Consider the following 114779-nt stretch of genomic DNA (forward strand, 5'->3'; position numbering starts at 1 on the left):
CAGAAAAAGCAGGTAGGAAAATATGTATGTCGGCGTCAAGAACCTAAAAAAAGATATCGAAGACGGAGTACATTTGGTGTTGGCGCAAGCGGGAGAAAAGTGGGTTAATTATCTCGAACAATATTCTGATGAAGTGGAACAGTTAATGAAGTTAACTCGAAATAAACGTCGCTTTTATCAACAAGGTATGCGGGCTGCAACCCTGATTCGGTCTATCTCCTAGGCCTCTTTGTCACCCCCCCAGGTGCATTTAATTTGTATATTCCGGTTGGGCTAGAAGCCCACCCCACAACAGAGTTTGTAGGGTTCGTCAACACAGAAATTTTAAATTTTCAGCTAAAATAATGCAAGCTGATGCACTTTACGAATACAAACTAATTTAATTAGGGGTTTTCGCCCTCGCTACCACAATGCCGATCGCACTTTCGACTCTCCTAATATATCTCTGCAAGTCGTAAGCAACCGTAACCTGTCCAGCCGGCGAAGCGTGAATTAAACCCATATTGCCGTCAGCATTGCGGTAGACTAAACCCGTGTGGGTGACATCCAATCCTTTAACCTCCGTCGCTACTGCTATAATATCCCCCGGTTTTAACTGAGAATAAACACTTTTTATCTGATTTGTGGGGATGTAATTAACAGTAGTTTTGGCTAAGTCTGCTTCTTGGCTGACTATGCACTGATAAGTTGCTTCGTCTTTAACCATTTGCGGATAACTGTTGCGGTGCTGACTCATGAAATTTAGTGTTTTATTCATGGGCACTCCGCCTAATTCAGCGGTGATATTTTCCACTGTTTGCCGTTTTTGATTGTCATTAATCCATTCGGAAAAATAATGCAATCTGCTGCAATAACCGTTAATTTTACCGTTTAAATATCGCTGTTGTTCTAGGCGATCGACAAAATTTTGATAGTCGTAATCTTGTACTGCTACGCCCCTGGCGATCGCCAAAACGGTTTCTACAAATAAAACGCAATCAAATTTATTCAAAGTTATGATCAACTTTTCTTCGCCGGATTTGTCCAACAACCCGGCGGCGTAGGGCTTTCCTAGAAAGTTATTGGCGATCGCCTGGACAATTTCTCCGATCGAGCGATCGTGCAAATTTTGTTGTTTTGCATACTGTACAACCTTTTCAAAACGTGCTATGTCTTCAGGTTGTGCAACGGTTTCTCTCTCGGTATTATTGGAGTCCGATCGTCTCGCAAGCACTTTCAGCAATTCGGAATAGGAAATTTCCGCTAAATTGTTGAAGTCCCACAACATACTCGGAAAACTGGAAACACTTTGCTTGTTTTTTATTTCCAGATTTTCGCTTTCTCCCGTCAAGGAAAACGCTAGATCCGCCCCCTGTCCTGCTGTTTGTCCATCGACAACATATCCCGTAGCAGATTGAGACTGAAATGCCCAAACATCAGGGATCAAAGAATTATTCACGCCGACGATCGCAAATCCCAAAACAGCCAGACTCCAAAAATTTCTCATGTTTTTCAAAGGATTTTGCTTCAACTCAGTGCTATCCTGAAAATTTTACAATTACTAGAAGTCTCAATCAGCCTAGTAGACAGATAAAATTGGCAACAGCGGACTAGATCGATACACTTGTCATTTAGACGCCGCCCTATTATAAACTGATCGTGCGAGTTTGATAGCACAAAACTGTAATGCAAGTAGAACGCCGACGCCGCCCACGCCCAATTCCCGCCCGACGCCCCATCGAGCCCCTAGGCCCACTCCGGCCACGACGCCAAAGCAGCCAGCCTCCTGTCCAATCCCGTCGTCGAGTCAGGACGAAATTTTCTCGCTTAAAATACCGTAATATCCTGTGCTTAATTGCCGGGGCGATCGCGATCGGGTGGATTGTCACAATACCGTTCAGAATTCGCCGTCCCCCAGAACCGCCAGTCATCTTGGCTAAACAGGCCGTCTCGCCTCAAGAAACACTCTCGCCTCCGACAATTGAACCATCGGACAATTTAGCCGATCGTCAAAGCGAGCCTACCTTTAGCTATAACATAAAAACACCTCCCAATCCAGTTTACTCTCAAGAATTGCAAGGGATTGTTGATGAAGCGGTGAAGATTGCAACCACCAAAGGGATGCCCGCAGAACGGCTATCAATTACCTTATTTGATGTCAGCAATTCCAAAAGTCACACCTTTGCCGGATATCAAAATCAAACTCTCCGATTTCCCGCTAGTGTTGCCAAGTTATTTTGGATGGCAGCGTTTTACTCAGCCATAGAAAAAGGCATCATTACGCAAAGAGAATCTGCCTTTAAAAACGACCTAGAGCAAATGATTCGCATCTCCAACAACGATGCTGCCAGCAGAATTTTAGACAAAATCACAGATACAAAATCCGGCGGCAGGCTCGCAGGAGAAGAGTTGCAAACATGGCTGAAAAAGCGCACTCAAATTAACACATTTTTCCAGTCCGCAGGCTACAATGATCTTCGTATAAGCACCAAAAATTATCCCATATACTATTTAAGACAAGAAGGACCAATCGGTCGCGACTTGCAATTGCGGGGCGATGCTTCTCAGCCGATTCGCAATCAAGTAACTACCGACCAAGCGGCCAGATTAATATATGAAATCTATACTAGGCAAGCCGTTTCCAGCGTCGCTAGTCGCAAAATGGCTTACTTGCTGACTAGAGACTTAGACCCCAAGGCATGGAAAAATGACCCTAGCAATTCAATAAAAGGATTTCTTGGCGAATCTTTACCAACTAATATTTATTTTGGTTCCAAAGTAGGCTATACTTCCAAATCCCGCAGCGAAGCGGCTTTTGTCAGAACTTTAGACGATCGCGCGATTTATATCTTAGTTGTTTTTGCAGACGATCCGGCTTATGCCAAGGACGAAACAACATTTCCGGCAATTTCTCGATACGTTTTCGATCGGCTAAACGCTCGTGGTCCCAGCACTTTGGAGTGATATGGAGTAGGGCCGGTTGACTGTTGACTGTTGACTGTTGACTGTTAGTCGAAAAACTGAAGGATGGTTGATATCAAATCCGGTAACATCGGAATTATTCATCTCTATGTTCTCTTCCTCTGTTTTCTCTGCGTCAACAGTGGTTTAATCATTCCAATGCAACCGGATTTGATATGAGTGTTGAATGTTGACTCGATTTTACAATTCCGGCGCGGTCAAAAGTGAGATTATGCACAAACAACTGTTTCTGCGAAAAATGGGTACTGACGGCCAAAAAAAACAATTTTTTGACCACAACTCTATGCTTTTAGGTTAGGTAAAACCCGCATAAATAAACCCGGTTTCTGATATCCTATGATACTATGTCCGGCCCATTACCCTTAACCCTCTTCTGTCACTTTCGGCAAGAAATAATCTGCAATCCTTAGAGCATAAGACTTTTATCAAAAAATCTTAATTTCCGCCATTCTGTTAGAAAATAAACGCTCAAATCCCCGCTCTATCTACAGTTAAAAATTTGGCTCTCACTTTTATTTTCCCAGAGTGACAGAAGAGGGTTAATAGGGTAAGGGCGGGTTCACGAAAAATATCTGCCAATAATTGACAATCTCAAAAACCCGCCCTTTTAATCACGGTCACTCGATCAGACATGATATGAGCAAGTGCTAATTAAGTTTGTCGTAATGAAGTCGTTTTTCTCTCGTCTGCCAAGCGCTAACTCTAAACGGTGAGTTTAACAATTGATTTACTGGATACAATTTAACTGGGGCGAAAGGATTCGAACCTCTGAATGGCTGGACCAAAACCAGCTGCCTTACCACTTGGCGACGCCCCAACGTCTCAACATTTAATATAGTAACACCCAGACACGGGAATCTGTCAAGCATTTTGACAATAAAATTTAAAAAATGTTTTTGGAACCCATCGCCCGCAGGTTTATGCTTTGACCGCAGGGGGGCGAGCTACCGGGATTTCAATCCTGAAATCCGCTCCCTGTCCAGGTTCCGAGATACAATTCAAACTTCCTCCGTGTTTTTCCACCACTATCTGGTAGCTGATAGACAAGCCGAGCCCCGTACCCTTGCCTACAGGTTTCGTCGTAAAGAAAGGGTCAAACAAATGGCATTTAGCTTTTTCGGGCAATCCGGGCCCGCTGTCTTGAATCCGAATCACCACAACTTGACCCCTCGACTTTCCTGACTCATCAGCCTCCGAGTCTTGGTTCACTACCGCCGTCGAGATTTTGATCGTCTTAGGTGGAGGCTGATTTTCCAAAGAGTCGATCGCATTCGCCAAAATATTCATAAATACTTGGTTGAGCTGTCCGGGATAACACTCTACCTTCGGCAAGTCGCCGTAGTCTTTAATTACCTCAATTCCTGGCACTAGCCCGTTTGACTTCAAGCGACTCTGCAAAATCAGCAGCGTGCTGTCAATCCCTTCGTGAATGTCTACCGGCTTCATCTCGGCTTCGTCGTGCCGCGCGAAGTTCCGCAGAGACAGGACAATTTGGCGGATGCGTTCAGTTCCCATTTCTATTGAAGAGAGAATTTTCAGCAAATCCGGCACTAGGAAATCAACATCGATTTCTTCGTTTTTGTCGAGAATTTCGGGGCAAGGCTCCGGGTAATGCTTTTGATACAAGTGCAGCAAATCCAGCAGATTTTTCATGTACTGCTTGCAATAAGTCAAGTTGCCGTAAATAAAATTAACCGGATTGTTAATTTCGTGGGCGACGCCGGCGACCATTTGACCAAGAGAGGACATTTTTTCGTTTTGGATGAGCTGAGCTTCTTTCTGCTGCAACTGCTGCAAAGTTTCCGTCAGTTGGCGGGCTTGAGTTTGAGCGGCTAAGGCTGCCGCCCGGGTTTGGGCGTAGAGTTCGGCTTGGTCGATCGCGATCGCCAGTTGATCCACCACCGCTTGCAGCAATTCCACTTCGCTCGTCGCCCAGGAACGGTGGCTGCTGTAATGGTTACAAACTACAGCACCCATTTGACCGGAGCGAGTCTTGACTGGCAGCAGCAGGTTAGAAACAATCCCGATACTGCTCAAAAAAGCTCGCGTGGGCGGTTCGATGCACAGTGCTGTTGCAGCGTCGCCGATCCGGAGCGTTTGGCGGTGGCAAATTTTCTCGGCCAGCAGGGTTACTTGTTCGATCGGGTATTCTGTGAGCCGCTCTTTCAGTTCGGGATTTGCCGCCTCGTGGGTGATGGCAAAGCTTGGCTGCCCGTCTCGCGAGATCGAGTACCACAAAAAGTAGCACTGGTCAACCTGCAACAAGCTGCGAATTTCGTTGACAGCCGTATCTAAAATTTTGTCGAGGTCGAGGGAATTCCGCATCTGGCTGGCGAGACCGAAGAGCAAGCCTTCCCGGCGGCTCAACAATTCTTCTCGGGCTGCGTGGCGATCGATCGCCACGGCGATGGCGTTAGCCATGCAACCCAGAACTTCTAGCGCTCCCTCGCTTGCCAAAGCGCTACTGCACAGAGTCATCACTCCCACCAGTCGCTCCTCCACAATCAGCGGATAGGCAATGGTGCACAGAGACGGGTTCGACAGTAGGCACACAGGAGCAGTTTGGAGTTTTCCCGCTTCTGTTCGTACCCAATCTTCTATTTCTTTTGCCCACTCTTGGCTGCTAAGTCCTGAATTGGCCTGCAATTCTAACCGCTCTGTCTGCAGGTTAAAAGTCCAGATGCTCACCCCTGTGGCGTCGAGATACTCTACCATTGCCTCGGTGCACCGGTTGAGGATGACCGATATTTTCCCGCCTTGTCCAAGGGCTGCACCGACTTTAGCTTGCAGGGAACCCAAGCGAGCTCGCTCTTGTAGGGACGTTGCCGTTAGTTGGCGATCGGATGTGTCGCCGGAGCCGGCAACGATTTCTCGGGTTTGTTGAGTATCGTCCGCGCGCCCGATGCCCGCTGAAGCTTCCCACACATATTGAGATTTGCCTGTTTCTCCCAGCGTCGGGAGCTTTTTTGTTCCATATATTGTTGTCATGCTGCTCTGTGGCGTATGTACCGCAGACAAGCTCGATCGGTTCGAGCCAGGAACTAACTCCGAGATTTTCTGGCTGTCCGAGGTGATATCTTCTACCTCTGGCAACTGTTTCTGGGCTTTGACTAATTGCCAGCGCAGCTCCACCAAACTCGCAACTTGCCGACTCAAAGCTTGCAGACCTTCTATCGTTTCTTTTGTCAAGTCTCGCGACACCGAGTCCATGACGGATAGCACTCCCAGCATCTGCCCCTCTGAGGTCATGACTGGGATGCCGGCGTAAAATTTCACGAAGGGGTAGAAAACGATCAGCGGATGCTCGCCAAATCTCATATCTGTGGAAGCGTCTCGAACAATGGCGGCAGGCAGTTCTTTAAAGGAATTTATAGGGAGTTCCCTCGCAAATTCGGGAGCAACTGGCGGTTGTTGTAAAGAAATTGCCCGGTCAAATTCCGAGTTTGAGTTTGAACTCTGGGCGAACTCTTCGGGAGTTGGGTCCAGGGCCCGAGCGCAAAAATTCAGGTAACGGTGAGCCAAAGTTCGATCGATACCTAACTGCGACTTCAACCAGTGGCGATTACCGTCAATCAAGCTCAAGAAAGCAATAGGAGTTCGGCTTATATGAGCTGCCAAACCGACCAAACTGTCCAAGCAAGCCTCTGGATCAGAGCCAAGAAGCTGATACAAATCAATATTATGGAGCTTGAACACTTTTTTACCAAGAGGCAAGGGTGATTTCATCATGTGTAACTGCCCGTCTAGTTGCTGGCAACCGCCCTTCTCAATACTTCCCTTGAAAAACAAGCTATGAATTCTGTGCTGGGAGACTCTGGGCGCAACTTCAGCGCAGGTTGCTTGCGCCGAATTCAGACTAACCTCTTGACCGATATGGAAAATTTTGAGTTATGGGAGTTAGAGCACCCCAGATCTAAGACTATATAAATTATACTTCCAGTTGACTATGCTTTTGAATACCTCCGGCTCTCTAAATCTCAGAGCCTCTGTTGGGAGGAAGCAGCTTTCCAAAATATATGACTATTGCTTATCTATAATTTTTTTATCAGTTTAATTGTATTTTAACAGACTTGTCTAATCGTGGGTAGCTGGCTTGCTGGTAGATTTAAATCAGGGGTTTGTGCCACAATACCACTGTCCTTTACCGAGCTGTGCCTTAACCAGGAGTTCAACTACAGTTAGGAGATGAATTACAAAAGATTGGTAAGATGTTAAACTTTGTAACAATAGTTGTTCAAACTCGACTTTTTAGGGATTTTGGGCCCGGATGCACATTTTGCAACTGTTGTAATTGCCGATCGACAACTCTCCCAATCCCTTTTTTCGAGTTTGAGGTAAAAAAACAGGGGTAAAGTTTCAACTAACGCTCCAAGGGAGTTGACAATTATTGGGTAGAGGCAACGCTCAAAAAATAACTGAACGAAGTATGTTTTGTATTTTCAAGAACTATAAATAAACAGGGAGAAGAATATGTCTGCAAGTAGCAGTCAAGTACCAACTATTTTGGCAGTTGATGATAGCGTCGTGATGCAAGGACTTGTTAAACAGGCCTTAAGCAAAGAGTTTCGAGTTCTCGTAACCGACAATGCAGTGGATGCTTTGTCAACGATTTATCACGAACAAATTTCTGTTTTGTTGCTGGATGTTTCGATGCCGGGTATTGACGGATTGGAACTATGCCGCACAGTGCGGAGCTTGCCTCAGTTTCAGAATTTGCCGATCGTAATGCTGACAGCGCGAGATGGAGCATTTGATAAGGTACAGGGGCGTTTGGCGGGAGCAACAGAGTATTTAACTAAGCCGTTTGATGCCGATAAGTTGCGCGAGGTAATTGGTAAGTTTATTAAAATCAAATAATCGGACTTAGGGAAAAAAGTCAGTTTTGAGTAATTAATCAAGTAATTTGAGTAATTAATGAACTAAAAAGTTGCGATCGCGCTCTGTGATCCTCGACTTCTTTAACAAGTCGAGGGGCGGGGCATTCTGCACTATTTGCGAGGTAAGTCCTAAATTTTTAATTTAGCCAGGAGTAGGGGAGCGATCGCACTGACAGGTAAAACATATTGGGCGGCACCAAGGGCGATCGCCTCCTTGGGCATTCCGAAGACAATGCAGCTAGCCTCGTCTTGGGCGATTGTCAACCCCCCTTCTCTGGCGATAGCCAACATTCCGTCAGCACCATCTCTACCCATTCCTGTCAGTAAAACCCCTGCTGCTGCCCGACTATAAAAATTAGCTACCGACTTAAATGTCACCGTTACAGAAGGGCAGTGTCCCGCAGCATGAGCAGCTTCTGAATAAATAAATCGCCCTTGAGAATCCAATTCTAAATGACGTTTTTCTGGCGGAAAATAAACAGTTCCTGCTTGTGGCAATTCTCCAAAAGAAGCTATCTTAACAGGCAGTTTCGATTCATTACCCAGCCAATCAACTAATCCTTGCAAAAAACCTTCACTGATGTGCTGAACGCAAATTATAGGCACTGGAAAACTAGCCGGAAGTTTAGAAATAATCGCGTACAGCGCTTGTGGTCCCCCCGTAGAAGCCCCTATGGCCAATACTTTAATAGTTGAAGATTTAACATTTTCGTTGGAAAATTTGTAATTAGGAACTGGTGCTTGGTTAATTTTTAAAATTTGATTATTATCTTCTAGTGGCGTCTTTTTTTGATGCCGTGTAAATACTTTAACTCCTGAGAGGATTTTTACCTTAGCTATTAATTGATTTGCTAGGCGATCGTAGTCAGATATCAACCCGCCAATCGGTTTCGGAAAAACATCCAATGCACCAGCCTTTAACACTTGAAATACATTCTGAGTATCATTCGCTTGCACTGAAGCACTAATTACTAAAATTGGCAGTGGATATTTCTTCATTACTTCTTCCGTAAATTCTAACCCGTTCATTGGTGCCATGTTCAAATCCGTACAGATTACTTGGGGCTGAACTTTGGGAATTAATTCTAGTCCTTCTAATCCGTTGCAAGCAGTTCCTACAACTTGGATGTCTGGCGAGGACTCAAAAATGCGTTTGAGGACGATCGTAACGACTGGAGAATCTTCAACTAACAATAGTTTAATGGGCGATAACATCAGTTTGCTGGGGAATGGGGAATGGGAAATGGGGCTGTTTCGGGGCAACCACGGGGGGATTGCCCCTACGGAAAATCAGGCTTTTGTAGGGGCGGTGCTAAGAATGCCAGCCCCCACCCACAGATGATTTCATGGGCATTTTAGGCATCGGGGCTCTTCACGAGGGTTTGCCCCTACAAGAAAATGAAACCCCCCTGGGGAATAGGGCACTTGTGCTACCCTTCGACTTACTTCCCTTCGGCGAAGCTTAGCGGGCAAGGCGCGCAGGGCGAGTGGCTAAGCTCAGCACGAGTCGCTCAGTAACCGCGTAGTCAAAGTATTGGGCATTGGGCATCGATGCACTGGTAATGGTGCACGGGACACTGGATATTAAACCTTGCTAATTGGTAGTAAATAACAAATGCCTCCTAACCAAGGAGTAATGACTAATGACTAAACTAACCTTTTTAGTGTCTCTACCAGCACATCTTGATTGAAAGTACCTTTAGGAATATAAGCATTTGCCCCCGCATCAGCCCCTCTTTTTTTATCTTCATCCGATGCCAAAGATGTCACTAAAATTATCGGCAACTCACTGTATTCTTTTTGCTCCCGAATCTTAATAGTCAGGGCCAAACCGTCTAAATTTGGCATTTGTATGTCAGAAATCACAGCATCAAAATCGCGAGTTTTTAATTTATGGAAAGCATCCAATCCGTCTACCGCAGTCACAACTTCGTAACCCGCACCTTCCAGGATGCGTTTTTCTTGAGTGCGCGTGGCGATCGAGTCTTCTGCTAATAGTATAACTTGTTTTCTGCTGGCTGTCTCAAGTTGCGATCGCGCACCAGAAACCCCACGGGACGAAACTTGCTGGCGTACAGATTTTATCAAATCGTGGGGATTGAGTACCATACAAACTTCCCCAGTACCGAGAATTGTGGCACCCGAAACATTTCGCACCCGTTTCAGCAATAGACTTTGAGGTTTCATAACCACATCCTGTTCGTCTATCAAAGCATTTACAAATAATCCCAATCTTTCCTCCCCAACTTTCAAAACAATACAAGGCATTTTTGCAGAGCTTGAATTTCGGAAGTAGTTTTGATTTTTTATCGAAATTTCACTCCCTGTTTCCTGTCTCAGATACCGACTTTTTTGCCACCCTTTTCTATTGTTTAATGCTAGTAAATCTGTCAGATGAGCAACTGACAGAGGCTGACCCTTTGAAAGTATAGTTTCCTTACCTTCTATAGCAAATATCTCAGACTGAGACACCAGTTGTGCCGTGTCTACAAACTCGACTGGCAGACCATAAGGAATGTCTTCAACTGTGACAATTAATACATTTGCTGTAGCTAAAGACGTGCTGATTTGCAGCCTCAAAGTGCATCCTTTTCCCGGTAAAGACTCTACTTGAATACTACCTTTTAGGGCTTCAACATTAGTGCGAACTACATCTAAACCCACCCCGCGCCCCGATACTTCGGTAACAAATTTTTTGGTCGAAAAACCCGGAGTAAAAATCAAAGATTGTACTTGATTTTCGGTCATTTCGACCAGTTGTTCAAGCGTACAAATATTGCGTTTTACAGCAGTTTGTTTAATGCTCTCTAGATTTAGTCCCCGACCATCATCAGCAACTTCAATAATAATATTGCTAGCAATATTATAGCCTTTAATTCGGAGAGTTGCCACGGGAGGTTTACCTAGTTTTTTCCGCTCCTCAACAGTTTCAATGCCGTGGTCGATCGCATTTCTAAGCATGTGCATTAAAGGGTCTTTCATTTCTTCTAAAATGCGTTTGTCTGCTGTGGTTTCGCCTCCTTCAATCACTAATGCAACTTCTTTACCTTCCCGTTTTGCTAAATCTCGAACAGTTCGAGGAAATAAATTAAAAATAGTAGACAAAGGCAGAAGTCTCAGAGTGCGAATTCCTGATTCTAATGCCTCAGTGATTAATTCGAGTCTAGCAGTATCTTCATAAACTCGATTTCTCAAGCGGTTGACTAAAGTTCCGAGACGTTCTAAACGTTCTTCTGTACGTTGATAGTAATCCTGCAATTGGCTAAATTTACCGCTGGCTTTAATACCGTTTTCATCTATCTGCATCCGATCAACGGTCAAGCTCGTTACAAAATATTCTCGGCTCCACTCTTCCCACAAAGTTGTAATTTGTTCGATATCTGCAACTCGGTGTCCTAGCCGAGTTTTTGTGACAGTAAGTTCCCCTGCTTGAGTCATTAAATCGTCTAAATTTTGAGTAGCAACGCGAATGGTTTCAATGCGGTAAGATGAGGTTGAGGATGCAGTAACTGCCGACTGCGAAGCCGACTCAGTGGCGGGTCCAGAAGGTGCAGGCAAGTTTTGAGCTTCCAGTAGAAATTCTGGGTTGGATTGTAGGGGTAAAAAAGAGAAATTTTTCTCTAAGTTAAGGACTTCAGAAGTTTCAACATTTGTTTCTAGTTCTTTGGTATAAGGCTCAGTAAATTGCGCTTCTACCAAGGGTTGTTCTGGTACTTGTGAAGATGAGGGATCTACTATTGAGGCAGCAGCCTGTGGCTGTGGCTGACTAGAAGCACCCATCATGCTAGCGAGGATGTAAAAAGTATTAACGCCGGAATCTTCGCCGGTAACGGCTTCGTTAACGAGTTTCCGCATGGCGTCTAAACCTTGCAAAAGTCGATCGCTAATATCCGAATTCAGTTGAGTTTCTCCCCGTTTGACAGCTCCCAAAATATGCTCCATTTGATGAGCTAAAGATGCTACATTTTTTACTCCCAGCATCCCAGCATCACCTTTAAGAGAATGGGTTTCCCGCAACAATTGTTCTAACTTAGCTAAATCGCTCGGATATTGTTCTAAGTACAGCAATCCGTCGTCTAGTTTCTGTAAGTGTTCTTGACTAGCGACTTTAAATACATCTCGAAGTTCTTGATCTTCAATCATCATATATGTTATTGAGTAATAGGTAATTGAGCATGGCTCATGGGTAATTGCTAATGATAATAATGTTGAATACTCAGTCGATTGCTAATGACTAATGACTAATGACTAATGACTAATGACTAATGACTACACTACTTCTTTAAGATTAAATGCAGCTTCTGTGAGTTGTTGAGTACCAATTTTAACTTGAGTAATGCCGCTGACTGTTTGAGACGCGGATTCCTTCATAGAACTCATGGCATCACCTACTTGCTGAATTGCTATCGCCTGCTGTTTAACATTAAATGAAATTTGCTGGTTGCTAGCAAACACCAGATTGCAAGCTTCCCTCACACCCGTAAAAGCTTCTGCCGTATCTTGTGCTGTTTTCACCCCTTCTGCAACCGTTTTGCGACTATCTTCAGTTGCTTTCACCGTGGAGTCGATCGCGCCCTTAATTTCTGGAACAATACCATTAATCTTTTGTGCTGCTTGTTGGCTTTCATCTGCTAACTTACGAATTTCGCTTGCTACCACCGCAAAACCTTTACCGTACTCGCCGGCTCTGACTGCTTCAACAGCGGCGTTGAGAGCCAGCATATTAGTTTGGCTGGCTAAATCGCTAACCAAACTTGCGAGAGTCGATATATTGCCAATCTGACTCGTGCTGTCGTCGAGTCGATGATTTTGCTTAGAAATTGCCACCACAGCTTCTCTAAGATTCAGCATTTGATTGAGAGTTTGATCTACCTTTTTAGTACCTTCTTCGGCTAGATTTAAAGCTTGGCGAGCGGCAATGGCAACAGACTCAGCTTGCTCGGCTGTTTGCTGGGAAGATCTGCCCAAATTTTCTAGAGTTATAGTTGTTTGATTGACCGAAACAAATTGCCTATCTGCTATTTGTTCTTGCCTATTCATATTAGATTCTATTTGCATTGAAAATGAGGATATTTGGTAAATCAGCCCCCGAATGAGAGCAACAATCTGTTTGAGAAAAAACCAGCCAAATCCCAGCACCACAGCCAGGGAAACAATAGCAATCAACGCTGCTATTTTTTGAAGCGAATCGATGGAATAAAATAGCAGTTTTTTGGGTGAACTATCCACTATCACTAAAAACTTATTGGTATTTTGTTTGCTGGGAAAAACTGTATTATAGCTAATCACTAGCTCCCTATTATCAATATTTCCCTGGCCACCTGAGAGTATTTTAGCAACAAGGTCTCCTGAATAATCATTTTTGACATTTTCCTTGGTTTTGAGTTCAAATCCCCATGCTTTTTTAGGATTGGGATGAGCCAGATAATAACCATCTTGATTTAAGATAAAAGATTGGTCTGATAGTTCAGGATTGAAATTTTTAACCATATCGAGTAGAGTGCTACCCAGAGCATTAGTAATGACAAAGCCTTGTCTTTCTCCTTTGGGATTAAAAATTGGAGTGGCATAGCGAATTGTTGGCTTGTAAGGAATTTCTATTTTCCCCCTTTCCTTATTCAGATTTAAGGAAGACACATAGACTTCTCCTGATTTTAGCTTCATAGTTGCCGAGAAGTAATCTGTGTCTGCTTTATTTTGTAGTTGAGAATCTGGAATAACTTTGATATTGGTACCGTCAGAATCTACGCGCACGATCTCCTTACCGCTGTTATCTATGTAACGCAATTGCATATAATATGGCTTGGCTTCCATCATAGATAAAAATGTGAGTTGCATTCGATAAACCCAATCTTTATAAGTTGAATTAGTTTGTTTGTCTAATCCATTTCCTTCTCTAGCTCTAATCATTCCCTGAACTGGGGGAGTTTTGCGGAGAAACAAAATATCGGCTCTCAGATTTTCCAATTTGTTAGTCATTTGATTGGCGGTGGAATTAACACTGTCACTAAGGGTTATTAATGCTAAATTTTGCAGTGCTTCTGTTGAAGAAGAAATTCCATACCAACCAACAATAGATACTGGAATCAAGGTACTTAAAATTAGGAGCAGCAACAGTCGATGCTGCATTTTTTGGAAAAAATTGTTAATCATTAGTTACTGGGAATCGGTTACTGGTAACTTGTACGCTCGCATAGTCTAAGTATAGAGAACTAGAAAATTGTATGATCGGGTAGCCGAAGTATTGGGATTTGGGAAGTGGTAGTCAAGAAAAAATAACAACCCCCTAATAATAACTCACAACTCACTACACGACTGATTTGATATTAGGTTTTTATTGGCATTTGCCCATAAACAAGTTATTACTCCCGTTAATATCGCTGGAATTGTAGCGAGGCCTATCGCCAAAGCAATTGTTTTAATTCTTAAGGATATATTTAGCCTTTTTGGGGAACTACTCATAATTCATTGCTTTCCTACAAAACTGCTTTCAAATCTAAGGCTGCTTCATTCAATTTTTGAGTACCGACTTTAGTTTGACTGATACCGCAAGCGGTTTGGGCTGCGGCTTGATTGAGAGAGTTCATAGCTTGCACTACCTGTTCGATCGCGATCGATTGCTGTTTGGCATTCAGCGAAATTTGCTGAGAACTCAAAACCACATTGTTAATGGCATTGGCAACTCCTGCAAATGCCGCTGCGGTTTCTGAGGCAATATTCACGCCCGATTCCACTGTTTTAGTTCCTTCGTCTGTCACCATTACCGTTGAGTTAATCGCCTTTTGAATATCAGCAACTAATAGATTAATTTGCGCTCCTGACTTTTTACTGCGATCGGCAAGTTTGCGAATTTCTGACGCCACTACGCCAAACCCTTTGCCGTGTTCTCCTGCCCGCACTGCTTCAACAGCAGCATTGAGTGCTAACATATTAGTTTGATTAGCCAAATCGCTAACTACACTTGAGATATTACCAATGTGATCTGTTTGTTCGCTCAACTCTATAATTTGTCCTTGGATATCCTGAACTTTAGTTTTCAGAGTTGCCATTGCTTCTAAAGTTTGTTCTACAGCTTTTGTGCCACCTCCAGCTAAATTCAAAGCTTGCATTGCTTGAACCACGGCTGTTTCTATCTGCTGTGATGTCGCCCTGGAAGAGGCTCCCAATTCGTCCATTGTAGTAGTAGTTTGATTTACGGAAGCTGCTTGCTGACTTGCCATGCGTTCCTGTTCTTCCACGGTGGCTGCAATCTCAGTGGAAGAAGTGGCGATCGAGCTAATTGCGCGATCTATAGTTTGGGCAATTCCTGATGAAATCAGCCAAGCTATAACCGCACCTAACACCAATAAAAACACGGAACCAAATACCAATGCCGATATCAAAAAAACTAAAGATTGCTTCGTTTTTTCTGTAGCTTGCTTAATCGCTTTTACTTCTATGTCGCGAAATTGCTTATTTATTTCCACAAATTCATCCACAAATTGTGTCTGTTTTCCGGTGTTAAAGAGAGCCAAGGCAGCAGTTCTATTATTTTTTTGTAATAAAGCAACTATTTCGCTAGAACCGTCATAATATTCGTTGCATAGTTCTAGCATCTTCTCTAAACGCATTCTCTGTTCAGGATTTTCCATCTTCAACTCCGCACTATTTCCCGACTCACGAGCTAATTCTCCACCTGTCTTAAAATCATTTAAAAACTGCGGATTTTTATTAATTAAATACCCGCGCATTCCCCGTACCATTTGTTCAGCACCTGCGGACATATCATTTGTGTCTCTGATCACATTTTCTATCCTTTCTACTTCTGCAAAATTATTCAACACATGATTAGTAGTTGTATAAACTAGCACGGGAAAACCCAAGTATATAGTTGCGGGCGCTACATAGGCCAGCAGCATTCTATTTCTAATATTTAATTTTATTAACTTAGAAAACATATTTTTCTCCTTAATTTAAGCACGTGAATACACAAATTAGATTGCTTAGTTAAATCTCGCTTGAAAAGCGGATTTGGTATAACTCAATACGCTTGGGTTAAAACTATTTATTCCTCAGAGATCCCCGTCGCATCCCCCCATCGTTGCGAGGATTTTGAGTAAGTTCTTGTTTGTCCCCCCATTTAGAAGGGGGGCTAGGGAGATCGAGCTTAACTGAACCGTATTGTGATATAATTAACTTCTTTAGTCCTGGACGCATTTCAAGATAATTCTCTCATGCTAAGTCCCGCTCGTTACCAGTTTTGATCTCTGCGTTGGATCGGGATTGCGAAGGAAATCAAGTATCCAGCTAGATGCTTCACTGCACTCATTACAGATATACTTTGCGTAAGTCCTGTTCTGGATTCAAACCTCTTCATCAACAACTACTCCTCCTTTTGTCAGCAGTTTTTGCAAGTTGAGAATAGCCATCATTTTTTCCCCATAAATAGCTGTCCCCCGTAGATATTCGCGGTTGGCAGAATGCAGTGCTGCCGGAACAGCCGCAATTTCCGACACATTTAAGTATATAATATCTAATATTTCGTCAACAACTATACCAGCGACCAAATCCGCCACTTCAACAACGATCGCCTTAGAGAGATAATTGGCAGTCTCCGACATATTTAAAGACATATTTAAAACACTGCGAATATCAATTAGCGTCACAATTTCTCCCCGTAAGTTTATATTTCCCACTATGCGATCGGGAGTGCAAGGAACCGGAGTTACTTGGTTGATATCAGTAAATTCGCGGACTAGATCTAAATGAATACCAAAGTATTCGCTATTCAAAACAAAAACCGCCAGGGACATATTAATTGCAGCATCATTTTCCCCCTCGCCTCGCAGCCTCAAATGATTAGCGCGCGATTGAAAAATTGCTTTTTCTTCTGGGGTAGCCTGCGGGCAAAAAACGTGACGCTTGCTCAAAATTTTAGGAGTTTTACCTAACACTTTTGCATTTATTTGCCCGTGTAAATTTTCCGTCTCTGCCTCACCTGCTGCTGCTTCACTACCTGCATTGCTTGGAGAAACAGGCTGGATTTCCTCTGACTTTTCGGGAGAATATCGAATTAAGTGATCGAGATTCAGCAGCATGATAATATTGGCTTCGCTGCGGGCAAGTCCAGCTACAAAATAATGAGAAGCTTCTGAATTCTCTCGTCCGTAAGATAGCTGCGGAGTGATGGCCTCTTCTGAGAGTTCCTTAACTTCGCGAACTTGATTGACAATTATACCAACTTTCGATTCTTGCCACTCTATGACGATCGTACTATCTGTCACAGAATACTCCTGCCAAGCGTATCCAAAACGCAGATTCAGATCCATCACGGGCAGAATTTCGCCGCGAAGGTCGATCGCCCCAACAATATCTTGAGGTGCTTCTGCAATTGCTGTCAACTCCGGCAGAAAGAAAATTTCCCGAACGTAGCAGGCTTCTATACCGCAGAGAAAACCGTTCTGTTCAAAGATAAGATACGGTTTAGTTTCCATATTTTAGTGTACAGTTTCTTTACTGTATAATTTTAACAATTTTTTTTTAACATTCATCAGCACTTGACTAGCTGTCATTTTTCCCTGTGAATCTATGGGAGTGTTTGGCGGCAGCGCTTTCAGGATTTCACAAGATGAATGGTACATTTTAAGAGCTCTTTTTACTTGGCCTTCTTTATTGTATATATTCCCTAGCTCTATATAAGCTGAAACAAAAGATGGACACATATAAATAGTCCTCTTTAATAAATTTTTTGCTGTTTCTAATTGACCCTGTTCTTCAGCAATTTGAGCTTGTAAATAATCAGTATATACTGATCCCGGCTCTACTTTTCTAGCTCGATTACAGTATTCTATTGCCTGAGAATAATTGCCGGCATTCGCCTGAACTTGAGCGATTAAAAAATAAGCATCAAAATTATGTCCCTGCAAGTCTATTGCCTCTTGTGCCTTGTTGATAGCCTCAGCATAATCTTGATTTTTAAATAATTTTTTAGCCTCTAAAATTAGCAGTTGAGGCGTTTGATTTTGAGTATTTTCTGCTATTATTTTTTCTGTAACTGACACGGCATTGTTCGGTAAGCCGTCCTCCAGATAGGGAGATGGCAGCATATTCCCCAGCAGATTACTTATTTTTAATACGGGCGGCATCTCTATCTCTGGAAAATTGCTGTTAGTAGTAAAACTAGGTGGCATAGTTTCTCCTGTTAGCAACTCACCACTATCATCGCCCATAGTATCTGCTTTCGGGAATTCCCGAAATGCCGAGTTTGCTTCCCCTAAAGTCGCAACCCTAGACTCTATTTGACAGCGTTCATCCGGTACTGCATCCCGACGCTGATACACCACTGACTCCGGGAAAATCTTGGATTCAAACTCGTTCATAATTTGACCGTAAACTTCAGCGTGACCGGTCATTAAATATCCTCCAGGTCTCAGTGTCTTGGAAAATTTTTGCAGTACCAGTGAAATATACTTATGTTCAAAATACACAAAAACGTTTCTACACAAAATTAAGTCTATGTTATAAAGATTTTGGTAAATATTAGGAAACTCATCTTTGATTAAATTTACACAGCTAAAGTTGACACTTTCGCGCAATTCTAGATTAATTTCCCAATCATTTTGCCTCTGATGAAAATACTGCTTTTGTATCTGCGGTTCAACCAAGCGAAACGACCAATGACTGTAAACTCCCTGGGGCGCTTTTTTGATTACTTTTTCATTGATGTCTGTACCTAAAATTAATATTTTCCATTGCTCCCAATCGGGAATCAATTGTTTTAAAACAATAGCTAAAGAATAAGGTTCTTCACCGGTGGAGCAGCCCGCACTCCAGATTCGCAGTGTCGGCTGCATTCCCAATGTTTTGTGCAAGTTTCTTTTCTGGTCTATCAATTCAGGAAAAATTACTCTGTTTAACAGAGCAAACTGTCCTTTATCTCGCATAAAATAACTTTCAGTTGTTGTTAATAGCAATACTAATTTTGCCCATTCATTTTTACTTTCAAAAGTTTTGGCGGTTAAAAGTTTATAATATTGTTCTGGTTCTGCAATTTTTTTTTCTCTCATCCGACTCATGATTTTATGAGACAGATCCGCTCGATCTTGGGTTCTAATTCGCACACCCATCTCAGTAGTAATTAAGTTTATAAATAGCTGAATTATGGAATCATTCATGTCCACTGAGGTAGATTAATTTAATAATTTGGGAAGTGGCAACTTTTACTGAGTTGGTGCTGAGCATAGCTGCTAGCCTGCGGCTCGTCGGTTCGCAAAGCCGCAGGGAGCCGAAGGGAAGTGCGTAGCTGAACTATTGGGAATTGGGGAACTTGTAAGCTCGTGTAGTAGAAGTATTGGGAATTGGGAATTGGGGAACTTGGAAGTAGAAATTGGGAATTTAGCCGATCGCCTTAACAATAACAGTGTTACACCACATCATATCAGAAACTTGCCAGCTACTTAAAGGAAAAAGGCAAAAGGCAGAAGGTAGAAGCCAGGAAAAGAATATCCCTTCTGCCTTCTACCTTCTGCCTTCAAAGGCACTAATCTCCAACTTTAAGCTGGATATATCCGCAGGCGGCGATTGGGTTCTTCCCCAAAACTGTGGGACTTCAGGTGATAGTGTTCCACAAGTTCGTGCTGCATTTTGCGGACGTTGGGAGAACGAGGCAGGAGTTCCACCGGCTGTCCCTTGGGAATGACAATTTGCTCCACTGCTAAGCGGGTTTCTTCGAGAGCTTCGAGCTCGTCAGAAGAACCGCTGCGGGCGAATAAGGCGAGGTCTGCCACTTCCGGCGTGCCGGGGTCATCCATGTCCAACAGACGCCGCAAAGCTCTCGCTACGTGGGGAATAGTCCCTGCCTTAATTGTGTGCAGGGGAACTTGGCGAGTTTTGGCCAAGTGCCTCAATTTCGACTGGTTCCGAACGTTCGATCGCAAAGCCAAAACCACGTCAGCGCTCTCAATATCCTTGGTCAGCAGTATCGGCAGGTTCAGCGTCGAAATCACCTGTTCGAGCTGGTGGCGAGGTATGCCGTAAGGATAAACGTGGAGGGGCAAATCTTCGCCGTTAGGGCCGACATTCTGGGAAAAACGTCCAGGCTTAGGTACAGGCTCAACGGACAGGGATTCTTCGAGCAGTTGCTCGAAATACCGAGTCTCAGCAACCGGCGCGCTCTTAGCAGCTAAGTTCTCGCTGGGAGCGGGCATCGGCACCATTTTGCCAGCACTCCGCCACCCTGAGATCGGTGTGACGGGCCGGATTGCCGAGACAGCAGCCGGGCTGCTGGAAGCTGCCATCCCCGGAAACCGCGCGGGGGGAGTTGCCGACTCCTGCTCGATAATTACTTCTCCTGTCTCGCTGATGCTTCTGATTTGCTGGCTCGGTTCGCGTCCCCGCAGCAGAGTGTCGATCGAATCTGCAACTCGCTCGTGGATTACCCAGCGCTGCCGTTCCAGCATTTCGATGGCAATTTCAAAAGTTGGTGGTGCTTTGCGTTCCAAAACCGTCTTTTGAGAACCGCGCCGTCTTGCTTCGTCATCTCCCAGCGTCACCGCTTGGATGCCCCCAATTAAATCTGCCAGAGTCGGGTTTTTCATCAAGTTTTCGATCCGGTTCCCGTGGGCGGTACCTACCAACTGCACGCCCCTTTCGGCGATCGTCCGAGCCGCCAAAGCTTCGAGTTCCGTGCCGATTTCGTCAATCACGATCACTTGCGGCATATGGTTTTCCACTGCTTCGATCATGACTTGGTGCTGGAGTTCGGGACGGGAAACTTGCATTCTGCGAGCTCTACCGATCGCTGGGTGGGGAATATCTCCATCTCCGGCAATTTCGTTGGAGGTGTCGATGATTACCACCCGTTTTTCCAAGTCATCGGCGAGGACGCGGGCAATTTCGCGCAGGGCCGTGGTTTTGCCAACCCCAGGGCGGCCGAGCATCAAAATTGACTGACCGGTTTCCACTAAATCGCGGATAATGCCGATCGTCCCGAACACAGCGCGGCCCACCCTCAAAGTCAAGCCGATAATCTCGCCGCTGCGGTTGCGAAGGGCGCTAATTCGGTGCAGGGTTTGCTCAATACCGGCTCGATTGTCGCCGCCGAAGTGGCCGACTCGCTCGATGCAATAGTTGAGGTGTGCCTTGGAAACCGGTGTTTGAGAAAGAGGTTCGGCCAAGGATGGAAAACGAGCTTCAGGTTGGCGGCCCAAATCCATGACAATCTCAATGAGATTGTTGCGCTGCGGGTGCTGCTCTAAGGGCTGCCGGATCTCATCTGGCACGATGTCTAATAATCTGTTGAGGTCGTCTGTAATCTGCATTCGCCTCGATGTGTTCGGTGACGTTTTCAACTTTTTAGTCTGTTGTCAGTTAACAGTTGTCAGTTGCCAGTTGTTATGTGTCAGTTGCCAGTTGTTGTTGGAATTAACTACTAACCACTAACTAATGACTAATGACTACTGACTAATGACTACTGACTAAAATTCTTTGAGCGGGGAAACTAGAGAACGAGCTAAACTTACGGCCTGTGAGAGAAGTTCTGGGACGGCTTCGAGCTGAGGTAGCCGAGATGTTTGAACTCCGGCTCCTGGCCGCGCGACTGCCACCGGAACGGCATAGGCTCGATCGGTCTGCATTGTTTCTAACTGTTCTAAAATTGGCGATAGCAAAACCCTGGCATAGCTGCCGTAAGCTACACCTGCAATATATGGAACAGGGGGATCTGACGAATTTTTCCCGGCATCCTTCATCAGTCCCTCGGCTCTCAATTTGCTGACAGTGTGAGCATTAGTGCCGCCTGCAAGTTGCACGTATCCCGGCAACTGGGCAGCCAAAACTTTTTGACCGAGTTTGACCGCGGCTCTAGTAGTTCCTGTTCCGATATCTCCGCTCATTGGCCTACCGTCCGTTTGCCAAATTAGCGGACAAGGAAGGGGGGAAATTATTTGATAGAGTGTCCGCAAATAATCAATCAAACCGTCTCCATCGGGGCAACTAATTGCTATTACCTTGAGTTGAGCGACCCAGGGAGCTATGCTCGACCAAAGTCGCGCAAAATCTGCCTCTCTGCCTACTTGCGTGTGGATTTCTAGGGCGTCCGCACCGGATTGCAAGATTAAAGGTGCGATCGCGGCGGGAGCAGACACGTAAGAACGAGTATAAATTAGTTGGCTCGGACAAATCGGCAGACAGCGACCGCAGCCATAGCATTGCTGGTCTATCACCCCGGAAAAACCACTGCCAGCACTCTGAAAAACTATTGCTTCGGCTGGACATATTTTTTCGCACGGCCGCCAGCAGTCCACCGGACAATCGGCTGGGTTGAATTCGGCTTTGCGAAAATGCGGGTCTTCCCCATCATTTAAACTCACCATCAGCAACGGCAACCCTTTGCCGCCAAACCTGCGGTTTTGAGTTCTTGCCTGTAAGTCGCTGGCCACTTGTAGGCCTTCTTTCGCTGCGGCGACGGCGGCGGGATCGGCCGCGACATCGATACAGTCAGCGCCTGCTAAGGTGTAAGCCAAGGTGAGATTCCGTACAGCAGGCAGGTGTTGAAAGCTCGCCCCACAGATCAGCTTGAACCAATGGCCATCTTTTAATGAGTTTAGGGGATGATAATGTTCTGTCACCCTTATATGCTAATCCTTTGAGCTGAAAATTACTATGTGAAAATTTCTACTTAATTTTAAAAGTGAGCCTGGTACAAGCTGCAAACGCTACTGATAGCAGTAGCTCTGGTGCTGTTTGCCCTATATGTAGAGTTCGGAGGTAACTATTTTTGATAAATCTAATTTTTTTGAGAGTGCCTAACGATGACGCGATTTTTAAGTTTGGCGAGCGGCTTGACTTACAGACAGACTTTCTATCGTATCATATTTGGGAGGATTTGGCAAGGCAAAGGTAGACTAGAGATTTTTTTGAAGTTGCCGTGCAGTGGCAATGGTCATAAAGTTCGATCGAGCATTGAAACCCAGCGACGAACCGCAGATGAACATTCTACTCCCTAACTTGAAGCTACATTCATCTGCGTTAATCTGCGATTCAACGAGCTCTACTACTTGCTCAGCCGCTTGTAAACCGTAGCCAAAGCATGGCTATCCCCCACATTTCCCGGAAACAAAACCACGGGTAAATTGGGAAACAGAGGATGATCTGCATCGGTTTTCACCACCGAACAACCTGCGATTATTTGACCGATTTGCCTGACACTTTTTAGCGACAAACCTGTACTCAAAACATCATTAGAAGTAATGCCGCCCTTGCTAATCAAAAACCCGATATCGGTAGGCAGTCCCCGCACGATATCCATCAGTAAAGCAGAAACCGCTTCTCCAAATTTTAACCTAATTTCTGCATTGTCAAATTCGAGTTCCTTGCGGCTGGTATAAATTACAGGCGTTTTACCATCGGCATGAGAAGTGCGGACTTTTTCGAGAGTTTCATCGAGCATTTGGGTGCGATACTCTGATGAATCTTCTAACAAGTGAGATACATCTATTTCAATGCTAACTATATTGGGTTCTTTTAACAAGCGTTCCAATTGTTCAGTAGTTTTCTTAACGTGGGAACCAACTATTACTGCACCCGGTTTCCCGTCCCTCACGTATTTTGCCATTTCGTCGGCTGCTACTGGCTGCGGGCCGAGGTCAGCTAAGGATGTTAAAATACTCGCCCCGCTGCGGAATAAAAACTTTTTGCCTTGACTGGCAGCAGCGAGAATGTGTTTCGCAAATGTGTCTAAATCGCCTTGGCTTTCGCCGTCAACAACTGCACATTGGTTGTCTTTCATCTCCATCAGTCGATCTAAACTTCCGTAGCGGATGTCTGCAAGTAAAATGCGATCGACTGCATCAGCTTTGATGCGACCTTTGGTTTTTTCTTCTACGTAGTCTGGCAGGTAACTGTGACTGTAGCCGAAGACTGAATCTTTGGCAAATTCGGTTTGGTGTACAGGCGTTGCGACGCTGTTAACCATTAGGTAATGCACGCTGTGGCGGGTAATTCTGCCTCCTTCAAAAAAGGCGGGAATTAGAAAATGGGCGTCGAAGGGGCCAAGTTCTTCGGCGATCGCATCGGTTTCGATGGGATAGTGACCGCGCAGGGTAGAATCGGAACGGCTAACTATTAGGAAGTCTTCGATTTTTTCGCTGGCGATCGCCCTTTTTAGATTTTGGCACACTTCGCGGGTGACGGAGGCTGCTTTTTCGGGAGTTAGCGATCGAGTATTTGTCAGTATGAAGAAAATCGGGCACTTGTCCCGCAGCCCCAAACGCAGGGTGTCTTCGTCCCAACGTGTCAGCAGCAAGCAACTGTGCACGGTTTGAGAACCAGTCGGATCGTCATCGAGAACTATAATCTTGGGTTTGGCAGAAGACATACTGACCTGGTTGTTAACGTCACCTTTCCAAGATATCCTTACCTGTTACGTAACAGGAAAAAATTTACAATAATTATGATATTTTTTTAACAATTCTCCTAATTCATAATTTTAAAAATGTCTTTGAGTTCGAGTGGAACAGGCATCCTGCCTGTTGCGGTTCAGTAAGCTGCATATTGCTACTGGGTAAGAGGCGCACGCAGCCGTGGACGCTACTAACTTTTGCCATTTTTAAAATTAGCAGCGTTTCGATCTTGCAACTTTTTCATTTCTGCTTGAACTCCCACGGCTACTTGCAAAGCTTCGTTGAGCAATCGCCCCTGTTCGCTGGCTCGATCGCTAATTTGGAGGGCATTCAAATTTTTTAAGTTATTGGCAAATAATTCTGAGTTAGTAGCGACAAATTTTTTGTTTTCCCTAAGAATTCTTTCAGTTTTCAAAGCTCGAACTAAATCGTCTCTGATTAGTTGCAAAGCTTGAATAACTTTGGCTCGATCGCCGATTTTTACTGCCACATTGCCGGCATCTTCTATCCTATCGTTAATTTCGATCGCTTTGATTATACCATTATAGCGATCGACATCATCAAAAAGATTGATTAAATGTGGGTTTTGGCGGCTGCACTGAATTTTCCACGCATCCTCACAGATTAAACCGACGATCGCAGCGAAGTGAAGGGCGAACCACCACAAATAAGCTCTAGGAAATATCGCAACCAGCAGCCAACAACTGATGAGAACCAAAACAATTAAACCGACAGTTTTCAAAGCTTCGCGGGCAAACTTAGTCGCTGTCGGCGGCCGGTATACGCGCTCGGGCCCGGCGCCGGTGAGGTGCTTGAGCTCACCGAGAGTAATTTCTAATCCCTGAATGTCAGCTCGCATAAATCTTTACAAATATATGTTAATTATAAAGTTTTGTAGTAGAACAAGGGGCTCGTCTACAATAAACCTAACACTTTTTCAAACCAAAACTGCACTATGTCCGTACGTCCTATATACCTCGACAACCACGCCACAACCCCGGTAGATCCACGGGTAGTTGATGCGATGCTGCCGTATTTCACCGAACAATTCGGCAACGCAGCCAGCATCAACCACGTCTACGGCTGGGAAGCAGAAGCAGCAGTAAAACAGTCACGACAAATCATAGCAGAAGCGATAAATGCTTCCCCCGAAGAAATTGTTTTTACCAGCGGTGCAAGCGAAGCAAATAACTTAGCGATCAAAGGCATCGCCGAAGCTTATTTCAGTAAAGGAAAGCACATTATCACAGTAAAAACCGAACACAATGCAATTCTCGACCCCTGTACCTATTTGCAAAAATTGGGGTTTGACATTACTGTTTTACCGGTGAAAAGCGACGGGCTGATTGATATAGGCGATTTGATCAAAGCGATTCGGGCCGAGACAATTTTAGTTTCAGTGATGACAGCTAACAACGAAATTGGCGTCATCCAGCCGATCGCAGAAATTGCTGCAATTTGTCGCGGAAATGACATTCTTTTTCACACAGATGCGGCACAGGCGATCGGCAAAATTCCCCTCGACGTAGAGGAGATGAATATCGATCTAATGTCCTTGACAGCCCACAAAATCTACGGGCCAAAAGGGATCGGTGCTCTCTACGTGCGCCGCAACAAACCGAGAGTGCAGCTAGCGCCGCAAATGCACGGAGGAGGCCACGAAAGGGGAATGCGATCGGGAACTCTCTACCCACCGCAAATAGTTGGGTTTGCCAAAGCAGTAGAATTGGCAATTGCAGAAATGCCGTCGGAAACAGAACGAGTGGTTAATTTGCGCCAGCGTTTGTGGGAAAAATTGAGTGAATTGGGCGATGTTTTTCTCAACGGTCACGCTACGAAGAGATTGCCGGGGAATCTCAATATTAGTGTAGCCGGGGTTGACGGTCAAGCGTTGATGTTGGGTTTGCAACCGGCGGCGGCAGTTTCTTCTGGATCTGCTTGCACTTCGGCGAAAATATCTCCATCTCATGTTTTAGCAGCGATCGGGCGATCGGACAAATTAGCTTATGCTTCAATTCGGTTTGGTATTGGCCGCTTCAATACCGAAGCCGAAATAGATGCAGTCGCCGAACACGCGATCGCAACTATTACATCTCTCCGACAAGCTCAAAAAGTCAATCAATTTTAGATTTGAAATTTGAGATTTTAGATGAGAGAATTGAAGATTAGGAAATAGTTTTGAGTTTTGAGTTTTAAATTATTTAACTTACAACTCAAAACTTTCCCTCTTTTTATGGCAGAGTATAATTGGTATCGAACCCTTACTTAGAACCAAACACCTCGCGCACCCGATAAATCGGTTTTCCCTGCGACTCGTGATAAGTCCGCATCATCACTTCCGCCAGCAAACCAAAACAAAATAACTGCACGCCAGTCAACAGCAAAACTACAGCCAAAATCAGCAAAGGACGATTTCCAATAATTTGACCAAAACCCAATTTTAAGACTGTCAAATAAATTCCTAAAACCGTTCCCAAGGTCATAGAACTCAGTCCCAAAAGTCCAAAAACGTGCATCGGTCGAGTCAGGAACTTTTTCATAAAAGAAATAGTTAACAAATCCATCAACACCCGAAAAGTCCGCCAAATTCCGTACTTACTTTGACCGAAACGGCGGGCGTGGTGTCGCACAGGCATTTCTGCAATTCTCGCCCCTTCAATAAACGCCAACGCTGGCAAAAAGCGGTGCAATTCCCCGTACAGATTCAAGTCTGCTACCAACTCTGATTTATAAGCTTTCAAAGAACAGCCGTAGTCGTGCAAAGTTACGCCTGTAACGCGACCAATTAACCAGTTTGCAATTTTAGAAGGAATCAACCTGCTAATAGTATTATCCTGCCTATTTTTGCGCCAGCCGCTAACTAAATCGTAGCCTTCATTTAACTTTGCCAACAACAGCGGAATATCAGCCGGGTCATTTTGCAAATCGCCGTCAAGGGTAACAATAGCACGGCCGCGAGCGCGATCGAAACCTGCCGACATGGCAGCAGTTTGCCCGTAATTGCGGCGCAAAATTACAGCACAAAGGTCATCGCGAGTGCTGGCTAATTGCTGCAGAAGTTCAGCAGAACCGTCCTTAGAACCGTCATCTACACAAATAATTTGATAGCTGAGTCCCGATGGTTGGATAGAAGAGGCGATCGCCTCAATCAAATGAGGCAAACTTTCCACCTCATTATACACCGGCACCACCACCGAAACATCGAGAACAACCTCAGCCTCAGCTTGCTGTCTCGCCAATTTTTCCAAAAATAATGCAGCGTCCATTTTTTTATTCGATAATATCAACAGTCAACCGTCAACAGTCAACCGTCAACAACTAACTAGGTTGATAACTTTCCACAACTTTACCATATCCCCGCAATTGCTGGTAATAAGCTTGACTGACTAGATCGCCATCCTCCGACAAAACATCGATACCGATACCGTTGCGACCTTGTGCTTTTCCAGAACTGTGAATGTAGCGATTATCTCCGAGATATAATCCTACATGAGTTGCTTTTTCAGGCGTACCAAAAAATACTAAATCTCCCGGTTTTAAAGCACTGATACTAATAGGTTTAGTAAAAGCTTCCTGCTGATAAGCATCCCTCGGCAACCAGATTCCCGCAGCCACAAAAGCAGCTTGCATCAAGCCCGAACAATCATAATTCGGCCCAACTGTACCGCCCCAAAGATAATAATTGGATTGGTTCATAGCCTCGCGAGCAAAAGTAATTACAAGTGGTAATTTTTCCTTTATTTGGGTCTCAGAAACCACGAGAGGATTGTACAATGTTTCTGTCGGAGCGAGCAACTCAACATCTCGAATATCCAGCCATCCCGGATAATCATCTTCGCACAGCCGCACCATCACAGCCGTTGTATCCAAGTTTACATCGCTCTGTCTTAGGGGGGGGTCAAAGACGCGCAAATGTCGCCCCAGCGCTGCTTGAGTTGCCAATCGATCGCACTTTGGGGAATCGTAAATATTTATGTGCGATCGGGCCCGGTACTCCACAACATCAGATAATTGATAATTGGCCATTGCTAATTGCTCATTGTGTGCTGTTAATTGTTCGCATTTATTGTTCGCATTTAACGATAGATTGCCATTAGCTGCTAGCCGTTAACCGTTAACCGTCAGCCATTAACCATGACATTTTTTCACAAAGACGAACAATTAGAAAACCTCGGCAGTAGCATTATAGACTCCGCATTGTCAGAATTTACAGGATTAAGTGGCGATCGTATAGCCATTACCTGGATAGTCTACGATCCCCCAGTGCGAGTCAATACAGGCGGCGCCCTGAGTGCAGAAGAATTTTGGAAATATCAACCGCGAGGTTTTAGCGCTAGAGCTTCCGAACGAATTTATCCAGCCAGCATCGTCAAATTATTCTACCTCGTTGCCATCTGGGAATGGGCGCAAAAAGGCATGATTCAAACATCGCCAGAATTAGAACGCGCCGTCCGAGATATGATAGTTGATTCCAGCAACGACGCCACCAGTTTAGTAGTAGACGCCCTCACCGGCACCACCAGTGGCCCAGAATTATCACCAGGCCCCTTTGAAAGTTGGAAACAGCAGCGAAACATCGTCAACCGTTATTTTCAATCATTGGATTGGCCGGAACTACAAAATATTAACGTCAATCAGAAAACATGGTGTGACGGCCCCTATGGTCGCGAGCGAGCTTGTCTGGGAGAATTAATGGAAAATAGAAATATGCTGACCACAAATGCAGCGGCGCGTTTGGTGCACAGTATAATCGGCGGCGTAGCTGTTTCTGCCCAAGCATCGCAAGAAATGATGGGTTTAATGAAACGCAGTTTAGACCCCGCAGAATTAGAGGCAGATCCCGAAAATCAAGTTACAGGTTTTTTAGGCGGGGGATTGCCAGAATCAGCAAAATTGTGGTCAAAAGCGGGACTGACAAGTCAAGTGCGTCACGATGCTGCTTATATTGAAATATCCGGTTTGCGGCCGTATTTGTTGGTTGTATTTACCGAGGGGAAAGAGAATAGCAAGAATGAAGAGATTTTGCCATTTATATCGCGGCAATTTGTCGAAGCGATGAAGACATTGAATTAGATTTAGTAGTTGATTATTGCGGCTAGACTAGACTTGAACTGCAAAAATAATTGGGACGGGCTAGAAGCCCATCCCACAAAATTTTCTTTTGGGATGGGCTTCTATCCCGTCCAAAAATTTGATTAAAAGGAATTTTTTCCTAGAAGCTCTAAAACGGAGAGGGAGGGATTTGAACCCTCGAAGGATGTTAACACCCTTAACAGATTAGCAATCTGCCGCTTTCGACCACTCAGCCACCTCTCCAAGATGACAGTAACTAACTATAGCACACACATCTTATTCTTGCCAACCCCTAATTTAAAAATTCCTCAATCCCTTACTCTGTATACTTTTCGCGACATCAACCTCCAGCCTCTTCCCCAAAGCCCCTGGCCTTCAAGTGCTTTTCCCAACTAAAATTGGAACTCAAAAAGAACCTCTTAGTATACAAATACCCCAAGCGGTACAGGTGAGCCTTGCGATCGCCATCGAGATTAAAGTCCGTCGTCGTCACCCCAGCTTCAGTCACATCAATATTAATCACCCTGCCCTTATCCATTTCTCGCTGGTGATAGCGGTCTCTTGCTTTCATCATCGTTCTGAACATCGCCGCCAGCATCGACAGGGGAGTATCAATCTTAGCTTTAGTCTCAATTCCGGTATCGACTAATCGAAACCCAAAGGTAAACCAGCGCGGTGCCACAAGAGTCGCACCGACGGATTGTTTGTCATAAATCCACAGGGGGAAATTGCTCAAAATTCCGCCATCTACAATTAAGTCATCGCCGAGTTTTCCTGGTTCAAAAAAGAGCGGAATACTCATCGACAACCGAACGGCTTCAGCAACGCTAAAATGTTCAGCGCTTTTGAGTCGCAACTGCTCGTACAAAGGATCGGAATCCGTCGATTCGCGTCGGTGTAAGTCGTCGGGCAGCACCAACATTTCACCGCGAGTAAGGTTCGATACTACTACTTTTAATTCCCGGTCTTTTACGATTTGTTTGACATCGGCAAAAGTGTGCAAGTTACCTCGACCGAGCATTGCTTCCAGCCACTGCCGGAATGGCTGCGCCGAATATTCTCCCATCTGACGGCTAACTGTTAAGAAAAGCAGCGTCCAAGCAGGAGATTGCAAGTCGTCGGCGGGGTCGCCGTTTAAAATTAGAGGACTGTTTTTTTGAGTTAAAAATAGGCTGTAATCGAGCTGTCCTAAAATTTCCTCTAAATCATCAATTGACAAGTCGGTTGCCAATACTGCCGCAGTAATTGCACCGGCAGAAGTGCCGGCCAATTTTCGCCAGTTGATGCCCAAATCGCTGCAGCACCTGAGTGCTCCTAAAAACGCAACTCCGCGCACGCCACCGCCTTCAAAAACCCCGTCGGCATAGATTTGACCGTTGTCGTCGGGAGGCGGAAATTTGCTAAGAATTGTTTGTTTCTCGGTGGCAGTGATTCTGACACCGGGTTCTTGCAAAATTTGCTGGGGATACCACTTGCTCATGGGAAATACCTCGGATCAATTTTGGGTTTGAGATTTTAGAGAGATATCTATGGTTCTTGATTTTGGTCGGCATCCATTGCCTCTTTGACGTATTGTTGAACTTGCGATCGCACTTGTTCGTAGGCCACCGACGCGCACCAAGGTCGGAGAGATAAAATAGTTGTATCGGGAGTAATCTCGGCTACCAAACAAGTCGGGGGCGGATTCTCCAGCACCAGCGGGTGAGAGTGGGCAATTTCTAATAACTCAGCTACAGTTGGACGAATTGGCCGATCGCCAATATCAATCTTCAAGTCTACTCGCCTCGTTCCCATTGCCGTTGTATTTTTCAGTGTACCGTTAAACAACTGATTGTTCGGGACAATAATTTTTATGCGATCGTCTGTCACCACAGTTGTTGAAAAAATCCCGATGCTGTCCACCACTCCCTTAACATCGCCAGCTTCGATCCCATCTCCGACTTCAAAGGGTCGCAAACTAATCAACATTACCCCAGCAGCAAAGTGCGACAAAGTATTTTGCCACGCCAAACCAATGGCCAAACCCGCTGCACCCACCACCGCAACCACACTGGTAGTTTGAATTCCCAACTGACTCAAAGCGGCGACTACTCCCACTACCAAAATCGTAATTTCAGCAGCTTGAACTAAGAATTTCCGCAGCGTGGCTTCGGTGCGACTCAGTGCACGGCGAGTCACGCGCCCCGCAAAGTTGATCGCAAATCGCGTAATTAACAAAATGCCGATCGCCCACAGCAGTTGAGGTACAATTTTAAACCCCAATTCTACGAATTTTTTCGAGAATTCTTGGGCTAGTTCCAAGGCTTGTGTTCTTTCTGCATTTAGCTGAGAATAGAAGGTTTGGGCTATTGGTAAAAACTTCTGAATAACTGTCATATCAATTGGGAATTGGGAATTGGAAATTGAGAATTGGGAATTGGGCATTGGGCATTGGGCATTGGTAAACGCAGTCTCAGTCTTCTGCATAAGTCGGAGAGTCCGACAGGGGTTTTTAACCCCTGTCTCATAGCTAAAGTCTTCTCAAAGAGGACTAAAATCAATAATTTACTCGCTCAAAATCTTGAGTCGGTTTCAACCGACTTTAGCTATGAGGCAGGGGTTTAAACCCCTGCCGGACTATTGTTAATAGTGTACTGCTACGCGGGGCAATCGGTGTTTAAAACCGCAGAGAATTTCCCACGAAATAGTTCCTAAAGTCGCGGCCCAATCGTCAGCAGTAATTTGATATTCCCCATCTTTGCCCAACAGCGTCACCACTTCACCGACTTCTAAATCTGGAATGTCAGTTACATCCAGCATTAACTGATCCATCGTCACCGCGCCCACTTGCCGCACGAATTGACCCCTGACTAAAACCTGCATTTTATTAGAAAGATTGCGCGGAATACCATCTGCATAGCCGATACCAATTACGGCAATCTGTGTCTGCCGCTGAGCTATAAATTGATAGCCGTAACTGACGCCGGTTCCTGCTTCAATTGTTTTCACCTGCGTTACCCTAGCTTTTACCTGCATTGCGGGCTTCAAATTGGATCTCGACTGTAAGTGAGGTGCTGGATAAAGACCGTAGGTAGCTAAACCGACTCGCACTAAATCGTAGTGCAAATCCGGGTCAGCGAGGGCGGCAGCAGAGTTTGCCAAGTGGAGGCGAGGAGGGTTAATTCCTACTATTTTAATTTGCTCGATCGCCTGTTGAAACCGCTGGTGCTGCTCTCTCATAACTGCGGGATCTGGACTGTCGGCTGTCGCCAAGTGAGAGTAAATACTGGCTAATTTTAAATTGGGCAACCGCTTGACTAATTGCACAAATTCTGTAGCTTCCTGCCAGGGTGTACCCAAGCGAGACATTCCCGTATCCAACTTAGCGTGAACTGGCAAAGATTGGTTGATATCGGCGAGAACTTCCGAAAAAATTAGGGCTTGTTTGGCAGTACAAATAGTGGGCTGCAAGTGCCAATGGGCGATCGCCTTTACCTGTGGGGCTGTATGGGTTGCCCCCAACAGCAAAATCGGCGCTTCTATCCCAGCTTCTCGCAATTCTATTCCTTCGGGAATTGTCGCCACTCCCAGCCAACTAGCACCTGCTTGCAATGCTGTTTGACTGACTGCAACAGCACCATGCCCGTAAGCATCCGCTTTCACAACTGCCATCAGTTCTGTATCGGGAGATAAGAGTTTTTTAAGCTGTTTTACATTGTGAGTTAAAGCTGCTAAATCGATTTCTACCCAAGCCCGCTGGCAAAGTCCCCCGTTATCGTCCCACAGCAAAGTCTGGCGGGATTCTTTTGTCGTTGATTCTGCGGTTGTTTGTTCCCCACTCCACATTGTCGATCGCTCCTACTTGCTTACACCATTAAAAACTGCTTGGAGATTTTACCCTAAGTTTGATTATAATAAGATTCTCTCTTTCATCAAAGTTAACTGGTGTATCATAGCACCAAAAATACCCGGTAAAAACTATGGACGGACTGGCCTACCTACATTTAGCTGAAACTTGGGAAACGGCTGCGGGTCAAACTCGATCGACCCACTCAAAAAGGCACCTGAATTTAGCCTCTTCTGCTTTACTTTTCTTTACGATCGCTCTCACAATTTTCAACTTAGTCAATCCCGCACTCGCCATCAAAAAAGGTGATTCAGGCCCGGAAGTAGCCGAACTCCAGAAAACTCTACAAAACGCAGGCTATTTTCGCGGTAAGGCTACAGGATTTTACGGTTCTCTCACCCAGGCTGCTGTGAAAAAGTTTCAAGCAGAGAACAACCTGAAAGTTGACGGAATTGTTGGCCCTAAAACCTTGTCAGCACTGAAAGGTAAGCCGGAAGACGCCAGCATGGAAGCTGCGAAAAAAATCTCGCCCAATGTCGATAAATCTTCGCCATCTCCTACCACCACAGAAAACACAAACGAACTAGAAGATCCAACTAAAAATCAGCCCCAAAAACCTCTATTTCAAGAACCATCTTTGCCACCATTTAAAACTGAAAATTCCGAGGACAAAGAAAGTGAATTACCATCCACAAAGCTAGTAAATCCTCCAGACAACCCTCAAGGAAAAATGACATTGAAAAAAACAATTTATGGCAATATATCGCCAAAATCAATAGTTTATTCGGGAGACGGCTTGTTTTTTGCTCAAAACATGATGTACCGCCACACAATCACAGTTTACGACAGGAACTTTAAATTAGTCAAGACTATTCCTGATACAGTAAACTTGTCGAAGTTCGGCTTTTCTAAATTCAAAGGCAATTATAAAGGCTCTCCCGTAGAAGCTGCTTTTTCAACCGATGGAAAATATGCCTACGTCTCCAACTACAAAATGTACGGATCGGGGTTTAGCAATCCGGGAACCGACAGGTGTTCTCCAGCGGCAAAACACGACCAAAGTTTTCTGTACCGCATCAATACCCAAACTTTGAAAATAGAAAAGGTAATTCCTGTCGGTGCAGTTCCCAAATTCAATGCTGTTTCGCCTGACAATCGCTTCGCCCTCGCTAGCAATTGGTGCAGTTGGGATTTGAGCGTAGTTGATATCAATAAAAATATCGAAATCGAGCGAGTGAAACTGGGTGCATATCCTCGGGGTATTGTTGTCACTCCCGACTCAAAAAATGCCTATGTTGCCATCATGGGTTCTTCCAATATTGCGAAAGTCAATCTGATAGACTTTTCGGTAGAATGGCTGAGAAATATTGGCAATGCGCCGCGTCATTTGACGATCGATCCCAACGAAAAGTATTTGTATGCCACTTTAAATGGTGAAGGAAACGTGGCAAAAATTGACCTAAAAACGGGTAAAGTGGTGGACAAAGTTTCGACTGGAAAAGCACCTCGCAGCATGACTATTTCCGATCAGGGAAAACTGCTTTATGTGGTCAACTATTTCTCGAATACTGTTAGCAAAGTTAGGACGAGTGATATGAAAGTGCTGCAAACAGTGAAGGTGAATTCAAGTCCGATCGGGATTACTTACGATCCGGAAACTAATCAGGTTTGGGTAGCTTGCTATTCGGGCAGCATTATGGTGTTTCAAGATTAATTTAGGTGCTTCGTAGTGAGGGCTTCAGTCCTGACTACAAACAAGAGCGATTAAATGTTATTGGGGGCGTTGCTCTGAGCATCGCCCCTAAAATATTACTTGGACAACTTTACAGGCTTCACAACATACTCAGAAGACTTAGCAGGTACTTGACCTTTTTTGGCCATAGCTTGGTAAATCATGGCGGCTACTTCAGCGCGAGTTGCTGTTCTATTCGGCTGCAAAAGTGCGCGCTTCGGGTGGTTGACAACAATGCCAGCTTCTGTGGCTGCTGCTACTTTGTTAACTGCCCATTTCGGCACTTTTGCCCTGTCTGTATAAACTTGTAAACTTTTGGTTGTTTTTGTTGATGGTTTCAGGCTCAAACCGCTCGCTAAAGCTGCGATGACTTCGACACGGGGAATATTTTTGTCGGGACGGAACTCATTGTTTGGGTATCCTTTAAGATATCCAGTTGTGACGGTGTGGTCGATCGCCGGAGCGACAGGACTTTGGTCTTTTACGTCTTTAAAATCAATCGGTTTTCGGATCGGCTTTTTGTCGTCGGACATTCGCTGAATCAAGCGTGCTAGTTCGGCTCGCGTCATCGGTTCGTCGGGCCGAAATTTGCTGTCGGTGAAATCAGTAAAGATTTTGCGATCGACTAAAGCGACAATGAACGGACGCGCCCAATATTTGTCTGGAACATCGGAGAATCTAACGGGCCCAACTTTGGGTTTATCGGCTTTGGGTTTATCGGCTTTGGGTTGGGTAATTGCTGGATTGGGAGTCGATGGCGCAATTGGCTTGGGAGGAACAACGATTACACCCACGGGAGGATTTTCCGGTAAAATCGGCCCTAAAGGTGCAACAGGTGCGACATCCTGTTTTAACGGAACGGGGGTTGCAGCAGGCGATCGCAAATCCGAACTTGGCGATTCTGGCGTTAATATTCCCGGAGTCGCGGGCGTAACAGCAGGCTGAGAAAAAACGGCTGGAAATTGCCAATTTCTGGCATTCAATCGATCGGGATTTTTACCTGTTACCCAAAATAAAATTGCTCCCATCGTGCCGAAGGCAACCAAGATAGCAATCAATTCATCCAATCCTAGAGGATTTCTTTCCCCTGACGGGGGTTGTGAAGAAGACATATTGTCACCTACATACTAATGTAGAAATTAAATCACATATTTTTTTGGTCTGGGGGAAACAGAGAAGGCTAAATCAATTATTCCAAAGTTTTCACTCTCCCTACCTGCGGCGGCGTGGCATCGGGAGAATATATAAAATCAACTTTTACCGATGTCATTTGCTGATTTTTGCCATCTTCAACTCAGCGCCTTCTACTCCCGAAAGAGCGATTCCGACTCGGTTGACGAGAATTCCTGCCACTACCAAAACTTGGCTGCCGCTTGTTTTGATTTTGACGTGGCTGCGGCGATCGCCTCAAAGTGCTGCCACCGTAACCCGAACCGGTCGATCGATTGCCATTTGGACGTACTGAGGGTCTTACTGGCTGGTTGTATGTGGGCGATCGCAGGCGGCCGGTTGTCCTTAAAACTTGACGGTTTCTCACCTCTGGAGGCGGAGTTCGGTAGCGAGTTTGATATTGGTTAACAGCTTGACCGTAAGTATTGCCATAGCCGCCATATCCTGTCATAATTCCCGGCTGATAGACTGGCGGCATATAATATTGCGGTCTAAATAACAAACTGCCGATCGCCTGACCGGCAACAGCTCCAGCAAACGGCGCCCAGAAGCCAGATTGCTGCCGTACTACTACGGTTTGTGGCTGACCGGTTTGAGGATTAGGAACAGTTTCGGTAACGTTGTGGACGTACTCAATTTTAAAATCTTCTGTCAAATGCAAAACCGCTTGATTGTTATCCAAGTTTAGATAACTTTTCTTGCCTGCTGATATTTCTTCATCTGTTAAGCGAGCCATTTGCAAATCCCTAGTCCGGTAAACTGGGGGACTGCCGGCGGGAGTATTCAGCAACATCAAACTGTATTCGCCATCCGCATCGTCGTAGGTAGCTTGCTGTACAGGATATTGACCTTGAGCCAAGTTATTGTTTGGTGCAGGACGCACTGTGTTAATATTTGGATTGCCAGCAGGATTTGTAGAAGTTTGTCTACTAGGAGAACCGCAGGCGGTTGCCGTCCATAAAAAAGTTAAAGCCATTAAATAAATTGTCAGTCTTCGCAGCATCATAAATAGTAATTGGTAATTGGGCATTGGGCATCGCGCATGGGGCAGCGCGCATTGGTAGCAAATAACTAATAACTAATAACTAATAACTAATTACTCCTTCCTTAAAGGGGAATAAGTTCTGGGAAATTGACCAACACTTGGTCGTTGGTAAGTTCGTCTCCCAACTGTGCGGGAGAAAAGTGAACTTGCACAGCTCGGAGCCTTTCTTGGTAATGTAAATTAATCAGTGCTTTTAAACCGACTTTAAGCGCGCTGATGTCAGCGAGGTCAGTTTCTAGGGCAGGAACTTCGCCTTCATAAGCAACTGTCAGCATCACCACCACATTTCTAGTTACCGGCAAAGACAAGGGGGATTTTTTATCGTAAACAGATGTACTGTATTGAGGCTCGCTGAGATAGCGATCGGCTGAATCAGTGAAAAGTTCATCCACATAATCGCCGGCTTCGCCTTCATTCCAAAAAACATCGCCTTCATTGGCGGCTGCTTGCCAGTAGTTGTCGTACTGCAACAGGTGATTGCAAATTTCTACAAGACCTTCTCCTAAAACTGCTATGTCGCCATCGGCATCAATTGCTTCTCTGGCGGTGCGATTGAGAAGTCCTAACAGCGGTGCAACTTCTTCGCCTGTTAGGTGAACGAACACCCGGCAAACTGCCAATCTAGTTTTACCTGTAAATTGATTGAATCGATCGCGCCAAGCATTCATAATAACCTCTAGTTGTAATCTGTAGGGCTATATTTCCAACGATAGCAGGCGATTTGCACTCTTGCCGTCTAACCTCAGATTGATATCGAGGGCATTTTGAGCGATCGCCTCGGCAGCGTACTGTCTCGCTTTGACTCATCTAATTTTATAACAGTTTTCAATCGGATCAAATACAGTTCAAATACAGTAGGGAAACGGCACAGCATTGTCCTGACGGAGAGCGGCGACTTTTAATAATTGCTATGAGATTGATGATTGTAGCCAGAGTTTTTTTTATTTAGCTTAATTCGGCGTTCCTTTGCTTTGCCGAAATATGAGATTGTGTGCTATCGATTCATCTGTCTATTGTTGGCAGTGCTTCGCGATGCCCGGACAAGAAATTGTAGGCTAGATAATTTCCACTCAAAAAACCTCCAATCTTAGAAGATTGGAGGTGCGCTAAGCGAATACTTTGGTTTGAGATAACTATTTGACGATCGCGCTTTGGACTTGTTCGATCGCAATTTCAGAACTCAACTCAGCACCTGGCGAAACTGGCAAATCCAGCTCGCCGCCTGGAGCTTCTGGGTGTTCGCGAACGACTGCAACCGCATCTGCTGACTCAGCTACAGCACCCGCCGCCGTCAAATCGAGCAAGGCAGGAACTTCCATGTGTCCAGAAACACCTGCATCTGCGATCGGAGCCGACTCTTCAAAAACTTCAAAATTATCGGTCATCGCAGCGCAAGCAGCAGAGGCGCGCTTGCCGGCACGGTAGCTCATGTAGGCCGCTCCGCCACCCAAAACTCCAGCCAAACCTAGGAAACCGAGAGCTGCTGTTTTGTATGATTTCCACGGATTCATGCGCTCCGAGCCGCCAGAACCTAGGATCGTTGTCGCAGAACCAGATTTAGCTGCCCCTGATTTGCTGTAGGAACAGGGGAAAGCAGATGCGGCGTCACCTATGGCGATGCTGCTTGCGATCGCGACGACGGAAGCAATGCCAGCTAACACTTGAAACTTCTTCATGGTGCTGTGCAGATTGTAAAGGATAATTAAAAAATTAATGGTAACAGCTCTTTACAAATGTATCAACTCTGCGCGCCGCCCATATCGAGGATCGATCGCAAAAGTCAGCTATAGCCTCACACAATTCAAATTTAAAATTGCCAGATTACACATCTGAAATGCTTATTCTGTAAGCATTTGGACTAACAGCTCGGTAGAAGTTCAAGTTTTGTGAACCAATACTTCGATCGCGCCCAAATTACAAAATCTGAGGTGAGACAGTAGAAATTTTAATTACAGAGTGGCAAACAGTTGGTGACAAACTACTTTTAAGGCTACTTTTGTAAAGGCTTAGTTATTGGAATAACTCTTATTTTTATGACAGACAACGCGACTCAAGGCATTGAGCGAGCTCCTCGCCGATTGTTGGTGACGGGCGGGGCTGGATTTATCGGCTCGAATTTTGTGCATCACTGGTGCAGCAGCTATCCGGGCGATCGAGTAGTCGTACTCGACGCTTTAACCTACGCCGGAAACAGACAAACCCTGACAACTTTGGAAGGAGGCGAAAATTTTCGGTTTGTGCAGGGGGATATTTGCGATCGAACCTTAGTCGATACCTTGCTCAAAGAAGAAAACATCACCACAGTCGCCCACTTTGCTGCAGAATCCCACGTTGACAGGTCAATTATCGGGCCTGCCGCCTTTGTTCAAACCAACGTTGTCGGAACCTTCACACTGTTAGAAGCCTTCCGCAAGCATTTTGAAGCAATTGATGAGGCATCTCTCAAAGCACAAATGCGCTTCCTCCACGTTTCTACCGACGAAGTTTACGGCAGTCTCAGCCCCGATGACCCAGCCTTCACAGAAACAACCGCCTACTCGCCCAACAGTCCCTACTCAGCCTCCAAAGCTGGCAGCGACCACCTCGCCCGCGCCTATTTCCACACCTACGGCGTCCCGACAATTATCACCAACTGTTCCAACAATTACGGCCCCTATCACTTCCCAGAAAAGCTCATTCCATTAATGTGCATCAATATGTTATTGGGCAAACCGCTGCCAGTATACGGCGACGGTCAAAACGTGCGAGATTGGCTCTACGTTCTCGACCACTGCCGCGCTTTAGATGCCGTTATTCACCGTGGTCAGCCTGGGGAAACCTACAATGTTGGTGGCAACAACGAGGTCAAAAATCTCGATTTAGTCAGAATGCTGTGTCAGCTAATGGACGAATTAGCTTCTGATTTACCCGCCCGTCCTTGCGAACAATTGATCACATTTGTCAAAGACAGAGCCGGGCATGATCGGCGTTATGCTATCGATGCCACCAAAATTAAAACCGAGTTAGGTTGGACTCCCTCAGTAACAGTTGAAGAAGGTTTGCGACAGACTGTAGAATGGTACTTAGCCCATCGGGAGTGGTGGGAACCCCTGCTTTCGGAGGAATATCAAACTTACTACCGGAAAGTCTACTCTAACTAATCTACTCATGGACGCACGGGCTACCACGAACCAGAACCACTAAAAAACTGGTTTTTCAGCTCAAGAGTGCGTCCAGAAAGGTTTCTGTCTTGCCTTCAAGCTTTACATTTTAACTTTTGGCGCAGAAACCGGGTTTGACGGAGGAAAATCTTTCGTTAAGTGCGATCGATCCGAGTTAAAAAATCAGTTTTCTTTTGTCTTTGCTCCTAACTTCAGATTGAATTAGGTGAAGGTAGATATCACACATATTTGCTCTTGTCAATCTTTGTGAAGATTTAGTGAAAAATCATCCCAAACGCATAAATTTAAGTGTTTGTAGCTGATAATTTTAATAGAGTTACAAGCTTAAGCCTTTTAGAAGCTTTTAGGAAAAACAAAAAGCAGCAATGACCGAAATAAACTCGCTCAAGCACATCCAAGAACCTAAATACTGGCTGTTAGGCATCGCCTCCGGTTTGATTGCCATACACCTAACTCTGACTTCCAGAACAAACGACACTGACCTGTTCGGTACAATGTTACTTTTTTGGGGAGTCGTAGCATTTTTAATTTGGGAAAGGCACGAATCCTTAACTTTTGAAAGCGGAATTTTCGCCAGCGTCTTTGGGTCATCGTTAATTGCTTTAATTTTGCTAAAAAGCTCGTCGATATCTGGATACGACTTTTTCATCCGAGCAACGCCTTTTTTGTCAGGAATCAGTCTTGCATTGCTCGCTTCCGGCACAAAAGGACTGAAACAATATTGGCAGGAACTTCTAATTCTTGGCTATACAGCTATTCCTCCCGGATTAATCGGAGTCTTCGTTGATGTCGCCCTATTAACAGCAAAATTTTCAGCTTTCCTCCTGCACTATATAGGATTTGAAGTGGTGCGGAAAGGGGTTTTTCTCATCCTGGAAAAGGGCAGCGTGGAAGTGTATCACGGCTGTTCCGGCGTAAATGCGATGCTACAATTGTTAGGACTAGCTCTGGTTTTCTTACTGATGTTTCCTACCACTACGGGTCAGAAAATTGTATTGCCATTCGTAGCCATAATTACTGCATTTCTAGTTAATGCCGCGCGAGTTGGTCTCCTGGCAGTGCTGGTATCGCTATCTAAACCAGAAGCATTTAAATACTGGCACGAAGGAAATGGTTCGGTAATATTTTCGATGATTGCTGTATTTATTTTCGGGTTATTCTGCTGGTTCGCAATTTTGAAAGACCAACCCCCAAATCAGGAAGGACAGAATTGCTAATGGCTATTACCTCTTGGAAACCACTTAGGCTTTCCCTGTTGGCTGTTACTTTGGGAGGCGTTTTGTTGGTTGCCGGAAAATTGGTTTTCTATCCATCGGATGGCAAGAATGTGGCAACCCCGTTTGAGTTTCCCGAGTCGGTGCCTCTAGCCGATTGGAAACTAAACAAGAGCGCGCTTCTGGAAATTAAGGAAAATTCAGAATTCAAAGCTGCCAGGAAATATGAATATCAAAAAAATAGCATGGATCTAGAAATAGAGATGCGCTATGCGGTAAACACCATTGGGGATGTGGAAGGTATGATGAAAGGACATACTATTCTCAAGTCGTATCCTGTTAAACTAGCATTGGCAAACACTCAAGGCGCGGGGTTTCACGGAATTTTGCAACAGCAAAATCGACTGTATTTGAGTTCGTGTATCAATCCTAATGGCAGTGCTACAGTAACTTCCCAACAGTTTAGATATAATCGAAATACTCGCGATTGGCAGCCAAACCGTATTCTGTTTTGGTTGTTAGGTAGGGGAAATATTCAAGACCGGCGCTGTTTGTGGACTCAGATGTCTGTGCCTTTGGATAAAACAACTCCAGAAGATGCCAAAAAAATTCTAGAGAATGCTTGGGTTTCTTGGTATGAGTGGTGGCAACCGCGATTCCCCGATCCTTGACTCGATTCAGTAGATTTTAGCTTTTAGCTTTTAGCTTTTAGCTTTACTCCACAGGTGAATCTGGAAGCTTGAACAAGAGTCTAAAATTTTTGACTCTCCACGACTGTTGTCGGGAGCTTGTATCCGTTCTTGAGCGGGGTCAAGAGAGATTTTTCTTAACAACAACTCTGATTATTTTATGAATGACTTACAAGGCGAACAAGGTTTTTCTATCTACAGACTGCGTTGGATTGGCTACGGTCTATTAATTTTGTCTGTATTAGATACAATTGCAGTTCTTATACCAGCAAATTTTGGTAATCGCCTCTGGGAATTGCAGACGATTGGGGCTGTAGTGGAACGAGTGCCAGTTCCTCTACTGGCAATGGCGCTGATATTTTTTGGCGAAGGATACGATCGCAGAGCCTTGGAAGACGTTTTTTTGAAGGTTTTGTCTTGGGTGTGTCTGCTGCTAGGTCTGCTTTTTCTGTTGATGCTGCCTTTGGGAATTTTTGGCACTATCTACGTCAACAACCAAAACAACCAGCAAATTACTACTCAAGCAAACCAACAATTAGCTCAGTTGCAGCAGGTGGAAGAACGGCTGAATAAGGGTAGTCCTGAAGATTTAAGGAATTTGGCCGGGGAACTTACCCGTTTGGGAGTACCAGCGGATACGCAAAACCCACAGCAATTGAAAGAGCAAATTCTTTCGAGAATTACCCCGGCTAAGGAAAGGTTACAGACGCAAAGTGCTGCGGTTCAGTCTAGTCAGCGCTTGGGGTTATTTAAAAATGCTATTAAGTGGCTACTGGGCGCGCTAATTTCTAGTGTTTTGTTTTTTACGCTGTGGCGCGGTACTGACTGGGCTCGGTAGTAGTTTTGAGTTTTGAGTTGCGATTTGTGAGCTAGTAAGGTGCGCTAGGTGCACCCGGAAAGTCTTGTTGAGGATTAAGGTGCGCCCTGTACACGCCGCCCGCGTCTTGGTGGTTAAGAAGACCCTCAAACCCTGGAAATTTCGTTGGGTGCAGCGCTGGCTCTTCTTCTTTTCAAAAGATATCGGTAATAAATCTTGTTTATTGCCGATAGCAAACACCGAGAATGATGCAAATCCGTCGTTAGCGCAGTCCTCGAAGAGGAGCGCACCAAGACGCGGTCTGGCATTGTGAAATCCACAATTTAAAATCTAAAATTCACAATCTAAAATCCACAATCTAAAATCCACAATCCACAATCTAAAATCTAAAATCTAAAATCCACAATCTAAAATCCACAATCTAAAATCTAAAATCCACAATCTAAAATCCACAATCTAAAATCTAAAATCTAAAATCCACAATCCACAATCTAAAATCTAAAATCTAAAATCCACAATCCACAATCCACAATCTAAAATCTAAAATCTAAAATCTAAAATCGATTGATGGTATTTTCTAGTTTGTCGGCAATGCCTTCAACCCAGTTTTCATCTTGTTTTGTATAGCTGCGGGGCGCGTTAGCACCTAAGATTAAAACGCCTTGGCTGCCGATAGGTTGACAGATGACTCCTTGGGTATTTTCTGGCAAATAGTCAAATTCAATTTTGCCGGGATAAATATTGAGATTTACTAAATAAACTGGTTTATTTTTGTCGAGAACTCGCTGCAAAATCGGTCCTGGTTTGACTTCGGGATTGATGCCTAAAATACCGCGTCGCAATAAAACTTTTCCCTGATACACAATGACGATCGACCTTGTGGCGGTATTTGTCAACAGCAAACGCGACGCCCAGGCTAATTCTATTTTCACGGCATCCGGCAAATCCGGCGCAAATTCAAAACCTTCTTCGCCGATAAGTTTTACGGAATCGGGCGATCGCGCTTGCACCTGCTGCCACAGCAAACCTGTTAAAATCAGCAAAGCGCTGATAATTACTCCCAAAGCGTCCGATCGAGCTTGAGAATCTGTAATTTGCTCTGTCAGCAACCGATTTACCATTAGCAGCGTACCTGCTAACCCTCCTGCAACTAAGGGCAATTGCCGCAAAACTTTATTGGGATCAGATTTAGTCATTAGTCATTAGTCATTAGTCATTAGTCATTAGTCATTAGTCATTGGTCATTGGTAATTGGTAGTTGGTAATTTAACTAATGCCAACTGCCAACTGCCAACTGCCAAGTGACTTTATCCTACTTCTCCAATTTCGACAATTCGCTGGAAGAGATAACCGGTGCCACGGGCGGTGAGAATTAATTCGGGATTGCTGGGGTCGTCTTCCAACTTTGCCCTCAGCCGCGAGATGTGAACGTCCACTACGCGGGTGTCTACGTGGCGTTCTGGCGTGTATCCCCACACTTCCTGCAAAATTTCTGATCGGGAAAAAGGCTCTCCAGAACGGCTGACAAGCAGTTCTAACAGGCTGAATTCCATGCCAGTGAGCCGAATTCGTTCGTCGCCTTTGTAAACTTGGCGCTTGTTGGTGTCAATCCTAATATTGGTGACGTGGATGACTCCGGAACTAGGAATTCCCGATGCGCCGTTTTTGTCAACCCTCCGCAGTACCGAACGGATGCGGGCTTCGAGTTCTTTGGGAGAGAAAGGTTTGACGACGTAATCGTCGGCACCCAATTCTAAACCGGTGATGCGATCGGCTACGTCTCCCAAAGCAGTTAGCATGATGATCGGTACGTCTGACTCTTTACGCAACTCCTGACAGACGCCATAACCGTCTAGCTTCGGCATCATCACGTCCAAAACCACTAAGTCGGGTTCGGTGTTGCGAAATGTTTCGAGAGCTTCTTCGCCGTCAGCTGCGGTGACGACATCGTAGCCAATCATGGAAAGGCGAGTCTCCAGAATGCGGCGGATACTGGCTTCGTCATCGACTACCAGAATTTTTTCTTTATGGTTTTCCAAGTTACCGAGCACTCCTTAAGTTACATTTCAGATAATGTTATTTTTTTGTACCCTATCATAGAAGACACAAATTGAATCATGGGCGGTGATCGGTCTGAAAGCTTGATAATTGCTTTAACTCAGACTTTTCTAAATTTTAAGGGTGACTATTTATCATAAAACAATGCCTAAGCCTCGAATACAATATATTTGTCGGGAATGCGGCTATGATTCACCACAATATTTTGGCAGATGTCCTAGCTGTCAGAAGTGGGATTCTTTTGACGAGCAGTTAGAGCAACCTACTGCTGGTGTGCCGCGGGCTGGTTTAACTGGGGTGACAACTAAGACAGTGGGCGGTTCGCCCCCTGATAAGTCGAAGGGTCAACCAAGGGTATCTTTCAGATTATCGCAGATTTCCGACCAAACTCAGTCTCGCTGGCCTTCTGGTTACGGGGAACTCGATCGAGTTTTGGGAGGGGGGATTGTTCCGGGCTCGCTGGTGTTGATTGGGGGGGAACCGGGAATCGGCAAATCGACGCTGCTGTTGCAGGTGGCGAATATGTTGGCCCGCAAGGATCGGATACTGTATGTGAGTGCGGAGGAGTCCGGCCAGCAGGTGAAGTTGCGATCGCAGCGTTTGGGCGTCGCTAATCCGGTTGATTTGTCAAGCAACGGCGGGCATAAATCTGGCAGTAACGGGGAAGCTAAAAGGGATTCCGAGGACAATTCAGCGGAGAATTTCTACTTGCTTCCAGAGACGGATTTAGAAGTTGTTTTGCGGGAGTTGGAAGCGCTGAAACCGAATGTGGCGGTGATTGACAGTATCCAAACTATTTATTTTGCTAGTTTAACATCCGCTCCGGGTTCGGTGGCTCAGGTGCGGGAATGTACGTCTGCTTTGATGCAGGTTGCGAAAAGGGAAAATATTACTTTATTTATTGTCGGTCACGTTACGAAAGATGGAGCTTTGGCGGGGCCGAGGGTTTTGGAACATTTGGTAGATACTGTACTGTATTTTGAGGGCGATCGCTTTGCTTCTCATCGACTTTTGCGATCGATGAAAAACCGTTTTGGCGCGACTCACGAAATCGGTGTTTTTGAAATGGTAGCCAACGGTTTGCGAGAAGTAGATAATCCGTCGGAGTTGTTTTTAGGGAACAGAGATGAATTTTCTCCCGGTACTTCGACGACTGTTACTTGTGAAGGAACTCGACCGATTTTAGTGGAAATTCAGGCGTTAGTTAGCCCTGCAAGTTTTGGTTCGCCTCGCCGCACTACTACTGGTGTGGATAATGCTAGATTGCAGCAAATTTTAGCTGTTTTGGAGAAAAGGGTGGGGATTCCTTTATCTAAATTAGATGTGATTTTGGCGACGGTGGGCGGGTTGAAGGTGGATGAACCGGCGGCGGATTTGGCGGTTGCTATCGCCGTTGTGGCCAGTTTTCGCGATCGGGTGGTTGATGCACGCACTGTTTTGCTTGGGGAAGTGGGTTTGGGGGGACAGGTGCGGCCGGTTTCGCAATTAGAGTTGCGGCTGAGGGAGGCGGCGAAATTGGGTTTCAAAAGAGCCATTATTCCTAAGAATCAACCGGTGCCAGAGTTAGGGATGGAGATTATCCCGGTGGCGAGGGTAATCGATGCAATTATTGCGGCGATTCCGGCTACTCCCGCTCAGTTGCAGCCTGGTGATTTAGAGTTTCAGCCTGTTGATTTGGAGGAAGAGGATTTATCGAATTGAGTTAAAATAGTGATGCTGTAGATTGACTGTAATCAGGCAAAAAATATGTATCAAGTAGACATTGTTGAGGCAAAAGAAAAGCTTCTGGAATTAATCGCAGCGGCGATGAGAGGCGAAGAAGTGGCGATTACTCAAGACAACCAGCCTGTTGTAAAATTGGTAGGAATACCGCCAGCTAATAAGAAGCGATGGCCGTCCAAAGCTGGGAGTGCTAAGGGAATGGTTTGGATGTCGGATGATTTTGACGAACCGCTAGAAGAGTTTAAGGAGTATATGGAATGAGGTTGTTGTTGGACACTCATACTTTCATTTGGTATGTGACAGACAACCCTAGACTTAGCGCCCATGTCAAACTGCTAATTGAGGATGAAAATAACGAGAAGCTAGTCAGTATAGCTAGCATCTGGGAAATGGCGATTAAGCACAGCATAGGCAGGCTAAACTTTAGTCTGCATTTTATGGAGTTTGTCAGACAGCAACTCAGTGTTAGCAATATTGGGCTACTAGAGATTAATCTCAACCATATTTAGGTTGTAGCTTCACTGCCTTTGCATCACCGCGATCCATTTGACAGGTTGATAATTGCACAATCTATGGCGGAACAGATACCTATTTTGAGCGTTGATGCTATTTTTAAGGCTTATGCGATCGCGCGGCTGTAGTGAATTAAGTTAGTTTAAAAATAAAGAGGCGAAGATGAAACAATTTAGAATCATCATTGAAAAACATTCCGATGGTTATGTAGCCTATCCCCTTGGTATCAAAGGTGCCGTAGTTGGTGAAGGTGACACCTATGAAGAAGCCTTAGCTGATGTCAAGTCAGCTATTCGCTGCTACATCGAAGTATTTGGCAAAGAAACAATGGAAAACGAATCACCCGCGATCGAGACTTTTTTAGTAGAAGCAGAGGTGGCTATTTAATGTCAAAGTTTCCTGTCGATGCTTCTAAAAGACGAGTCATCAGAACATTTCAGTTGTTGGGTTTTCGGATTATTAGAGAACGTGAACATATTGTCATGGTGCGATAGAATCAGGATGGCACGTAGACTCCGTTAGTAATGCCTAACCACGAGCAAATAAAATCAGGGACACTGAGAGCAATTTGTACTCAGACGGGAATTTCTAGAGAGGAATTTTTAATAGCTTATGCACAAAGTTGAGTGCAGATGCTATCTACGATAACACTTGAAATATGTCAAATTAGAGATTGCCTTTTTTGAGGTGCATTTTCTTTCAATCAAACATGAAGAAATCAAAAAGACGTAAAAATCAGTGGTCAAATGAACTAAACGACATCATCCGAGGTGCATCGGGTGGCTTTTTGTTCGGGATTCCCCTGCTTTATACGATGGAGGTTTGGTGGATCGGTTCGCATACTACACCAGCGGAAATGTCGATCGCGATCGCAACTACTTTTATCGTCGTTTTCTTGTTGACTCGCACGGAAGGTTTTCGCAAAACTCAAGACATCCGCTGGCTAGAGGCTGCAATCGATACCGTAGAAGCGATGGCTATCGGCATTTTCTGCGCGGCTTTTGTCCTGTTTTTGCTCAGGGAAATTACGCCGGAGACTCCGCTGCAAGAAACTTTGGGGAAAATCATCTTTGAAGGTCTGCCGTTTGCGTTGGGAGTAGCCCTGGCAAACGGTTTCTTGAGCGGCGATCGCTATCAAAGCTCAGACAGCGAAAAGGAACCTACCATTAATGCAACTGTAGCAGATATCGGCGCTACTTTAATCGGCGCGATGATAATTGCTTTCAACATCGCCCCAACTGACGAAATTCCCATGCTAGCAGCAGGTATTTCGCCACCTAGACAATTAGCAATTATCGCCGCTTCGCTGCTAATTTCCTACGGTATTGTATTTGTAGCAGGCTTTACTTATCAAGCAAAACGACAGCAGCAGCAAGGGATTTTTCAGCGTCCCCTCAGCGAAACTGTCATGGCCTATTTAGTGTCGCTGGCTGCTTCTGCATTTATGATGTTTTTCTTCCACAAACTCAGTTTTGACGACCCGTGGTCGATTTGGTTAAACTATACGTTAGTATTGGGACTGCCCGCGGCTGTTGGTGGCGCGGCGGGAAGGTTAGCGGTATGAGTGAAAGTAATAACGAACAGCAAGAAAAAAGAACTCCTGCTGAATGGGTGACATTTGCGATCGCCTGCTTGATCCTTTTTACCCTCACCGGACTGGTAATCTACAACTGGGTGACTAAAAAGCAGGAACCTCCGGTTATTTCTGTCACTCGGAACACACCAATTCGCGAAAATCAAGGGCAATTTTACGTACCGTTTACAGTGACAAACACGGGCGGCGAAACGGCTGAATCAGTGCAAATTATTGCCGAATTGCGCGTAAATGGCGAAGTTGTAGAATCCGGCGATCAACAAATTGATTTTTTGTCAACCGGCGAAACTCAAGAAGGAGCTTTTATTTTCAGCCGCAACCCCAGTCAAGGTGAGTTGATTGTGCGATCGAGCAGCTACAAACTGCCTTAACACAGATAAAACTCGGCGGTTAAAACCTTTTCACCTCTGTGCAATCTTCCTCTTCCTTCGCGCCCTTAGCGTCTTCGCGGTTCGTTCAATCTAAAAACCCCCTTGCGCGTTGGCATTTATTGCTATATTCCGCGCAGGCGCGATTTCAATCGCTTTGGAATAGCGATCGACCTACCGCTTCACCACATTATTTTCCCACTTCCAAACACAGCTAGAAATCAAATTCGTACAGATATGAGCCGTAATTGGCACTAACAAATTCCCAGTAGCTAAAACGCTGTAACCCAACAGCAATCCGACAGCAGTTGCCCAAACAGCATAAGGCCACTGATCCATGCCTCCCAAGTGCAGAATGCCGAAACAAAAACTCGATAAAACTATACCGGTAACATTCAATCCCAAAGCAGACAGCATCACGCCTCGAAATAGCAATTCTTCGCTAAGTCCGGGCAGGAGTCCCAGCCAAATCAAATCTGGCCAAAACAAAGGTTTGAGCACTACTTCCAAGTAAACGTCTGCACTCCGGCGATAACCCGGCCAGAGGTGATAAACGATCGCACTCCCACCTGTAATTGCCAGTCCGATCGCAAATCCTTTGAGCAAGTCCATTCCTATCAATTTGACTGGCAAAAGTGATACCGATCCAAATAGCAACCACAATTTAGCAACAGCCAGCAACATAATTGCTGTCACGCCCATTGCTATTAAAACTTGGGTGCGCGTCAAGGGTTCAATTTCAGGATTTCCGGGAAGTTTTTCTGCCACTTAATCACTTTTAGATTTGAGGTTTGAGATTTTAGATTTGTTTTGTTGAGTCAGACAAACAACGCAGGGAGGAGATTTCTGCACCCAAGGAAGCTGGACTGATGCCGGCCCGCAAAGCGACCAAAACTCCGATCGCCTCTAAATATGAGTTTACCTGCAAAGCTTTGATTCCGAGTTTTTCTGAAGTCGCCTGCATCTGGGTTTTGTTGTCGCCCACAGCGATGATTTGTACGGACGATCGCCCACTCAAACTCAGAATAGCACTGCCGCCGCAGGCTGTGGCGGGTATCACTACCGCATCGACTCGATCAGCGGTAATTGATAATTGATTGTGCTGCTGGCTTTCTGGCGCTACCAATTGGGGAGCTTTGCCCAGGCCGGCAAGCACGCAAGGTAGGAAAGTATAGCCGATTTCCTCAGCAGCAGATCGCGGGGACAGGTGCGGATCGAGGGGAAGTGGGGAAAGCGCGGGGGCGTGGGCGCAGGGGATTTTAAACGTCCTGACGATGAGGTGGCTGATGACAGCTTCGGCGCCGGCGAGGGGGTCAACTCCTTTGCCGCGGCGGTAGTTTTCGAGGGCGAGGCTGCCTTCATCGTCGGGAAATCTGGCCACAACTGCGATCGCCTCTACTCTTGCTTGTTTAATTAATTTTTCTGCAGCGCGCAATAAACTGTCTGGATTGCCGATCGTCCCCCAGGATGCCCCTGATTCAGAAATACGCAATTCTACTTGCAGAGGGCGATCGGTTAAAACACAATCAGTTATATTCAAGCCCAATGTAGCTCTAGCAGCATCAACGGCTTGCAAGTGGCGCAACTGCAAGTCTGGTTCAATCGCGGAATCTAGGATTAAGCCGATGCGATTTTGATGTACCGGTTGCAGCCCCCAGCATCCGGCAGCAAATTTGTCAAGGGCGTAACCTTCAACGTAGAGAGCGTTAGGTATCGGCCAATAAAGTTGAGCGCCGTTGAGGACGTTGGGGTGAGTGATCAGGGTATCAGAAATTTGGGCGATCGCCCTAGCCACCGGCAGCGCATCTCCTGCAAACCCACCAATCGATGCTCCAACGCCTGTGGGGACTATCAAAACCACTGTCAAAGGGCGGGGGTTCACGATGTTGCGGGGGATGCTTCCACGAGCACGTAGCCTTCTACCACAGCCTTTTGCCGATCGACATCCACGTCTGTGACTGCCCACCGCAGGGGTTCGCCGTACTTTTGCAGTTCAATTTCGATAGCCGAGTGCAGTTGCTCGGCGGTCTCGTGGAGGTCAACTTCTGCGGAAATGAAATGGGTGGTCATAGGGCGATCCATAGTGGTTTTACCGCTAACGGTACTTAGGTCAATTTTAGCTTAGTGCTAGGATTTACCGAATTGGCGATCGTACACAATGTCTTCTTTTTCGGTTTCTATCTTCAAGTTCGATCGGGGATAAGCAACGCACAGCAACACATAACCTTCTGCCTGAAGTTCGGGACTCACGCCCATGCCATCAACTTGATCGACTTGACCCTCAATAATTTTAGCAGCGCAAGTAGTACAAACACCCGCATTGCAAGAACTCGGCAACTCAATGCCGGCAGCGTTGGCGGCGCGGAGAATTTGTTTATCTTCGGGTACTTCTACGGTATAGGTAGAGCCTTGGTGGATCAATTCAACAGTGTAAGTCTTAGACATATATCAATTATTGGTTTTAATTCCCCAATTGGAATTTACGCTAGATGTGGAAACAAAGCAATCAGTATTTTACCGCTGTTTGTGCTTTTTTGCAATTTTACAACTCCATTTTTTATTGATAATTTTTTTTATTAAATGGCTGGGCGAGCGAGTGGCATTTTGTCAATGACTTTTTCACAAATTATTACAAGCCTCACGGCCGAACTGTGCCACAAAGCACTTATACCTAATTAATTTTTTGCCTTCAAGCCAACAACTCATCAACCGCAAGACTAAAACCCGGCAGCACTAGCTGAGTGCTGACTGTAGAACCCAGGTTAAAAGTTAACTTTTGAGTTTGAGTCATTATCATGATCCAGCGACTTTCTGGAAAAACTATCCAAACTTCCAGACAACCCGAATCTAAATACTCTTGTGCTTTAAGAAAAATCTCTTCCGCACTATCAGTAGGAGAAACTATTTCAGCAATTAACGGCGGGCTTTGAGGCAAAGTAGGAACATCGCCATATTGAGCAACAAGTTCAGCAGTCAGATAAGCTACATCAGGACGGCGCACTCGCCTGTCTGTACGACAAGGAACTTCTGTATAAACTTCGCCGCCTTGTCCGCTAGAATCTTTGTAATTTCCCCAAGAACGATCTAGTCTAGATTGGATTCGACTGTGTTTTACTGTCATGCCATTTTTCTCCGCGATTTGCCCGTCCACCCATTCCATATCGTCGGGGGGATTAGCCATAAAGTCTTCTAGAGAAACATTTTCTGATAAAACCGCTGCCATTACCATAGCTATTTACTCCTTTTTGCATAATTCACTGATATTGTAGCAATCAATTGGGAATTGGGAATTGGGAATTGGGAATTGGGAATTGGAACTAACAAATAACCTATGCCCTATGCCCTATGCCCCATGCCCCATGCCCAATTTACTCAATATTAATTTGATTGGGAGGCTTAGGTGGATTCGGTTGCTCATCCTTCAAAGTTTTACGCCCAGAACTAGCATACTCCTTGTACATTTCCACAAACATCTTGGTTAACTGTTGCAAAGAAAGTTGTTCGCCATTAACTTGAGCTTTCATGTAAGCTTTAAGCACTTCAATGTAAGCCAAACCTAGAGCAAGCGTGAGAGTTGCTGCGGTTGCACCGGAGATAGCACCGCCGACAACTGTACCTGCACCAGGAATCATTTTAATCAAATTAGTAACAATACTTCTGCCGACAGCAGTAACCCCGCCAGCGCCGCTAATAGCAGACAGCATCGCCGAAATAAAGCCCTTATCAAAGGGCATTCCAAAAATCACAGTAATATTAGCAATCATTGCCGTTTGCATCGTCATCAAAATCGGCGCATCAGCAAACGGTACAGGAGTCGCGCCGACAATTGCAGAACCTGCAACATAAGCACTTAGATACTTAAATGCCATATCGGATTTGAGCGCAATATTGGCAATTTGTTCTTTAACAAAAGCTTTTTTAGCTACTTCGGGCAGCAGTTGAAAAGTTGCATCGACCAACTTATCTAAACCGTGAGATTTTACTGTATAATCCTCATCTATTTCTTCGGGTTCAGCCATCACAGGGATGATTTGACTGACGGGCAAATTCATGTGTTCCAGTTGCTTGAAAAACTCGCCCGGCTTTTTAGATGTCGTCTGAGTCAGCACTAAAAGAACTGGTACATCTTTGACTTCCATTTCTTTTAGCCAGCTTTCCTCCACAGATTCTATTCTATTGGCGCTGTGATTGATGCAGTACCAGATGACGTGAATGTGTTCTTTTGGGTGCAGGAGTCTTTGGTCTTCAATCAGTTTAGCAACGTTTAATTGAATAACTTTAATTTGTTCGGCGTTGAGTTCGAGTCCGGGAGTATCGTAGACTGTAATTGGGCAATTGGGTTTTGTATATTGGCGAATGCCTTGAGTTATGGGGCGGCCGACTCCGGTTTCTGCTAACCGTTGGCGAAAAACGGAATTTATCAGGGTACTTTTGCCGACGCCGGTTTTGCCGATGACTAAAACATTGCACTGTCCCACTTGGTTTTCTGCGTCTTTGAAGGCGTAGTAACTTCTATTTAAAAGCTCGTCTAAGGAAAAGTCGTCTGACATGGCGGTTTGCTCCGATAATGGTGGGATATCGAATCTGGATTAAATACGACCGAATAGAATTCGGAGGCTACACAAACGAAGGATTAAACACCACCGAATAGAATTCGGAGGCTCTACAAACGAAGATTAAACACCACCGAATAGAATTCGGGGCTATACAAACGAAGTCCGCCTACGCGGACTGGGGGAGTCTTAAAGATATTGTAGCAATTTAGTTTGATGTTTAAGCTAGCAATCGATCGACCTCAATGCTAAAACCGATCAGGATTTGTTGAGTGCTGGCGGTATCGCCGGATCTAAATGTCAATATTTGATTTTGAGTCATCACGAATATTAAACGACTTTCGGGAAAAACTAACCAGACTTCCTGACAGCTAGATTCTAAATATTCCTGTGCTTTGAGAAAGACATCTTCAGCGATATCGGTGGGTGAAACTATTTCGGCAATTAAGGGGAAACTTTGGGGTAAAGTGGCAAGATTGCCAAATTGTGCAACTAATTCGGGTGTGAGATAAGCGACATCGGGGCGGCGAATTTGTTGGTTAGTGCGACAAGGAACCTCGACATAAGCTTCTCCACCTTGTCCGCTAGAATCTTTGTAATTTTTCCAAGCATCCCCCAGGCTTAACTGAATTTTACCCGTCTTTAGTGTCATGCCCTTTTTCTCCACAAGTTGGCCGTCTACGAATTCCATGTTGTCGGGTGGCTCGGTGATGAACTCTTCTAGAGTAAAATTATCCTGTATAGCAGTAGCAGTGACCATAGTCATTTCCTCGTTTTTACAAATCGGTTTCAGAACTTGCCTGTATGATGTTCGATCAAACCTTCACCAATGGCGCAAACTCCTCTAACTTCACTTGTAAGTCATCCACCAGCATTAAACGATACCTTTCGGTAGTTTTCAACTTGTGGAGAACATAACTAGCAAACTCATATCGCCACTTTTTTCTATCAAGTTCATTCGAGATGTTCAGCGCTCTGATTGATAGGTTGTAAGGGTATTCTTCAAAGTTGAGCTCTTTATCATTTTCAAAATCATGCTTTCCTACTGTAAGAGTGATTGTTGAGTTACGAAACTCATACCAGTGGTCAATGCCATCAGAAACCAGCTCTAATTTAAGAGCCAATATAAACTCTAATTCTTTGATTAAATGTTCGATGTCCTGTGGAAAGTCTACAAAAATATCTACTGTGCGAGACATAAAAACCTCCTTTATTGAAACTCAGTAAAACTGATGTCATAGATATCGCCAATAATTCGGACGCTATCAATTTTTCCGCGTGTAATATTTTTCGCCCTCTGCAAACCTCGTTCAGCCTCAGCCTCTATCAACCCAGACACCCTAGCATCTATAATTATATCCCTAGCCTGTCCGCCTCGTCTAATCGAATTGTTGATCTGATTTTTTACTGTCGCGCTTGTAGCACCGGCATCCAGACTTTTGAATTCAGTGAATTTTCCATCTACCTCAGCATCGGGATTTCTACCTCCATCGGTTTTTTCCCCCAAGGCTTTAACATTCTTTCCCTCTCTTTCCCGAAATTCAGCAATAGCTCTTTCGGTTTCACCAAAAGCTCTTTCTGATTCATCAATACTGCCACAATTAACCGAATTTTGCTCAGGGGTTTGGTTAGTCCCGTTATTCACCATTTTTTGTCTGTTAAAATTTGGGTGCGATCGCACATTATGAGCCAAGCCACTTGAGAAACGTATAGCGAAATCTTGTCTGGCGGCTTAAATCCTGGTAGTTGACTCCTGGAATCGCGCACTGAGGAGTCTCAATAATTATGGCACTTTTGCAAGAAGTCTAATTTAGAAATGTTCCAGCAGAGATTTCTCTTGTGCATAAACCTTTCGCAGCCACTCCAGCCCGATCGCACTTAACATCAATTTAATCACCCCCACCAAATTTCCCCACTTCAACAATTCAGAAACACAAACAGCTTTCTGAAATCTATCCGCATAAAAATCCACCCAAAAATCCGGCGCGTGTCTCTCTTTCTGACTCGCTATCCGGCGCTTCCAATAACCAAAATCTAAACCAGAGGGCGATTCCACTCCCAAAACTGGCGGAAAGTCGGCATAACTCACAAACCGACTCATGCCTTTAGCGTGCACGTACAGGATATGCGCCCAGCACTCGAAGCGATATATTTGTTCTACCTTGATTTTCAGCAGCCGCGCGATCGCCTCTTTTGTCACAAACCGGCTCAATCTGTGTCTGGGGGTTGATTTTGGTCGAAAGCTTGCTAACATGGTTGATACATCCCACTTGATGGGAATTTTCAATGGTTGATACATCCCACTTGATGGGAATTTCAGATGGTTAATAAATCCCAGTTGATGGGATTTGAACTTTGATAGGCGATCGTCTTTAAGTTTTCCAGACGTTGGGGCGATCGCTTTTTACGATATTTTTATTAAAAACTAAATCTAGTTTTTTGTCAATGGGTTTAATTAGATTGCGGGTTAAAGAATTTGCTGCTGAGAAAGGCTGGACGATCAAAGAGGTTTCTGAGCGATCGGGAGTCATTTACAGCACACTCAGCACCTATTCACGTTCTCCGGGAATGGCAATGGTTGATTTTACTTGTCTGCTGAAGTTGGCACGTACTTTTGACGTGATGGTGGAAGATTTGGTTGAGGTCGTCAAAGAGTAGTCGATCGCTTTTTACAGTACAATCGGATGACTTATATCAATCACATCTCAAGAGGTTATGGGATTAATTAAGTTGCGGGTTCGAGAATTTGCTGCCGAGAAAGGCTGGACGCTGAAAGAAGTTTCAGAGAGATCGGGCGTAGTCTACAGTACCCTCAGAACCTATGCCCGATCGCCCGGATTAGCAACTGTTGACGTGACAGCCTTGCACAAGTTGGCAAGGACTTTTGATTTGTCGATCGAAGATTTGTATGAAATTGTGCAGGAATAGTCGATCGCAGTTATTAGCGGGTTGGAATGACTTCTTTAATGGTTGAGTTGCTAGAAATCCCCCAAGCACAAAACGTAGTTGTTACAGACGACGCGCTAACAGTATATCTATCCGATGGTCGTACTATTTCTGTTCCTTTAGCTTGGTATCCTCGGCTATTGCATAGCACACCAAACGAACGCAATAATTGGCGATTTATTGGTGGAAATGATGGCATCCACTGGCCTGATATTGACGAAGACATTAGCATCAAAAATATTATTCTCGGTAAACCATCTGGAGAAAGTCAGAAGTCATTTCAGCGGTGGTTAGAAGAACGCGGGAAATAACAAATCCGCCTTCAATCTCCTTCTTCGTCTCAAGCGAGAGGGACTTCGTTTGTGTAAAAGCCGTTTTAACCGCCGAATTATTTAAAAAAAGCGCCTGAGTTCCCCCAGACGCATACCATAAAATCAACAAATTGTCAACCCTAACCTAACCGTTCAAAGCCTCTGCACCGCCGCAAACTTCCAGGATTTCCTGAGTAATTGCGGCTTGTCGCGCCTTGTTATAAGTCAGCGTCAAACTACCGATCAAATCGCTAGCATTCTCACTAGCATTGTTCATCGCCGTCATCCGCGCAGCCAACTCGCTAGCAGCAGACTCTTGCAAAGCCCGCAGCAATTGGTTGTTCAAATACAAGGGCAAAAGAGCCTCCAGAATTTGCGCCGGATCTTGCTCGAAAATCATGTCTCTGGGCAAGCTCTTCGTAGGTGAAGCAACCTTCTCGCGCGATACTTGAAACTGTCCGCCTTGCGAGGTCAAGCGGAAGATTTCATCATCGGGAGTTTCCAAACCTTGGGGGTCGAGGGGCAGCAAAGTTTGAATTACCGGACGCGAACTAATTAATGACACAAACTTGGTGTAAATTAGCTCTACTCTGTCCACAGTTCCTGACAGGAACAAAGAAAGCAATTCGTCAGCAATTTGTGCCGCTTCCGGTGCTGTGGGAATTTGTTCTAAGTTAGCGTAAGTAGCATCGATCGGCTGTTCGCGGCGCTGGAAATACTGAGTAGCTTTGCGTCCTACCAACACGTATTTGTAGTCTAAGCCTTCAGCTTTGATTTCCTTAGCGCGATTTTCGGCGTATCTGATGATGTTGCTGTTGTAGCCGCCGCACAAACCCCGATCGCCCGAAACTACCAACAGTCCCACCGATCGCACTTCGCGTTTTTTCAGCAGCGGCAAATCCAGGTTTTCAAACTGCAAGCGTTCCGCCAAACCGTATAATACCTCTGCCAGTCGATCGGCAAAAGGCCGAGTAGCCGTCACCTGTTCTTGAGCGCGGCGCACCTTTGCAGCGGCCACCAAACGCATCGCTTCTGTAATCTTTTTAGTGTTCTTGACCGACTTAATGCGATCGCGAATAGTTTTCAGATTTGCCATAACTTTCTCCTTACATCCTTGCCCGCATCTTCTTAATTAAAACCGCAGATTAACGCAGAGTAACGCAGATTAACTTCAGATTATCTGCGTTAATCCGCGTTCATCTGCGGTTCAAAATTCCTACTTGTCTACGCAGAAACTAGAAAACTTTGCTTGTATTCAGTGATGCCTTCTTTCAGCAGCTTCTCAGCTTCATCAGTCAAGGCTTTTCCGCCTTGAACAATTTCGCCGTACTTCGGCTTGCTAGTCCGCAAATAGTCGCGCAAACCAACAGTAAACTTGGTGACTTTTTCCACAGGAATGTCATCCATATAGCCGTTAATACCGGCATAGATTACAGCCACTTGTTCGTTCATCGGCAGAGGCGAACTTTGGGGCTGTTTCAACAGTTCCCGCAAGCGCTGACCGCGCGACAATTGATTCTGAGTAGCTTTATCCAAGTCAGAAGCAAACTGAGAAAATGCTGCCAGTTCTTCAAACTGTGCCAATTCCAATTTCACCTTACCGGCTACTTTTTTCATCGCCTTAGTTTGAGCTGCCGAACCTACCCGCGATACCGAAATACCGGGGTTTACTGCAGGACGCAAACCAGCGTTAAACAAGTCAGAAGAAAGGAAGATTTGACCGTCGGTAATCGAAATTACGTTCGTCGGAATGTAAGCAGAAACGTCACCAGCTTGGGTTTCGATAATTGGCAAAGCAGTCATGCTGCCTTCGCCCAAATCGTCGCTCAATTTAGCAGCGCGTTCTAGCAAGCGAGAGTGCAGGTAAAACACGTCTCCGGGATAAGCTTCGCGACCGGGAGGACGGCGCAGCAACAAGGACATTTGGCGGTAAGCTTGTGCTTGTTTGGAAAGGTCATCGTAAATGACCAAAGTGTGCTTGCCTTTGTACATGAAATACTCGGCTAAGCTAGCACCTGTGTAGGGAGCCAAGTATTGCAGGGTTGCGGGGTCACTAGCGTTGGCTGCTACTACGATCGTGTAGTCCATCGCGCCCTTTTCTTGCAGGACGTTGACGATGTTAGCTACTGTAGAAGCTTTTTGACCGATCGCCACGTAAACGCAGATCACGTTTTCCGATTTTTGGTTGATGATTGTGTCGATCGCGATCGCAGTTTTACCGGTTTGTCTGTCACCGATAATCAGTTCCCGCTGTCCTCTTCCCACCGGAATCATCGCATCAATAGCGGTAATTCCTGTTTGCATCGGTTCGTAAACCGAACGGCGAGAAACAATCCCCGGTGCCGGAGATTCAATCAAGCGAGATTCAGTAGTTTTAATTTCTCCTTTGCCGTCAATCGGACGGGCCAAAGCATCAACTACCCGTCCCAACATTGCTTCACCCACGGGGACTTCAGCAATTCTGCCAGTAGCAGTAACTGCCGAACCTTCTTGAATGCCGAGGCCTTGGCCCATCAACACTGCACCGACGTTATCTTGTTCGAGGTTCAGTGCAATGCCCACGGTGCCGTCGGCAAATTCTAGCAATTCCCCAGACATGGCTTTGTCCAAGCCATAAATCCGAGCAATGCCGTCGCCTACTTGCAGAACAGTACCGACGTTAGAGACTTTTACGTCTTGGTCGTACTGCTCAATTTGCTGGCGAATAATGCTGCTAATTTCGTCAGGTCTGATTGCTGCCATGTCAGTTGTTTGTTGTCAGTTGTTTGTTGTCAGTTGTCAGTTATCAGTTGTTCAAAACTACCAACCGTTAACTGCTAATTAAATTAGCTAATAGTCATCAGCTATTAACTCTCAGGAATTCAAGCGAATTCCTAGACGGCGCAATTGTCCCCGCAGGCTGGCATCAATTACTTGAGAGCCTACTTTGATTACCACACCGCCGATTAAATCTGCGTCTATTTTGGTTTCAATTTCTACTTGACTAGCGCTGGTCATCGCCTGCACTTTCTCGCGAACAGTCTGCTGTTGAGCGTCTGAAAGCGGGACAGCCGATGTAACTTCAGCCAATACTGTTTGGTTTAGTTCTCGGAGCCTTGCCAAGTATTGTTTGCCAATCCCTTCTAAAAAAAGAATTCTTCCTTTGTCTACTAATAGCTTCAGAAAGCTGTGCATCAAGGGGCTCATTTCTTCACCCGCTATTTGCTGAATCACGGCTTTTTTAGCATCCGGTTTTACCAGCGGATTGGCTAAAAATTGACGCAAATCTTCCGAACCTTCTAGCAGGCTCAGCAAGGAACGAATATCTTCGCCGAACTTCTCTGAGAGATTGTTGGACTGAGCCAGTGACATCAAGGCAGATGCGTAAGGCTGTAAGACTTCTGTGCTGACTGTACTCACGTTTTAGCCTCCCAGTAACGCAATGCTGCGATCGATTAATTGGTGTTGAGCGCTGTCGTCCAAGCTAGTTTTTAGCTGGCTTTCCACCTTTGCTAATGCCAGAGATACAACCGCCGATCGCAGTTGGGCGATCGCTCTTTCCCGCTCCGCTTCCAACTCTTGACCTGCTGTTGCTTTCATTCGTTCAACGTCTTGCGCTGCCTGAGCTAGAATTGCTTCTTTTGCTTTCTTGGCAGTTTCTTCAGCAGCGGCACGAATTCGTTCGGCTTCTGCTTGCGCTTGAGTCAATTTTTGCTGTTGCTCTGCTAGAGCTGCTGCTGCATCTTTTTGGCGTTTTTCTGCATCTTGAATCGCCTCTTGGATAGCCGAACGCCTCTCTGTCAGGATTTTACCTACAAATCCGCGCCCGAAATAAAACAGCACTGCAATAATAATGACCAGGTTAATCAGGTTGGTTTCTAAAATATCGAAATTTAAACCGAAACCACCTTCGCCGCTAGCTTCTGTGGCTAGCAATAAAACAGTCCCCATGATACTCTTCCATAATTGCGCGTGCAGATTGGGTGAAGCGATTTTAGATTTGAGATTCCATCAAAAATCTAAAACTCTTCGGTCTCGCTATTTGGCCAACGACTGCCCTAATAGCTTTTCGAGAATTTGGCCGCTGAGCGCGTCTACTTGTTGTTCTAGTGAGCGCATTGCTTCTTGCTTTTGCTGCTCTATTTCTTGCCCAGCTTTTTCTCGCGCGACTTGAGCTTCTTGTTGAGCCTCAGCTACTTTTGCTGCCCCAATTTTTTGGGCATCAGCTTGAGCAGCAGCAATTACTGATTGAGACTGTTTGCGAGTTTCTCCCAGTTTTTGCTCGTACTGCTGCGCTAGTTGCTGAGCTTTTGCCAAGCGTTCTTTGGCGGAGACTTGAGTGTTGCGAATGTAATCGGCGCGATCGTCAATTGACTTGCTGAGCGGCTTGTAAAAAATTACATTCAAGACTGCGACTAGAATTAAAAACTGCACCGCCATCAGAGGCAGCGTAGCATCTATATCAAACAGTCCCCCTTCCTTAGCCGCTTCTTCAACTGCTAGTAATACTGTCCAGTGCATCATGATTTTTTGACGGCTTCCATCTAATTCGCTTAATCGATTTTAGATTTGAGATTTTGGATTAGAATCGCCAAAACCTCAAATCTAAAATTTCCAATTATTATGCGAAGGGGTTGGCAAACAGCAGCACTAGGGCTACGACCAAACCGTAAATTGTGAGCGCTTCCATGAACGCCAAACTCAACAGCAAGGTGCCGCGAATTTTACCTTCTGCTTCCGGCTGACGGGCAATACCTTCTACAGCCTGACCTGCTGCATTACCTTGACCGATGCCAGGGCCGATTGCAGCTAAACCTACTGCCAAAGCGGCGGCAATTACGGAAGCGGCAGCAACTGTTGGGTTCATGATGATTTTCCTTATCTAAAGTACAAAATTGAGAACAGATAGTCTACAGAATTGTCCGATTTAACGGGAGGAAGTTTGAGTTCAGAATTTTTCTTTTTCCTCCTTCATTCTTCGCCGTTTATCGTTAGTTAATCGTGGTGTTCTTCGCCGTGACCGCCTTCTAGAGCTTCACCTATGTAGGCTGCGGCTAAGGTTGCAAAAATCAAAGCTTGAATTGCACTGGTAAATAGTCCCAGAACCATCACTGGCAGAGGAACAAATAAAGGCACTAGCAACACTAGCACTCCGACCACCAATTCGTCCGCAAGAATGTTGCCAAACAAACGGAAACTTAGGGACAGAGGCTTAGTGAAATCTTCTATGATTTTGAACGGCAACATGAAAGGCACCGGTTCAACATAGTGGGCGAAATACCCCAAGCCGCTTTTGCTGAGACCTGCATAAAAATATGCTAGAGAAGTCAGCAGTGCAAATGCTACCGTCGTGTTGATGTCAGCGGTAGGAGCTCCCAATTCGCCTGATGGCAGCTTAATCAGCTTCCAAGGAATTAGAGCGCCAGACCAGTTTGACACAAAGATGAACAGAAATAATGTACCAATAAACGGTACCCAAGGGCGATATTCTTTTTCCCCAATTTGGTTTTTAGCCAAGTCCCGAATAAATTCCAGCGCATACTCCATAAAATTTTGCATTCCGCTGGGAATTCGCTGGATTTTGCGGGTTCCTAAAATCGAAACTACGACTAAAACAGCAATTACAAACCACGAGGTTAGAAAAACCTGTCCATGCACTTTCAGATTGCCGAGTTGCCAGTACAACTGCTGGCCAACTTCCAATTTGGCGAGGGGGAAACGATTAAAGGTGTTTAGAACGTCAAGCATTGCCATTCAACGGGCTTCCCCATACAAATCGATGAGTTGAGTTTTGCTCTTCTTACCTGACTTACCTGTAATCTAGTGCTAATGCACTTCGGATCACGTAAACCATCAGCGCAGCTTTGTAAGTCAGAAATCCCAAAAATATCGGTAAAATCTGTAGCTGATTCCACTGTGTTCCTACTATCATCACCGCGAAAAACAAACCGAGCCTTGTCTTGCTGATGCGTTGATTTTGGCTGCCGATTCGTTCAACGTCTCTAGCCAACATCTTTAAGTAAACCACACCTGTGACCGCCCCAAGCAAATAATTCAGGGCAATGTTGAGGGAGTAAAAAATCCAAACGGAGATAAAAATAATCGCCGTAAAAGCAAGGGTGTACGCCAACAACTCTTGTTGGAGGCGATAAAAGTCTTGCATGGGATTGGTTGTCTCGGACGAGACTGTCGAGACTGTCGAGACTGTGCCAGCTTGAGGAATATCCTCGGTTGCTGGTGTGGGTTCGGTGGGTGTGTTTTGCGTGTTCACGAAGCTCAGAAACTAATGCAGGTAGCAGGCGAGTGCTTTGCAAACTCAGAAAAATAATACCACGCTGCGGTAACAATACTTAAAATTAAATTAATCATACTTGTCGGAATTGGGTGTCTGGCGCTTCGGAAACCTCAAGCCATTAAATGTCCGATCGACCTCACCCTACTTCTCCCACCGCCACACTGCACTTTGTTACACATTGTTCTCGTTGTTCTCACTGAGTAAGTCTCACTTAGTGAGAGATGACAGAGGACGATCGCCCGAATCGATGAGGTAACTCTCCCTTGTCTGCCTCTGCGCGCTACAAGAGTTAATTCAAATTCGATCTCATTCAATAACCTTAAACTCTTGAAGCGCCGGGAGAAAGTTTTTATTCTCGTGGCTCGATCGACTAAGCTTAATCAAAGCAAATCGCTGTAGAGGCTGCAAACTCGCCCACTGGGCCAAAGAAATTGTCACGCCGAGCTCTTGCGCTTTTGCAGAAACAGACTCGGGTACAGCTGCAGCATCCATCCACGGGGGATTTTCATCAACCGCCAAATCAGTTCCCGGTTTGCCTGTCTGTTGAATTAATATTTGATTTAGCTTTTCTCGGTAATCAATAATTTCTGCTTCTGTCAAGCAAGGTAACTCTACAAGACTTTGCCGTTCTGCTTGGTTAAAATGATTCCAATCCTGCAACTTCAATTTAATGCCGCAAGTATCTAATTTGAGACGTACCTGCATGGGGATACAGCGCAAAGCTTCCACAAAATCAGCTTCAAATTCAAAAAACATATATTTAGCAAGTTTATTTTAGTTGTGAATGAGATTTTTTTTATTAACCGCAGAGGGCGCAGAGGGCGCAGAGTAAGAGAGGTGGGGGAAGGTGAAAAGAAATTGATGCAGGTTTATTGCTCTTTATCAATAATTGCAGAAAATCGAGTCAGCATTTATAATTAAATAATATTACAAACTATTGACATGGATACCGTAGACTACCTTCGGATTAGCTTGATAGACCGCTGCAACTTCCGCTGTCTCTACTGTATGCCGGAAGGTAGCGAGTTGGACTATGTATTGCAGCAGCAGTTGTTAACTCACTCGGAATTGCTAACTCTGCTGCAGGAAGTTTTTATACCCGTGGGGTTTACCAAATTTCGCTTGACTGGTGGGGAACCGCTGCTGCGGCCTGGGGTGGTGGAATTGGTAAGGTCGATCGCCTCAATGCCGGAAACGCGAGATTTGTCAATGACAACTAATGGCTTTTTGTTGGCGGGAATGGCGGAAAATCTCTACAATGCTGGTTTGCGCCGGATTAATATTAGTTTGGATTCCTTGGAACCGGAGACTTTCGATAAGATAATTGGTAGCCGGGGACGATCGCGATGGACGCAGGTTTGGGAGGGAATTCAAGCGGCTTATCAAGCAGGATTCGACCCGCTGAAACTGAATGTTGTTGTAATTCCCGGTGTGAATGACAGCGAAATATTGGATTTGGCTGCATTAACTATTAACCGGAATTGGCACGTCCGTTTTATTGAGTTTATGCCGATCGGCAATGGGGATTTATTTGGCGATAAAGGTTGGGTAGCTTCGGCAGAATTGCGGCAACAAATTAGCGACAAATACGGGTTAGCCGAGTCGGGTGTTCGCGGAAATGGGCCGGCGGATGTGTTTCAAATTCCGGGGGCGAAGGGCACTTTAGGATTTATCAGCCAAATGTCCGAGTGTTTTTGCGATCGCTGCAACCGGATGCGTTTGTCTGCTGACGGGTGGCTGCGGCCTTGTCTGCTGAACGAAACGGGTCAAATTGACTTAAAAACTGCTTTACGGAATGGGGTGTCTACAGGCGAATTGCGCGATCGAGTGCGGCACATATTAGAGATTAAACCGGAGATTAATTTCAAGCAGCGAGATTCGGGAACTACTCAAGGAAATTACAGCCGCACCATGTCTCAAATCGGTGGCTGAACTAACCGACATAGAGCGCTGAAGAAATAAAATACTTAAGGCAATACTTGAGTATAATTGTCACAGTATTCGATTCTCAACAAACTCGATGACCATCAAGCCGATTCGGTGGGTTGGCCCTGCCCGCGAAGAAATCCAATCTCTTCCTGAAGATGCCCGAAAAGAAGCCGGTTTTTCACTTTGGACTCTCCAGCAGGGCATACAACCACCAGACTTTAAACCGATGTCGATCGTAGGTAAAGGCGTTGAAGAAATTCGGATTCGGACAGAAAATGCCTATCGGGTTTTCTATATTGCTAGATTTGAAGAAGCTATTTATGTGCTCCATGCCTTCCAAAAGAAAACTCAGAAAACAGCTCAGAAAAATATCGAAGTTGGGCAGAAACGCTACCAAGATTTGTTACAAAATCGTTTAAACTCAAGAGAACCGGAACAATGAGCGAAAATACTATTACCCAAGCAGTCGATAATATCTTTCTAGACCTCGGATTCTCATCTGAAGAAGCTGATAACTTACTAATCCGATCGCAACTAATTCTCGCCCTGACTCATCAGATTAAAGAGCGCGGTTGGACTCTCGATCAAACGGCTCAACATCTCCAACAGTCCAACGATCGAATCAAAGCTCTAACTCAAGGTAAAATAGGGCAGTTTTCCGTTGACAGTCTGATTGCAATGCTCAATAAAGTAGGTATGACTGTCAAAGTCGAAATTTGCCCCAAGGTAGCTTAGGTGAAAATTATGCAATTTGGCGCATTCTACAACTGAAACTCTCCTCCCAAAACTTGTCCAGCCGTTAAATTCAACTGCGGAAAAGTCGGCGATATCAGCGCTTGTTCCCCTTGAAAAACCCCAACTTCGACATACTCACCTGATTCTAGTCGTAGTACCGCTACTCTCTCCTCTTGAGGGTCAACAATCCAATATTCAGGGATACCCCGCGCTGCATATTGAGCTCGTTTACTAATGTAATCGCGATCGCGCCCAACTCTACCTGGACTAACAACCTCGACAACCAACTGAGGAGGTGGCATAGTTTGGGTGATGGTTAGCCTGGTTGCTGTCAGCAAGATGTGTTCGGGGCGCAAAACCACCAAATCTGGGTAGCGGTTAGCTGCGTCGCCCTCCCGCAGGATCGGAACTTGGATTTCGCACATATGTGTTCTGATCAGCCTCAGTGGGATGAACCCGCTACTAGCCAGAGTGAATAGTAGATAGTTAGCAATGAAATTGTTGGGGCCCGATTCTGGTGGCAATGTTACTAACTCTCCATCAATTAATTCGTAGCGGTTGTCGGTGTCGTCCTCATAGGTGAGGTACTCTTCAAAGGTAAGTTTCTGTTTGTGGACTTGTGTCATCTTTTACCTTCCAGGATTGCTATTGTTATTAAAATATTTACACATCCGAGGGAAGCGGCGGTCGCAGTGATTTTCATTGAATTAACAAGCTGGGTAGCACTGTCCGATCGAGACAGGGCGATCGGCTCGACATCTCCGACGGCTGGCACGGCTGCCACGGCTCCAAAATTGCACCATATAGCGCGGTGTGGGTGAGTTTGAGGTAGATTGAATGGTGAGGACTGCCACGGCTGGCACAATTGCACCTAACCACGGTTGGAGCGGTGGGAGTGTTGCGGGTCTAGCGCGGTCGCTCGGAGCGGTTCAGAGCGGTCACAAACAATTAACCCGCCAGTGTTGGAGTCTAGCGGGTTAATTGTTTGTAGTGGTTTATGTCAATAGTAAATGTTTAATAGAGATATGATATTATATTGGCTTTAGGCTCTGGACTTACAACTGCCTATAAATAAATAGAAAAAACTCATAATAATTATTTAATTTATTATTAGTTTTAATGTGTTAAACCATTACAAAATTTGAGTCAATTTTTATGAAGAAAAACGTATTTTCTATTTTATTAAATGAAGAAATCACATCAGGTGATGATAGACTCAACTATGAATCGTATAAAAATCTATTATTAAAATGTAAATTTTGTCATCAAGCTGTTTTCTTTAAGAAATCAAGTAATTTTAACAAGCAGGGTATAAAAAGAGTAGCTCATTTTTCACATTATAAGGATATAGGGTATAATCCTTGTCCTGAGAGAACTGAGAGTAATACTAGCACAGGAGAAACGGATTCAGAGGGTAGAAAACAAAGTTTAGAAAAATATCAGAAAAGAATACAAGACATCCTTTATAGAGGAATAGTTTTTTATCAAAAAATCACATTTTTAAAACTTGAAGAACGTATAAAAGAAGGCGAAATTTTAATAAATCAATATGAAATTAATATCAATAAATGGTTAAATCAGTTTTACGAAAAAAGAGGCATTATTAAAAAATTGGCATTAACTTTGTATCATAATAAATCATCTCAAATAGAGTGTGATATTTTTTCAAATATAGTTTATTATCTGTGTTTTCCTGCTAGTGTGGATATTTTAAAGCAAATCCTTTATTATGTATTTCTTTTTGATAAAGAGGTTTTTTTTAGTAACGATTTTGATAAAGTTTCTTTTAAAGCGCTTACATTAATAAGTTATATTAAATTGGGTGAGGAATATTTACGAGCCAAAGAAAGTTTAGCAATTTTTAATGAAGATAATATTACAGAGGATGTATTAACTGAAGATAGAAAATTAGAAAGCGAAATAGTTGAGCCTAAGATGGTGACAACTACCAACCAATTTGGACAACGTTATATATATTATATTATAGAAGAAATAAAGTTAGATTATTATTTATGTACTCCTAAATTAAACAAAAAAGGTGAGAGAACTTTTCACAAAATTAGAGGACGACAATCTGAAGAAATCAGTATTAGTTGGCGTGAAGAGAAAGATGGTGGATATTTGATTCTACGGAATAACAGCAGAATTGTGGCAACTTTTTCATTAACGGTGAATAGGACTATTAAATGGAATCCTTTACCTGTGTATTTCGCAACTGAGAATATTATTGCAAGACCTTTATTATTTTCAAATATTGATAAAGATCATATTGAGAGTGACAATTTATATCAATTTTTTCTACAATGGATAAAATCAGATGATTTTATTATCAATCGAATTGCATGGGAAGATCACTATCCTTCTGAATTTATTAAGTTATTGTTTATTTTTATAGCCTATATGACCGAGTATTCACGTTTGACAATATCAACGGGAGACGATTCAATTCTAGAAAAAAATGTAGATGTCGAAAATATAGATAATCACTATAATAAATTATTACATCAATTAGTAGGAGACTCTAAATTATTGAAAAACCGTTATTTAACATCTAAATTACCTATACCAAAATTAAATGTGAATCCTTTATAAAAAATAAAATTGCTTATCCTATGAGACTTGGATGACAGGGCATAATCTAACCTAAAACTTTAGTGTTTTTTTTAGAATATTGTGCCATTATAGTTTTTAGTTGTTTAAAAACTTCAATCTCATCATTCTATGGAAAACTCAGAAGATAAACCTAATCCCGCTATTGAAGCTGCTAAAAAGACAGCTTCTGAACCTAATCCCGCTATTGAAGCTGCTAAAAAGACAGCTTCTGAGCCTAATCCCGCTATTGAAGCTGCTAAAAAGACAGCTTCTAACCCTAACCCAGCTATAGAAGACACCGAATCATAATCCCGTCTACAAACACGTCGTTTTAGAGGTTTCACGCTTTTAATCAGGAAATTACTGTTTCTTGATTTGTAAGGGTTACAGGGCTTAGGCGGGGAAATGTGAGTTTTCTCCGCCTAGCTTGATTTATAGATGTTTCAGCCTCTAAATCAGGATATGCTCTTATCCTGATTTAGTAAAGTAACGTGCCTGATATTTGTTGGTCTTCTTAACTGGTTCCCAGGCCTTAGCCTGGGAACGAGCAAACACCTACGCTTTGCGCTTCCGACGGCGAATCAGCACACTCATCACTTGGTTCGGATTAGCTGCACGTTGTACGGGACTCCAATCGCCAACTTGGGCAAATCCCAGGCGGTACAAAGTGAGTATGGTTTCCCTGACACCCTTGGGCGAACCTGTCACCGTTACACACACCACATCCTGTTCCGATTCTGCTGCTGAGTCGTCATTTGGCCGATCGAATTTGTTGTCGTCAGGCAAGAATTCCTGTGACATAATTATGTTCTCCTGGTTTTGGGTTTTCTAGAAAAACCCAAAAACCCAGCCGCCCCGCTTTTCAACGCATAGCAGGGCGGCTACAGAGGATGTTAAGATACTCCGTTAGCCTCCAGACTGCTTTGATCAGTTTGGCGGTTAGCTGTCCATTGCTGTTACCAGCAGCTTTGGGCAGTGCAACTAGATTTTTGGGCGACGCCGGCTACTTCCTCTACAAGCAAAGCAACCTCTAACTTCAAAGCGTAGCCGCAGACGGGGGCCTGTGTCAATCCATTTGGGATTTTAGGAGTAAGATTAAATGAACCGCGAAGGCACGAAGGACGCGAAGGAAGAGAAAGAAAGAGATGCAGTTCTTGCTTCGCGCTCTTCGCGTCTTCGCGGTTCGTTCAAATAATCAAAAAGCCCTATAATTTCGGTGTTAGCAAAATTAGCTGTTTTGATAAGATCGATCGCACTTCATCCAATCCAATCTCCACATTCCCCAAAATCTCCCCAACACTCTTCCCACCTTTACCTTGCCCAGACGGGCTTCCCTCTTTCTCCCCCCCTTGATAAGGGGGGGCTGGGGGGGGTACACAACCTTGCAAAAACTCAAATTCCGCACTTGACAAATTGAGCAATTGGTAGTTGCAATCAAACACTTGTTGACTAGGCCAACCGTGCATACAACCACTCAACTCTGGAATTGCCGCCAAAAGTGCCTTATCGTCCGACCAATCAATTTTATTAACAGGCTTTTTGCCCAAGAAAAACTCGTAATGAGTGATTTCCGTATCCAACAATTCAATTAATCGATAAAGCTCCCGTTCCGTCAAACCATGAGCTCTTTCTATCAATTCCGGCGCTTTCCCCAAAAGTCTTTCTAACTGCCAATATCCCGGATTTGAGAAACCAATAAATTCCAATCCCGAAGCGTCAATTAACTCGAACAAAGTCTCGATATTGTAGTCAATTTCCTGCGGGTGAACGTACATATCAGCAAAACATTCGTCCCGCTGATTTTCTCCTGCCCAACGCTGTTTTTCGTACTTGACAAGACGGTTATTTTCTGGTAATGAAGCAAAGATTTGACGACCGACTTTCACACCATCGGGATAGTCACCTTTTTGCGGGCCTTGGAGAAGCGCGATCGCCCTTTGCATCAGTTGAATTTCCCAGCGTCCGAGCTCAGCATACACAAAAATGTGCATCAAACCGCCCACCGCCAACTTCGCCGCCAGCGCTTGAATGCCCCGGATCGGATCGGGTAAGTGGTGCAGCACGCCCACGCAGTTGATCAAATCAAACTCGCCCTCTAACTCGGCGGCATCGTACAGGCTGAGGTGGCGGAAATCAGCTTCGCGCGCTCCCGATCGGCGACAGCGTTCTTGTGCTACCTTCAAAGCACCTTCACTCAGGTCGATCGCCGTCACCGAAGCTTCGGGATTGAGGTGAATCAGATAATCGGTGCTCGAACCAGTGCCGCAGCCAGCATCTAAAATCCGAATATCGAGTTTTGGCGGCTTTTGACCGGTGCAAAAATTGTAAGCATCAGGCCAACTCCAGCGCCAGTTGTACCCAGGGGGCGGTTCATCTGACAAAGGATCGGGCGGGAAAGGGAAAGTATCGTAAAGCCGCCGCACGGCAGCACTGATATCAGGCGTAGTATCCATAAGTGAGGTAATAGTGCGTGGGTTTTGAGATTGGTTGTCAGTAGCTACGGGGTAACACGGCTACGCCAAGCACTTCTTTTGCTGCGTTACTCGCCACAAAAGTGTCGCTGCGCGATAGTTTGGCAAGCCTGAAACAGAGGGATCGGGCGATCGACTAACCCCTGGTAGCCAAGCCCTGACTGCTTCTGCGTAATAAAACTTATCATTTTTTCTCATATAAGCTCTCTTAAATCTATACAATAAATCTCGACAGGCTTTTTAACAAACAAGGACTGTCAATAGCCCACCGCTGAACTGTCGGGTAAAGCGGAGGCGTCTTTCCGCAGAAAGTCAAAAGCCCCGAAACAGGCAGAAGAAAATTTTTGATTTTCTTTTCCTTTAATTCAAGGCACTGGCTGCAATCGCCCAAAGGCAACTCTCCTGCCGAGTCTTTTTTTCCACGGGTATACCGGCGGATCGCAGCGGAGGGAGTACCCCGTGCCTGCCTTCGGATCGGACATTTCCCCGCAGGCAGAAAGATGAAACCAAAACATTTTAATCTAAGAAAGTAAGCGCGCCCGAACCTCGTGACAGGTAAAGGCAAAAAGTAAACAAAGCAAAAATACCTACTTTGACCTGCATCAGAAGGCAAGGTTAGTCTGGTTAAATGCTGCAACTATTTGGATAGGGAGCTAAGGAGTCTAATGACTGTAAAGGCAAGTGGTGGAAGCTCGGTTGCGCGTCCGCAACTATATCAAACTGTACCGGTCGCAACTATTTCGCAAGCAGAACAGCAAGACCGCTTTCTACAGCGGGGCGAACTCAGCGAACTGGCAAGTTATTTCAGTTCCGGGGCTCTTCGGATCGATATCTCTGCGACGCTGACCCAAAACTCGGAACTGATAGTATCCCGCGCAGCCAACCGGATTTTTACCGGCGGTTCCCCGCTGGCATTTTTGGAAAGACCACAAGAACCTGCGATGGCTGTAGCAGGGGCGGCTCGCGGCGGCTCGGCGAATGTCTCTGAAGGCATGAAACTGGGAAATGTCACCTACGTAGAAAGCCGCGCTGGCGGCAACGGCGGTGGCGGCGGCGGATTCTTGGGGCTAGGAAATCTATTTTCTGGCAACGGTGGTGGCTACAGCGGCCCAATCCCAGCAGGATTTCAGCCGATCAATGTCTCGCGCTACGGCCCGGGCAACATGACCAAATCTCTGCGCGACTTGAGCTGGTTTTTGCGCTACATCACCTACGCAATTGTCGCTGGCGACCCGAATATTATTTCGGTGAACGTGCGCGGATTGCGAGAAATCATCGAAAATGCTTGCTCTTCGGCGGCCACAATTGTGGCAATGCAGGAAATGAAGGCAGCATCTTTGGGATATTTCAGAAACAATGCAGAGGCAAGTGCGATCGTCGGACAGTATTTCGACGTAGCAATTACCGAATTCAAAGCTCCCACACCTTCAGACAAGGTGCGGCAGCGCGAAAGCAACGACCAGCAAGGCTTGCAACTGCCTCAAATCTACTTCAACGCAGCCGAGCGCCGATCGAAATTCGTCATGAAAACCGGTCTGTCTTCGGCAGAAAAGATAGAAGTAGTCAAAGCAGCTTACCGCCAAGTATTCGAGCGCGATATTACCCGCGCCTACAGCCAAAGCATTTCTGACTTGGAATCCAAGGTCAAAAATGGCGAAATCTCGATGAAAGAGTTTATTCGCCGCCTTGGCAAATCTCCTCTGTACCGTCAGCAATTCTACGAGCCGTTTGTCAACAGCCGCGCTGTAGAACTTGCCGCTCGTCACTTCCTAGGTCGCGGTTTGAGCTCGCGGGAGGAATTTAGCAAGTATTTTGCGATCGTCAGCAAAGGCGGCCTGCCAGCCCTCGTAGACGCGATGGTTTATTCCCAGGAGTATTCCGATTACTTCGGCGAAGAAACAGTGCCTTACCTGCGCGGTTTGGGCCAAGAAGCTCAGGAGTGTCGCAACTGGGGCCCGCAAATTGATTTGTTCAATTTCAGCGCTCCGTTCCGCAAGGTTCCTCAGTTCATCACCTTGTTTGCTGGCTACAACCAGCCTCTGCCAGACCAGCACGTTTACGGTGTTGGCAATGACCCCTTAGAAATTCAGTTTGGCGCGATTTTCCCGAAAGAAACTCGCAACCCCAAGAGCCGTCCGGCTCCCTTCGGCAAAGACACTCGCCGTATCCTGATCCGTCAAGGTGCGGGGATTGACAATCAGTTGAGCAATCCGGCGGCTCGCGGTGCTGCTCCTGGCTCTCTGGGCCCCAAGGTCTTTAAATTAGACCAGTTACCGAGCAGCTATGTTGCTTCCAAGAAAACTGCCCGCGGTGTCTCTAGCAGCTACAGCAATGCTTCCAGTGTCAAATATACCGAAAGTTCAACCCAAGCGGTGATTCGGGCTGCTTACCTGCAAGTGTTTGGTCGCGATGTGTTCGACGGCCAGCGCCAAAAGGTGGCGGAAATTAAGCTGGAAAACGGCGAGATTCCGATGCGCGAGTTTATTCGGATGTTGGCGAAGTCGGACGTGTTCCGCAATATGTACTGGAGCAAGCTCTACGTTTGTAAGGCGATCGAGTACATTCACCGCCGACTCCTGGGACGCCCTACCTACGGCCGTCAGGAAATGAACGCTTACTTTGACATTTGCGCCAAGAAGGGTTTCTACGCGCTGGTCGATAGCATCCTGGACAGCACGGAGTACAACGAAGCTTTTGGGGAAGATACAGTGCCCTACGAGCGCTATGTAACTCCGGGTGGTTTGTCGATGCGGACGATGCGATCGGGTTCCGTCGCTGAGCAAAATGTCCAAGCTAAGACGCCCGAAACTCCTCGGTTTATCGAACTCGGCACTGCGCTCGATCGCGGCGAATTCGAGTTACAAAATAGCCTCGCTCAAGGTGTCAGCAAGCGGCGCGAACAAACTAAGGTGTTCAAGCTGACGACTACTTCGGACAAAGTAGCTTTGAAAACTTTAATTCAAGCTGCTTATCGTCAAGTTTTTGAACGCGACTTGAATCCCTACGTTGTGAAGAATGAATTCACGGCGCTGGAAAGCAAACTGGGCAACAATGAAATCAATCTCAAGGAGTTCATTGAAGCTTTGGGCTGCTCGTCGCTGTACGTCAAACAATTCTATGCACCTTATCCAAATACTAAGGTGATTGAGTTGGGAACTAAGCACTTCTTGGGCCGCGCTCCCCGCAATCAAGCGGAGATTCGGACGTACAACCAAATCTTGGCAAGTAAAGGGATTAAGGGCTTTATCAACGCCATGTTGAACAGCGTTGAATATGCCGAGGCGTTTGGCGAGGATACTGTTCCTTACCGTCGCTTCCCGACTCTGCCTGCTGCGAATTTCCCGAATACTGAAAGGCTGTACAATCAACTCACCAAGCAGAATGATGAGTTGGTGGTTCCAAGCTTTGAGCCAGTAGCTGCTACTGACAGAAGCTAGATTGATTTGAGGTTTGAGATGTTTAATTAACATTAATTTTACATCTCAAATTAATTGAAGGGCTGGTGTAATTGCCAGCCTTTTTTTTGTATAATTGGGGGATTTTTAACCGCAGATAAAGAGGATATAAAAGTTTTATTTTAGTTGGGATAAAATTTTTTTTAAATGACCGCAGAGGACGCAAAAATCTCAGGGTTAGGGAAGAGAGAGTGTGCTAAGAAAGCCATTTTCTACTAAAATAAGAGATTTAGTAAGGAGAAATATAGGAAGAAACCTGGTTTCTGAAGAAAGCGTGGGGAAGTCTTAGTTTCATTAAACTGGTACGATTCTAACATCCGTTTTGGGGCAATATCCAATCTGCCGAATCAGTGCCACCAAGAGTGTGAAATCTGCCATGGGATTGGCTGAAGCAATTAAATTTGAGGTTTCCGATTTGAGTTTATCTTGACTTGATAACCGCATAGGGGCGGGTGCAAGTTCCCGCCCTTTATATATTCGGTTAACCGTACTCAAATAGCCACTTTAACAGGAGAAAATTACCACCCACTCTTCGTCGTTGATTTCAATATACAAAATTGCGGCACAGACAGAGCGATTGCCTAGTTATCGGGTATTAGTGATTTCCCTTCATTCTGTGTCGGCAAAAATTAGGTATAATTGGTGAGTGCGTATGATGATAAAAGTTTAAAAAAAGAATAGCCAGGGAGGGAAGAACCCCACCCCGATAGTGATGAGTCATTACCATCTAAAATCTACAATCTCAAATTTAAAATCTCAAATTTTATGAGCTAAATTAAGATATTGACCGCAAAATAAAACAGCAGAATAAACAGGCCACTTGTGCTGATTATTACCATAGCAAAACGAATAAGCTATTAGGGCATAATGTTGTGAAAGATGGAACAGGGTATGGAACTAAATTTACAGAAATTTTATAGCGCCTGCAATCCCAGCTACACCCTGGCAGTAGCAAATCAACAAGACCGACAATACTATATCGATTTCTCTTCAGTGCGGGGCGGCACAATCGTAGAACAATTGGAGCGCACCATCAGCCGTCTGTCCCCCGATGCACCTACCTGTCAATTATTCACCGGTCACATCGGCTCTGGTAAATCAACAGAATTGCTGCGGCTGCAAGCTCAATTGCAGCAACAAGGATTTCATGTTGTTTATTTTGAGTCGAGTAAAGACTTAGACATGGCAGATGTAGATATCACTGACATTTTGTTGAGCGTTGCTCGTCAGGTGAGCGAAAGCATCGAGAAAATGAAAATTAAGCTGCAACCGACGGGTTTTAAAGCTTTGCTCAAAGGGATTGCTGATGTTTTTCAAACTCAAATAGACTTGAGCGCGGAAGCTAATGTTCCGGGTTTTGGGGAAATAAATGCCAGCACGGAGGGAGAATTTTCTCTGGCGTTGGGAATTGGCAAAATTACTGCTAAGGCGAAAGATGCTCCGAATCTGCGATCGGAGTTGAGGCAATATTTGGAGCCGCGAACTAACGTAATTTTAGATGCGCTTAATAAGGAGTTGCTAGAGCCGGCTAATCAAGAACTCAAACGCCAAGGGAAACAAGGACTTGTAGTAATTATCGACAATCTCGATCGCATACACCTGTGCGCGAAACCAACGGGGCGGCTGCAGCCGGAATACTTGTTTGTCGATCGCGGCGAACAGTTGGCAAGACTAAATTGCCACGTCGTGTATACAATTCCTTTGGTGCTGATTTTCTCTAACGATTTGGGCCAGTTGACGAATCGATTTGGGGTAGATCCGAAGGTTTTGCCGATGGTGCCGGTGCAGTTGAGCGACGGTTCTGAGTGCTCTGAGGGTGTGGAATTGCTGCGGCAGATGGTTCTGGCGCGGGCTTTTCCGACGGTGCATCCTTCGCAGCGCTATGCTTTGGTAGGCAAAGTTTTCGACTCTGCGGAAACGCTCGATCGCCTGTGTCGAGTCAGCGGAGGTCATGTCCGCAATTTGCTGCAACTGCTGTATAGCTGTCTGCAGAAACAAGACCCTCCTCTGTCGCGGGAAACTTTGGAAAATGTGATCATCCAGCGCCGCCACCAGCTTACTTTGGCGATCGAACCTGATGAGTGGAAATTGCTGCGCCAAGTATCCGCTACCAAAACTGTGAACGGGGAAACTAAATACCAAATATTGCTGCGGAGTCTCTGGGTGTTTGAATACCGTTACGGCGAGGATTATTGGTTTGATGTCAATCCGATTTTGGCTGATGCCAAAGAGTTTCGGCAAACAGTTGAGAGTTGACAGTTGACAGTTGACGGTTGACGGTTGACAGTTGACAGTTGACGGTTGACAGTCACTCGGCGAGGAAAATCGCTTCTGAATTAACGAAGTTCACTCCTAGCCGACTAAAGAATAAGGACCCAACTGTAGCAAAATCTGGTATGAAAACTAACAAAACTCAACAGTCAACCGTTAACAGTCAACAGTCCACTCTCAACTAACAAAAATGATTAAAGGCACTACTAAACTGTTAGGAGTAATTGGTCATCCCGTCGAACATTCTCTGTCGCCGGCGATGCACAATGCTGCTATTTCCCAATTGGGAGTCGATTTTGTTTACTTGCCGTTTCCGGTAAAACCAGGGGATTTAAAAGCTGCTCTTGCAGGATTTGCGGCGATCGGCGTTCGGGGATTTAGCATCACGATTCCGCACAAACAAGCAATCTTACCACTGCTGTCGGAAGTTTCCCCGATCGCCCGAGCGATCGGCGCAGTCAATACCGTATACCTAACTGACAAAGGTTGGTGTGGCACAAATACTGACGTTGAAGGCTTTCTCGCGCCCCTGCAAACCCCCCCAACCCCCCCTTACCAAGGGGGGGCTAAAGACGCTACCTCTGGCTTAGAAAGCGGCAATATGGCTGTTAAATCCGGTCCCCCCCCTTACCAAGGGGGGGCTAGGGGGGGTTCCGATTGGACTCAGAAAGTAGCAGTAATTTTGGGGAATGGCGGGGCGGCGAGAGCTGTTGTGGCTGGATGCGCTCAATTGGGATGTGCAGAGATTCACGTTGTCGGCCGCAGCGAACAAAATTTAGCGGAATTTCAGCAGAGTTGGCTCAATTCTCCGATGCCCGTGCAGAATTTGCAGGTGCATACTTGGGATAATTTGTCAAGTTTAATCTCGCAGGCAGATTTGCTGGTGAACACGACGCCTGTGGGGATGTATCCGCAGGGGGAAAAGTCGCCTGTTGCGGATGGTGAGATCGATCGAATTTCAGCAGGTGCGATCGTCTATGATTTAATTTACACCCCTAATCCTACGCAATTTCTCAAAGATGCGAAGATTCGGGGAGCGCGAGCTATTGACGGACTCGAAATGCTAGTTCAACAAGGAGCAGCCGCCTTAAAAATTTGGCTGGATAAAGAATCCGTCCCAGTCGATGTGATGCGCCAAGCCTTGCGACAGCATTTAGGTCTAGACTAATGCCATTTCTTCAAAAAGTAGCTGTAGTTTTCAGAATTCCTATAAGTAAGAATTTGAGGCTAAATTCGCGCTAAGCTGAGAATTAAAATATACTTTCCCCGCCATTTATGAAATTTCGAGCTATCAGCCTTTTTTTTGCTACTTGCCTAATCGGAATTTTTAGTTTGGTATACACTCCACCTGCTTGGGCTTTGACGCAGATTAAACTTTCCGACCTTTCTTATCGCGAATGTCCTGCCGAAATGGGAGAAGGAACAGTCACCAGTGGCAGTTCTATGGAAGCTACCTGCTTTTTGATTACTGGGAAAGCTGAAAATAGCACGGGCAAACCAGTTGTCAATGCTGATATTTTCGGCCGCATTTATGATGCTGACGACAATCCGGTGATGCAAAACCGGACTCGGTTGGGTTCTATAGAAGAAGTTCCTCCCGGAGTTAGCGATTTTCAGCTCAGAATTTCGGTTGCCTCCAATCAGAGAACACCTTTGAAGCTCAAGCAATTTAAAGCTACAGGTTTTACTGGCGTGGTTCGCCGTTAAGGAAACTCTTTGAGATTTAGGGTGGGCTGCCCGTGAAAGTGGGATGCTGTTTTAGATTTGAGATTTTCGATTTGAGATTGTTGAGTGGCTGGCAATTTCTCATTTCTGATGTACGATGAACTCCCCAGCTTTTCAACCGGGGAGTCCATCTAAAAATCTCAAATCTAAAATTTAGTTGCCGGCTGCTAGGTCTGCCAAACAATTTACGCTCGATGCTTAAAAACTTAAGCTTTTCAAACTACAAGGATGTTTGCAAGCTGGTCAAAAGACCGATCAAGAATTCCGAGCCGAACTGAAGTACAAAAAACGCAATCAGTGGCGAAAAGTCAATCCCTCCCAAGGGGGGGATAATCGATCGGAATAGATTCAGGTAAGGGTCTGTTAACTGACTCAAAATTGAAAAGGGGGGGTCGTACCAATTGATATTCGGGAACCAGCTTAATAGCACGCGACAAATCATTAGGGCTACATAGATTTGCAGAAATGTGGACAGCGTGGTTGCCAAAAGGCCTATGGAATAACTCATATATTCTCGTTGAAGTTTGAGTAAAGTTTACAGACACTTTAACTTAAAGTTTAGCATAGGTGGGGGAGAGGGGGAGCATCACGCTGTTTGCGGGCGGGCTAGAAGAGCAACTGCCCACAATAAAAATCACTGTTTGCTTCACAGACTCGAAAGGTCTGTGAAGCGAGAATGGTGAAAGATGTGAGTAGCCCGCATTGATGTGCCCGACTAATCTAAAATCTTAAATGGAGTTAGGAGTCTTGAGCGATCGATCCCTCGCTGCCCGGAGCCGGCGTGTTGCCGTTTACGTCTCCGAGTTGCAGCCGCACGTCATCTATTGCCTGATTTAGCTGGGCAATTTTATCTTCTAAACTCAGCCTTGCTACCTCCATCCCGTCGGCTTCGAGTTGGCTGGCTTTCCTCTGGCGGATTTTTCTGGTTTTTGCGTCTGAAGGTTCACTCAGCAAAGCTTCAGCAGCGCGCCGCGACAGCACCGCGCCCAAAACTGCACCCACCAAGCCGCCAACGGCAGCTCCGGCAATAAATCCCCCTGTAAAACCCTCTCGATTACTCATAGCTCAACTCAACTGCGCGATATTTCCTTGATTTGTTTATTTTGACACTCTCCCGGTGAGAAACCGGGAGATTGTTAGTTGTCAGGTAGGCGTTGCACAATTTGAGGAGGATGGTTGTGGGGTGTCCCGCCTGCTGTGAAAATACACGCCTTCGCGATCAGGGGCCCATCCCCCAAAACAATCAAAATCATCCCGCAATTATGCAACACCGTCAGGTAAGGCGAGGATTCCGACTTCAGAGTTAAAGCGGATCATTTCCAAAGATCGATCGCCATAAAGATCTTCAATGTGTTCCAAGCAGCACTCGATCGCGAAATCGTTCAATTCAGTCGGCTCAACGCCGTACATTTCCTGAAACACCTCTGAGTCTACCCGACAAAAGCGCGGTCGATCGGCGTAAATCCCGCATTCTCTGGTAGTTTTGTCAAAATTTATACACCAACCGTCATCTCCGACTAAGCTCAAATAGACCGCTAATTCGTCTTCAGATAAATACTCGTCTAAGTCTGGGCGCTCTGTTGGGTCGAGGTAACAACAAGCACCGCACTGCTTTACGCAACGCCAAGTAGCCATAGTTTGATTTTAGATTTTAGATTTTAGATTTTAGATTTTAGATTCGGAGCATTATGTGGAAAATGCCAAACTTTAGGAAATTGGGGCTCTTAAAGTATATCAATTGCCAGCGCCCGCCGGAGACGGATATCCCGAAAGGGGGTTCGATTTGAGATTTGAGATTTGAGATTGGGGGGAGTTTCCGGGAAGGGGCATCAAGTCCCTAGTTTCCTGTGACTGAGAGGTCGATCGTAGTTTACATTTTGTTGAATTTTGTAAAGTTCCTTAAAAAATATGGTCGATCGCCCGGTAAAATCAGAAGCGGATTTTCTAATTCAACAATCTAGACTTAATCACTACAGTCAGGAGGACAAATGGACTTTATAACCGATCTTTTCAGTGGTATGGCTGGTGTAGACTACCAACTCATTGTTCAGGTAGCTTTACTCGCAGCCGTCGTGCTTTCTGGCCCGATCGTGATTTTTCTCTTGGCTGCTAAAGGCGGCGACCTGTAATTATAGCACGCTCCGGGGCGATCGAGAGTTGGGAGTTTTGAGTTTTAAATTATGCAAAATTCACAAGGCTCGATCGCCAATTTTCCCTGCTGCACCTGCTTTGTTATCAAATACCGAGGGCGTGTTTAGCAGTTTGAATCAAATTCTCAAAAAAAGGTAGAGATACATCGACTTCTCTAGCATCTTTGCGGGAGTTACCTAACAAACCGATGTTTTGTCCGGGTGCAACAGCCAAAACTTGCCCTTGAGAGTTGCGAATTCTCAATTCCTCGATCGAGCCTGCAGGAGATAGACTGCAAGAATAAGTGCGATCGCAATAATCAAACTCCACTTTTCCGAACTTCGGTGGCCTGGAAGTAGCAGCATTTGCCGGTAGCCGAACGCCCAACAATTCTAATTCAACCGACATCTTGCCATTAAAACTATTTTCCCGCAATCGGTAAGCAATATCAACCCGCCGAGGCAAAGGAAAATATTCGCCCCAACGCCAAGCAATCGCCTTCACACTAGCCGATACATTTCCATCTTGAGTTGCAGTTAGTTTAACATGACCTCCTTTACCAACAATTTTCTGTTCAGTTATGCAAACATTAGGCGTCCAAAATACAGGAGCCTTATTTTCAATCCCGCAAGGTTCCAGAGCATCAATTTGTCGGTAAAGGTCAAGATTAATCTCTGCCAAATCTGCCTGCACGTCAACTGAAACCAGCGGTTTTAGGTGTTCCGGCTGCAAACATTGATTGGCAAAAATTGACAGTTGATTGCGGAATTCTTCGAGATTATCAGCCGGCATCGAAAAACCGCCCGCCGCTTTGTGTCCGCCAAATTTAGTTAATAAATCCGCGCAAAAATTCAGCCCGTCAAATACATTAAACTCAGGAATTCCCCTCGCCGAACCCCTGATAATTTTATGGGCAACCGCCCCTACAGCCTCGTTTTCGCCAGCCTCATCCTCAAAAGTGCCAATAAACACAGGTACGCCGTAGCGTTCCACTAACCGAGAAGCCACAATCCCGATCACCCCGTGATGCCAACCGGGTTGCACGACAACTAAAACTCGTTCTTGCTGCAAATCGAGATCACTTTTCTCGCACCAAGCAATTGCTTCCTGCTCAATTTCCTGGCACAACTCCTGCCTGCGCTGATTGATTTGTTCGCACTGCATCGCGTTTTTGAGAGCCAATTCGCGATCGTCCGTAGTCAGCAACTCTATCACAATTTGAGGGTCAGCCAGCCGCCCCACAGCATTAATCCGGGGACCAAGCCTAAAACCAATATCTTCAGGCTTTAACGTATTGCTAGCTTGGCTTTTTGAATTCAGAAGAGGTAAACTTTCCGCACTTCCCGGCTGCACTCCAGCCACCTGAATCAAAGCCTGAATACCCGCCAATTGCGAGTGAGGCAACAGCCGCAAACCCCGCTTCACCCAGCGCCGATTAACGCCAGTCAAAGGCGCTAAATCCGCAATAGTTCCCAACGTAAATAACTCCAGCAAGGGATTCACCAACCCCCCAACTTTTTTCATATCCTGAGCCAAAGTAATAGCCAAAACATAAGCAACGCCTACGCCAGCCAAACCGCGATAAGGTGAAGATTCTGCGATTAATTTCGGGTTGAGAATAGCATCAGCAGGCGGCAGTTTTGGCGGCAAATCGTGGTGGTCTGTAATAATAACTTTGACACCGAGTTCTCGTGCTCTAGCAACCGGGCCGTAGGCTGCAATTCCGTTGTCAACGGTGAGAATGAGAGCGACACCTTCCGAGTAAAATTCTTCTACAATGCGATCGTTAATCCCATAACCTTCTCGCATCCGGCTGGGAATAGCATAATCCACATTCGCGCCCAGAGCCCTCAGAGCTCGCAGCAACAAAGCCGTGCTCGTCATCCCGTCAGCATCGTAGTCGCCGCAAATGGCAATTTTTTGCCCTCCCGAAATCGCCTCCCGCAAAAGTTTGACACTCGCAGCCAAATCGGGAAACTCATCTTTTGGTGGGGCCAAAACCAGAGATTCCGGTTCGATAAACCCTTGCACTTCTTTAAGCGAATCGATTCCCCGGTTAATCAGTACCTGTGCCAGCAAGGGCGACAAACCGATTTCAGTGGCAAACTGTTCGGCTTGCTGCGTTTGAGGGGAATAAATTTGCCACCGTTGGTTTGGCAATCGGTGAAAATGAGGGGGCACAGATGTCGGTCGCTCTTGCACGGAAGCTGAGGTTTAAATATACATAGTTAATCTTACCTAATTAAGTGCATCCGTCCATCAATTTTAGATTTTAGATTTTAGATTGATGAGTTTTTTGGGTAAAATCCAAAGGTTGTTTGTAGGAAAGCTTTTTTCGGAAGCTCTCACCGCGCCCAAATAGGGATACAAGCCCCTGACAGCAGTCGTGGAGACCAAAAAATTTTAGACCAAAGTTCAAACACCTCAGATTTATCTGTGGAGTCAATCTAAAATCTCGAATCTCAAATCGACTGGTGGGGCCGAAGAAATAAGTGTAGCAGGCAGTTGTGCCGCCCGTGCTAGGACGGGGCTAATTTAATTTAATGAGGAGACTTGCATGAGTGTCGATCGACCACCTTGGTTTAAAATTGCATTACAGGTTCGGGGGTCTGTCATTCCCTCAATTTTGCCCCGCGTTTTGCTGTGTGGGGGCTTTGGAGTTCTGATTTCCCTGCTGCACTTTTTAAAGTGGCCGGTTTCCTTACCAATTTTGTCGAGTATTGTACCCAGTATTGTCCTGGGTCTACTGTTAGTTTTTAGGACAAATACAGCCTACGAAAGATTTTGGGAAGGTCGAAAAATGTGGGGAACGTTAGTCAACAACGTCCGCAATTTGGCGCGCCAAATCTGGGTAGCAATCGAGGAAAAAGACCCGCAGGATATCGTAATCAAAAAGTCAGTCCTGCGCCTCTTACCTGCCTTTGCGGTAGCCCTGAAACTGCACTTGCGCCAAGAATTAGTAAATTCAGAATTGGAGCATTTGATGTCCCCATCGCAGTACCAAAAGCTCAAGTCGATGAACAATCCGCCCCTAGAGATTGCCTTTTGGATTGAGGATTACTTGCACGAACAGTACGAGGGCAATTGCGTTGATGTCTATCAGTTAACTGGTATGAAGGAGTTAATCAACTCTATGATAGATGTATTAGGTGGCTGCGAGCGAATTTTGAAGACCCCTATCCCTTTGGCTTACGCGATTCACCTAAAACAACTATTGTTGCTTTACTGTTTGGCACTGCCCTTTCAAATGGTAAACGATGTGAGTTGGGGAACTGGCCCTGTTGTAGCTTTAATTAGTTTTACTTTGTTCGGGATTGAAGAAATCGGCATTGAAATAGAAAATCCCTTTGGACACGATGCCAATGATTTGCCTTTGGACAATATTTGTGCTGCCATGCAGCGCAATATCGACGATTTAATTTCTTTATCTCCTAGCGTTCACGAACACGTGAAAGATAAGTAGAGTCATTCGATTTTAGATTTTAGATTTTAGATTTTAGATTGGTACATAAAATCTAAAATCTAAAAGCTTCGGATTAATTTTTTTTAACAATAAACAGCATTAACCCAGCCCATACTAACAATACAGGCGTCAGCCAATCTCCCCACCGCACGTAAAAAGTCCGAGTTCGCCGCCGATAAATAGTAACATCTCGGACTTCATAAGTATTAATTCCCGACTTCCAAATTGTCTCACCGTGAGGATTAACAAAAGCAGAGTAACCTGTATTAGTTGCGATAACTGCCCATCTATCCGTCTCAATTGCCCGCATCACATCTAAAGCGTGATGTTGAGCTAACATCGGCGGTTTGTAATGGGCATTGTTGGAAGCGGTAATCATAAATTCGCCTCCCATCGCCGCCTGATATCGGAAATTTTCAGCAAAGGCTGAATCGTAACAAATTCCGACAATGGCGCGGCCAAACGGCGTATCAAACAATTGTTTAGAATTACCGGGTACTAAATGAGCATCTAAGGGAGAAAGACGATTAATAATCCCGCCTAAGATTTCGTAAAAAGGGATATATTCGCCTAAAGGTACGAGCTTTAGTTTATCGTAGCGACCGACAATTTCTCCAGTGCGATCGATCGCCAATAAGCTGTTAGTGATACTATTCTCTTGCTGTCCGAATCCTCCAACCCAAGCCACCACACCGCGTTCGAGAATAGCTTGGTAAAAAGAAAGGGTAGAACGCTGATACTCGTTTGTCCAGATAAAAGGCAAAGCTGTCTCTGGAATTAACACAGCATCGACTTTTCTGTCTGCTAACTGTTTGTATCCAGTGGTGTAACCTTCCAAAGCGCGCCGCCAACCCCCTGAATCAAACTTAATCTCGTTAGGAATGTTGCCTTGAATAATGCCAATTTTTAAAGCGGTTTCAGCTTCTTGATTCAAAGGGCGGTTGTACAAAATCCAGCCTGCAATATGCAAAATTAAGCACAAACTTACAGGCAAAATATAAGCAATCCAATTCTTCCTTCTTCCTTCTTCCTTCTTCCTTCTTCCTTCTATAAAAGCTTCGGCAATTAAGCCATTTACTGCTACAATAGCGGCTGTTACTGCGCTGGGCCCGGAGAGTTGGTCGAGGTGCAATATTGCTAAATTGTGGGGGCTTTGCGTGTAAGATAGTGATGTCCACCACAGCGAACCTGTACTCCAAATACTTTCTAAGGCACACCACAAAGCTGTCCCAATTAAAACGCGAGTTAATGCTGAAAATTTAGAGCTACCCCCCCCAGCCATCCCTTGTAAAGGGGGGGAGTTAAGAATAATAAGATCGGAGCTACCCCCCCCTGCCCCCCCTTGTAAAGGGGGGGAGTTAAGAATAAGATTTGGATTTTTTCCGCGTAAAGTTAGGGAGTTGAGAATTACAAATAGCCACGCCCAAACGGCGACTAATGCTGCTCCCCAGAGGGTGATGAATGCCCAGCAAAAAAGTGCGATCGCCAAACTCGGCCACCAAGGAACTCCCAACCAAGTCATCGGGTGAATTCCCATAATCCAAGATAAAGCTAATCCGTGATAGCCAATTCCCCAGAGTGAAGGAAGAAGGAAGTTCGGCAACGGATTCTGTAACGGATGTAACGGATGGATGTTGAGGAAAGAAGGAAGAAAGAGAAATTTTTGTTTTTGTTCTTCTATTTTTGGCTTTTGATAAGTGACAACCAAAACCCACAGGGGAGCTAATGCTACCCAAGCCAATAGCCAAGCATTTACTGGTGCGGTTGTCAATGCCATCAAAATGCCGCTAAAAAATGCGATCGCCCAGGCTAATGTTTTGGATTTATGAACCACGAGTTTTTCAACTTTGTGCCTGTTAAATATCGCCACTTTGAGGATTGCCAAAAATAATAATTCTTAATCAATATATCAGATCGATCGGGAAGTTCGCCAAGGCGCAGTGTATGGGATTTAACGGATCTAACGAATTCAAGAGAAGGAAATCTCTCAAATTCTAGTTGCCAAAACAAGAAGCGCCCCTATTTCTAGGAGCGCTTTTTGTTAATCAAAAGCTAAATTTAGCCGTTGATGGAAGGAGCAACCATTGCTACGGGAGTTGTTTCACCAGCAGCCAAGTCGAGGGGGAAGTTGTGAGCGTTGCGCTCGTGCATTACTTCCATACCCAAGTTAGCGCGGTTGATGACATCAGCCCAAGTGTTGATGACGCGACCTTGCGAGTCGATAACCGATTGGTTGAAGTTGAAACCGTTCAAGTTAAACGCCATCGTGGAGATACCCAAAGAGGTAAACCAGATACCGACAACTGGCCATGCACCTAACAAGAAGTGCAAAGAACGGCTGTTGTTAAAGCTCGCGTATTGGAAGATTAACCGACCGAAGTAGCCGTGGGCTGCAACGATGTTGTAGGTTTCTTCTTCTTGACCGAATTTGTAACCGTAGTTCAAAGATTCAGTTTCGGTTGTTTCGCGAACCAAAGAAGATGTTACCAAGGAACCGTGCATGGCGGAGAACAGAGCACCGCCGAAGACACCAGCAACTCCCAACATATGGAAGGGGTGCATCAGGATGTTGTGCTCGGCTTGGAACACGATCATGAAGTTGAATGTGCCGGAGATACCCAAGGGCATACCGTCAGAGAACGAACCTTGTCCAATTGGGTAGATCAAGAATACTGCGGTGGCTGCTGCAACTGGTGCAGAGTAAGCGACGCAGATCCAAGGACGCATACCTAAGCGGTAAGACAGTTCCCATTCACGACCCATGTAGCAGAAAATGCCAATCAGGAAGTGAAATACTACCAATTGGTAGGGGCCGCCGTTGTACAACCATTCATCGAGGGAAGCTGCTTCCCAGATGGGATAGAAGTGAAGCCCGATCGCATTCGATGAAGGAACAACAGCACCAGTAATGATGTTGTTGCCGTACATCAAGGAACCTGCAACTGGTTCGCGGATGCCGTCGATGTCCACTGGAGGAGCAGCGATGAAGGCGATGATGTAGCAGATGGTGGCACTCAGCAAGGTAGGAATCATCAAGACGCCGAACCAACCGATGTAAATCCGGTTTTCAGTGCTTGTGACCCATTCACAAAAGCGTTCCCAAACGTTGCCGCTTTCGCGACGCTGTACGGTTGTTGTCATTTGGTTTATGATGGCTTAATTGAATTTTCAAAGTTCGTTGTGGGGATGCCCCACGCTTATATTAGTAACACCATTCACTAAAGTTTGCCAAGGGATTTCTGCTGACAATTTAAAGATTTTACAAACTTTTACAAAAACTGGATTACTGGTAAATATTTGTAGTTTTTTACAAAGCAATATTACTCACATAATAGGTTAAATATAGCGACCTGAAGAACTGCATCTATTAGCTGTAGATGGGTTCAGCAGTTTGAGCAAATTACTTTAGTTCAGGTCGATTTTCTTTCATTTTAAATATCTCTTAATTTCGTCTGGGGGAGAGGATTTTTAATATTTATTCACATATAGCCGGTGGATTCTGCGAGCGGAAATTTTTATCGGGAGAATACTGACAACCGGGTTTCTAGTGCGGGCTGCATTCTCAATAATCTCCAATCAACGGGGTGTATTGACAAAAAAAGAAACCCGGTTTCTGAGGCGCTTGGCAATAGAAATCAACCGGGTTTCTGAGGATGAGTCCGCAAGTTCGGGGTAAAAATTAGCCTTTAGCCTGGGGGCCACTTCATCTGCCGACCGCCGAGAATGTGAAGGTGCATGTGGTCTACAGTTTGGCCGCCGTCGCTGCCGCTATTAATGACGACGCGATAGCCGTTGCTAAGTCCGAGTTGGTCTGCTACCCGCTTGACAGTCAGCAGCAGGTGTCCCATGAGAGCATGATCTTCCGACTCGGCATCGGCTAATTTGGCAATAGGCTGTTTGGGAATGACGAGGATGTGGACGGGTGCTTGCGGATGGATATCTCTGAAGGCGAGGGCCAAGTCGTCTTCATAAACGATGTCTGCGGGAATCTCTTTGCGGATGATTTTGCTGAAAAGCGTTTCTTGAGTTGTCATGGGTATTAACGAAGTTCGGCAACGGATTGTGTAACGGATGTAACGGATTTAACGGATGGAGTTTGACGGAAGAGGACAGAAGGCGGAAGTGGGAAGGGGAAGTGGGAAGAGGGAAGACTCAGCAGGAGAGAGGGAAGAGGAGAAAAAGAAGAGGCAAGGAAAAGTTTTTCTTGCCTCTCCCGATATTCATTAGTCATTGTTAATCATAATAGATGATGAATCAAGGACAGGCAAATTAAGGATAAAGAAAAATGCTTGCTAGGGTTTGGAGTGCATCGATCGTTGGAATTGACGCGGTAAAGGTGGGTGTTGAGGCTGATGTGTCAGGGGGGCTACCGAAAATTGTGGTTGTGGGATTGCCCGATTCTGCGGTGCAAGAAGCTAAAGAAAGGGTTAAGGCTACGCTAAAAAATTCGGGATATGCTTTTCCGATGCGGAGTATTGTGATTAATTTGACACCGGCAGATTTGCGGAAGGAAGGGCCGAGTTTTGATTTGCCGATCGCCATTGGCATTTTAGCAGCATCGGAACAAGTCAGCGCTGAACTTTTGGGAGATTATTTGTTTTTAGGGGAACTTTCTTTAGATGGGAGTTTGCGGCCTGTGGCTGGGGTTTTGCCGATCGCCGCTGCTGCTCAAAAAATGGGTATTTCAGGATTAGTTGTACCGGCTGGTAACGCGCAGGAAGCGGCTTTGGTGCACGGAATATCTGTTTATGGTTTTGAGAATATTTTTGCAGTTACTGATTTTTTGAACAATCCTGAAGTTTATTCGCCTGTAGAAGTAAACGGTCGAGAAGAGTTAGCAAAAACGCGGTTTCCGGGTTTAGATTTAAAGGATGTAAAGGGGCAAATTCACGCGCGGCGGGCTTTGGAAATTGCGGCGGCGGGGGGACACAATTTAATTTTTGTGGGGCCGCCAGGGAGCGGTAAGACTATGTTGGCGAGGCGTTTGCCTGGTATTTTGCCACCGCTGACTTTTGATGAAGCTTTGGATGTAACTCAAATTCATTCGGTGGCTGGGTTGTTGAAGGATAAGGGAAGCTTGGTGGGCGATCGACCTTTTCGCAGTCCTCACCATTCGGCATCGGGGCCTTCTTTGGTAGGTGGCGGCAGTTTTCCGCGTCCGGGTGAAATTTCTTTAGCACATCGCGGCATTCTTTTTCTGGATGAATTAACTGAGTTTAAAAGAGATGTTTTGGAGTTTTTGCGACAACCGCTGGAAGATGGTTATGTGACGATTTCTCGGACTAGACAATCGGTGATGTTTCCGGCTCAATTCACTTTAGTTGCGAGTACGAATCCTTGCGCTTGCGGTTATTACGGGGATTCGATTCAACAGTGTACTTGTTCGCCGCAAAAGAGGGAGCAATATTGGGCAAAACTTTCGGGGCCTTTGATGGATCGGATTGATTTGCAAGTGGCGGTTAATCGTTTGAAACCCGAGGAAATTACGCGACAGCCGACGGGAGAGGAGTCGGAACCTGTGCGGGTGAGAGTACAGCGGGCGCGAGAGCTCGCTACTCGCCGTTTTCAGTCGGAATCTAGTTTGCGCTGTAATGCGGAGATGCAAAGCAGTCACATTAATAGATGGTGTCAGTTGGATGATGCTTCTCGGAATTTATTGGAGATGGCGATTCGGAAGTTGGGGCTTTCGGCGAGGGCGAGCGATCGCATTTTGAAGGTTGCTAGAACTATTGCTGATTTGTCGGGGGATGAAAGCTTGAAAACGAATCATGTGGCGGAGGCGGTGCAGTATCGGACGATCGATCGGATGCAGTAAGTCAATCGATTTTAGATTTTAGATTTTAGAGGCGACCCCACGGATAAATGCTCTTTCTTGAGGATTTTCGATTTTCGATTTGGGATTGATTCCACGGATAAATCACGTGGCGGGTACCACCTTTGAAATTCGCTTGTCAGCAACGGCTCAAAAGACACAATCCCCCGATCGCCGACTTCTGAAAAAAGTTGGGTATTTAACAGTTGATTCGGCGATTTAAATGGCTTCTAAACATACGAAGTCCCAGCAGAGGGGGACTAAGGGATTAAGGGGGTATTTCAGCTCGATTGATGTTGTCCAATTATTTAATTGAGCCACTGAAATGCCCCCGATGTTCCCCTGTTGATTGTCGGATTTTGTACGGCATGGTGCCAGGAGCAATGGTGACAGTTGTGTAAGTTCTGTTACTGTTATAGTGGGAGAGGTGACAGCAAACCAAGGCAGCAGTTAAAGTGGCGATCGAGGAAACTTTAGGCCAACTGCCCAAAAGCTAATCAACTCAAGTGTATCAGCGCGAATATCAAGAAGTTTATCAGCAAGTCTAGGAATCTTATTCTGAGGCAGGACGCAGTGTTTATACCACCGCAGTTTGATGCTGGTGTCAAGGACACCCACCCACAGCTTTTGTCAAAAATCCCTCATAATTTCCTCAAAAATTCATCAAGTTTTTACCCACTTTTTATCATTTTTACTGTAATTTATGATACCGATCGCCCAAGTTGCCCGAATCTCCACAACTGCCGAATTTTTAATATTTAATTTCCCGCTCTCCCTCTCCCTCCCTCTCCCTCGCTCTTTCTCCCTCTTTCTCTTTCCCTCGCCCCCTCTCCCTGTTTCACCATAAAATTTGAAATTTTTGAGTGACGAATTATGGCACGATCGCAGCGCGTTTTGATACCATTCAATCAAGCGCAAGACAATCAGGGAATGCACTGGAGGTGTGTAAATGGAGCTTTTGGCAGAACAAAAACGGTGCTTGGATTGCTTGGTAAGCTCGATCGAGCAATTGGGAGGTCGAGTAGATATTCCAAAGCTGGAGCAGATAGCTGAGCTAATCATTCAAACGATGAGAGGGCCTTGGCGCTACTTTCACACGTCGGAACACATTTTTGAGGTCGGGGGGTCAGTCGATCCGATCGAGGTGCTGGCTGCGCTGTTTCACGACCTCGTGTACGTGCAAGTCGATCAGGGCGTTAGTTTCAATATTAGCAGCGCCCTTTGTCCTTTTGTCAAAGAGGTGCGATCGCAGTTAGTTATTAGAGATGAAACCGAACGGCCCGACGATGCCATCTATCAGCTAGTTATTAGAGATGAAACCGAACTGCCCGACGATGCCATGTATCAGCTAGTGGCCTCAGTATTTGGGTTTATTTCCGGCAAGACTCTCTCTCCATTTGGCGGCCAAAACGAATTTTTGAGTGCCGTTATTGCTGCCAAATCTTTGGAGCCTTTTTTGCCAGCTAGTGCGATCGCTGAGATAACAGCTTGCATCGAAGCTACTATCCCTTTTCGTCCCGTTTCGCCCAGCGGTTTGAGCGCGATCGAACTTTTGCACCAGCGTTTGGTAAGTGCAAACCGTGATTTTAACTTGGGATGGAGCGATGCTCAAACCGTAGAAATTGTCAAGCGTTCTGTCAGGTTAGCAAATCGGGATGTCGAGAATTTTGCCTCTAGAAATTCCTCTAATTTCTTAGACAATACCTGGAACTTGATGCCAGAAACCAACCACGAATTGACCAATGTTAATTCCTATACTGTTGCCGGATATCGCAGGTCTCTGCAAAAAATGGAAGGATTTTTGAACTTCCTCAAACCCGAACTGGTTTTCCAGCAATTTATGCAAGAGCCGGACGATGAAACCTACGCTAACCTGATTGCCCGAACTCGCAAAAATATCGAAGTTGCTAAACTTTATCTGGGGGTAAAGCTAATTACTATCGCCATTTTAGAAGCTCTTTCCTACCGTTTGGGCCGCGATATTCCGCTTTCAACTATGATGGGAGAATTACGCACACCAGGATTTAAAACTTCTGTTTTGGAGGATTACTTGCCCAACAGACAGAGCGCCTACCCATTAGAAAGTCAGTTACAAAGAGAAGTGTTAGACCTGCTAGAAATAGGACGCAATCAAGAATCGCGCTATGATATTAAAAACTCCCCGGTTTCTACGTTTATTATCAAATCTATCGGCTTTGCTGAAACTGAAAACTTTTTGAAGAAAGCTCAAGAGTTTTTTGCAGATCCTACTTCCTCGGAAGAGTTTCTCTCTTACTGCGCTCCCGATGTCATCGAGACCATCTCCTCCGGCGTGATGAAACTCTTTGACAGCAGGAAGACGGCTTTAGGGAAAGTTAAATTAGTTCACCAAACTGTTTCTTAGGATAGGTTGGCACAATCTTAAAACGTTTTCCATTGCAGAAACCAGGTTTCTTGAGTTCAGCCACAATGTCCGGTTAGTCTGAGATGTTGCACCATTCTCGCTTAACAAGCTTTCGGGCCTGTTTCACAAAGAATGAGTTTTCTTGTGGGGAGTAGGGGTTGGGCAGGAGATTCCGCCTATAGCAGGCTGATAGATAATGGTGCAAGATTTCAGTTTAAACTATAAAAAAAGTCCTCTTTAACTCAGATGTTGCACCATTCTCACTCAGCCTTTTGTGAACAGGCTTTCCGGCCTGTTCCACAATAAAATTTATATTTTGTGGAACAGGCCGGAAAGCCTGTTGCTGACAATGGTGCAAGATATCAGCTTTAAAGGACTTTAGCTATGAGTCTGGGGTTTGAACCCCAGGCGGACTAATTCGACATCCAACTTCTATTGCGGTGAACCAGCCGTACCCTCTGCGCCGGAGTTGCTATCAGGTACCGCCGTATCTCTAGGATTAGAATCGCTCTGGCTTTCGGTATTAGTTTGACCGCTGGTACCTGCTCCAGAAGCACCATCATCTTGAGTTGGAGATGGAGTAGCTGAACTCTCAGGTGCTGGAGTTGGTCGAGTGGAATCTGGCTCCGTCTGCGAATTCGGAACCGTAGTATTGGTATTATTTGACGGCGAAGATGGAGACGGCGCTGCTTGTTGAGCGGGTGCATCTTGCTGCTGTGAATTTGGAATTGTAATATTGATATTGGGAGCCGGACTTGGTTGAGAAGTCGGAGTTGCCTGTTGAGCGGGACTTGGTTGAGGAGTCGGCGTAGCCTTTTGAACTGGAGATGGTTGAACCGGAACCGGAACAATCTTTTGAATGATCGTTTTTTCTCTCTCTATAGTCCGAGTCGGAGCTGGTGTTGCTGAAGGCTGATTCGCTTTCGGTACAACAATCACAGGAGCAGCGGTAGGAGTAGGAGCCTCCTCACCCCGATTGAAGTAATATACACTGCCGAGAACTAAGCCTACCAAAGAAGCCAAAAGAAGCCCTAACAGTAACCCGCGACCAGCATTCTCGTTATCGCGGACTTCTTGGACTCCAACTTGGCGGTGGTTTTCGGCCATTTCACCCTGTACATAACCTTGGTGATGAGCTGCTTCTTTAGAAGCCTTACCCGTTGTACTCGGAACATTTGTAGTGGTTCGCGTTGTACTGACGTGACCGTTAGTTGCATCGGTGTGAACTTCTTGATGAATTTCACGGCTAGAGCTATTTTCTTCGTTAGGTTTCATAATTATCTTGGGCACAACTATTCAAAAAATATTTGTCTGTAGGAGATGCTCTGCTTTGAAAACTTGAGCTAAGCTGTTGAGCATTTAAATCACTTATTTTGATTTAGTGTCAAAATTCAGGTGTAAGCGTTGGGTGTTTGGCTCATGAGTTTAAATGCTTAACAGCTTTTAGCTTAGGGAGTTTAGAGAACTTTTGGTTTTTCCTTCATTTGTATCCAATGTAACTCGTTAAGGTATTAACCAGGCTCTACCCTCAGAGTGATTCAGCAACGCCCCAAAGGGATAGGATTAGCCGTACTTCAACAAAGAATATCGGCTAAATGAGTTATTTATACTGCTTAGTGTGCAAGCATATAGCACTCCTAAATGAGTCGTAAAAAAATTACGACTCATTTAGGAGTGCTATATTTATAAAGCCCGTTTGTGCTTGAAATGTGTTTAAGTCCGGTTAGATAGCCATAATTAAGTTTTTAGTAATAAAGACAAGTTTTTTCTCATCAATCAACAGAGGATAGTCGTACTCACTACCAACAAGCTTGATTACGGGATATTCACCGGACAGGAGCCTTACTAACAACTAAATTTTTTTTATTCTGTTCTTTCAATGATGATGGTCATGTGAGCGACTAATGCACCTATCGCTCCTACTGCTGCAATGACTGGAAACAATGCCGCACCGATTACTCCACCGACTACTCCCACTGTCAAAGGAACTTCTACTAAGATCCGTCCCTCTTCATTTTTAATAATGATGCGGCGGATATTTCCTTCGTGAATCAGTTCTTTAACTTTAGCAACCAAATCGTCGCCGTTAATTTTCACCTCCTCGACGCTAACTTTTTGCTGAGTATAAGCGGGGGTTTCTAAAGGAGTCGTTTCAAAATTAACCTCAGTAACTTTTTGGGCAGAAACTTTTTCAGATACAGGTATTGATTCGAGTTCTCTTGTCCCGACAGGTTCTTGTTCGCGATCTGTAGGTGTGTCCATTTTTTGTTCTCCTTTTAGGTAAAAGTATTTTTGTATAGAATTATATTGAAATATAACACGCAACTTTTTTTGAATCAATCATTCTTTTGGGTGATCTTGGTGCTGTTGTCGTGATTTTATGAAGGTATGATGATGAAAATTCTCTCACTCTCTCGCTTCTGGGCTTATCCCATCTGTCCCTGTCTCCTTGTGCCGTTTAGTTAACTGTCTGCTTCTGGCCCTCGCACCGCCCCACCCTTGAAAAACCTCCAATCCCGACAACGAAAGGATGAGAGCGACTTTTACACTCTCAGAGACTCAGACTCAACAGGTGTACAGGTTGAAATACTGACATTGTACTGAAAGTACGATCGTCCCGCCGTGTATACAATTACCACCTCTAGTTCGGGAAACCGCACATGGAAACCGTCGCTTACTTTCCTCAAATGTCATTCCAATTTAGCTCAGTGCGATCGCCCAACCAAACCCCACCCCCGGAGGTTCCTCAAATCAACATCTTAGAGTTTCTAATGAGAATTGCCTAAAATCAAGGGGGAGGAGAAGTAATAATGATCGAAAGATTATCGCAACCAAACAAACTTCCTCAAAGTGAAGTGGAGGTTGGAGAAAAGTCGGGTAAAATACAATTATTTCCTTCTGCTTCCTCTTGATTCTCCGTCTCTGATTTTCCAGCGACAGAATTTAAATATCAAGTTGGTTGCCCGACGGTACTTTTGTGCAAATTTTTAAGGAACATTAAGCGAATGTGTGGAGCATGAGTTTTAGTTGCGATCGCACAACTTTAAGATCGGCTGGGAAAAAGTTCGTTGGTGAAGCTTTGGAGTCTCGATATGGCTAAAGTATAAGCTGCCGAACTTGACAAATAGCTCGCCATGGGGTCTCCCTGGCTTGGAGACTACCTACAATACAATATTCGGGTTGAGTGCGATCGGCATTTGTGCCAAAAAACTGACAATTGAGATTTATTAGCAATTGCCGGAAACCTGTTTTGCCTGAATTTTAAAATCGGGCGATCGGCTGCCGATTTGTCACTATTCTTGTTTTATTGTAATATAATTTTACGCAAGGGGTAATACGAAATGTACTGCCACAGGTCGCAGATGTTTATCCATCTGAACCAAATTAATGTCATCAAACATTAAAAATAGTTATGACTGTTATATTCGGATTAGTAAAATCTTGGATATATAAAACTCAATACATAGTCAGGCTTCAAAGGGGTGTCGGCTGTTAAATCAATCTAACCTGCAATATCGTTTCGGGGGACACCAGCTCGATTTAAGGCAAAAAATAATCCTGCTGAATTAACTGGATTCGAGGGAGCAGAGGAAAGTTGATGACTAAGCTATAAAAAGAGTTGAAAAAGCCTTCTAAATAGTAGGCAAGACTCCAGCAGCCAATCGCAACTGCCAATTACCAAAGGAGGGAGCAGTGTATGAAACTGACGGGTTGAGTCCCCTAAAATCGCCGCTTGGTTTGCGATCGACTCTACAGGAATTAACCCTGTACGACTTTCTCCTAGAATCTGAGTGTCCAGGGGACGAAGTTGCTAAAATTTTTCAAGCAAACCCTTTAGTTCCGGGCATCATCATCACTCAGCAAGGAAAGTTTATAGGGATGATTTCGCGGCGGCGTTATTTTGAACACATGAGCCGCCCCTACAGCTTGGAGTTATTTTCTCAACAGCCTTTGTTCATACTCTACCGCTTTACTAAAACTGATATGTTGGTTCTCGATCGCGAAACCTCAATTATGATGGCAGTGCGGCAGTCTTTGGAGCGATCGCCCGAACTAATCCACGAACCAATTGTAGTACAAGTAGAACCGGAAATTTACAAACTTTTAGACGTACACCAACTACTGCTTTCTCAGTTGCAAATTCACGAGTTATCAACCGTGGCGATGCGCGAGTCGCAAGCACAATTGAGACATCAAGCCCAACAGCTCGAACTTGCCCTGCTGGAACTTCAGCGCACTCAAACTCAACTAATTCAAACGGAGAAAATGTCTTCTTTGGGGCAGTTAGTAGCAGGAGTAGCTCACGAAATCAACAATCCGATCGGCTTTATCTACAGCAATTTGCACCACGCTAAAGAGTACACGCAAGGTTTAATGCGGATGCTCGACATCTACCGACAGCACTGTCCCGAACCCATCGCAGCAATTGAAGCGGAAGCAGAAAAAATCGAGTTCGATTATGTGCTAGAAGACTTGCCGAAAGTCTTAAATTCTATGCAGCAAGGTGCAGAAAGAGTGCGCGACATCGTTTTGTCGCTGCGTAATTTTTGCAGATTAGACGAAGCTGAAATGAAGCAGGTCAACATTCACGACGGTATCAACAACACCATTATGCTGTTGCAAAGCCAGCTTAAAGGGAAACCGGGGCAGGAGGCGATCGAAATTTACAAAGAATACAGCGACTTGCCGCTGGTGCAGTGCTATCCCGGACAGCTCAACCAGGTATTTATGAATATTTTACTTAATGCAATTTACGCTCTTGTTGAGTCTAATAAACACGAAATTTTTGATAAAAAAAGCGCGAATAAGTCGCAATCAGGCGAAGAAAAGCAGTTTAGTACAAAGACTCAATCATCAGTTTCTAAGTCTACCCGCCTGATTCCTACGATTCGGATTCGCACAGAGTTAATTGAGAAAAAAAAGGTAATAATTAAAATTTCTGACAACGGCCCGGGGATGACAGAAGATGTTCGGAAGCGGTTGTTTGACCCTTTCTTTACTACTAAGCCGGTCGGCCAAGGAACGGGTTTGGGACTGTCGATTAGCTATGAAATTGTTGTCAACCAACACGGCGGCACATTGAAGTGCTTTTCGGAACCGGGAAAAGGAGCAGAATTTGCGATCGAAATTCCGCTTCAACAGTCTTCCCTAGCACAGATTTTGCCTCGCTTTGCGTGATATGGCAGAAGGAAGTTCGGCAACGAGCAATGTACGGGATGTAACGGATGTAACGGATGTAACGGATGTCAGTCCGAAGGAAGTCTGAAGAAGGAATAAGGAAGAATGAAGAATGAAGAAGGAAGAAGCAATAAAAGTTAGGAACTCGGCTGTTGAAATCGCTTCTTGTCAAACTTTCGTTCCTCTGGGTTGAGAGTAAAGAATAAGGCCCGTCGGCTACCGCGAACCTTTGCAAACCCACTTCCACAAAGGATGACTCGGCCCCTGTTGGCGAATGCGGCGAACTTGTTGTTCCAAACCCTGTTTTTCCCGCAGGGGCAATCCTCGCACCATATTGCGACTTTGCCAAGTTAGCACTCCCAAAGTCATCCCCAAGCACAAACCTAAACCGAGAGTGGGCCAGCGATGAAAAGATAAACCATAGCGCACTGCTGCCCAAGTGAAGTGTTCTAACCACAAAGCGATTTCGTGGCGCAAACCCCAAATGCTCAAAGAACCTACGCTAATCCATAGCAATATCACTGTTAACCAGCGGCCGTAAACTGTTAGTTTGTGAAGCCTTTGGACTTCAATTTGAAAAGTTTGGTCAGTAGTCATTTGTTATTTGTTATTTGTTATATTATGTCCGGTCGATTACCCCTAATAAGCTAGAGGCGAGTTCACGAAAAATATCTGCCAATAATTGACAATCTCCAAAACCCGCCCTTTTAATCGCTCGATCGGACATGATATTATTTGTCATTTGTCATTTGTTATTTGTCATTTGTTATTAATGATTTATTATTAGTCAGTCAACAGTTAACCGTCAACAGTTAACCGTTAACAGTCAACTAAACTTCCTCTGACTGGTTGATTCCTTCTGCGGGGACGGGGATAGAGTGGCCGGTGCGACTGCGCCACCAAGCTAGCAGCGTGCTGGCAACGAAAATACTCGAATACGCACCCGCAATAAAACCGACAATCAATGCTAAAGCAAAGTATTTGAGGGTTTCGCCGCCAAACAAAAAGATTGAAAACAAGGTCAGCAGCGTGGTAAACGTCGTGTTAATCGACCTTCCTAGGGTCTGCATGACCGCATCATCGACAATTTGATCGATCGACTGTCCCGGATTTAGCTTGATTACTTCGCGCACGCGATCGTAAATTACCACTGTATCGTTAACAGAAAAACCGATAATTGTCAAGAGAGCGACCACAAATAAGCTGTCAACTTCCACTCCTTGAACTAAACCCAAAAACGAGAAAACACCAAGAGTAACCAACACGTCGTGGAATAGAGCAACGAAAGCAAAAAAGGCATAATCCAACTGAAACCGGAACGTTAGATATACCGTAATTCCAGCAAAGGAAAGGAATAAAGCCAACAATCCCGAAGTAAATAATTGTTTACCGAGGGTAGGCCCAACCGTATCGATTTGAGTAGATTGAGGAGAAAAAGTGCCTATTTTTTCGCTCAAAGCTGTTTGCAAATTAGTCCGCTGTTCGACATCCAAAGTTTTTGTTCGCAGTGACAAACCGCGCTGTTCTTTGCCGATAACTTGAATGCTGCTGCCGCCTAAACCTTGGGCGTCGAGGACTTCGCGGACAGCCGCAAGATCGATGGGTTTACAATTTTCCGGTTTCGTGCAGTCGAGTTCAAATTGCAGCCGAGTGCCACCGACAAAATCTAAACTTGGGCGCAGCGGTGCGCGGATGTCGGGACGACTCCAAGAAATCGCCATCGACACTATACCTGCGAGGATTATAGCGGCGGAAATACTCCACCAGAGCGATCGATATTTGATTACACTGAATTTCATAATTTGAAGGAAGAGGGAAGAAGGAAGAAGGAAGAAGGAAGAGGGAAGAAGGAAGAGGAAGGAAAGAAGGAAGAGGAAAGAAGGAAGAAAAACTTCTCAATGTAGGGTGGGCAATGCGTACCTTACCGAGTGCGTACCTTACGTAGTCTGTTAACAGTCAACAGTCAACAGTCAACCGTCAACCGTCAACCGTCAACAGTTAACTATTAGCAGTTTTCGACAAATCGGGACAGAACCACTGAGGTTTCCGCAATGCTGGAAAGCTCAATACTACGAACAGCAGAGTGCGGCTGCAAGTGAGCGCAGTAAACATACTCACTACTACGCCCAATCCCAGAGTTACAGCAAACCCTTTAACTAAACCTGCGCCTAACCAAAACAAAGCAGCACAAGCAATAACTGTTGTGACATTGCCGTCTAAAATGCTGGAAAAAGCGCGGTAAAAACCCGATTCGACCGATCGATAAAGCGATTTCCCCGCCCGCAACTCTTCCCGCGTGCGCTCAAAAATCAGCACGTTAGCATCCACGGCCATCCCGATGCTGAGTACAAAACCAGCAATTCCCGGCAGCGTTAATGTCACTCCCAAAAGCACAAAAGCTGCCCAAGTTAACAGAGCATAAATTAACAGCGCTATATTGGCAATTACGCCGGGGAGTCGATAGTAGGCAACCATGAAAATCAAGACTAAAATCAAGCCGCCGATACCTGCGTTAATACTGCTTTGAATGCTGTCTTTACCCAAGCTAGCGCCAACAGTACGGTTTTCGACAATTTCGACTGGCACAGGCAAAGCACCACCGCGCAATTGCACTGCCAAATCGTTGGCTTCTTGCGTTGTAAAGTTGCCTTGAATTACGGCACTCCCACCAGTAATTCCTGTCTGGGCAAATTCAACGCCGACGACTGGAGAACTGATCATTCTTTCATCTAGGAAAATACCGATACTGCGTCCGGTGCCTGCTAAATTTTTAGTAAGTTGGGCAAAGAGTTCGCCTCCTTTGGTATCGAAAACAAGAGCAACGTTCCAGTTGTTCCCAGAGGCCAAGGGTTGAGGTTGAGCGTCTTTGAGGTTTTCGCCACCGAGTCCGCTGCTTTTGAAGAGTTTGGCGATCGCCTCATTGCTTCTTTTCAAAGCAGCCTGATTTTCTTTAATTGCTGCCTCATTAGGGCTGGTTTTCAATTCTGCTTGTTTGACCAGCAATTCCTGCTGCAACTGCCTTTCAATGCCTAATTGTGCTTCTGTTCCAGGCAGTTGTTCCAGAAATTCTAGCTTTGCCGTGCCGCCCAAAACTCGTTCTGCTTGCTGCGGGTCATTTACTCCGGGCAACTGCACGAGAATTTGGTCTTCTCCTACTGTTTGGACTAATGCTTCGGAAACACCCAAACCGTTGACGCGGTTTTCGACAATCCGCCGCACTGCTTCTAACATTCCCTGGTCAATTTTGGGAATTGTGGGCGTAGTTTTTACTTGAATTGTGAGTTGCGACCCTCCTTGCAAGTCTAATCCCAGCCGCGTCGGAATTGTTACTATTACAGTAATAGCGGCGATGATTAAAACAAAAATTAGGGCTAATAGGGAACGTTGTTTTTGCATATTTAATTATTAGTCATTGGTGAGTTAGCCGTTGTCAGTTGGCAGTTGACGGTTGGCAGATTTTAGTCATCAGTCATCAGTCATCAGTCAACAGTCATCAGTCAACAGTCAACAGTCAACAGTCAACCAATGACTACTGACTAATCACTATTTATACTCGCAAAGCTACCATTTTTTGGACGGCTTCGACAATTTGATTGGGCTGGACAATGGTCAGTCTTTCCAAATTGCCGTTGTAAGGTGTGGGAATATCTTGTGAAGACAGGCGCAAAACTGGTGCGTCGAGTTCGTCAAAAAATCGATCGCTAATCGAAGCAATGAGTTCAGCACCAATGCCTCCTGTTTTCATGCACTCCTCTACAATGATTACTTTGTGAGTTTTGCGAATGGATTCGCCAATTGTCTCCATGTCCAGGGGTTTGAGAGAAATTAGGTCGATTACTTCTGGATCGTAACCTTCTTTTAGCAGTGCGGGCACGGCTTGCAAGACGTGGTGCCGCATCCGGGAATAAGTCACGATTGTGACATCTTTGCCCGATCGCACAATTTCTGCTTTGTCCAGTGGCACTAAATATTCTGTTTCTGGCAAATTTTCTTTGAGGTTGTAAAGAAGAACGTGCTCGAAAAACAGAACGGGGTTATCGTCCCGGATAGCTGATTTTAAGAGTCCTTTGGCGTTGTAGGGAGTCGAACAGGCGACTATTTTCAAACCCGGTACTGCTTGGAAATATGCTTCTAACCGCTGGGAGTGTTCCGCGCCGAGTTGCCGGCCCACGCCACCAGGCCCACGAATTACCATTGGCATTTTGAAGTTGCCGCCCGATGTGTAGCGCAGCATTCCGGCATTGTTGGAAATTTGGTTGAAGGCCAGCAGCAAAAAGCCCATGTTCATGCCTTCGATGACCGGCCGCAGTCCCGTCATTGCTGCGCCTACTGCTAGGCCTGTAAAGCTATTTTCGGCGATCGGGGTGTCGAGCACTCTAAGTTCGCCGTATTTGTTGTAGAGGTCTTTGGTGACTTTATAGGAACCGCCGTATTGACCTACGTCTTCGCCGAGTACGAATACGGCGGAGTCGCGGGCCATTTCTTCGTCTAACGCCTCGCGGAGGGCGTTGAACAATAAGGTTTCTGCCATAGGAGGTGAAGCAATGATTGCAGGAGGGTCAGATTAGAATCTTAACCTTTTGGGGGTGTCGATCTAGGAGTCGATCGCAAATTCGGCAGTTAAAACCTAAGATTTTGCCAATCTTTATCATAACATTTGTATTATGTCAATAAATATTTAAGTTAAAATAATACTAACTTGCCTGCCCACAGCAGAGGAATATTATGCTCCAGACAAAAACTCAACTAACTCTGGAAGAGTTTTTCGCTCTTCCCGAAGGAGAAGGCGATATTACCTACGAACTTATTGACGAGCAAGCAGTACCGAAGATGTCACCTAAAAAATTTCATTCTCGCCTCACCCGAAGCCTAATAAAACTCCTCGAACAGTGGGGTGAGGAACGGGGAGAAATTGGTGTAGAATGGGCGGTAAGATTAACCAGACTGGGGCGAGACTGGGTGCCAGTTCCAGACCTTTTATATGTTTCTTACGAACGCTTATCTCCCGACTGGAATCAAGATGAAGCCTGTCCTGTAGTCCCCGAATTAGTCATAGAAATTATTTCACCCGAACAAACTTTCGGTCAGTTAGCTGCTAAAGCGAGAGATTATTTAGATGCTAAGGTTTTGCGGGTTTGGGTAGTAGATAGCAAGGCGAGAAGCATTACAGTTTTTTACCCCGATGCAGCACCGCAGACTTATATGGGAGATACCCTATTAACAGATCCACTGTTTGATGGATTAGAATTTACGGCGTCACAGCTATTTCAAATGGCAAAAATACCATAAACTTTTTTGGGATGAGTATGTGTTAGTTCACAAGGTATTCCATTGTTCAAGAGTAATTTCCCTTTCTATAATCTCCTCGGCCTCTCGAATCATCATCCGTAGCTGAGAACAGAATACTCATCATTAGAGGGAATCGTTAAGCGATACTCCTGATAAATCATAAACTGGTGCTTACTTCCAGAAAAAGGGCCAGAAAAGCCTAGCTGTTGTAATTTCTGGATGAACTCTCGACGCTTACAAGGTGTCCAACGGCTCAAGGCTAGGCTCCTGATTTAAATCAATATTGTCAATGACGGGCATTCGATGTCGCAATTTCAACCCTAGCAAAATCCAGTCTTCCAAAGTTGATCGCAACTCATTTTGACACTCTTTTAAAGTTGAACCAAAGGCGATGACTCCCTTGCAAACAGGAATTTTCCCAACAAAGCTACGATCTTCAAGTTTGTCATACATAGCCTCAGCCATTGCTTTGTCAACGTATTCGCTCAGAATGAATTTTACAGCCATTGAGTTTCCTTTTGCTTGTCGAGTATTGGAATCTCCTTCACAGTTACATCCATTATATTTGTTTTTGTCAAGCTCCGGCATTTAGATTTCAGAAAAATGTTTTTGCAATAAATTGTGAATAAATCGATAGCGCCGATCGCCCGTTTTTTGCAGCAACAAGCGATCGGTGGCAGCATCGAGAAAACGCCTGTAATCCCAAGGAATGTAGCCCTTAGACCACAAGACCAGGCGCAATATAAAACTTTCAATCCCCGGAATTCCCGGCAACAAAGCACTAATTACCGCAGCAACAGCACCCGCAATTATTCCCCAAATCGACCCGGAGACTAAGGTGGCAATTAATCCCAAAATCACCCAAATCAGCCCGCCAAGCAGCTTAACTCCAAACTGATACTTGCGCCGTTCCTCCTCTGTTTGCAGCCAGCTAGAGGGTATGCGATCGAGGTAAAATTCTTGAATTCCTTGCTGTTCCATCCTTCTGGCCAACCATCCCAGCCAGTGGCGAATTTGTTCGGGCCGCAGTTCCTTACCTCTGGGATACTGCTTGACTTGCCCGGTCATTTGATGGCGAATATAGGCAGTTAACAGATATTTGCGCTGTTCTTCTGCGGAAGTTATGCGCTTCCAAGCTTCAATTAAAATATCGTCGTAAGCCAGAGCCATCATGCTCAAAAGCAAGGGAACTTTTGCCAATTTTAACAACTCCGGCTCGTGTTCAATGCTGTACCAAAGTTCGCGGCTTCTGGCTTCTAGCAGATAATTTTGAATTTGAGTTTCTCTTAAAGGTTTCAACAAAACTGCTGCTTGCAGGCGAAATCTAGTTTCGCAGTTTTTGTAAGCTTCAAAACTGCTGCAAGCTACTAAATGTTTGGGTTTAAATTCGCTTTCCACAAACTGATTGATTGCTTGAATGCAGCTATTTTGGCGGTGGGTTTCTACTTCGTCTAAGCCGTCGAGGAGAGGCAGCAATTGTTGTTCGGCAAGCCATTTTTTGCCCACTGCAGGAGAGATGCCGTATTTGAACTGAAGTTGAGCAATTAACCAATCGGCGATCGCCCCGGATTCTGCTTTCCACGATCCGAGTTCAAACAGCACTGGTACTGGCAAGCTAGCATCTTTTTGGGCGCGGGAAACTAACACGCGAGCTAATTCTAGCAGCGTCGTAGTTTTGCCTGCACCCGTGGCTCCCAAAATTACCAATTTGCCGCCGGCGCGATCGAACACTTTAGCCATGCTTGCTTTGGGAGGAAGCCGAAAACTCGGACGGTTGCCCGCTTTCACTTCCACATCCCAACAGCGGTTAACACCCGTTGGCGACGAGTCTTGACTGAGGTTAGCCAGTACAGCGGCGTGCAAAGACTGCGCGAGCCCTGCTTGGACTTCCTGCTTCACCTTTTCCAACAATCGATCGCGAGGCGGTTGTAATCTTAGAGGAATCAATTTTGACATTTTATGTACCTCGCGCTGAACGCTGACCTTCGCAAATTTGCGCGCAAATAACCCAGAGCAAGATTACCATCAGTATAGGCGTCCAGTATATATTGACTCAAATTATTGCGACAATTATGGATCTGAAATTTTATCTAAAAATCCTGACCAAAAATTTCTTGATGGTACCCGCCACGTGATTTATCCGTGGAATCAATCTAAAATCTCAAATCTAAAATCCTCAAGCCCCCGAATTTATCTCGTGCAAGTCAATCCAAAATCCAAAATCTCAAATCTAAAATCGAATGACCCTGTGGGCAGCACTAGGTATTTCCACTGTAAATTAACTGGCGATCGCCCCAACTCCCAAACAAAAATTATTAGTATAGATACAGAGAGGGTTTTTTATGTCATTTACGAAGGCTCAGATCATCACAGTAAGCTTAGCAGGAGTGGCAACAGCGGTGGGAGTGGCTGTTGCCACTATACAGTCGGGTGCGATGAAACAATCCGATCTTCCCCTTGCTGAATCGCCCGCATCCACCAGAAACCAGATTGCAGGGCCGACGAACAACCCTGAATCTCGGCAACCAAAATCTCTGCAAGCACAAACCCCGGCTGGAGAATCTCCGGAATCCCCACCCCAACCGGCAAAAACCCCGGCTGTTCAATCCTCGCTAGTTGCAGAAGCCTCTGGGCCAAAAGTTGAGCCAGTAGTTGTCACACCGCCAAATTCGGGTTGCAAAATCAGTATGGCTGTAGTCAGCGATCCGAATCCACCGCTAAATGTGCGATCAATCCCGCAAGTAAGGGGCAGCAACATAGTAGGAAAACTTAAAAATAATACCTTTGTTTCAGTCGCCGAAGAACAAAACGGTTGGCTGCGAATTACCGATCCACCCGGTTGGATTGCCAAAAACCGCACCGAAAGCAGTTGTTCTAACGTCAACCAGCAGATTAGTTTTCGGCCAGGAGGAGATAATGCGATCGTCAAAGGTCGAATTATTGGTGGCGGCAGCCATTCTTACCGGATTCGCGCCCGAAAAGGTCAAACAATGACTGTTAGGAATCGGAAAGATGTTTTCCCGCAAATTATAACTCCTAGCGGCAAACTTTTAGCCGGAGATCCTTATCAAGGCAATGAAACAGAGTGGAGTGGAAAAGTGCCAGTAACAGGCAATTACACATTACAATTAGACTCGAATTTCCGAGGATACGAATACGAATTTTCGGTAAAATTGCGATAATTTTCCTGATATAGCTAGGGATACGGCACTGCCGTGCCCTACCTGTATCTGCGACTATTAATAAATAGTATAATTAAGGAATAGCCCCCAGCGAGATATCAAGAATCGCAAATTTCTGCCAATCTTCCGAATCAAAGTGCCACCATTCAGTTGTGATACTCATCAATCCGTGTTTTTTCATTGCATCCTTAAGCACTTGACGATTTTTCCGAGATTCGGCGCTGCCGCCTTGATAATCTCCGTGAGCTTTTTCGGTAAAATCATCGTAAGGTGTAGGCATTTCTAATTCTTTGCCAGTGCGATCGACTAAAGTCAAATCAATAGCAGCACCGCGATTGTGCCGCGAACCCCTAGCAGGATTAGCAACATAGCGCGGATCTGGCCAAGCTTGCCACATTTGTTTAGTCACAGAGAAAGGTCTGTAGCAATCGTAAACTTTCAAACCCAATCCAATTTTTTCCAAATCTGTTTGAACTAACCCTAACTGTTGAGCAACAGAACTTCTCAAGGCGCATTTCGATATAGGGTAAAGCTTTCGTTTCAAAAAATTGTTAGTAGTGGCGTATCGGATATCGAGGCGAATGTTGGGATTTACGGTGCGGATGTCAACCAGTCGTGCCGAAGGGGGAAGTTGACTCATGAAAATACTTTCAGGTACTACTGGGTTTGATTCTGGTTGGGTAATTTGCACTTGTGGCGGCTCCTGGGCGCGGACAAATGTTATATGGTGCAGACCGATCGCACATAGCAACACTAGCATAAATGCGATTAAGTATTTTCCAAAACGATTAAATTTCATAGCTGTTGGGATTGTGAGTGTTAAAAAGTAGATTGAGGTCGTTTTTCTATGCTATAACCAATATTATGATGTCACCGTGACAGCAAGGGGAGCTATGAAAACTGCAATTTCACTTCCAGATTTAGTTTTTGAAGAAGCCGAGGCTTTGGCTAGTCAGTTAGGGTTATCACGCAGTGAGCTTTATACAAAAGCATTGCAGGCGTATCTGCGGCGACACAACCGCGATCGAATTTTGAGCAAACTAAATCAAGTCTATTCTGAAGAGTCCTCTGAACTAGATCCAGTCTTGGCAAAAATGCAATTTATGTCCTTACCCCATGAGGATTGGTAATGTATCGCGGAGAAATTTGGTGGGCAAACTTACCCTCTCCAATTGCTTCAGAACCTGGATATCGTCGTCCCGTCTTAATTGTTCAGGATAATACTTTTACTCAGAGTCGGATTAGCACTGTAATCGTCGTCATCATTACTTCTAATCTGCGGTTAGCGGAAGCACCAGGTAATGTCTCGTTACCGAGTAAAGCCACAGGTTTACCCAAGGACTCTGTGGCTAATATTTCTCAGCTTTTTACTGTGGACAAAACGTTTTTAATTGAGTGCATTGGCACAATACCACAGGATTTACAGGAAGAAATAGATGAAGGATTACGATCCATCTTGTATCTTTAGTAGGAAATTCAAAAAATTTTTAAATTCCCAAGCGCTGATAGACTAAATCTAAGTGCCTCAATTGATACTGCGGATCGAAACAATCATCAATTTCTTTGGTCGTCATCTTAGCTGTTACCCGATCGTCCTTAGCAATTAAATTGTAGAAATTGCCGCCCGGTTTGTTCCAAGCTTCGTGAGCACAAGATTGCACAATTTTGTAGGCGTCTTCGCGACTGGTGCCTTTTTCTACTAAGGCTAACATCACGCGCTGGCTGAAGATGACTCCGCCGTAAAGGTTCATGTTTCGCTTCATATTTTCAGGATAGACTAGCAGGTGTTTTACTAAGTCTGTGGTTTCTACTAACATGAAGTGAGTTACTGTAGAACTGTCGGGCAAAATCATCCGTTCTACGGAACTGTGAGAGATGTCTCGTTCGTGCCAAAGCGCTACGTTTTCTAAGGCTGCGACGGCGTTGGCGCGGACGATTCTCGCCATTCCTGTCAGTCTTTCCGATCGAATCGGGTTGCGTTTGTGGGGCATGGCAGATGAGCCTTTTTGCCCTTTGGCAAAGAATTCTTCGACTTCGAGAACGTCGGTGCGTTGCAGGTTGCGGATTTCTACTGCAAAACGCTCGATCGATGCTGCTAAAAGTGCTAGGGTTTGGACGTATTCGGCGTGTCGATCGCGCGAAATGACTTGAGTGGATGCGGTATCGGGTTCGAGTCCGAGGTTTTGACAGGCGATCGCTTCTATTCGCGGATCGATATTAGCATAGGTTCCGACTGCGCCGGAGATTTTGCCGACTGCTATGGACGATCGCAAATTCACTAATCGGGCGCGGCTGCGAAAGACTTCTGCCAGCCATCCTGCTAGTTTAAAGCCAAAGGTGATGGGTTCGGCGTGAATTCCGTGCGATCGGCCAACCATGACGGTATTGCGATGCTGTTGAGCCTGATAGCGAATAGCTTGACTCAATTCTTCGACACGTTCTAACAAGATATTGACGCTGGCGACTAATTGCAGCGCCAAAGCGGTATCGAGCACATCGGAACTGGTTAAGCCGAGGTGAATGTAGCGGCCGGCATCGCCTACATATTCGTTGACATTTGTCAAGAATGCGATCATGTCGTGGCGGACTTCGGCTTCAATTTCGAGGACTCGTTTCGGGTCAAAATTAGCCTTAGCTTTGATTTCTTCGACTGCGGCGGCGGGGATGTAGCCGAGTTCGGCTTGAGCTTCGCAGACAGCGATTTCTACTTGCAGCCAGGTTTTCAGTTTGGCGGTTTCAGTCCAGATGTTGCCCATTTCGGGCAAAGTGTAGCGCTCTATCACGGTGGGAGTTGGGGAATGCGATCGTCTTATTGTACATCTGTGTGGGGGTGCAAGAGCCAAGGAGCCCAGAAACCGGGTTTTTGGAGAAAATACTTCGTTCTTGTCGGCAGATTCGGTAAAAACCCGATTTCTGATTCTGTGTGCGATATTCTTTACCGATCGCCGATTATTAAGTTAAAGCCTATTCAACCGATCGCTTTACCACAATCTTTGTACTGGGTAGCTGTCAAATACAGCATCAATACTTAAGATAGGCATTTGAGTCACAACGGCTTGAGCAATTAAGAGTCTATCGAATGGATCGCGATGAGCATTTGGCAATGTGTCTAATGCAAAAATATGAGCTAGCTCGATCGGCAAAATTTGCAATCCATTGACTTGCTGCTGGCGTTCTATCAATTCAGTTAAGGACACGTTCAGTGTTAACTTCCCAAGCTGAAGCTTAATTTGCATTTCCCAAATACTAACCAAGCTCGTAAATAAAGTATGAGTGGGATCGGTGATAATATTCGTCGCTTGTTGCGATAAGTTTTGGGGAGAGATCGCCAGCCAAATCAAGACGTGGGTATCCAGCAAAATATTCATGCTTCACCCAACCAAAACGCATCAGAAAGTGGCTCGTTAAAATCCTCACTCATCCAGCCCATCCCTTGATGCAGGCCCAAAACCCGTTGTTGCCCAGGAGGAGGTTCAGCTTCAACTGAAGTGTTTTCGGGGTTCGATCGCATCTGTCGTTCCAGCAAAAACTCTGCAAAAGTTAACAGAAGCTGCTGATTTTCCGGGAGTAAGTGTTGTAACTTGCCTAGCAAATCTTCCAAAAGTTCGATCGTTTGAGAAGTCATCTTTTTCCCCTCAATGTTGGCGATAGTGTCATTATCCGTTATTTTTGGGCGATCGATGCTCATCTTGAAACAAAAGCACCATTGATTTCAACACTTGCTACTGGCCGAAAACCAGCTTGCAATAAACCTTTTTCTAGTTTTTTACTGTTTTTTATCTGATGTTACCCATTTCGGGCAGAGTGTAGCGCTCTATCACGGTGGGAGTTGGGGAATGCGATCGTCCTATTGTACCTCTGCGCGGCATCCGTCTTGAGTCGGGATGGGGAATTTCGGGCGATCGAACTGTCCCCTTTGGGAATTTGAATATTTCGTTTGTTTCGGATATTGCGTTTAGGGCACGGTAAGTGTTATCGTGAAGGAAACAACCAAGTATATGCTGGCCAAATACTTACATACCCTTCCAGCAATGGCTGTACAGGTTTTCCGCGATCGCAGATTCTGTCTGCTGACCAATAAAACGGGGTCTGGTATAATCAGCGGTTTAAACCGCTGATTATACCAACTTATACCACCATATTTACTCTGTGCTTCAAAAACAATCACATCAAAAAAGAGATTAATTATGTTGAACCAAAAAGCATCGCTTGAGTCAGTTTTGATTCCCGAACAAAAACAAGAAGAAATAGCAAAATTAGATCGGATTCTCAGCCACGAATTTGCACAACCAAAATTAGTGGGAAGTAACGGAGAAGAGATAGTAATTCCTGAATCAGTCTACAGCATTTTGCGTCAGGTCGTGCGTGCAATGGCATCAGGTCAAGCTATCTCTCTAGTACCTCACAATCACGAACTGACAACACAGGAAGCTGCTGATATTCTGAATGTATCCCGACCATTTCTGGTCAAGTTACTAGACCAGGGAGAAATTCCTTGTATCAAAGTAGGAAAGCATAGACGTATTCGTTTGGAGGATTTAACTTTATATAAAGAACATCGAGACAACAAACGTCGCAAACACTTGGATCGGCTAATCGAGATGACCGAAGAAGCTGGTTTATACGAGGCATAGAAATAATTCCAACATTAATATGTCTAAGCTTAGTGTTGTCCTCGATGCTTGTGTCCTGTTTCCTATGTATCTGCGCGATACTCTGCTTTCCACCGCCGAGGCTGGTCTGTATTTACCCTATTGGTCGCAGAAAATCCTTGATGAAGCAATGAGCAACCTTGTCCGCCAAGGGATATTATGCCAGGAGAAAGCAATCCATCTTGAAGCGGAAATCAATGCAGCCTTTCCCGAAGCAATAATTGAAGTACCTGTCGGCTTAGAGCAAATCATGAAAAATGACCCTAAAGACCGCCATGTTCTTGCTGCTGTAACAGCCAAGGCTGATGTCATTGTTACCAGCAATCTAGCGGATTTCAAAGAAAAGGATTTAGCTCCTTGGAACATCAAATCGCTGTCACCTGATGAGTTTATGAGCGAGCTATTTGACGAATACCCGGACTTAATAGTGAGATTATTACGGCAACAGTCGGAAAGGTACAAAAAACCTCCGAAGACTGTTGCTGAATTAGTTGAATTTTTGGAAAAAAAAGCAGGTATGCCCAAATTTGCGAGTGATATTTTGTTATATGAATATAGTCTAGATATTGTGCAAACTGCGGAAACAGTCTTAAGGAACTACGGCAGACAAATACCCGAAGGCGGTACATTTCTTGAGGGAGAGCGGTATCGTATTTGGCAGCAAGAAAAAACACTTACAATTACTGCGAAAGATGGTAGAGGTGAAATTCTGCGATTTCAGAATGAGGAAATTGAGGGGAATATCTCATCAGAGGATGTCAAAGCATTAAAAATATTTGCTCAAAGCTTGGATTGAGAATTAACAATAAATAGGGTTGAGGAGCAACAAGCTGATTAAAATAACCGATTTGCAGAAGCTGAATGAGATAGAATAATGAATAGCCATTACAGTCTCATCATCCAGTGGTCAGAAGAAGATCGACTTTTTGTTGTCAGCTTGCCTGAGTTTACCGATGTCATGCAGCCGGTAACTCACGGAGATTATTATGAAGAAGCTATCTACAATGCGCGAGAGGTACTGGAGTTACTAATCGAGAGTTGTCAAGCTGGAGGATTTCTTCAACAGCAGCTTTGACTTTGGTAATGTCGGAGTGTGGGGTTAGCTGTTTGATGCGCTTGGTAATTTCAGCAAAAGCATATAAGCTAGGATTGAACTCGCCGGCTGCTGGGTCTGGGAGAATCGCTTTATAGAGTTTGTTAACGTTCTGAGTTAGTGCTAGATATCGCTGTTTGGAATCGTCGTTGATGAGGATGGCTTCGACAGCATCATCCCATAGTTTGGTACGGGCGAAGGATTCGGTGGTAGCTTGGATTTTGTGGAAATCGCTCGCCCGTTGGGTGCAAAATTGTAGGGTAAGCTCGCTCGTACTTCTCAATTCAGGGTTTACTCGTTACTACCCCAATCGGCTAACCCTTCAGCTATTTGACCACAGCTTTCTGTGTGTCCCCGCTCAAAGCTTTTTGTGTAAGCAATACCGTTATCCCATTTGTCAATAAAGTATGTCTCTCTTGTCTTACAAGTAGAACAAGCTATTGCGTTGATAAAAGGGTACAGTGGCACCCATTCTTGACGGCCTGCATCTAGGAATAAATCACCTTTATGCAAAGCTTTATGTAAAATAACTTCTTCTTGTGGTAAACCTGGGTGATCTCCTATGAAGCGCAAACATTTCAAAGTGGCTGTACTATTACAACGGCTGGGGTTAACATCTAAGACTTGACGGATTGGATACTCTGTAAAAAAGGCTAATGCTTCCATACATCGCTTTAAGCGTTCTTGAATGTCTTGTGTAGCTTTGAAAATCTCTTCCTCAAGAGTTGGTCCTCGGTCGTGTTTAAAATTATTCTTTGCTCTGATTAAAGCAGTCACATCACTTCCAAAACCCTTTGTATCTGAACCAATATTTAGCCGATAGATATGTTCAGCTAGAGGGTCATCCTTGTAAGTACCCAAGACTTTTGCACTACGAGCAACAATGTCTCCCCAATGACCCGGAGAAATACCACCTTGCCAGTATTTTTTAAGGTCAATTCCTGTCTTTTGACGGTCTTGTTTCTGCAGTAACGCCAGTGATATTGACCCAATAAAAGCTAGGAGATTTTCAGCAACTCGTAGTTGTTCTTTATAAAGTTGTGCAGGGTTAACTATACTTCCAAGTAACCTGAAACCATAGGCAATGGGAAATGGGTAAAAGTTAGCTATCTGGAACTCTAAACGGTCAACAGATTGTAAACTTGTTTCTAATAAAGTGCCACGACGTTTCACTTCAATTAAACTAGCTTGAAAAGAGTGCCTGTTCTGTGCATCAAATAATGCACGTCGACGAGATTCTAATTCATCTGCCTTAGTTCGTAGTTCCACCTCAATACGCTGGAGATCGTTCAACCCTTGACAGAGTTTAGAGTCTACTACGGGAACGGGAAATTCGCACAAGGACTGAGTAGTTATACGCTGAACACCAGCTAACGTTGATACCCTTGCAGATATTAGCTTTTTTGCTGTTGAGGAGTTCAGGTACTCCAGCAAATACTCGCTAGACACTTTGTCATCTTTGAGTCGCAACATAATTACATTCCTACCAAGAACGGCTGGTTCACTACTTCGATTGAGAGCAACAGAAAACCCTCCACTTATTTCAGGCAGAAGAAGATCACCCTTTTTTAGCAATGCTTGTTCAGGCATGGAATTTGCTTCTATTTTTTGGGCGTTCTCAAAATCAACGTAACCGCCTCTGATATCTCTAGGGTGTATCAGTGGAGTGCTGCCTTCAGAATCTTCTTGATTTAAGATGGGTCCACGTTGGATATCACACAATTCACCAAGAGGTACAAGTTTACCCAGTCGTTTTAATCGTTCTAATGTCTTCTCTATTTCAGGGTCGTTAGCTCTAACAGCCCAGTTTGCGTTATTCTCAATTTTTGCTGTATAGCCTGTTGATGGTTTATCGCCCTTCATCCACTTCGACAAGCTGTCGAACCAGGGACGGGAATCCATACTAATTAAATCACCACGAGATACAAGAACATCGAAATAGACCTGCTCTCGTTGTCCTCCGAAATATAGAAGGCTGCTCATCATAGATGTAAAGCGGAAGAGGTTTCCAGGTAGTTCAAGTACACTACACAAACGAAATCTTTCAATGAGGCAATTTCTTAGCCACTGAGTCGATTCGTTGATTGCAATCCCAGGCGAAACAATAGCTGATAGAGTTTTGACTGAAGGAATAGTAGCTGCCCAAGCTAAAATTACAGGTAAAATATCAATCCGACCTGGCATCTGTTCCCGAATATTGACAGGTAAAGTGTTTATGAATTGAGAAATTACATTATAAAGCTCTGAATCTTTCTTTACTTTGAACCCCCAAGGTATTGTGAAGTCTATAACTAATGATTCTGGTTTGCTTTCTTCAACTTCTGCTAATAACACTTCTACTGAAGAGGGATTGAATATCCGTAAGAAGTGGGGATTGATATTCTGTGGGATATTTTCCCATTCATGAATTCCTAGTTCAGTCGGCGAAGGTGCGTGATCTAGTAACTGATGTTCATTAGTTTCTCTATTGAAAAGTTTAAATTGAATTCCATTAGTAGCACACAACCATTTGACGGTTGTTCCTCTACATAGCGTTTTAATCTGTTCCTCTGCATTGTCTAACAATCGTTCCGAGTCTTGGATCTCAACAGCAATCTGCCAGGTATCTTCCGGTTCAAAAATAGCAATATCGATGATGCGTCGAACTTTAAGGTCAGAGCGATATTCTGGAAATATAGCTCTTTTAGACCAACCAGCTAAAGCAAACTGTTCGATAACTGTCTTTAAAAGTTCCGATTCAAGTAAATTTTCAGTGTTTTTTATACCTATTAAATTAGACAAATCTATGATCTTTGAAGACTTGCCAAGAGCCTCTACGTTCCAGAGTTGAGGAGTAGTGGTGAGAATTATTGTTTTTTTAGCTTCTACTTCATGAGGACGTACACGAAGGAGCTTTTGAAGAGATTGTGAGATATCATCATCGACGTAAAAATTTCCAGATAACCTAGACATAGATGAGTGATTACTGTTCATGCGGCAATATTTCTCTTATTGATGTCGAGATTCTCTACGTCTAACTCACCAGAGATGAGTTTGGGTAGGAGTAAATCGTGGGTTTGGCGGAGGTTGGCGTTTTTTAACAGTAGATTTTGAACTTGAAAAAACAGAGGTGTTGCCTGAGTTCGTCGGCTGCTTC

112 protein-coding genes and 2 tRNA genes are annotated in these 114779 nt (G+C 45.1%); 43 read left to right on the forward strand and 71 right to left on the reverse strand.

Going from position 1 to position 114779, the window contains the following annotated elements; all coding sequences use genetic code 11:
- Positions 1 to 22: 22 nt before the first annotated feature.
- A complete protein-coding gene (locus tag QT979_RS04920) occupies positions 23 to 223 on the forward strand; it encodes a hypothetical protein (protein ID WP_333308449.1) in 201 nt (66 codons plus the stop codon).
- A 156-nt stretch (positions 224 to 379) separates the two neighbouring features.
- On the opposite strand, the gene QT979_RS04925 is transcribed toward QT979_RS04920, so the two are convergent.
- Positions 380 to 1486 (reverse strand): N-acetylmuramoyl-L-alanine amidase-like domain-containing protein, encoded by a 1107-nt coding sequence (locus QT979_RS04925; RefSeq protein ID WP_333308451.1) that lies wholly within the window; start codon positions 1484 to 1486, stop codon positions 380 to 382.
- Between the two features lie 179 nt (positions 1487 to 1665).
- Between QT979_RS04925 and QT979_RS04930 the strand changes: the two genes are divergently transcribed.
- Positions 1666 to 2943, forward strand: coding sequence for a serine hydrolase (locus QT979_RS04930; protein WP_333308453.1), 1278 nt, complete (start codon positions 1666 to 1668; stop codon positions 2941 to 2943).
- Positions 2944 to 3706: 763 nt separating this feature from the next.
- On the opposite strand, the gene QT979_RS04935 is transcribed toward QT979_RS04930, so the two are convergent.
- Together QT979_RS04935 and QT979_RS04940 are read right to left on the reverse strand one after the other, a co-directional pair.
- Positions 3707 to 3778 (reverse strand) — tRNA-Gln (locus QT979_RS04935).
- A gap of 101 nt (positions 3779 to 3879) precedes the next feature.
- Positions 3880 to 6690, reverse strand: a complete 2811-nt coding sequence (locus QT979_RS04940; protein ID WP_333214308.1) for a GAF domain-containing protein — start codon at positions 6688 to 6690, stop codon at positions 3880 to 3882.
- A 741-nt stretch (positions 6691 to 7431) separates the two neighbouring features.
- On the opposite strand from QT979_RS04940, the gene QT979_RS04945 reads away from it, so the two are divergent.
- On the forward strand, positions 7432 to 7818 hold the full coding sequence (locus QT979_RS04945; RefSeq protein ID WP_015175702.1) for a response regulator: 387 nt from the start codon (positions 7432 to 7434) through the stop codon (positions 7816 to 7818).
- A 149-nt stretch (positions 7819 to 7967) separates the two neighbouring features.
- Here the strand turns inward: QT979_RS04945 and cheB are convergent, their stop codons facing one another.
- The 10 genes from cheB to QT979_RS04995 form a co-directional block, all read right to left on the reverse strand.
- Positions 7968 to 9053 (reverse strand): chemotaxis-specific protein-glutamate methyltransferase CheB, encoded by a 1086-nt coding sequence (cheB, locus tag QT979_RS04950; protein WP_333214310.1) that lies wholly within the window; start codon positions 9051 to 9053, stop codon positions 7968 to 7970.
- A 432-nt stretch (positions 9054 to 9485) separates the two neighbouring features.
- Positions 9486 to 11981, reverse strand: coding sequence for a hybrid sensor histidine kinase/response regulator (locus QT979_RS04955; RefSeq protein WP_333308602.1), 2496 nt, complete (start codon positions 11979 to 11981; stop codon positions 9486 to 9488).
- A gap of 126 nt (positions 11982 to 12107) precedes the next feature.
- Positions 12108 to 13991, reverse strand: a complete 1884-nt coding sequence (locus QT979_RS04960; RefSeq protein WP_333214312.1) for a methyl-accepting chemotaxis protein — start codon at positions 13989 to 13991, stop codon at positions 12108 to 12110.
- 323 nt (positions 13992 to 14314) lie between these two features.
- Complete coding sequence (locus QT979_RS04965; RefSeq protein WP_333308455.1) at positions 14315 to 15775, reverse strand: methyl-accepting chemotaxis protein; 1461 nt, start codon at positions 15773 to 15775, stop codon at positions 14315 to 14317.
- A 405-nt stretch (positions 15776 to 16180) separates the two neighbouring features.
- A complete protein-coding gene (locus QT979_RS04970) occupies positions 16181 to 17311 on the reverse strand; it encodes a chemotaxis protein CheW (protein ID WP_333159887.1) in 1131 nt (376 codons plus the stop codon).
- 3 nt (positions 17312 to 17314) lie between these two features.
- On the reverse strand, positions 17315 to 18991 hold the full coding sequence (locus QT979_RS04975) for a CheR family methyltransferase (RefSeq protein ID WP_333214316.1): 1677 nt from the start codon (positions 18989 to 18991) through the stop codon (positions 17315 to 17317).
- Positions 18992 to 19369: 378 nt separating this feature from the next.
- Complete coding sequence (locus QT979_RS04980; protein WP_333214318.1) at positions 19370 to 21136, reverse strand: R3H domain-containing nucleic acid-binding protein; 1767 nt, start codon at positions 21134 to 21136, stop codon at positions 19370 to 19372.
- 156 nt (positions 21137 to 21292) lie between these two features.
- On the reverse strand, positions 21293 to 22444 hold the full coding sequence (ldpA, locus tag QT979_RS04985) for a circadian clock protein LdpA (RefSeq protein ID WP_333308458.1): 1152 nt from the start codon (positions 22442 to 22444) through the stop codon (positions 21293 to 21295).
- Positions 22445 to 22869: 425 nt separating this feature from the next.
- Positions 22870 to 24192, reverse strand: coding sequence for a four-carbon acid sugar kinase family protein (locus QT979_RS04990; protein ID WP_333159895.1), 1323 nt, complete (start codon positions 24190 to 24192; stop codon positions 22870 to 22872).
- Positions 24193 to 24407: 215 nt separating this feature from the next.
- Positions 24408 to 25076 (reverse strand): hypothetical protein, encoded by a 669-nt coding sequence (locus QT979_RS04995; RefSeq protein ID WP_333308460.1) that lies wholly within the window; start codon positions 25074 to 25076, stop codon positions 24408 to 24410.
- Positions 25077 to 25172: 96 nt separating this feature from the next.
- Here QT979_RS04995 and QT979_RS05000 point away from each other — a divergent pair, with 96 nt between their 5' ends.
- Positions 25173 to 26345: an IscS subfamily cysteine desulfurase gene (locus tag QT979_RS05000; protein ID WP_333214320.1), complete on the forward strand. Its 1173-nt coding sequence runs from the start codon at positions 25173 to 25175 to the stop codon at positions 26343 to 26345.
- A 133-nt stretch (positions 26346 to 26478) separates the two neighbouring features.
- Here the strand turns inward: QT979_RS05000 and QT979_RS05005 are convergent, their stop codons facing one another.
- Both QT979_RS05005 and QT979_RS05010 read right to left on the reverse strand, forming a co-directional pair.
- Positions 26479 to 27483: a glycosyltransferase family 2 protein gene (locus QT979_RS05005; protein WP_333159900.1), complete on the reverse strand. Its 1005-nt coding sequence runs from the start codon at positions 27481 to 27483 to the stop codon at positions 26479 to 26481.
- Between the two features lie 52 nt (positions 27484 to 27535).
- Positions 27536 to 28243 carry a C40 family peptidase gene (locus QT979_RS05010; protein ID WP_333159902.1) on the reverse strand — a complete coding sequence of 236 codons (708 nt, stop codon included), beginning with the start codon at positions 28241 to 28243 and terminating at the stop codon, positions 27536 to 27538.
- Positions 28244 to 28351: 108 nt separating this feature from the next.
- Between QT979_RS05010 and QT979_RS05015 the strand changes: the two genes are divergently transcribed.
- Positions 28352 to 29290 carry a serine hydrolase gene (locus QT979_RS05015; protein ID WP_333231329.1) on the forward strand — a complete coding sequence of 313 codons (939 nt, stop codon included), beginning with the start codon at positions 28352 to 28354 and terminating at the stop codon, positions 29288 to 29290.
- Positions 29291 to 29444: 154 nt separating this feature from the next.
- On the opposite strand, the gene QT979_RS05020 is transcribed toward QT979_RS05015, so the two are convergent.
- The 4 genes from QT979_RS05020 to alr all read right to left on the reverse strand — a co-directional run bounded on the left by QT979_RS05020 (position 29445) and on the right by alr (position 33115).
- Positions 29445 to 29533 (reverse strand) — tRNA-Ser (locus tag QT979_RS05020).
- Positions 29534 to 29630: 97 nt separating this feature from the next.
- Positions 29631 to 30770: a patatin-like phospholipase family protein gene (locus tag QT979_RS05025; RefSeq protein WP_333158592.1), complete on the reverse strand. Its 1140-nt coding sequence runs from the start codon at positions 30768 to 30770 to the stop codon at positions 29631 to 29633.
- Positions 30771 to 30817: 47 nt separating this feature from the next.
- Positions 30818 to 31666 carry a mechanosensitive ion channel family protein gene (locus tag QT979_RS05030; RefSeq protein WP_333158594.1) on the reverse strand — a complete coding sequence of 283 codons (849 nt, stop codon included), beginning with the start codon at positions 31664 to 31666 and terminating at the stop codon, positions 30818 to 30820.
- 246 nt (positions 31667 to 31912) lie between these two features.
- Positions 31913 to 33115 carry an alanine racemase gene (gene alr / locus QT979_RS05035; RefSeq protein WP_333308464.1) on the reverse strand — a complete coding sequence of 401 codons (1203 nt, stop codon included), beginning with the start codon at positions 33113 to 33115 and terminating at the stop codon, positions 31913 to 31915.
- A gap of 134 nt (positions 33116 to 33249) precedes the next feature.
- Between alr and QT979_RS05040 the strand changes: the two genes are divergently transcribed.
- On the forward strand, positions 33250 to 34830 hold the full coding sequence (locus QT979_RS05040; protein ID WP_333308466.1) for a peptidoglycan-binding protein: 1581 nt from the start codon (positions 33250 to 33252) through the stop codon (positions 34828 to 34830).
- Positions 34831 to 34925: 95 nt separating this feature from the next.
- Here QT979_RS05040 and QT979_RS05045 read toward each other — a convergent pair whose 3' ends face one another.
- The 5 genes from QT979_RS05045 to QT979_RS05060 form a co-directional block, all read right to left on the reverse strand.
- A complete protein-coding gene (locus tag QT979_RS05045) occupies positions 34926 to 35960 on the reverse strand; it encodes an S-layer homology domain-containing protein (protein ID WP_333308468.1) in 1035 nt (344 codons plus the stop codon).
- 77 nt (positions 35961 to 36037) lie between these two features.
- Positions 36038 to 36118 (reverse strand): hypothetical protein, encoded by an 81-nt coding sequence (locus tag QT979_RS28955; protein WP_445242648.1) that lies wholly within the window; start codon positions 36116 to 36118, stop codon positions 36038 to 36040.
- A gap of 24 nt (positions 36119 to 36142) precedes the next feature.
- Positions 36143 to 37024 (reverse strand): hypothetical protein, encoded by an 882-nt coding sequence (locus QT979_RS05050; RefSeq protein ID WP_333214328.1) that lies wholly within the window; start codon positions 37022 to 37024, stop codon positions 36143 to 36145.
- A 101-nt stretch (positions 37025 to 37125) separates the two neighbouring features.
- Positions 37126 to 37731, reverse strand: coding sequence for a DUF1517 domain-containing protein (locus QT979_RS05055; protein ID WP_333308470.1), 606 nt, complete (start codon positions 37729 to 37731; stop codon positions 37126 to 37128).
- 465 nt (positions 37732 to 38196) lie between these two features.
- The gene (locus QT979_RS05060) at positions 38197 to 38739 is read right to left on the reverse strand and encodes a hypothetical protein (RefSeq protein ID WP_333216914.1); all 543 of its coding nucleotides are present in this window, start codon (positions 38737 to 38739) and stop codon (positions 38197 to 38199) included.
- Between the two features lie 357 nt (positions 38740 to 39096).
- Between QT979_RS05060 and rfbB the strand changes: the two genes are divergently transcribed.
- The 4 genes from rfbB (at position 39097) to hpsJ-A (ending at position 42965) form a co-directional block, all read left to right on the forward strand.
- Entirely contained in the window at positions 39097 to 40203 is a 1107-nt protein-coding gene (gene rfbB / locus QT979_RS05065; RefSeq protein WP_333233059.1) for a dTDP-glucose 4,6-dehydratase, read from the forward strand.
- A 386-nt stretch (positions 40204 to 40589) separates the two neighbouring features.
- Complete coding sequence (crtA, locus tag QT979_RS05070; protein WP_333216918.1) at positions 40590 to 41441, forward strand: cyanoexosortase A; 852 nt, start codon at positions 40590 to 40592, stop codon at positions 41439 to 41441.
- Positions 41441 to 42109 carry a cyanoexosortase A system-associated protein gene (locus tag QT979_RS05075; protein ID WP_333216920.1) on the forward strand — a complete coding sequence of 223 codons (669 nt, stop codon included), beginning with the start codon at positions 41441 to 41443 and terminating at the stop codon, positions 42107 to 42109. The genes crtA and QT979_RS05075 overlap by 1 nt, the downstream gene beginning before the upstream one ends.
- Positions 42110 to 42287: 178 nt before the next feature.
- On the forward strand, positions 42288 to 42965 hold the full coding sequence (hpsJ-A, locus tag QT979_RS05080) for an HpsJ-like protein, cyanoexosortase A-associated (protein ID WP_333216922.1): 678 nt from the start codon (positions 42288 to 42290) through the stop codon (positions 42963 to 42965).
- Positions 42966 to 43498: 533 nt separating this feature from the next.
- Here hpsJ-A and QT979_RS05085 read toward each other — a convergent pair.
- Positions 43499 to 44140 (reverse strand): cofactor assembly of complex C subunit B, encoded by a 642-nt coding sequence (locus tag QT979_RS05085; protein ID WP_333217002.1) that lies wholly within the window; start codon positions 44138 to 44140, stop codon positions 43499 to 43501.
- A gap of 111 nt (positions 44141 to 44251) precedes the next feature.
- Positions 44252 to 44983, reverse strand: coding sequence for a response regulator transcription factor RpaB (gene rpaB, locus QT979_RS05090; protein ID WP_071587789.1), 732 nt, complete (start codon positions 44981 to 44983; stop codon positions 44252 to 44254).
- Positions 44984 to 45146: 163 nt separating this feature from the next.
- Between rpaB and radA the strand changes: the two genes are divergently transcribed.
- The 6 genes from radA (at position 45147) to QT979_RS05120 (ending at position 49202) form a co-directional block, all read left to right on the forward strand.
- Complete coding sequence (radA, locus tag QT979_RS05095) at positions 45147 to 46703, forward strand: DNA repair protein RadA (protein ID WP_333217003.1); 1557 nt, start codon at positions 45147 to 45149, stop codon at positions 46701 to 46703.
- A 45-nt stretch (positions 46704 to 46748) separates the two neighbouring features.
- Positions 46749 to 46985 carry a type II toxin-antitoxin system prevent-host-death family antitoxin gene (locus QT979_RS05100; protein WP_333217005.1) on the forward strand — a complete coding sequence of 79 codons (237 nt, stop codon included), beginning with the start codon at positions 46749 to 46751 and terminating at the stop codon, positions 46983 to 46985.
- On the forward strand, positions 46982 to 47233 hold the full coding sequence (locus QT979_RS05105) for a type II toxin-antitoxin system VapC family toxin (RefSeq protein WP_333308473.1): 252 nt from the start codon (positions 46982 to 46984) through the stop codon (positions 47231 to 47233). Before QT979_RS05100 ends, QT979_RS05105 begins: the two co-directional genes overlap by 4 nt.
- Before the next feature lie 166 nt (positions 47234 to 47399).
- Entirely contained in the window at positions 47400 to 47624 is a 225-nt protein-coding gene (locus QT979_RS05110) for a type II toxin-antitoxin system HicB family antitoxin (RefSeq protein ID WP_333177424.1), read from the forward strand.
- 322 nt (positions 47625 to 47946) lie between these two features.
- On the forward strand, positions 47947 to 48801 hold the full coding sequence (locus tag QT979_RS05115; protein ID WP_333216949.1) for a TIGR02587 family membrane protein: 855 nt from the start codon (positions 47947 to 47949) through the stop codon (positions 48799 to 48801).
- The gene (locus QT979_RS05120; RefSeq protein WP_333216951.1) at positions 48798 to 49202 is read left to right on the forward strand and encodes a TIGR02588 family protein; all 405 of its coding nucleotides are present in this window, start codon (positions 48798 to 48800) and stop codon (positions 49200 to 49202) included. The genes QT979_RS05115 and QT979_RS05120 overlap by 4 nt, the downstream gene beginning before the upstream one ends.
- Before the next feature lie 171 nt (positions 49203 to 49373).
- Here the strand turns inward: QT979_RS05120 and QT979_RS05125 are convergent, their stop codons facing one another.
- The 10 genes from QT979_RS05125 to QT979_RS05170 all read right to left on the reverse strand — a co-directional run bounded on the left by QT979_RS05125 (position 49374) and on the right by QT979_RS05170 (position 56051).
- Positions 49374 to 49967: a CPBP family intramembrane glutamic endopeptidase gene (locus tag QT979_RS05125; protein WP_333216953.1), complete on the reverse strand. Its 594-nt coding sequence runs from the start codon at positions 49965 to 49967 to the stop codon at positions 49374 to 49376.
- A 31-nt stretch (positions 49968 to 49998) separates the two neighbouring features.
- A complete protein-coding gene (locus QT979_RS05130) occupies positions 49999 to 51081 on the reverse strand; it encodes a DUF3326 domain-containing protein (protein ID WP_333308475.1) in 1083 nt (360 codons plus the stop codon).
- Entirely contained in the window at positions 51078 to 51269 is a 192-nt protein-coding gene (locus QT979_RS05135; RefSeq protein WP_190738159.1) for a hypothetical protein, read from the reverse strand. The genes QT979_RS05130 and QT979_RS05135 overlap by 4 nt, the downstream gene beginning before the upstream one ends.
- 57 nt (positions 51270 to 51326) lie before the next feature.
- A complete protein-coding gene (locus tag QT979_RS05140) occupies positions 51327 to 51644 on the reverse strand; it encodes a 2Fe-2S iron-sulfur cluster-binding protein (RefSeq protein ID WP_333054544.1) in 318 nt (105 codons plus the stop codon).
- Positions 51645 to 51888: 244 nt separating this feature from the next.
- The gene (locus QT979_RS05145) at positions 51889 to 52428 is read right to left on the reverse strand and encodes a Uma2 family endonuclease (RefSeq protein WP_333308477.1); all 540 of its coding nucleotides are present in this window, start codon (positions 52426 to 52428) and stop codon (positions 51889 to 51891) included.
- 139 nt (positions 52429 to 52567) lie between these two features.
- Complete coding sequence (locus tag QT979_RS05150; RefSeq protein WP_333308479.1) at positions 52568 to 53749, reverse strand: GTPase; 1182 nt, start codon at positions 53747 to 53749, stop codon at positions 52568 to 52570.
- Between the two features lie 223 nt (positions 53750 to 53972).
- Positions 53973 to 54512, reverse strand: a complete 540-nt coding sequence (locus QT979_RS05155) for a Uma2 family endonuclease (protein WP_333308604.1) — start codon at positions 54510 to 54512, stop codon at positions 53973 to 53975.
- 55 nt (positions 54513 to 54567) lie between these two features.
- Positions 54568 to 54951, reverse strand: a complete 384-nt coding sequence (locus tag QT979_RS05160) for a hypothetical protein (protein WP_333308481.1) — start codon at positions 54949 to 54951, stop codon at positions 54568 to 54570.
- An 11-nt stretch (positions 54952 to 54962) separates the two neighbouring features.
- Positions 54963 to 55445: a CdiA C-terminal domain-containing protein gene (locus tag QT979_RS05165; RefSeq protein WP_333308483.1), complete on the reverse strand. Its 483-nt coding sequence runs from the start codon at positions 55443 to 55445 to the stop codon at positions 54963 to 54965.
- Between the two features lie 117 nt (positions 55446 to 55562).
- Positions 55563 to 56051 carry a hypothetical protein gene (locus QT979_RS05170; RefSeq protein WP_333308485.1) on the reverse strand — a complete coding sequence of 163 codons (489 nt, stop codon included), beginning with the start codon at positions 56049 to 56051 and terminating at the stop codon, positions 55563 to 55565.
- A 146-nt stretch (positions 56052 to 56197) separates the two neighbouring features.
- Here QT979_RS05170 and QT979_RS05175 point away from each other — a divergent pair, with 146 nt between their 5' ends.
- Genes QT979_RS05175 through QT979_RS05185 form a run of 3 tightly spaced genes read left to right on the forward strand, consistent with a single transcriptional unit; the run spans position 56198 to position 57009 of the window.
- Positions 56198 to 56410 carry a helix-turn-helix domain-containing protein gene (locus QT979_RS05175; RefSeq protein ID WP_194009260.1) on the forward strand — a complete coding sequence of 71 codons (213 nt, stop codon included), beginning with the start codon at positions 56198 to 56200 and terminating at the stop codon, positions 56408 to 56410.
- A 57-nt stretch (positions 56411 to 56467) separates the two neighbouring features.
- Positions 56468 to 56680 carry a helix-turn-helix transcriptional regulator gene (locus QT979_RS05180; RefSeq protein WP_332958465.1) on the forward strand — a complete coding sequence of 71 codons (213 nt, stop codon included), beginning with the start codon at positions 56468 to 56470 and terminating at the stop codon, positions 56678 to 56680.
- Between the two features lie 26 nt (positions 56681 to 56706).
- Complete coding sequence (locus tag QT979_RS05185; RefSeq protein ID WP_333308487.1) at positions 56707 to 57009, forward strand: DUF2442 domain-containing protein; 303 nt, start codon at positions 56707 to 56709, stop codon at positions 57007 to 57009.
- Positions 57010 to 57154: 145 nt separating this feature from the next.
- Here the strand turns inward: QT979_RS05185 and QT979_RS05190 are convergent, their stop codons facing one another.
- The 9 genes from QT979_RS05190 to QT979_RS05230 form a co-directional block, all read right to left on the reverse strand.
- The gene (locus QT979_RS05190) at positions 57155 to 58105 is read right to left on the reverse strand and encodes a F0F1 ATP synthase subunit gamma (protein ID WP_006631110.1); all 951 of its coding nucleotides are present in this window, start codon (positions 58103 to 58105) and stop codon (positions 57155 to 57157) included.
- Positions 58106 to 58233: 128 nt separating this feature from the next.
- Positions 58234 to 59751, reverse strand: coding sequence for a F0F1 ATP synthase subunit alpha (gene atpA, locus QT979_RS05195; protein WP_333162173.1), 1518 nt, complete (start codon positions 59749 to 59751; stop codon positions 58234 to 58236).
- Positions 59752 to 59862: 111 nt separating this feature from the next.
- Entirely contained in the window at positions 59863 to 60408 is a 546-nt protein-coding gene (atpH, locus tag QT979_RS05200; protein ID WP_333037345.1) for an ATP synthase F1 subunit delta, read from the reverse strand.
- A gap of 3 nt (positions 60409 to 60411) precedes the next feature.
- Entirely contained in the window at positions 60412 to 60939 is a 528-nt protein-coding gene (locus QT979_RS05205; protein WP_333308489.1) for a F0F1 ATP synthase subunit B, read from the reverse strand.
- Between the two features lie 87 nt (positions 60940 to 61026).
- On the reverse strand, positions 61027 to 61512 hold the full coding sequence (locus QT979_RS05210; RefSeq protein WP_333054530.1) for a F0F1 ATP synthase subunit B': 486 nt from the start codon (positions 61510 to 61512) through the stop codon (positions 61027 to 61029).
- A 97-nt stretch (positions 61513 to 61609) separates the two neighbouring features.
- Positions 61610 to 61855 (reverse strand): ATP synthase F0 subunit C, encoded by a 246-nt coding sequence (gene atpE / locus QT979_RS05215; protein ID WP_006631105.1) that lies wholly within the window; start codon positions 61853 to 61855, stop codon positions 61610 to 61612.
- Between the two features lie 128 nt (positions 61856 to 61983).
- The gene (gene atpB, locus QT979_RS05220) at positions 61984 to 62742 is read right to left on the reverse strand and encodes a F0F1 ATP synthase subunit A (RefSeq protein ID WP_333037347.1); all 759 of its coding nucleotides are present in this window, start codon (positions 62740 to 62742) and stop codon (positions 61984 to 61986) included.
- 55 nt (positions 62743 to 62797) lie between these two features.
- Positions 62798 to 63259: an ATP synthase subunit I gene (locus QT979_RS05225; protein ID WP_333037348.1), complete on the reverse strand. Its 462-nt coding sequence runs from the start codon at positions 63257 to 63259 to the stop codon at positions 62798 to 62800.
- 330 nt (positions 63260 to 63589) lie between these two features.
- On the reverse strand, positions 63590 to 64039 hold the full coding sequence (locus QT979_RS05230; protein ID WP_333308492.1) for a nitrate reductase associated protein: 450 nt from the start codon (positions 64037 to 64039) through the stop codon (positions 63590 to 63592).
- A gap of 186 nt (positions 64040 to 64225) precedes the next feature.
- Here QT979_RS05230 and moaA point away from each other — a divergent pair, with 186 nt between their 5' ends.
- From moaA to QT979_RS05245, 3 genes are all read left to right on the forward strand, one after another.
- Complete coding sequence (gene moaA, locus QT979_RS05235; protein WP_333308494.1) at positions 64226 to 65215, forward strand: GTP 3',8-cyclase MoaA; 990 nt, start codon at positions 64226 to 64228, stop codon at positions 65213 to 65215.
- Between the two features lie 88 nt (positions 65216 to 65303).
- A complete protein-coding gene (locus tag QT979_RS05240) occupies positions 65304 to 65654 on the forward strand; it encodes a type II toxin-antitoxin system RelE/ParE family toxin (protein ID WP_293206221.1) in 351 nt (116 codons plus the stop codon).
- Positions 65651 to 65947 (forward strand): helix-turn-helix domain-containing protein, encoded by a 297-nt coding sequence (locus QT979_RS05245; RefSeq protein ID WP_242717105.1) that lies wholly within the window; start codon positions 65651 to 65653, stop codon positions 65945 to 65947. The genes QT979_RS05240 and QT979_RS05245 overlap by 4 nt, the downstream gene beginning before the upstream one ends.
- Before the next feature lie 26 nt (positions 65948 to 65973).
- On the opposite strand, the gene QT979_RS05250 is transcribed toward QT979_RS05245, so the two are convergent.
- A complete protein-coding gene (locus QT979_RS05250; RefSeq protein WP_333162163.1) occupies positions 65974 to 66573 on the reverse strand; it encodes a Uma2 family endonuclease in 600 nt (199 codons plus the stop codon).
- Positions 66574 to 66639: 66 nt separating this feature from the next.
- Here QT979_RS05250 and QT979_RS05255 point away from each other — a divergent pair, with 66 nt between their 5' ends.
- From QT979_RS05255 to QT979_RS05265, 3 genes are all read left to right on the forward strand, one after another.
- The gene (locus tag QT979_RS05255; protein WP_333162161.1) at positions 66640 to 66768 is read left to right on the forward strand and encodes a hypothetical protein; all 129 of its coding nucleotides are present in this window, start codon (positions 66640 to 66642) and stop codon (positions 66766 to 66768) included.
- 334 nt (positions 66769 to 67102) lie between these two features.
- Positions 67103 to 68539: a hypothetical protein gene (locus QT979_RS05260; RefSeq protein ID WP_333162158.1), complete on the forward strand. Its 1437-nt coding sequence runs from the start codon at positions 67103 to 67105 to the stop codon at positions 68537 to 68539.
- A 129-nt stretch (positions 68540 to 68668) separates the two neighbouring features.
- Positions 68669 to 68848: a hypothetical protein gene (locus tag QT979_RS05265; protein WP_333162156.1), complete on the forward strand. Its 180-nt coding sequence runs from the start codon at positions 68669 to 68671 to the stop codon at positions 68846 to 68848.
- A gap of 246 nt (positions 68849 to 69094) precedes the next feature.
- Here the strand turns inward: QT979_RS05265 and QT979_RS05270 are convergent, their stop codons facing one another.
- Entirely contained in the window at positions 69095 to 69340 is a 246-nt protein-coding gene (locus QT979_RS05270) for a hypothetical protein (protein ID WP_333048380.1), read from the reverse strand.
- Positions 69341 to 69429: 89 nt separating this feature from the next.
- On the opposite strand from QT979_RS05270, the gene QT979_RS05275 reads away from it, so the two are divergent.
- Positions 69430 to 69573, forward strand: a complete 144-nt coding sequence (locus QT979_RS05275; protein ID WP_333183684.1) for a hypothetical protein — start codon at positions 69430 to 69432, stop codon at positions 69571 to 69573.
- A 171-nt stretch (positions 69574 to 69744) separates the two neighbouring features.
- Here QT979_RS05275 and QT979_RS05280 read toward each other — a convergent pair whose 3' ends face one another.
- Positions 69745 to 70992, reverse strand: coding sequence for a class I SAM-dependent methyltransferase (locus tag QT979_RS05280; protein WP_333308498.1), 1248 nt, complete (start codon positions 70990 to 70992; stop codon positions 69745 to 69747).
- Between the two features lie 60 nt (positions 70993 to 71052).
- Entirely contained in the window at positions 71053 to 71208 is a 156-nt protein-coding gene (locus tag QT979_RS05285; RefSeq protein WP_333162876.1) for a hypothetical protein, read from the reverse strand.
- Positions 71209 to 71675: 467 nt separating this feature from the next.
- On the opposite strand from QT979_RS05285, the gene QT979_RS05290 reads away from it, so the two are divergent.
- The 4 genes from QT979_RS05290 to QT979_RS05305 all read left to right on the forward strand — a co-directional run bounded on the left by QT979_RS05290 (position 71676) and on the right by QT979_RS05305 (position 78443).
- Positions 71676 to 74447 carry a phycobilisome rod-core linker polypeptide gene (locus tag QT979_RS05290; RefSeq protein WP_333308500.1) on the forward strand — a complete coding sequence of 924 codons (2772 nt, stop codon included), beginning with the start codon at positions 71676 to 71678 and terminating at the stop codon, positions 74445 to 74447.
- A gap of 909 nt (positions 74448 to 75356) precedes the next feature.
- On the forward strand, positions 75357 to 76721 hold the full coding sequence (locus tag QT979_RS05295) for a P-loop NTPase fold protein (RefSeq protein WP_333211080.1): 1365 nt from the start codon (positions 75357 to 75359) through the stop codon (positions 76719 to 76721).
- A 205-nt stretch (positions 76722 to 76926) separates the two neighbouring features.
- Positions 76927 to 77904, forward strand: coding sequence for a shikimate dehydrogenase (locus tag QT979_RS05300; RefSeq protein WP_333308503.1), 978 nt, complete (start codon positions 76927 to 76929; stop codon positions 77902 to 77904).
- Positions 77905 to 78011: 107 nt separating this feature from the next.
- Positions 78012 to 78443 (forward strand): hypothetical protein, encoded by a 432-nt coding sequence (locus QT979_RS05305; RefSeq protein WP_333308505.1) that lies wholly within the window; start codon positions 78012 to 78014, stop codon positions 78441 to 78443.
- Here the strand turns inward: QT979_RS05305 and QT979_RS05310 are convergent.
- The 4 genes from QT979_RS05310 to QT979_RS05325 all read right to left on the reverse strand — a co-directional run bounded on the left by QT979_RS05310 (position 78440) and on the right by QT979_RS05325 (position 80096).
- Positions 78440 to 78592: a hypothetical protein gene (locus QT979_RS05310; RefSeq protein WP_333211074.1), complete on the reverse strand. Its 153-nt coding sequence runs from the start codon at positions 78590 to 78592 to the stop codon at positions 78440 to 78442. The genes QT979_RS05305 and QT979_RS05310 overlap by 4 nt on opposite strands.
- A gap of 89 nt (positions 78593 to 78681) precedes the next feature.
- On the reverse strand, positions 78682 to 78969 hold the full coding sequence (locus QT979_RS05315; RefSeq protein ID WP_333083660.1) for a YggT family protein: 288 nt from the start codon (positions 78967 to 78969) through the stop codon (positions 78682 to 78684).
- A 230-nt stretch (positions 78970 to 79199) separates the two neighbouring features.
- Positions 79200 to 79523 carry a hypothetical protein gene (locus tag QT979_RS05320; RefSeq protein ID WP_333211073.1) on the reverse strand — a complete coding sequence of 108 codons (324 nt, stop codon included), beginning with the start codon at positions 79521 to 79523 and terminating at the stop codon, positions 79200 to 79202.
- Between the two features lie 198 nt (positions 79524 to 79721).
- Positions 79722 to 80096 (reverse strand): YkgJ family cysteine cluster protein, encoded by a 375-nt coding sequence (locus QT979_RS05325; protein ID WP_333211071.1) that lies wholly within the window; start codon positions 80094 to 80096, stop codon positions 79722 to 79724.
- A 353-nt stretch (positions 80097 to 80449) separates the two neighbouring features.
- Here QT979_RS05325 and psb30 point away from each other — a divergent pair, with 353 nt between their 5' ends.
- Positions 80450 to 80590 (forward strand): photosystem II reaction center protein Ycf12/Psb30, encoded by a 141-nt coding sequence (gene psb30 / locus QT979_RS05330; RefSeq protein WP_190740284.1) that lies wholly within the window; start codon positions 80450 to 80452, stop codon positions 80588 to 80590.
- Positions 80591 to 80696: 106 nt separating this feature from the next.
- On the opposite strand, the gene recJ is transcribed toward psb30, so the two are convergent.
- A complete protein-coding gene (gene recJ / locus QT979_RS05335; RefSeq protein ID WP_333308508.1) occupies positions 80697 to 82793 on the reverse strand; it encodes a single-stranded-DNA-specific exonuclease RecJ in 2097 nt (698 codons plus the stop codon).
- A gap of 355 nt (positions 82794 to 83148) precedes the next feature.
- Here recJ and QT979_RS05340 point away from each other — a divergent pair, with 355 nt between their 5' ends.
- On the forward strand, positions 83149 to 84054 hold the full coding sequence (locus tag QT979_RS05340; protein WP_333211067.1) for a bestrophin family ion channel: 906 nt from the start codon (positions 83149 to 83151) through the stop codon (positions 84052 to 84054).
- 73 nt (positions 84055 to 84127) lie between these two features.
- Here QT979_RS05340 and lnt read toward each other — a convergent pair whose 3' ends face one another.
- The 3 genes from lnt to QT979_RS05355 form a co-directional block, all read right to left on the reverse strand.
- Positions 84128 to 85924 (reverse strand): apolipoprotein N-acyltransferase, encoded by a 1797-nt coding sequence (lnt, locus tag QT979_RS05345; RefSeq protein ID WP_333308606.1) that lies wholly within the window; start codon positions 85922 to 85924, stop codon positions 84128 to 84130.
- A 188-nt stretch (positions 85925 to 86112) separates the two neighbouring features.
- Positions 86113 to 87195, reverse strand: coding sequence for a photosystem II q(b) protein (gene psbA, locus QT979_RS05350; RefSeq protein WP_333083652.1), 1083 nt, complete (start codon positions 87193 to 87195; stop codon positions 86113 to 86115).
- 545 nt (positions 87196 to 87740) lie between these two features.
- Positions 87741 to 88088, reverse strand: a complete 348-nt coding sequence (locus QT979_RS05355) for a histidine triad nucleotide-binding protein (RefSeq protein ID WP_333308510.1) — start codon at positions 88086 to 88088, stop codon at positions 87741 to 87743.
- 251 nt (positions 88089 to 88339) lie between these two features.
- Between QT979_RS05355 and QT979_RS05360 the strand changes: the two genes are divergently transcribed.
- Both QT979_RS05360 and QT979_RS05365 read left to right on the forward strand, forming a co-directional pair.
- Complete coding sequence (locus QT979_RS05360) at positions 88340 to 89869, forward strand: YifB family Mg chelatase-like AAA ATPase (RefSeq protein WP_333308512.1); 1530 nt, start codon at positions 88340 to 88342, stop codon at positions 89867 to 89869.
- A gap of 946 nt (positions 89870 to 90815) precedes the next feature.
- Complete coding sequence (locus QT979_RS05365; protein ID WP_333211061.1) at positions 90816 to 92249, forward strand: hypothetical protein; 1434 nt, start codon at positions 90816 to 90818, stop codon at positions 92247 to 92249.
- Between the two features lie 432 nt (positions 92250 to 92681).
- On the opposite strand, the gene QT979_RS05370 is transcribed toward QT979_RS05365, so the two are convergent.
- Both QT979_RS05370 and QT979_RS05375 read right to left on the reverse strand, forming a co-directional pair.
- Positions 92682 to 93524, reverse strand: coding sequence for a hypothetical protein (locus QT979_RS05370; protein WP_333211059.1), 843 nt, complete (start codon positions 93522 to 93524; stop codon positions 92682 to 92684).
- A gap of 588 nt (positions 93525 to 94112) precedes the next feature.
- Positions 94113 to 94511: a DUF4342 domain-containing protein gene (locus tag QT979_RS05375; RefSeq protein ID WP_015175606.1), complete on the reverse strand. Its 399-nt coding sequence runs from the start codon at positions 94509 to 94511 to the stop codon at positions 94113 to 94115.
- Between the two features lie 398 nt (positions 94512 to 94909).
- Between QT979_RS05375 and QT979_RS05380 the strand changes: the two genes are divergently transcribed.
- Both QT979_RS05380 and QT979_RS05385 read left to right on the forward strand, forming a co-directional pair.
- Positions 94910 to 95035: a hypothetical protein gene (locus QT979_RS05380; RefSeq protein ID WP_333169341.1), complete on the forward strand. Its 126-nt coding sequence runs from the start codon at positions 94910 to 94912 to the stop codon at positions 95033 to 95035.
- Positions 95036 to 95942: 907 nt separating this feature from the next.
- Entirely contained in the window at positions 95943 to 97427 is a 1485-nt protein-coding gene (locus QT979_RS05385) for an ATP-binding protein (protein ID WP_333211057.1), read from the forward strand.
- A gap of 216 nt (positions 97428 to 97643) precedes the next feature.
- Here the strand turns inward: QT979_RS05385 and QT979_RS05390 are convergent, their stop codons facing one another.
- From QT979_RS05390 to QT979_RS05405, 4 genes are all read right to left on the reverse strand, one after another.
- Positions 97644 to 98024 carry a hypothetical protein gene (locus QT979_RS05390; protein WP_333211055.1) on the reverse strand — a complete coding sequence of 127 codons (381 nt, stop codon included), beginning with the start codon at positions 98022 to 98024 and terminating at the stop codon, positions 97644 to 97646.
- Between the two features lie 233 nt (positions 98025 to 98257).
- A complete protein-coding gene (secF, locus tag QT979_RS05395; RefSeq protein WP_333308515.1) occupies positions 98258 to 99226 on the reverse strand; it encodes a protein translocase subunit SecF in 969 nt (322 codons plus the stop codon).
- A gap of 199 nt (positions 99227 to 99425) precedes the next feature.
- The gene (gene secD, locus QT979_RS05400) at positions 99426 to 100823 is read right to left on the reverse strand and encodes a protein translocase subunit SecD (RefSeq protein WP_333308517.1); all 1398 of its coding nucleotides are present in this window, start codon (positions 100821 to 100823) and stop codon (positions 99426 to 99428) included.
- A 151-nt stretch (positions 100824 to 100974) separates the two neighbouring features.
- Positions 100975 to 101958 (reverse strand): alpha-ketoacid dehydrogenase subunit beta, encoded by a 984-nt coding sequence (locus tag QT979_RS05405; RefSeq protein WP_333308519.1) that lies wholly within the window; start codon positions 101956 to 101958, stop codon positions 100975 to 100977.
- A gap of 194 nt (positions 101959 to 102152) precedes the next feature.
- Here QT979_RS05405 and QT979_RS05410 point away from each other — a divergent pair, with 194 nt between their 5' ends.
- Positions 102153 to 102716, forward strand: a complete 564-nt coding sequence (locus tag QT979_RS05410) for a Uma2 family endonuclease (protein ID WP_333211045.1) — start codon at positions 102153 to 102155, stop codon at positions 102714 to 102716.
- Between the two features lie 234 nt (positions 102717 to 102950).
- Here QT979_RS05410 and QT979_RS05415 read toward each other — a convergent pair whose 3' ends face one another.
- Together QT979_RS05415 and QT979_RS05420 are read right to left on the reverse strand one after the other, a co-directional pair.
- Positions 102951 to 103223 (reverse strand): type II toxin-antitoxin system HicB family antitoxin, encoded by a 273-nt coding sequence (locus QT979_RS05415; protein WP_333211043.1) that lies wholly within the window; start codon positions 103221 to 103223, stop codon positions 102951 to 102953.
- Positions 103224 to 103304: 81 nt separating this feature from the next.
- Complete coding sequence (locus QT979_RS05420) at positions 103305 to 104672, reverse strand: NACHT domain-containing protein (protein WP_333308521.1); 1368 nt, start codon at positions 104670 to 104672, stop codon at positions 103305 to 103307.
- 386 nt (positions 104673 to 105058) lie between these two features.
- Between QT979_RS05420 and QT979_RS05425 the strand changes: the two genes are divergently transcribed.
- Complete coding sequence (locus tag QT979_RS05425) at positions 105059 to 105898, forward strand: SH3 domain-containing protein (protein ID WP_333308523.1); 840 nt, start codon at positions 105059 to 105061, stop codon at positions 105896 to 105898.
- 73 nt (positions 105899 to 105971) lie between these two features.
- Here QT979_RS05425 and QT979_RS05430 read toward each other — a convergent pair whose 3' ends face one another.
- The gene (locus QT979_RS05430) at positions 105972 to 106697 is read right to left on the reverse strand and encodes a M15 family metallopeptidase (RefSeq protein ID WP_333211038.1); all 726 of its coding nucleotides are present in this window, start codon (positions 106695 to 106697) and stop codon (positions 105972 to 105974) included.
- A gap of 94 nt (positions 106698 to 106791) precedes the next feature.
- Here QT979_RS05430 and QT979_RS05435 point away from each other — a divergent pair, with 94 nt between their 5' ends.
- Together QT979_RS05435 and QT979_RS05440 are read left to right on the forward strand one after the other, a co-directional pair.
- On the forward strand, positions 106792 to 107028 hold the full coding sequence (locus tag QT979_RS05435) for a hypothetical protein (protein ID WP_333149307.1): 237 nt from the start codon (positions 106792 to 106794) through the stop codon (positions 107026 to 107028).
- Positions 107028 to 107366, forward strand: a complete 339-nt coding sequence (locus QT979_RS05440; protein WP_333308525.1) for a type II toxin-antitoxin system PemK/MazF family toxin — start codon at positions 107028 to 107030, stop codon at positions 107364 to 107366. The genes QT979_RS05435 and QT979_RS05440 overlap by 1 nt, the downstream gene beginning before the upstream one ends.
- 19 nt (positions 107367 to 107385) lie before the next feature.
- Here QT979_RS05440 and purB read toward each other — a convergent pair whose 3' ends face one another.
- From purB to QT979_RS05455, 3 genes are all read right to left on the reverse strand, one after another.
- Positions 107386 to 108681 carry an adenylosuccinate lyase gene (gene purB / locus QT979_RS05445; RefSeq protein ID WP_333308527.1) on the reverse strand — a complete coding sequence of 432 codons (1296 nt, stop codon included), beginning with the start codon at positions 108679 to 108681 and terminating at the stop codon, positions 107386 to 107388.
- Positions 108682 to 108879: 198 nt separating this feature from the next.
- Positions 108880 to 109266 (reverse strand): type II toxin-antitoxin system VapC family toxin, encoded by a 387-nt coding sequence (locus QT979_RS05450; protein WP_333308529.1) that lies wholly within the window; start codon positions 109264 to 109266, stop codon positions 108880 to 108882.
- The gene (locus tag QT979_RS05455) at positions 109263 to 109523 is read right to left on the reverse strand and encodes a DUF2281 domain-containing protein (protein WP_333211029.1); all 261 of its coding nucleotides are present in this window, start codon (positions 109521 to 109523) and stop codon (positions 109263 to 109265) included. The genes QT979_RS05450 and QT979_RS05455 overlap by 4 nt, the downstream gene beginning before the upstream one ends.
- Before the next feature lie 562 nt (positions 109524 to 110085).
- Between QT979_RS05455 and QT979_RS05460 the strand changes: the two genes are divergently transcribed.
- The 3 genes from QT979_RS05460 (at position 110086) to QT979_RS05470 (ending at position 111625) form a co-directional block, all read left to right on the forward strand.
- Entirely contained in the window at positions 110086 to 110532 is a 447-nt protein-coding gene (locus tag QT979_RS05460; protein ID WP_333103939.1) for a helix-turn-helix domain-containing protein, read from the forward strand.
- A 19-nt stretch (positions 110533 to 110551) separates the two neighbouring features.
- The gene (locus QT979_RS05465; RefSeq protein ID WP_333308531.1) at positions 110552 to 111346 is read left to right on the forward strand and encodes a PIN domain-containing protein; all 795 of its coding nucleotides are present in this window, start codon (positions 110552 to 110554) and stop codon (positions 111344 to 111346) included.
- A gap of 78 nt (positions 111347 to 111424) precedes the next feature.
- On the forward strand, positions 111425 to 111625 hold the full coding sequence (locus QT979_RS05470; RefSeq protein ID WP_333308533.1) for a type II toxin-antitoxin system HicB family antitoxin: 201 nt from the start codon (positions 111425 to 111427) through the stop codon (positions 111623 to 111625).
- Here QT979_RS05470 and QT979_RS05475 read toward each other — a convergent pair.
- Positions 111546 to 111926: a type I restriction enzyme endonuclease domain-containing protein gene (locus QT979_RS05475; protein WP_333308535.1), complete on the reverse strand. Its 381-nt coding sequence runs from the start codon at positions 111924 to 111926 to the stop codon at positions 111546 to 111548. The two genes, QT979_RS05470 and QT979_RS05475, sit on opposite strands and share 80 nt — an antisense overlap.
- 8 nt (positions 111927 to 111934) lie before the next feature.
- Positions 111935 to 114616 (reverse strand): type I restriction enzyme HsdR N-terminal domain-containing protein, encoded by a 2682-nt coding sequence (locus QT979_RS05480; protein WP_333308537.1) that lies wholly within the window; start codon positions 114614 to 114616, stop codon positions 111935 to 111937.
- Positions 114617 to 114779: the final 163 nt, after the last annotated feature.

This window comes from Microcoleus sp. w2-18bC1 (genome assembly GCF_036700365.1).
GTDB lineage: Bacteria > Cyanobacteriota > Cyanobacteriia > Cyanobacteriales > Microcoleaceae > Microcoleus.

Excerpts from the sequence above, each read along its gene's own strand:
- QT979_RS05265 (WP_333162156.1), top strand. The coding sequence starts at position 68,669 with ATGGAAAACTCAGAAGATAAACCTAATCCCGCTATTGAAGCTGCTAAA.
- QT979_RS05300 (WP_333308503.1), top strand. The coding sequence starts at position 76,927 with ATGATTAAAGGCACTACTAAACTGTTAGGAGTAATTGGTCATCCCGTC.
- QT979_RS05270 (WP_333048380.1), bottom strand. The coding sequence starts at position 69,340 with ATGTCACAGGAATTCTTGCCTGACGACAACAAATTCGATCGGCCAAAT.
- cheB (WP_333214310.1), bottom strand. The coding sequence starts at position 9,053 with ATGTTATCGCCCATTAAACTATTGTTAGTTGAAGATTCTCCAGTCGTT.
- QT979_RS05285 (WP_333162876.1), bottom strand. The coding sequence starts at position 71,208 with ATGAGAAAAAATGATAAGTTTTATTACGCAGAAGCAGTCAGGGCTTGG.
- QT979_RS05430 (WP_333211038.1), bottom strand. The coding sequence starts at position 106,697 with ATGAAATTTAATCGTTTTGGAAAATACTTAATCGCATTTATGCTAGTG.
- QT979_RS05435 (WP_333149307.1), top strand. The coding sequence starts at position 106,792 with ATGAAAACTGCAATTTCACTTCCAGATTTAGTTTTTGAAGAAGCCGAG.
- QT979_RS05170 (WP_333308485.1), bottom strand. The coding sequence starts at position 56,051 with ATGTATCAACCATTGAAAATTCCCATCAAGTGGGATGTATCAACCATG.
- QT979_RS05390 (WP_333211055.1), bottom strand. The coding sequence starts at position 98,024 with ATGACTACTGACCAAACTTTTCAAATTGAAGTCCAAAGGCTTCACAAA.
- QT979_RS05280 (WP_333308498.1), bottom strand. The coding sequence starts at position 70,992 with ATGGATACTACGCCTGATATCAGTGCTGCCGTGCGGCGGCTTTACGAT.
- QT979_RS05460 (WP_333103939.1), top strand. The coding sequence starts at position 110,086 with ATGTTGAACCAAAAAGCATCGCTTGAGTCAGTTTTGATTCCCGAACAA.
- QT979_RS05105 (WP_333308473.1), top strand. The coding sequence starts at position 46,982 with ATGAGGTTGTTGTTGGACACTCATACTTTCATTTGGTATGTGACAGAC.
- QT979_RS05100 (WP_333217005.1), top strand. The coding sequence starts at position 46,749 with ATGTATCAAGTAGACATTGTTGAGGCAAAAGAAAAGCTTCTGGAATTA.
- QT979_RS05420 (WP_333308521.1), bottom strand. The coding sequence starts at position 104,672 with ATGTCAAAATTGATTCCTCTAAGATTACAACCGCCTCGCGATCGATTG.
- QT979_RS05085 (WP_333217002.1), bottom strand. The coding sequence starts at position 44,140 with ATGACTAAATCTGATCCCAATAAAGTTTTGCGGCAATTGCCCTTAGTT.
- QT979_RS05045 (WP_333308468.1), bottom strand. The coding sequence starts at position 35,960 with ATGTCTTCTTCACAACCCCCGTCAGGGGAAAGAAATCCTCTAGGATTG.
- QT979_RS04955 (WP_333308602.1), bottom strand. The coding sequence starts at position 11,981 with ATGATTGAAGATCAAGAACTTCGAGATGTATTTAAAGTCGCTAGTCAA.
- QT979_RS05305 (WP_333308505.1), top strand. The coding sequence starts at position 78,012 with ATGAAATTTCGAGCTATCAGCCTTTTTTTTGCTACTTGCCTAATCGGA.
- QT979_RS05275 (WP_333183684.1), top strand. The coding sequence starts at position 69,430 with ATGTTAAGATACTCCGTTAGCCTCCAGACTGCTTTGATCAGTTTGGCG.
- QT979_RS05355 (WP_333308510.1), bottom strand. The coding sequence starts at position 88,088 with ATGACAACTCAAGAAACGCTTTTCAGCAAAATCATCCGCAAAGAGATT.
- QT979_RS05060 (WP_333216914.1), bottom strand. The coding sequence starts at position 38,739 with ATGAAGAAGTTTCAAGTGTTAGCTGGCATTGCTTCCGTCGTCGCGATC.
- QT979_RS05245 (WP_242717105.1), top strand. The coding sequence starts at position 65,651 with ATGAGCGAAAATACTATTACCCAAGCAGTCGATAATATCTTTCTAGAC.
- QT979_RS05040 (WP_333308466.1), top strand. The coding sequence starts at position 33,250 with ATGGACGGACTGGCCTACCTACATTTAGCTGAAACTTGGGAAACGGCT.
- atpE (WP_006631105.1), bottom strand. The coding sequence starts at position 61,855 with ATGAACCCAACAGTTGCTGCCGCTTCCGTAATTGCCGCCGCTTTGGCA.
- QT979_RS05360 (WP_333308512.1), top strand. The coding sequence starts at position 88,340 with ATGCTTGCTAGGGTTTGGAGTGCATCGATCGTTGGAATTGACGCGGTA.
- radA (WP_333217003.1), top strand. The coding sequence starts at position 45,147 with ATGCCTAAGCCTCGAATACAATATATTTGTCGGGAATGCGGCTATGAT.
- QT979_RS05320 (WP_333211073.1), bottom strand. The coding sequence starts at position 79,523 with ATGAGTAATCGAGAGGGTTTTACAGGGGGATTTATTGCCGGAGCTGCC.
- QT979_RS05210 (WP_333054530.1), bottom strand. The coding sequence starts at position 61,512 with ATGATGCACTGGACAGTATTACTAGCAGTTGAAGAAGCGGCTAAGGAA.
- psb30 (WP_190740284.1), top strand. The coding sequence starts at position 80,450 with ATGGACTTTATAACCGATCTTTTCAGTGGTATGGCTGGTGTAGACTAC.
- QT979_RS05055 (WP_333308470.1), bottom strand. The coding sequence starts at position 37,731 with ATGAATGCTTGGCGCGATCGATTCAATCAATTTACAGGTAAAACTAGA.
- QT979_RS05380 (WP_333169341.1), top strand. The coding sequence starts at position 94,910 with ATGGAAACCGTCGCTTACTTTCCTCAAATGTCATTCCAATTTAGCTCA.
- QT979_RS05075 (WP_333216920.1), top strand. The coding sequence starts at position 41,441 with ATGGCTATTACCTCTTGGAAACCACTTAGGCTTTCCCTGTTGGCTGTT.
- QT979_RS05240 (WP_293206221.1), top strand. The coding sequence starts at position 65,304 with ATGACCATCAAGCCGATTCGGTGGGTTGGCCCTGCCCGCGAAGAAATC.
- QT979_RS05000 (WP_333214320.1), top strand. The coding sequence starts at position 25,173 with ATGTCCGTACGTCCTATATACCTCGACAACCACGCCACAACCCCGGTA.
- psbA (WP_333083652.1), bottom strand. The coding sequence starts at position 87,195 with ATGACAACAACCGTACAGCGTCGCGAAAGCGGCAACGTTTGGGAACGC.
- QT979_RS04925 (WP_333308451.1), bottom strand. The coding sequence starts at position 1,486 with ATGAGAAATTTTTGGAGTCTGGCTGTTTTGGGATTTGCGATCGTCGGC.
- crtA (WP_333216918.1), top strand. The coding sequence starts at position 40,590 with ATGACCGAAATAAACTCGCTCAAGCACATCCAAGAACCTAAATACTGG.
- QT979_RS04920 (WP_333308449.1), top strand. The coding sequence starts at position 23 with ATGTATGTCGGCGTCAAGAACCTAAAAAAAGATATCGAAGACGGAGTA.
- QT979_RS05250 (WP_333162163.1), bottom strand. The coding sequence starts at position 66,573 with ATGACACAAGTCCACAAACAGAAACTTACCTTTGAAGAGTACCTCACC.
- rfbB (WP_333233059.1), top strand. The coding sequence starts at position 39,097 with ATGACAGACAACGCGACTCAAGGCATTGAGCGAGCTCCTCGCCGATTG.
- QT979_RS05120 (WP_333216951.1), top strand. The coding sequence starts at position 48,798 with ATGAGTGAAAGTAATAACGAACAGCAAGAAAAAAGAACTCCTGCTGAA.
- QT979_RS05480 (WP_333308537.1), bottom strand. The coding sequence starts at position 114,616 with ATGAACAGTAATCACTCATCTATGTCTAGGTTATCTGGAAATTTTTAC.
- QT979_RS05175 (WP_194009260.1), top strand. The coding sequence starts at position 56,198 with ATGGGTTTAATTAGATTGCGGGTTAAAGAATTTGCTGCTGAGAAAGGC.
- QT979_RS05140 (WP_333054544.1), bottom strand. The coding sequence starts at position 51,644 with ATGTCTAAGACTTACACTGTTGAATTGATCCACCAAGGCTCTACCTAT.
- QT979_RS04980 (WP_333214318.1), bottom strand. The coding sequence starts at position 21,136 with ATGCAGATTACAGACGACCTCAACAGATTATTAGACATCGTGCCAGAT.
- atpA (WP_333162173.1), bottom strand. The coding sequence starts at position 59,751 with ATGGCAGCAATCAGACCTGACGAAATTAGCAGCATTATTCGCCAGCAA.
- QT979_RS04945 (WP_015175702.1), top strand. The coding sequence starts at position 7,432 with ATGTCTGCAAGTAGCAGTCAAGTACCAACTATTTTGGCAGTTGATGAT.
- QT979_RS05325 (WP_333211071.1), bottom strand. The coding sequence starts at position 80,096 with ATGGCTACTTGGCGTTGCGTAAAGCAGTGCGGTGCTTGTTGTTACCTC.
- QT979_RS05050 (WP_333214328.1), bottom strand. The coding sequence starts at position 37,024 with ATGATGCTGCGAAGACTGACAATTTATTTAATGGCTTTAACTTTTTTA.
- QT979_RS05160 (WP_333308481.1), bottom strand. The coding sequence starts at position 54,951 with ATGTCTCGCACAGTAGATATTTTTGTAGACTTTCCACAGGACATCGAA.
- QT979_RS05315 (WP_333083660.1), bottom strand. The coding sequence starts at position 78,969 with ATGAGTTATTCCATAGGCCTTTTGGCAACCACGCTGTCCACATTTCTG.
- QT979_RS05340 (WP_333211067.1), top strand. The coding sequence starts at position 83,149 with ATGAGTGTCGATCGACCACCTTGGTTTAAAATTGCATTACAGGTTCGG.
- QT979_RS04995 (WP_333308460.1), bottom strand. The coding sequence starts at position 25,076 with ATGCGAGCTGACATTCAGGGATTAGAAATTACTCTCGGTGAGCTCAAG.
- QT979_RS04930 (WP_333308453.1), top strand. The coding sequence starts at position 1,666 with ATGCAAGTAGAACGCCGACGCCGCCCACGCCCAATTCCCGCCCGACGC.
- QT979_RS04990 (WP_333159895.1), bottom strand. The coding sequence starts at position 24,192 with ATGTCTTCTGCCAAACCCAAGATTATAGTTCTCGATGACGATCCGACT.
- QT979_RS05425 (WP_333308523.1), top strand. The coding sequence starts at position 105,059 with ATGTCATTTACGAAGGCTCAGATCATCACAGTAAGCTTAGCAGGAGTG.
- QT979_RS05370 (WP_333211059.1), bottom strand. The coding sequence starts at position 93,524 with ATGAAACCTAACGAAGAAAATAGCTCTAGCCGTGAAATTCATCAAGAA.
- QT979_RS05405 (WP_333308519.1), bottom strand. The coding sequence starts at position 101,958 with ATGGCAGAAACCTTATTGTTCAACGCCCTCCGCGAGGCGTTAGACGAA.
- hpsJ-A (WP_333216922.1), top strand. The coding sequence starts at position 42,288 with ATGAATGACTTACAAGGCGAACAAGGTTTTTCTATCTACAGACTGCGT.
- QT979_RS05015 (WP_333231329.1), top strand. The coding sequence starts at position 28,352 with ATGACATTTTTTCACAAAGACGAACAATTAGAAAACCTCGGCAGTAGC.
- QT979_RS05295 (WP_333211080.1), top strand. The coding sequence starts at position 75,357 with ATGGAACTAAATTTACAGAAATTTTATAGCGCCTGCAATCCCAGCTAC.
- QT979_RS05150 (WP_333308479.1), bottom strand. The coding sequence starts at position 53,749 with ATGTCAGACGACTTTTCCTTAGACGAGCTTTTAAATAGAAGTTACTAC.
- alr (WP_333308464.1), bottom strand. The coding sequence starts at position 33,115 with ATGTGGAGTGGGGAACAAACAACCGCAGAATCAACGACAAAAGAATCC.
- QT979_RS05025 (WP_333158592.1), bottom strand. The coding sequence starts at position 30,770 with ATGAGCAAGTGGTATCCCCAGCAAATTTTGCAAGAACCCGGTGTCAGA.
- QT979_RS04970 (WP_333159887.1), bottom strand. The coding sequence starts at position 17,311 with ATGGAAACTAAACCGTATCTTATCTTTGAACAGAACGGTTTTCTCTGC.
- QT979_RS05455 (WP_333211029.1), bottom strand. The coding sequence starts at position 109,523 with ATGACTTCTCAAACGATCGAACTTTTGGAAGATTTGCTAGGCAAGTTA.
- QT979_RS05205 (WP_333308489.1), bottom strand. The coding sequence starts at position 60,939 with ATGGGGACTGTTTTATTGCTAGCCACAGAAGCTAGCGGCGAAGGTGGT.
- QT979_RS05310 (WP_333211074.1), bottom strand. The coding sequence starts at position 78,592 with ATGGACTCCCCGGTTGAAAAGCTGGGGAGTTCATCGTACATCAGAAAT.
- QT979_RS05450 (WP_333308529.1), bottom strand. The coding sequence starts at position 109,266 with ATGAATATTTTGCTGGATACCCACGTCTTGATTTGGCTGGCGATCTCT.
- QT979_RS05115 (WP_333216949.1), top strand. The coding sequence starts at position 47,947 with ATGAAGAAATCAAAAAGACGTAAAAATCAGTGGTCAAATGAACTAAAC.
- QT979_RS05410 (WP_333211045.1), top strand. The coding sequence starts at position 102,153 with ATGCTCCAGACAAAAACTCAACTAACTCTGGAAGAGTTTTTCGCTCTT.
- QT979_RS05010 (WP_333159902.1), bottom strand. The coding sequence starts at position 28,243 with ATGGCCAATTATCAATTATCTGATGTTGTGGAGTACCGGGCCCGATCG.
- QT979_RS05375 (WP_015175606.1), bottom strand. The coding sequence starts at position 94,511 with ATGGACACACCTACAGATCGCGAACAAGAACCTGTCGGGACAAGAGAA.
- QT979_RS05470 (WP_333308533.1), top strand. The coding sequence starts at position 111,425 with ATGAATAGCCATTACAGTCTCATCATCCAGTGGTCAGAAGAAGATCGA.
- QT979_RS04960 (WP_333214312.1), bottom strand. The coding sequence starts at position 13,991 with ATGATTAACAATTTTTTCCAAAAAATGCAGCATCGACTGTTGCTGCTC.
- QT979_RS05290 (WP_333308500.1), top strand. The coding sequence starts at position 71,676 with ATGACTGTAAAGGCAAGTGGTGGAAGCTCGGTTGCGCGTCCGCAACTA.
- QT979_RS05185 (WP_333308487.1), top strand. The coding sequence starts at position 56,707 with ATGACTTCTTTAATGGTTGAGTTGCTAGAAATCCCCCAAGCACAAAAC.
- QT979_RS04965 (WP_333308455.1), bottom strand. The coding sequence starts at position 15,775 with ATGTTTTCTAAGTTAATAAAATTAAATATTAGAAATAGAATGCTGCTG.
- QT979_RS05230 (WP_333308492.1), bottom strand. The coding sequence starts at position 64,039 with ATGTTTTTTGAATTTGAAGCTGATTTTGTGGAAGCTTTGCGCTGTATC.
- moaA (WP_333308494.1), top strand. The coding sequence starts at position 64,226 with ATGGATACCGTAGACTACCTTCGGATTAGCTTGATAGACCGCTGCAAC.
- QT979_RS04975 (WP_333214316.1), bottom strand. The coding sequence starts at position 18,991 with ATGAATGATTCCATAATTCAGCTATTTATAAACTTAATTACTACTGAG.
- QT979_RS05365 (WP_333211061.1), top strand. The coding sequence starts at position 90,816 with ATGGAGCTTTTGGCAGAACAAAAACGGTGCTTGGATTGCTTGGTAAGC.
- QT979_RS05260 (WP_333162158.1), top strand. The coding sequence starts at position 67,103 with ATGAAGAAAAACGTATTTTCTATTTTATTAAATGAAGAAATCACATCA.
- QT979_RS05135 (WP_190738159.1), bottom strand. The coding sequence starts at position 51,269 with ATGACCACCCATTTCATTTCCGCAGAAGTTGACCTCCACGAGACCGCC.
- atpB (WP_333037347.1), bottom strand. The coding sequence starts at position 62,742 with ATGGCAATGCTTGACGTTCTAAACACCTTTAATCGTTTCCCCCTCGCC.
- QT979_RS05155 (WP_333308604.1), bottom strand. The coding sequence starts at position 54,512 with ATGGTCACTGCTACTGCTATACAGGATAATTTTACTCTAGAAGAGTTC.
- secD (WP_333308517.1), bottom strand. The coding sequence starts at position 100,823 with ATGCAAAAACAACGTTCCCTATTAGCCCTAATTTTTGTTTTAATCATC.
- QT979_RS05465 (WP_333308531.1), top strand. The coding sequence starts at position 110,552 with ATGTCTAAGCTTAGTGTTGTCCTCGATGCTTGTGTCCTGTTTCCTATG.
- QT979_RS28955 (WP_445242648.1), bottom strand. The coding sequence starts at position 36,118 with ATGACATCGGTAAAAGTTGATTTTATATATTCTCCCGATGCCACGCCG.
- QT979_RS05180 (WP_332958465.1), top strand. The coding sequence starts at position 56,468 with ATGGGATTAATTAAGTTGCGGGTTCGAGAATTTGCTGCCGAGAAAGGC.
- QT979_RS05145 (WP_333308477.1), bottom strand. The coding sequence starts at position 52,428 with ATGGTAATGGCAGCGGTTTTATCAGAAAATGTTTCTCTAGAAGACTTT.
- secF (WP_333308515.1), bottom strand. The coding sequence starts at position 99,226 with ATGAAATTCAGTGTAATCAAATATCGATCGCTCTGGTGGAGTATTTCC.
- QT979_RS05440 (WP_333308525.1), top strand. The coding sequence starts at position 107,028 with ATGTATCGCGGAGAAATTTGGTGGGCAAACTTACCCTCTCCAATTGCT.
- QT979_RS05190 (WP_006631110.1), bottom strand. The coding sequence starts at position 58,105 with ATGGCAAATCTGAAAACTATTCGCGATCGCATTAAGTCGGTCAAGAAC.
- QT979_RS05030 (WP_333158594.1), bottom strand. The coding sequence starts at position 31,666 with ATGACAGTTATTCAGAAGTTTTTACCAATAGCCCAAACCTTCTATTCT.
- QT979_RS05005 (WP_333159900.1), bottom strand. The coding sequence starts at position 27,483 with ATGGACGCTGCATTATTTTTGGAAAAATTGGCGAGACAGCAAGCTGAG.
- QT979_RS05415 (WP_333211043.1), bottom strand. The coding sequence starts at position 103,223 with ATGGCTGTAAAATTCATTCTGAGCGAATACGTTGACAAAGCAATGGCT.
- QT979_RS04940 (WP_333214308.1), bottom strand. The coding sequence starts at position 6,690 with ATGATGAAATCACCCTTGCCTCTTGGTAAAAAAGTGTTCAAGCTCCAT.
- QT979_RS05110 (WP_333177424.1), top strand. The coding sequence starts at position 47,400 with ATGAAACAATTTAGAATCATCATTGAAAAACATTCCGATGGTTATGTA.